Source organism: Niabella sp., from assembly GCF_030150205.1.
Classification (GTDB): domain Bacteria; phylum Bacteroidota; class Bacteroidia; order Chitinophagales; family Chitinophagaceae; genus Niabella.
This window is the reverse complement of the sequence record NZ_JASLGT010000002.1, coordinates 57,672-173,014: the sequence shown is the minus strand read 5'-3', so window position 1 is coordinate 173,014 and position 115,343 is coordinate 57,672. Positions and strand designations below refer to the sequence as shown.

Annotated in this window: 103 protein-coding genes, 1 tRNA gene and 1 pseudogene (2 of these 105 cut by a window edge); 46 read left to right on the top strand and 59 right to left on the bottom strand. The window is 46.7% G+C overall.

What is annotated here, in order from left to right; translation table 11 throughout:
* A protein-coding gene (gene hemW, locus Q1V85_RS01310; RefSeq protein WP_300596633.1) for a radical SAM family heme chaperone HemW crosses the window boundary here: on the bottom strand, positions 1-518 show its beginning. It extends 604 nt beyond the left edge of the window; the window shows 518 of its 1,122 coding nt (coding positions 1-518); the start codon lies at positions 516-518; the stop codon falls past the left edge of the window.
* A 94-nt stretch (positions 519-612) separates the two neighbouring features.
* Between hemW and Q1V85_RS01305 the strand changes: the two genes are divergently transcribed.
* The 5 genes from Q1V85_RS01305 (at position 613) to Q1V85_RS01285 (ending at position 10,871) form a co-directional block, all read left to right on the top strand.
* The gene (locus Q1V85_RS01305; RefSeq protein WP_300596631.1) at positions 613-2,418 is read left to right on the top strand and encodes a POTRA domain-containing protein; all 1,806 of its coding nucleotides are present in this window, start codon (positions 613-615) and stop codon (positions 2,416-2,418) included.
* Positions 2,419-2,757: 339 nt separating this feature from the next.
* A complete protein-coding gene (locus Q1V85_RS01300; protein ID WP_300596629.1) occupies positions 2,758-4,665 on the top strand; it encodes a S9 family peptidase in 1,908 nt (635 codons plus the stop codon).
* A gap of 421 nt (positions 4,666-5,086) precedes the next feature.
* Positions 5,087-8,242, top strand: coding sequence for a TonB-dependent receptor (locus tag Q1V85_RS01295; protein ID WP_300596627.1), 3,156 nt, complete (start codon positions 5,087-5,089; stop codon positions 8,240-8,242).
* Positions 8,243-8,253: 11 nt separating this feature from the next.
* Positions 8,254-10,137 (top strand): RagB/SusD family nutrient uptake outer membrane protein, encoded by a 1,884-nt coding sequence (locus Q1V85_RS01290; protein ID WP_300596625.1) that lies wholly within the window; start codon positions 8,254-8,256, stop codon positions 10,135-10,137.
* A 185-nt stretch (positions 10,138-10,322) separates the two neighbouring features.
* On the top strand, positions 10,323-10,871 hold the full coding sequence (locus tag Q1V85_RS01285; RefSeq protein WP_300596623.1) for a GNAT family N-acetyltransferase: 549 nt from the start codon (positions 10,323-10,325) through the stop codon (positions 10,869-10,871).
* 52 nt (positions 10,872-10,923) lie between these two features.
* Here the strand turns inward: Q1V85_RS01285 and Q1V85_RS01280 are convergent, their stop codons facing one another.
* Positions 10,924-11,619: a basic secretory protein-like protein gene (locus tag Q1V85_RS01280; RefSeq protein ID WP_300596621.1), complete on the bottom strand. Its 696-nt coding sequence runs from the start codon at positions 11,617-11,619 to the stop codon at positions 10,924-10,926.
* 292 nt (positions 11,620-11,911) lie between these two features.
* Here Q1V85_RS01280 and Q1V85_RS01275 point away from each other — a divergent pair, with 292 nt between their 5' ends.
* The 7 genes from Q1V85_RS01275 to Q1V85_RS01245 all read left to right on the top strand — a co-directional run bounded on the left by Q1V85_RS01275 (position 11,912) and on the right by Q1V85_RS01245 (position 17,951).
* Complete coding sequence (locus Q1V85_RS01275; protein ID WP_300596619.1) at positions 11,912-13,240, top strand: DUF4271 domain-containing protein; 1,329 nt, start codon at positions 11,912-11,914, stop codon at positions 13,238-13,240.
* A gap of 10 nt (positions 13,241-13,250) precedes the next feature.
* Positions 13,251-14,054 carry a uroporphyrinogen-III synthase gene (locus tag Q1V85_RS01270; RefSeq protein WP_300596617.1) on the top strand — a complete coding sequence of 268 codons (804 nt, stop codon included), beginning with the start codon at positions 13,251-13,253 and terminating at the stop codon, positions 14,052-14,054.
* A 100-nt stretch (positions 14,055-14,154) separates the two neighbouring features.
* Complete coding sequence (bamD, locus tag Q1V85_RS01265) at positions 14,155-14,973, top strand: outer membrane protein assembly factor BamD (protein ID WP_300596615.1); 819 nt, start codon at positions 14,155-14,157, stop codon at positions 14,971-14,973.
* On the top strand, positions 14,948-15,289 hold the full coding sequence (locus Q1V85_RS01260) for a DNA-directed RNA polymerase subunit omega (RefSeq protein ID WP_090393568.1): 342 nt from the start codon (positions 14,948-14,950) through the stop codon (positions 15,287-15,289). Before bamD ends, Q1V85_RS01260 begins: the two co-directional genes overlap by 26 nt.
* 194 nt (positions 15,290-15,483) lie before the next feature.
* Positions 15,484-16,692 (top strand): bifunctional phosphopantothenoylcysteine decarboxylase/phosphopantothenate--cysteine ligase CoaBC, encoded by a 1,209-nt coding sequence (gene coaBC, locus Q1V85_RS01255; protein WP_300596611.1) that lies wholly within the window; start codon positions 15,484-15,486, stop codon positions 16,690-16,692.
* A complete protein-coding gene (locus tag Q1V85_RS01250; protein WP_300596609.1) occupies positions 16,689-17,105 on the top strand; it encodes a DUF4296 domain-containing protein in 417 nt (138 codons plus the stop codon). Before coaBC ends, Q1V85_RS01250 begins: the two co-directional genes overlap by 4 nt.
* Before the next feature lie 24 nt (positions 17,106-17,129).
* Positions 17,130-17,951, top strand: a complete 822-nt coding sequence (locus Q1V85_RS01245; RefSeq protein ID WP_300596607.1) for an aminotransferase class IV — start codon at positions 17,130-17,132, stop codon at positions 17,949-17,951.
* A gap of 113 nt (positions 17,952-18,064) precedes the next feature.
* Here the strand turns inward: Q1V85_RS01245 and Q1V85_RS01240 are convergent, their stop codons facing one another.
* Together Q1V85_RS01240 and mqnB are read right to left on the bottom strand one after the other, a co-directional pair.
* Positions 18,065-18,874, bottom strand: coding sequence for a 1,4-dihydroxy-6-naphthoate synthase (locus tag Q1V85_RS01240; protein ID WP_300596605.1), 810 nt, complete (start codon positions 18,872-18,874; stop codon positions 18,065-18,067).
* A 55-nt stretch (positions 18,875-18,929) separates the two neighbouring features.
* Entirely contained in the window at positions 18,930-19,577 is a 648-nt protein-coding gene (gene mqnB, locus Q1V85_RS01235) for a futalosine hydrolase (RefSeq protein ID WP_300596603.1), read from the bottom strand.
* Positions 19,578-19,782: 205 nt separating this feature from the next.
* Here mqnB and Q1V85_RS01230 point away from each other — a divergent pair, with 205 nt between their 5' ends.
* The 7 genes from Q1V85_RS01230 (at position 19,783) to Q1V85_RS01200 (ending at position 25,637) form a co-directional block, all read left to right on the top strand.
* Positions 19,783-20,190: a 6-carboxytetrahydropterin synthase gene (locus tag Q1V85_RS01230; protein WP_300597127.1), complete on the top strand. Its 408-nt coding sequence runs from the start codon at positions 19,783-19,785 to the stop codon at positions 20,188-20,190.
* A gap of 24 nt (positions 20,191-20,214) precedes the next feature.
* On the top strand, positions 20,215-20,625 hold the full coding sequence (locus Q1V85_RS01225; protein ID WP_300596601.1) for a 6-carboxytetrahydropterin synthase: 411 nt from the start codon (positions 20,215-20,217) through the stop codon (positions 20,623-20,625).
* Positions 20,626-20,638: 13 nt separating this feature from the next.
* Positions 20,639-21,235: a GTP cyclohydrolase I FolE gene (gene folE / locus Q1V85_RS01220; protein WP_300596599.1), complete on the top strand. Its 597-nt coding sequence runs from the start codon at positions 20,639-20,641 to the stop codon at positions 21,233-21,235.
* 29 nt (positions 21,236-21,264) lie between these two features.
* Positions 21,265-22,155: an ACP S-malonyltransferase gene (gene fabD, locus Q1V85_RS01215; RefSeq protein ID WP_300596597.1), complete on the top strand. Its 891-nt coding sequence runs from the start codon at positions 21,265-21,267 to the stop codon at positions 22,153-22,155.
* Positions 22,156-22,264: 109 nt separating this feature from the next.
* On the top strand, positions 22,265-23,101 hold the full coding sequence (locus tag Q1V85_RS01210; protein WP_300596595.1) for a sulfite exporter TauE/SafE family protein: 837 nt from the start codon (positions 22,265-22,267) through the stop codon (positions 23,099-23,101).
* A 4-nt stretch (positions 23,102-23,105) separates the two neighbouring features.
* Positions 23,106-23,498, top strand: a complete 393-nt coding sequence (locus tag Q1V85_RS01205) for a DUF1634 domain-containing protein (protein ID WP_300596593.1) — start codon at positions 23,106-23,108, stop codon at positions 23,496-23,498.
* A 387-nt stretch (positions 23,499-23,885) separates the two neighbouring features.
* Entirely contained in the window at positions 23,886-25,637 is a 1,752-nt protein-coding gene (locus Q1V85_RS01200) for a glycosyltransferase family 39 protein (protein WP_300596591.1), read from the top strand.
* 267 nt (positions 25,638-25,904) lie between these two features.
* Here the strand turns inward: Q1V85_RS01200 and Q1V85_RS01195 are convergent, their stop codons facing one another.
* Both Q1V85_RS01195 and Q1V85_RS01190 read right to left on the bottom strand, forming a co-directional pair.
* Positions 25,905-27,857: an LTA synthase family protein gene (locus tag Q1V85_RS01195; protein ID WP_300596589.1), complete on the bottom strand. Its 1,953-nt coding sequence runs from the start codon at positions 27,855-27,857 to the stop codon at positions 25,905-25,907.
* A 16-nt stretch (positions 27,858-27,873) separates the two neighbouring features.
* Complete coding sequence (locus Q1V85_RS01190; RefSeq protein WP_300596587.1) at positions 27,874-28,770, bottom strand: lysylphosphatidylglycerol synthase transmembrane domain-containing protein; 897 nt, start codon at positions 28,768-28,770, stop codon at positions 27,874-27,876.
* Between the two features lie 165 nt (positions 28,771-28,935).
* Between Q1V85_RS01190 and Q1V85_RS01185 the strand changes: the two genes are divergently transcribed.
* From Q1V85_RS01185 to Q1V85_RS01175, 3 genes are all read left to right on the top strand, one after another.
* Positions 28,936-30,342, top strand: coding sequence for a S8 family peptidase (locus Q1V85_RS01185; protein ID WP_300596585.1), 1,407 nt, complete (start codon positions 28,936-28,938; stop codon positions 30,340-30,342).
* Between the two features lie 489 nt (positions 30,343-30,831).
* Positions 30,832-31,773 (top strand): nitronate monooxygenase, encoded by a 942-nt coding sequence (locus Q1V85_RS01180; RefSeq protein WP_300596583.1) that lies wholly within the window; start codon positions 30,832-30,834, stop codon positions 31,771-31,773.
* Between the two features lie 25 nt (positions 31,774-31,798).
* Positions 31,799-34,603 carry a Plug domain-containing protein gene (locus tag Q1V85_RS01175; RefSeq protein ID WP_300596581.1) on the top strand — a complete coding sequence of 935 codons (2,805 nt, stop codon included), beginning with the start codon at positions 31,799-31,801 and terminating at the stop codon, positions 34,601-34,603.
* 86 nt (positions 34,604-34,689) lie between these two features.
* Here the strand turns inward: Q1V85_RS01175 and Q1V85_RS01170 are convergent, their stop codons facing one another.
* Positions 34,690-35,181: a hypothetical protein gene (locus tag Q1V85_RS01170; RefSeq protein WP_300596579.1), complete on the bottom strand. Its 492-nt coding sequence runs from the start codon at positions 35,179-35,181 to the stop codon at positions 34,690-34,692.
* 165 nt (positions 35,182-35,346) lie between these two features.
* A complete protein-coding gene (gene uvrA, locus Q1V85_RS01165; protein WP_300596577.1) occupies positions 35,347-38,208 on the bottom strand; it encodes an excinuclease ABC subunit UvrA in 2,862 nt (953 codons plus the stop codon).
* Between the two features lie 370 nt (positions 38,209-38,578).
* On the opposite strand from uvrA, the gene Q1V85_RS01160 reads away from it, so the two are divergent.
* The 5 genes from Q1V85_RS01160 (at position 38,579) to Q1V85_RS01140 (ending at position 44,433) form a co-directional block, all read left to right on the top strand.
* Positions 38,579-39,148, top strand: coding sequence for an RNA polymerase sigma factor (locus tag Q1V85_RS01160; RefSeq protein WP_300596575.1), 570 nt, complete (start codon positions 38,579-38,581; stop codon positions 39,146-39,148).
* A gap of 367 nt (positions 39,149-39,515) precedes the next feature.
* On the top strand, positions 39,516-40,943 hold the full coding sequence (locus Q1V85_RS01155; protein ID WP_300596573.1) for a Gfo/Idh/MocA family oxidoreductase: 1,428 nt from the start codon (positions 39,516-39,518) through the stop codon (positions 40,941-40,943).
* The gene (locus Q1V85_RS01150; protein ID WP_300596571.1) at positions 40,940-42,334 is read left to right on the top strand and encodes a putative oxidoreductase C-terminal domain-containing protein; all 1,395 of its coding nucleotides are present in this window, start codon (positions 40,940-40,942) and stop codon (positions 42,332-42,334) included. The genes Q1V85_RS01155 and Q1V85_RS01150 overlap by 4 nt, the downstream gene beginning before the upstream one ends.
* A gap of 4 nt (positions 42,335-42,338) precedes the next feature.
* The gene (locus Q1V85_RS01145) at positions 42,339-43,583 is read left to right on the top strand and encodes a PmoA family protein (protein WP_300596569.1); all 1,245 of its coding nucleotides are present in this window, start codon (positions 42,339-42,341) and stop codon (positions 43,581-43,583) included.
* A 10-nt stretch (positions 43,584-43,593) separates the two neighbouring features.
* On the top strand, positions 43,594-44,433 hold the full coding sequence (locus Q1V85_RS01140) for a ThuA domain-containing protein (RefSeq protein WP_300596567.1): 840 nt from the start codon (positions 43,594-43,596) through the stop codon (positions 44,431-44,433).
* Positions 44,434-44,697: 264 nt separating this feature from the next.
* Here the strand turns inward: Q1V85_RS01140 and Q1V85_RS01135 are convergent, their stop codons facing one another.
* Positions 44,698-45,165: an RES family NAD+ phosphorylase gene (locus Q1V85_RS01135; protein ID WP_300596565.1), complete on the bottom strand. Its 468-nt coding sequence runs from the start codon at positions 45,163-45,165 to the stop codon at positions 44,698-44,700.
* A gap of 1 nt (position 45,166) precedes the next feature.
* On the bottom strand, positions 45,167-45,661 hold the full coding sequence (locus tag Q1V85_RS01130; RefSeq protein ID WP_300596563.1) for an antitoxin Xre/MbcA/ParS toxin-binding domain-containing protein: 495 nt from the start codon (positions 45,659-45,661) through the stop codon (positions 45,167-45,169).
* Between the two features lie 171 nt (positions 45,662-45,832).
* Here Q1V85_RS01130 and Q1V85_RS01125 point away from each other — a divergent pair, with 171 nt between their 5' ends.
* Positions 45,833-48,265, top strand: a complete 2,433-nt coding sequence (locus tag Q1V85_RS01125) for a TonB-dependent receptor (protein WP_300596561.1) — start codon at positions 45,833-45,835, stop codon at positions 48,263-48,265.
* Positions 48,266-48,912: 647 nt separating this feature from the next.
* On the opposite strand, the gene pncA is transcribed toward Q1V85_RS01125, so the two are convergent.
* Positions 48,913-49,503: a bifunctional nicotinamidase/pyrazinamidase gene (gene pncA / locus Q1V85_RS01120; protein WP_300596559.1), complete on the bottom strand. Its 591-nt coding sequence runs from the start codon at positions 49,501-49,503 to the stop codon at positions 48,913-48,915.
* A gap of 402 nt (positions 49,504-49,905) precedes the next feature.
* On the opposite strand from pncA, the gene eno reads away from it, so the two are divergent.
* From eno to Q1V85_RS01105, 3 genes are all read left to right on the top strand, one after another.
* Positions 49,906-51,198, top strand: a complete 1,293-nt coding sequence (eno, locus tag Q1V85_RS01115) for a phosphopyruvate hydratase (protein ID WP_300596557.1) — start codon at positions 49,906-49,908, stop codon at positions 51,196-51,198.
* A gap of 118 nt (positions 51,199-51,316) precedes the next feature.
* The gene (locus tag Q1V85_RS01110) at positions 51,317-51,700 is read left to right on the top strand and encodes a septum formation initiator family protein (RefSeq protein ID WP_300596555.1); all 384 of its coding nucleotides are present in this window, start codon (positions 51,317-51,319) and stop codon (positions 51,698-51,700) included.
* A gap of 303 nt (positions 51,701-52,003) precedes the next feature.
* A complete protein-coding gene (locus Q1V85_RS01105) occupies positions 52,004-53,725 on the top strand; it encodes a hypothetical protein (protein WP_300596553.1) in 1,722 nt (573 codons plus the stop codon).
* A 139-nt stretch (positions 53,726-53,864) separates the two neighbouring features.
* On the opposite strand, the gene Q1V85_RS01100 is transcribed toward Q1V85_RS01105, so the two are convergent.
* From Q1V85_RS01100 to Q1V85_RS01085, 4 genes are all read right to left on the bottom strand, one after another.
* Entirely contained in the window at positions 53,865-54,653 is a 789-nt protein-coding gene (locus tag Q1V85_RS01100; RefSeq protein ID WP_300596551.1) for a phosphatase PAP2 family protein, read from the bottom strand.
* A gap of 279 nt (positions 54,654-54,932) precedes the next feature.
* Positions 54,933-56,057, bottom strand: coding sequence for a hypothetical protein (locus tag Q1V85_RS01095; protein WP_300596549.1), 1,125 nt, complete (start codon positions 56,055-56,057; stop codon positions 54,933-54,935).
* Positions 56,058-56,138: 81 nt separating this feature from the next.
* Positions 56,139-58,379, bottom strand: coding sequence for a S41 family peptidase (locus tag Q1V85_RS01090; RefSeq protein WP_300596547.1), 2,241 nt, complete (start codon positions 58,377-58,379; stop codon positions 56,139-56,141).
* A gap of 99 nt (positions 58,380-58,478) precedes the next feature.
* A complete protein-coding gene (locus tag Q1V85_RS01085; RefSeq protein ID WP_300596545.1) occupies positions 58,479-60,836 on the bottom strand; it encodes a 3-hydroxyacyl-CoA dehydrogenase/enoyl-CoA hydratase family protein in 2,358 nt (785 codons plus the stop codon).
* A gap of 398 nt (positions 60,837-61,234) precedes the next feature.
* On the opposite strand from Q1V85_RS01085, the gene Q1V85_RS01080 reads away from it, so the two are divergent.
* Complete coding sequence (locus tag Q1V85_RS01080; protein ID WP_300596543.1) at positions 61,235-62,149, top strand: ABC transporter ATP-binding protein; 915 nt, start codon at positions 61,235-61,237, stop codon at positions 62,147-62,149.
* A gap of 57 nt (positions 62,150-62,206) precedes the next feature.
* Positions 62,207-63,025 (top strand): ABC transporter permease, encoded by an 819-nt coding sequence (locus tag Q1V85_RS01075; RefSeq protein ID WP_300596541.1) that lies wholly within the window; start codon positions 62,207-62,209, stop codon positions 63,023-63,025.
* On the opposite strand, the gene Q1V85_RS01070 is transcribed toward Q1V85_RS01075, so the two are convergent.
* From Q1V85_RS01070 to Q1V85_RS00935, 28 genes are all read right to left on the bottom strand, one after another.
* Positions 63,014-63,955: a TIGR01777 family oxidoreductase gene (locus Q1V85_RS01070; RefSeq protein WP_300596540.1), complete on the bottom strand. Its 942-nt coding sequence runs from the start codon at positions 63,953-63,955 to the stop codon at positions 63,014-63,016. The genes Q1V85_RS01075 and Q1V85_RS01070 overlap by 12 nt on opposite strands.
* Before the next feature lie 57 nt (positions 63,956-64,012).
* Positions 64,013-64,876: a hypothetical protein gene (locus Q1V85_RS01065; protein WP_300596538.1), complete on the bottom strand. Its 864-nt coding sequence runs from the start codon at positions 64,874-64,876 to the stop codon at positions 64,013-64,015.
* A 130-nt stretch (positions 64,877-65,006) separates the two neighbouring features.
* Positions 65,007-65,837 (bottom strand): energy transducer TonB, encoded by an 831-nt coding sequence (locus Q1V85_RS01060; RefSeq protein ID WP_300596536.1) that lies wholly within the window; start codon positions 65,835-65,837, stop codon positions 65,007-65,009.
* Positions 65,838-65,894: 57 nt separating this feature from the next.
* Positions 65,895-66,533 (bottom strand): biopolymer transporter ExbD, encoded by a 639-nt coding sequence (locus Q1V85_RS01055; protein WP_300596534.1) that lies wholly within the window; start codon positions 66,531-66,533, stop codon positions 65,895-65,897.
* Between the two features lie 38 nt (positions 66,534-66,571).
* Positions 66,572-67,225: a biopolymer transporter ExbD gene (locus tag Q1V85_RS01050; RefSeq protein ID WP_300596532.1), complete on the bottom strand. Its 654-nt coding sequence runs from the start codon at positions 67,223-67,225 to the stop codon at positions 66,572-66,574.
* 71 nt (positions 67,226-67,296) lie between these two features.
* A complete protein-coding gene (locus tag Q1V85_RS01045) occupies positions 67,297-68,151 on the bottom strand; it encodes a MotA/TolQ/ExbB proton channel family protein (protein WP_300596530.1) in 855 nt (284 codons plus the stop codon).
* A gap of 229 nt (positions 68,152-68,380) precedes the next feature.
* Complete coding sequence (locus Q1V85_RS01040) at positions 68,381-69,661, bottom strand: ABC transporter permease (protein ID WP_300596528.1); 1,281 nt, start codon at positions 69,659-69,661, stop codon at positions 68,381-68,383.
* A gap of 671 nt (positions 69,662-70,332) precedes the next feature.
* Positions 70,333-71,706 (bottom strand): NADH-quinone oxidoreductase subunit N, encoded by a 1,374-nt coding sequence (locus Q1V85_RS01035; RefSeq protein WP_300596526.1) that lies wholly within the window; start codon positions 71,704-71,706, stop codon positions 70,333-70,335.
* 10 nt (positions 71,707-71,716) lie between these two features.
* A complete protein-coding gene (locus Q1V85_RS01030) occupies positions 71,717-73,201 on the bottom strand; it encodes an NADH-quinone oxidoreductase subunit M (RefSeq protein WP_300596524.1) in 1,485 nt (494 codons plus the stop codon).
* Positions 73,202-73,250: 49 nt separating this feature from the next.
* Positions 73,251-75,158, bottom strand: a complete 1,908-nt coding sequence (gene nuoL, locus Q1V85_RS01025; protein ID WP_300596522.1) for an NADH-quinone oxidoreductase subunit L — start codon at positions 75,156-75,158, stop codon at positions 73,251-73,253.
* A 22-nt stretch (positions 75,159-75,180) separates the two neighbouring features.
* Complete coding sequence (nuoK, locus tag Q1V85_RS01020; protein WP_300596520.1) at positions 75,181-75,507, bottom strand: NADH-quinone oxidoreductase subunit NuoK; 327 nt, start codon at positions 75,505-75,507, stop codon at positions 75,181-75,183.
* A 61-nt stretch (positions 75,508-75,568) separates the two neighbouring features.
* Positions 75,569-76,069, bottom strand: a complete 501-nt coding sequence (locus tag Q1V85_RS01015; protein ID WP_235555711.1) for an NADH-quinone oxidoreductase subunit J — start codon at positions 76,067-76,069, stop codon at positions 75,569-75,571.
* 19 nt (positions 76,070-76,088) lie between these two features.
* Positions 76,089-76,646, bottom strand: a complete 558-nt coding sequence (gene nuoI / locus Q1V85_RS01010; RefSeq protein ID WP_300596517.1) for an NADH-quinone oxidoreductase subunit NuoI — start codon at positions 76,644-76,646, stop codon at positions 76,089-76,091.
* A 167-nt stretch (positions 76,647-76,813) separates the two neighbouring features.
* A complete protein-coding gene (gene nuoH, locus Q1V85_RS01005; protein WP_300596515.1) occupies positions 76,814-77,869 on the bottom strand; it encodes an NADH-quinone oxidoreductase subunit NuoH in 1,056 nt (351 codons plus the stop codon).
* A 27-nt stretch (positions 77,870-77,896) separates the two neighbouring features.
* Positions 77,897-78,286, bottom strand: a complete 390-nt coding sequence (locus Q1V85_RS01000) for a HEPN domain-containing protein (protein ID WP_300596513.1) — start codon at positions 78,284-78,286, stop codon at positions 77,897-77,899.
* A complete protein-coding gene (locus Q1V85_RS00995; protein WP_300596511.1) occupies positions 78,283-78,600 on the bottom strand; it encodes a nucleotidyltransferase domain-containing protein in 318 nt (105 codons plus the stop codon). The genes Q1V85_RS01000 and Q1V85_RS00995 overlap by 4 nt, the downstream gene beginning before the upstream one ends.
* Positions 78,600-79,742, bottom strand: a complete 1,143-nt coding sequence (locus tag Q1V85_RS00990) for a 2Fe-2S iron-sulfur cluster-binding protein (RefSeq protein WP_300596509.1) — start codon at positions 79,740-79,742, stop codon at positions 78,600-78,602. Before Q1V85_RS00990 ends, Q1V85_RS00995 begins: the two co-directional genes overlap by 1 nt.
* 48 nt (positions 79,743-79,790) lie before the next feature.
* Positions 79,791-80,168 carry a GxxExxY protein gene (locus tag Q1V85_RS00985; protein ID WP_300596507.1) on the bottom strand — a complete coding sequence of 126 codons (378 nt, stop codon included), beginning with the start codon at positions 80,166-80,168 and terminating at the stop codon, positions 79,791-79,793.
* Positions 80,169-80,216: 48 nt separating this feature from the next.
* Positions 80,217-81,578, bottom strand: a complete 1,362-nt coding sequence (nuoF, locus tag Q1V85_RS00980) for an NADH-quinone oxidoreductase subunit NuoF (protein ID WP_300596505.1) — start codon at positions 81,576-81,578, stop codon at positions 80,217-80,219.
* 36 nt (positions 81,579-81,614) lie between these two features.
* Positions 81,615-82,034 (bottom strand): VOC family protein, encoded by a 420-nt coding sequence (locus Q1V85_RS00975; protein WP_300596503.1) that lies wholly within the window; start codon positions 82,032-82,034, stop codon positions 81,615-81,617.
* 11 nt (positions 82,035-82,045) lie between these two features.
* Entirely contained in the window at positions 82,046-82,558 is a 513-nt protein-coding gene (locus tag Q1V85_RS00970; protein ID WP_300596501.1) for an NAD(P)H-dependent oxidoreductase subunit E, read from the bottom strand.
* A gap of 12 nt (positions 82,559-82,570) precedes the next feature.
* On the bottom strand, positions 82,571-83,791 hold the full coding sequence (locus Q1V85_RS00965) for an NADH-quinone oxidoreductase subunit D (protein ID WP_300596499.1): 1,221 nt from the start codon (positions 83,789-83,791) through the stop codon (positions 82,571-82,573).
* Positions 83,792-83,858: 67 nt separating this feature from the next.
* Positions 83,859-84,362 (bottom strand): NADH-quinone oxidoreductase subunit C, encoded by a 504-nt coding sequence (locus tag Q1V85_RS00960; protein WP_300596497.1) that lies wholly within the window; start codon positions 84,360-84,362, stop codon positions 83,859-83,861.
* A 112-nt stretch (positions 84,363-84,474) separates the two neighbouring features.
* The gene (locus tag Q1V85_RS00955; RefSeq protein ID WP_300596495.1) at positions 84,475-85,056 is read right to left on the bottom strand and encodes an NADH-quinone oxidoreductase subunit B; all 582 of its coding nucleotides are present in this window, start codon (positions 85,054-85,056) and stop codon (positions 84,475-84,477) included.
* Positions 85,057-85,132: 76 nt separating this feature from the next.
* Positions 85,133-85,525, bottom strand: coding sequence for an NADH-quinone oxidoreductase subunit A (locus Q1V85_RS00950; protein ID WP_300596493.1), 393 nt, complete (start codon positions 85,523-85,525; stop codon positions 85,133-85,135).
* Positions 85,526-85,642: 117 nt separating this feature from the next.
* Positions 85,643-87,397 (bottom strand): hypothetical protein, encoded by a 1,755-nt coding sequence (locus Q1V85_RS00945; RefSeq protein WP_300596491.1) that lies wholly within the window; start codon positions 87,395-87,397, stop codon positions 85,643-85,645.
* A gap of 60 nt (positions 87,398-87,457) precedes the next feature.
* The gene (locus Q1V85_RS00940; protein WP_300596489.1) at positions 87,458-88,378 is read right to left on the bottom strand and encodes a PstS family phosphate ABC transporter substrate-binding protein; all 921 of its coding nucleotides are present in this window, start codon (positions 88,376-88,378) and stop codon (positions 87,458-87,460) included.
* Between the two features lie 4 nt (positions 88,379-88,382).
* Positions 88,383-88,580 carry a hypothetical protein gene (locus Q1V85_RS00935; RefSeq protein WP_300596487.1) on the bottom strand — a complete coding sequence of 66 codons (198 nt, stop codon included), beginning with the start codon at positions 88,578-88,580 and terminating at the stop codon, positions 88,383-88,385.
* 198 nt (positions 88,581-88,778) lie between these two features.
* Here Q1V85_RS00935 and Q1V85_RS00930 point away from each other — a divergent pair, with 198 nt between their 5' ends.
* The 4 genes from Q1V85_RS00930 (at position 88,779) to Q1V85_RS00915 (ending at position 91,427) form a co-directional block, all read left to right on the top strand.
* Complete coding sequence (locus Q1V85_RS00930) at positions 88,779-89,414, top strand: polysaccharide deacetylase family protein (RefSeq protein WP_300596485.1); 636 nt, start codon at positions 88,779-88,781, stop codon at positions 89,412-89,414.
* A gap of 143 nt (positions 89,415-89,557) precedes the next feature.
* Positions 89,558-90,322, top strand: coding sequence for a TatD family hydrolase (locus Q1V85_RS00925; RefSeq protein WP_300596483.1), 765 nt, complete (start codon positions 89,558-89,560; stop codon positions 90,320-90,322).
* Positions 90,323-90,371: 49 nt separating this feature from the next.
* A tRNA-Ser gene (locus tag Q1V85_RS00920) sits at positions 90,372-90,458 on the top strand.
* A gap of 180 nt (positions 90,459-90,638) precedes the next feature.
* Positions 90,639-91,427, top strand: a complete 789-nt coding sequence (locus tag Q1V85_RS00915) for a sulfite exporter TauE/SafE family protein (RefSeq protein WP_300596481.1) — start codon at positions 90,639-90,641, stop codon at positions 91,425-91,427.
* 186 nt (positions 91,428-91,613) lie between these two features.
* Here Q1V85_RS00915 and tssD (Q1V85_RS00910) read toward each other — a convergent pair whose 3' ends face one another.
* The 6 genes from tssD (Q1V85_RS00910) to Q1V85_RS00885 form a co-directional block, all read right to left on the bottom strand.
* Entirely contained in the window at positions 91,614-92,009 is a 396-nt protein-coding gene (tssD, locus tag Q1V85_RS00910) for a type VI secretion system tube protein TssD (RefSeq protein WP_300596479.1), read from the bottom strand.
* A gap of 96 nt (positions 92,010-92,105) precedes the next feature.
* Entirely contained in the window at positions 92,106-92,495 is a 390-nt protein-coding gene (gene tssD / locus Q1V85_RS00905) for a type VI secretion system tube protein TssD (RefSeq protein WP_231004832.1), read from the bottom strand.
* Positions 92,496-92,645: 150 nt separating this feature from the next.
* The gene (locus Q1V85_RS00900; RefSeq protein WP_300596476.1) at positions 92,646-94,040 is read right to left on the bottom strand and encodes a DUF5458 family protein; all 1,395 of its coding nucleotides are present in this window, start codon (positions 94,038-94,040) and stop codon (positions 92,646-92,648) included.
* Between the two features lie 30 nt (positions 94,041-94,070).
* On the bottom strand, positions 94,071-94,523 hold the full coding sequence (locus tag Q1V85_RS00895) for a hypothetical protein (RefSeq protein ID WP_300596474.1): 453 nt from the start codon (positions 94,521-94,523) through the stop codon (positions 94,071-94,073).
* A gap of 251 nt (positions 94,524-94,774) precedes the next feature.
* Positions 94,775-97,252, bottom strand: a complete 2,478-nt coding sequence (locus Q1V85_RS00890; RefSeq protein ID WP_300596472.1) for an ATP-dependent Clp protease ATP-binding subunit — start codon at positions 97,250-97,252, stop codon at positions 94,775-94,777.
* 24 nt (positions 97,253-97,276) lie between these two features.
* Entirely contained in the window at positions 97,277-98,347 is a 1,071-nt protein-coding gene (locus Q1V85_RS00885) for a PKD domain-containing protein (RefSeq protein ID WP_300596470.1), read from the bottom strand.
* A gap of 66 nt (positions 98,348-98,413) precedes the next feature.
* Between Q1V85_RS00885 and Q1V85_RS00880 the strand changes: the two genes are divergently transcribed.
* Entirely contained in the window at positions 98,414-99,061 is a 648-nt protein-coding gene (locus tag Q1V85_RS00880) for a C40 family peptidase (RefSeq protein WP_300596468.1), read from the top strand.
* Between the two features lie 19 nt (positions 99,062-99,080).
* Here the strand turns inward: Q1V85_RS00880 and tssO are convergent, their stop codons facing one another.
* From tssO to Q1V85_RS00840, 8 genes are all read right to left on the bottom strand, one after another.
* Positions 99,081-99,593, bottom strand: a complete 513-nt coding sequence (gene tssO, locus Q1V85_RS00875) for a type VI secretion system TssO (protein WP_231004838.1) — start codon at positions 99,591-99,593, stop codon at positions 99,081-99,083.
* A 39-nt stretch (positions 99,594-99,632) separates the two neighbouring features.
* Entirely contained in the window at positions 99,633-100,808 is a 1,176-nt protein-coding gene (locus Q1V85_RS00870; protein ID WP_300596464.1) for a hypothetical protein, read from the bottom strand.
* A gap of 15 nt (positions 100,809-100,823) precedes the next feature.
* On the bottom strand, positions 100,824-101,693 hold the full coding sequence (locus Q1V85_RS00865; RefSeq protein ID WP_300596462.1) for a TssN family type VI secretion system protein: 870 nt from the start codon (positions 101,691-101,693) through the stop codon (positions 100,824-100,826).
* A 37-nt stretch (positions 101,694-101,730) separates the two neighbouring features.
* The gene (locus Q1V85_RS00860; protein WP_300596460.1) at positions 101,731-102,690 is read right to left on the bottom strand and encodes a hypothetical protein; all 960 of its coding nucleotides are present in this window, start codon (positions 102,688-102,690) and stop codon (positions 101,731-101,733) included.
* A gap of 1 nt (position 102,691) precedes the next feature.
* The gene (locus tag Q1V85_RS00855) at positions 102,692-104,569 is read right to left on the bottom strand and encodes a hypothetical protein (RefSeq protein WP_300596458.1); all 1,878 of its coding nucleotides are present in this window, start codon (positions 104,567-104,569) and stop codon (positions 102,692-102,694) included.
* Positions 104,570-104,577: 8 nt separating this feature from the next.
* Positions 104,578-105,012, bottom strand: a complete 435-nt coding sequence (locus Q1V85_RS00850) for a GPW/gp25 family protein (RefSeq protein ID WP_300596456.1) — start codon at positions 105,010-105,012, stop codon at positions 104,578-104,580.
* Positions 105,013-105,251: 239 nt separating this feature from the next.
* Positions 105,252-106,091, bottom strand: a complete 840-nt coding sequence (locus Q1V85_RS00845; RefSeq protein WP_300596454.1) for a DnaJ domain-containing protein — start codon at positions 106,089-106,091, stop codon at positions 105,252-105,254.
* A gap of 1 nt (position 106,092) precedes the next feature.
* Positions 106,093-106,509, bottom strand: a complete 417-nt coding sequence (locus tag Q1V85_RS00840; RefSeq protein ID WP_300596452.1) for a hypothetical protein — start codon at positions 106,507-106,509, stop codon at positions 106,093-106,095.
* Between the two features lie 147 nt (positions 106,510-106,656).
* Between Q1V85_RS00840 and Q1V85_RS00835 the strand changes: the two genes are divergently transcribed.
* Positions 106,657-107,406: a LexA family transcriptional regulator gene (locus Q1V85_RS00835; protein WP_300596450.1), complete on the top strand. Its 750-nt coding sequence runs from the start codon at positions 106,657-106,659 to the stop codon at positions 107,404-107,406.
* Between the two features lie 303 nt (positions 107,407-107,709).
* On the opposite strand, the pseudogene arfB reads toward Q1V85_RS00835, so the two are convergent.
* Positions 107,710-108,099: pseudogene (gene arfB, locus Q1V85_RS00830) on the bottom strand (alternative ribosome rescue aminoacyl-tRNA hydrolase ArfB); the annotation flags it as partial.
* A gap of 448 nt (positions 108,100-108,547) precedes the next feature.
* Between arfB and dtd the strand changes: the two are divergent.
* From dtd to Q1V85_RS00800, 6 genes are all read left to right on the top strand, one after another.
* Positions 108,548-109,000 (top strand): D-aminoacyl-tRNA deacylase, encoded by a 453-nt coding sequence (gene dtd, locus Q1V85_RS00825; RefSeq protein ID WP_300596447.1) that lies wholly within the window; start codon positions 108,548-108,550, stop codon positions 108,998-109,000.
* Between the two features lie 7 nt (positions 109,001-109,007).
* Entirely contained in the window at positions 109,008-109,343 is a 336-nt protein-coding gene (locus tag Q1V85_RS00820; RefSeq protein WP_300596445.1) for a nucleotide pyrophosphohydrolase, read from the top strand.
* Positions 109,344-109,346: 3 nt separating this feature from the next.
* On the top strand, positions 109,347-110,381 hold the full coding sequence (locus Q1V85_RS00815) for a YihY/virulence factor BrkB family protein (RefSeq protein ID WP_300596443.1): 1,035 nt from the start codon (positions 109,347-109,349) through the stop codon (positions 110,379-110,381).
* A 137-nt stretch (positions 110,382-110,518) separates the two neighbouring features.
* The gene (locus tag Q1V85_RS00810) at positions 110,519-111,661 is read left to right on the top strand and encodes an FAD-dependent oxidoreductase (protein ID WP_300596441.1); all 1,143 of its coding nucleotides are present in this window, start codon (positions 110,519-110,521) and stop codon (positions 111,659-111,661) included.
* Positions 111,662-111,786: 125 nt separating this feature from the next.
* Positions 111,787-112,557 carry a LytTR family DNA-binding domain-containing protein gene (locus Q1V85_RS00805; RefSeq protein ID WP_300596439.1) on the top strand — a complete coding sequence of 257 codons (771 nt, stop codon included), beginning with the start codon at positions 111,787-111,789 and terminating at the stop codon, positions 112,555-112,557.
* Positions 112,554-113,603: a histidine kinase gene (locus Q1V85_RS00800; RefSeq protein ID WP_300596437.1), complete on the top strand. Its 1,050-nt coding sequence runs from the start codon at positions 112,554-112,556 to the stop codon at positions 113,601-113,603. Before Q1V85_RS00805 ends, Q1V85_RS00800 begins: the two co-directional genes overlap by 4 nt.
* 50 nt (positions 113,604-113,653) lie before the next feature.
* Here Q1V85_RS00800 and Q1V85_RS00795 read toward each other — a convergent pair whose 3' ends face one another.
* Positions 113,654-114,163 (bottom strand): cupin domain-containing protein, encoded by a 510-nt coding sequence (locus tag Q1V85_RS00795; protein ID WP_300596435.1) that lies wholly within the window; start codon positions 114,161-114,163, stop codon positions 113,654-113,656.
* 233 nt (positions 114,164-114,396) lie between these two features.
* Between Q1V85_RS00795 and Q1V85_RS00790 the strand changes: the two genes are divergently transcribed.
* A protein-coding gene (locus Q1V85_RS00790) for a hypothetical protein (RefSeq protein ID WP_300596433.1) crosses the window boundary here: on the top strand, positions 114,397-115,343 show its 5' portion. The gene runs 1,210 nt beyond the window's last position; 947 of the gene's 2,157 nt are visible here — the first part of the coding sequence; it begins with the start codon at positions 114,397-114,399; its stop codon lies off the right edge, out of view.

Here is a 115,343-nt window from a genome sequence, read left to right as displayed (position 1 = left end):
TTCTGTTTCCACCGTTCGTTACTCAAGCCCGGAACACCATAGATCAGATCCATGGTGATATTGTTAAAGTACTGTACGGCAAGCGTTAGCCCGGCCCGGGCCTGGCTCGCATTATGGGCCCGGTTCATCCACAACAGGTCCGATTCAAAAAAAGACTGCACGCCAATGCTCAGGCGGTTAACACCGGCAAGCTTCCAGGCCTCCAGTTTTTCGGGAATCAGGTCATCCGGGTTTGCCTCCAGGGTTATTTCGGCATCGGCCGTAACCGGGTAATGCGTCCTTACCTGTTTTAACAGGAACACAATATCTGCTGCCGGCAGTAAACTGGGCGTTCCCCCGCCAAAATAAACCGTATGCACCGGCTCCTGCTCCAAAAAACCGGAGGCCGCAGCAAATGCCGTTTCCTTTGCAATGGCTTGTACCAGTTCCTCCCGGTAGTGCAGGGAAGTGGAAAAGTGAAAATTACAATAATGACAGGCCTGCTTGCAAAACGGAATATGGATATAAATACCAGACAATGACGGACGATTTATTTGTTTATTATTTTTAATTCGTGCACAGCGCCCGGAACGATACATCGTTCACCAAAATGGCGTTTATTTGTGTTTCCGAATGACAAAGGTACAACACCGGTTAACGCTGCTCCTGTTATTTTTATGGATGGGCTTTCATGCTGCCTCCCAGAACCGGTATGCGCTGGTGATTGCTCCCATAGACCGGTCTCCTGCTTTTATCAACGACACCCTGGGCATTAAAACCGATTTTATTAACCGGGACGATTGCCATCAGTACACCGGTCAGTTGCTTCCGCTGTTGCAGGCGAAGGGCTATATCACCGCGTCTGTCGACTCGCTGCGGCTGGATTCCACCTCCGCCTATATGCAGCTTTTTACGGGTATGCGCTACACCTGGGAAGCTCTCTCTACTACAGAAGAAAGCCGCAAATGGCTGGCACAGGTAGGCTTTGATCCGCATCTTTTTGAAGATCGTCCTTTAGATTATGAACTGCTGGGCAATATACAACAACGGATGCTGAACTACTTTGAAAACCATGGCCACCCTTTTGCCAAAGTATATGTAGATGCACTCCGGATACAGGGAGATAAGGTATCTGGGCAGTTACAGGTGCGCCAGGGGCCACTTTACCGGGTGGATAGTATCCGGATTACGGGAAACGCAAAACTCAGCAACGACTATCTTCAGCATTACCTGGATATCCGGAATGGGTCCGTATACAACAAGGAAAAACTGCAGCGCATCAGTACCGAACTTAAAAAACTCAATTACATAGAAGAAACCTTCCCGCCCCGGTTTTACTGGGGAAGCACCGGAGGCATTCTGGAAATATTCCTGCAACAAAAGAAAAGTAACCAGGTGAACTTTATCGTTGGCTTTTTACCCAATAGCGATGCTGCTACATCCAAAAAGCTACAGATCACCGGGGAGGGATTGCTCAACCTGAAAAACGCCCTGGGTGGCGGAGAAACCATCGGACTGGTATGGCAAAAACTGGAAGCAGCCTCTCAACGCCTGGATATTGCCTTTTTACAACCCTACCTGTTCCGGTCGCGCTTTGGGCTCGATTTTGCATTTAATATGCTAAAAAGGGATTCCAGCTATCTCAATTTCGAATACCGCGCCGGCACACAATACGCCATCAACACCCGGCAAAATTTCAAGCTCTTTTACAACCAGTTTTCTACCATCATCAGTGCAATCAATAAAAACCAGGTACTGCAAACCCGGCAGCTGCCCCGTGAGGCCGACGTAACCATTTCCAATATCGGGATCGAGTACCAGCTCAATACGACCAATTATATCTTTAATCCGGTTTCCGGTTTCGATATAAAATTCACAGGAACCGGGGGACTTAAAAAGATAAAAAAGAACAACCAGGTGCTGGAACTGGAAGATCCTGAGGATCCTGCATTTAACTTTAGTAGTTTGTATGATACGGTAAAACTCCGGTCAACACAGGTTCGTACGATATTGTCAGCCGCCCGCTATATACCTTTATCGGCCCGCGGCAACAGCACCGTCAAAACAGCGATACAAGGCGGATACCTGGCCGGTGAAAACATTTTCCGGAACGAATTATTCCAGATCGGCGGCTACCGGCTGTTACGCGGTTTTGATGAACAAAGCCAGTTTCTTTCGCAATATGCCATTGGCACACTGGAGTACCGCTACCTCGTGGGAGAAAACTCCTACCTGAATGCGTTTGCGGACGGCGGCTGGGGATATGACGGAAGCCGGGGTGTGCGGAAAAATTATAATTTCCTGGGAGTGGGCATCGGACTGGCGTTCGAAACCAAGGCGGGGGTATTCAACCTGGCCTGGGCGGTTGGGAAACGGAACGACACCAACTTCAACCTGCGGCAGTCAAAGATCCATTTCGGGTTCATCAGTTATTTTTAGGATACGCGATCAGCTTTTAGTATTCAGCTGTCAGCCATCAGTTATCAGTTTTCAGTCTTCAGTTATCAGTCTTCAGTTTTGGGTGTCCCTGTTCGGCCGTGATAAATCTATTGATGATTCGCATTAAATAAAGATTTGCTTACTCAGAACGGAATCATCTGAAAACTGATTGCTGACTGCTGATAGCCAGTACGTGAGCATTCAGCCATTAGCTTTTAGCCTTCAGCTGTGGTTGACTCGCGATCGGAGATACAGCATCAAGTTTCAAACGGATCTGACCTGAAACTTTAAACCTGGAACCTGGAACAAAGAAAGTACCTTTGCACAAAATTTTTTCACATGAGAAAATTATTCATCATTCTATCCGCATTTTTTATGCTGAAAGCCAATGCACAACAATATCTCAGCCCGGAAACACTGCTGAAGCTGGGCAGGGTTAGCGCTGTAGGAATCTCGAAAGACAAACAGTCGCTGATCTATAAAGTATCGACCCCAAATATTGCTGCCAACAAGCTGGATTCAAAAGAATACGCTATCCCGCTTGCAGGAGGACAGCCGGCGGAACTGACCAGCTCCGAAAGCCTGCTCGACAACAACCGTATTTCACCCGACGGAAAATACATCCTCAGCAGCGAAGCCGTGAAATTAAAAAAAGTAATGGGCAGTGATCTTTATCCGGAACTGGATAAAACATCGGCGCAGGTATATACTGCACTCAATTACCGTCATTGGGATACCTGGTTTGACGGCAGTTTCAGCCACGTGTTTTTTGCACCATATACAAATGGGCAAGCCGGTCAGAAAAAAGACATCATGCCTAACGAGCCCTATTTTTGCCCGCAACAACCCTTTGGCGGAGATGAAGATTTTATCTGGTCGCCGGACAGTAAGCAGATCATTTATGTAACCAAGAAAAAATATGGAACCGATTATGCGGTCAGCACCAATACCGACATTTACGCGTACGACATCGCCTCCGGCACTACAAAAAATCTTACTGAAGCCAATAAGGGTTATGATGTAGCCCCGGCCTTTAACAAACAAGGGAAGATGGCCTGGCTGCAGATGAAAACCGATGGATATGAGGCCGACAAAAATGACCTGGTGGTCATGACCAATGGCGTTACAGTAAACCTCACCGGCCATAACGACCAGATCAATGTATCTTCTTTTATCTGGAGCAACGACGGTAAAAGCCTGTTCTTTATAGCACCGGTAAACGGAACGGAACAACTATTTACCGTAAATGATATTGGTCTTACCCGCATGCTGCCCCGCATTCAGCAGATCACCAAAGGCGATTTTGATATTACTTCCATCGTGGCTCAAACCGGTGATGAGCTCATCGTGGCGCGGGAGGATATTTCGCGGGCTTCCGAGATCTACAAACTTCATATCAAAACCGGCGCACTCACACAGTTAACGCACGTAAATGATGAAGCCTATCAGCAGATTGCCCCGGTTAAAACCGAACGGCGCTGGATCACTACTTCCGACCAGCAGAAAATGATGGAATGGATCGTTTATCCGCCCAATTTTGATCCCACAAAAAAATACCCCACGCTTTTATATTGCCAGGGCGGGCCCCAGTCTGCCACTACACAGTTCTATTCCTACCGGTGGAATTTTCACCTCATGGCCTCCCAGGGTTATATTGTGGTAATACCCTCCAGGCGTGGAATGCCGGGCTTCGGCACCAGGTGGAATGCCGATGTAAGCAAGGATTGGGGCGGAAAAGTAATACAGGACTACCTGGATGCCATTGATGATATCTCAAAAGAGCCTTACGTAGACAAAGACCGCAGGGCCGCAGTGGGCGCAAGCTTTGGCGGCTATTCTGTTTTTGCGTTAGCAGGCCGACATCAAAAGCGGTTTAAAACATTTATTGCGCACGATGGTGTTTTTGACTTTACCGCTATGACCGGCACTACCGATGAGCTTTGGTTTGAACAATGGGAAAAGGGCGGCTATTACTGGGAAAAAGACAATAAGATAGCCCAGCGTTCCTATGCTGCATCTCCGCTGAATGCCGTAGCCCACTGGGACACCCCCATCCTGATTGTTCAGGGCGGCAAGGATTACCGGGTACCCATTGAGCAGGGCCAGGGCGCTTTTCAGGCAGCGCAGCTGAGAGGCATCAAAAGCAAATTCCTGTTTTTTCCCGATGAAAACCATTGGGTGCTCAAACCCCAGAATGCTATGGTTTGGCAACGCGAATTCTTTGGATGGCTAAAGGAAACGCTGTAACAGCAGCTGTCCGTAGTTGAAGATATATGGATGAAGCCGGGGATATGATCTCCGGCTTTTTCATTTTCGAACGGCGCCAACACACTACGACTGCTACCACAACAATTGCGCCATACCTTACCAGCCAGCAACATATTTGGAGTACAAAGGATTTACAACGTTTTCGTAAATCCTTTGTATCATTCTGCGCTTTTTATTCGTTATTTATTCATTAGATTTGTGATGCTTGAGCATGTGAAATGTAAATCGGAATAACGATTGTATTTTTTTAGAAGATCTTATTGAATCCCGTTCAGCATGTCTGCCAAACAGGTAGATGATGACCGGATCATTATGCCATCTCTTTTACAAAACGATTCCCAATATTAAACTAAACCAAATTTAAATCATGAACAGCTGTAGAAACTGGATAATTGTATTTTTGACAGTTATCGGAATGTGGAAAGCGGAATCGTCCCTGGGTCAGAGCAGCCGGTGGACCATTACCGGTGTTGTTACCAGCCAGGGAGGCGCTCCGCTACCAGGAGTTTCGGTCCTGATCAAGGGAACCAATACCGGGGTCATCACCGACCAAAAAGGAGCATTTATCATCTATGTTCCGGAAAAAGCAAATGCAAGGCTTGAATTTACCTCAACGGGCTACGAGCCACAGGAAAGGGATATTACCGGCAACGCGAAGATACAAGTGGTCATGACTGCAACAACGATGGGACTGGATGAAGTGGTTGTGATCGGTTATGGTACGGCCAAGCGGAAAGATGTAACCGGGGCCGTGGCATCTGTGCAGGCCACCAAGCTGGAAAAAGAAGCGCCCCGATCGGTACAGGACCTGCTGCGGGGTAATGCCGCCGGTCTTATTATTGGACAGGGTAATCCAAGAAGTGCAGCTAAGGGAGATGCAGATATATTGGTAAGAGGATCCGGTACACTTAAAGCCGGGAGCAGTCCTTTAAGTGTAGTAGATGGGGTCATTTTTGACGGTTCCTTTGCAGATCTTAACCCAAACGATATCCAATCGATCGACATCCTCAAAGATGCCAGCGCTACTGCCGTCTATGGGGCAAGGGCTGCTAATGGCGTGGTATTAATTACCACTAAAAAAGGAACCGTCGGTAAACCCCGGATTACGTTCAATGCCAATGTGGGTATGGTAGAAGCCGCGGCAATGCCCCGCGTAATGAACCCCGAGGAGTTCCTGCAATGGCGCTATGACTACGAAGTGGGCAGACGGACAGACGCTGATCTTCAAAAATACCCGGAGATGTTTATCGACCCGCGAAAGCTAACCAATGTAACGCCATTAGACTGGTATAACTACAGTCAGAAAACACCGGTAACTTCTGTAACCGATGAACAACTCATCCGTGCCTGGTTAACCCGGCTGGATCTGAAAAGTCCCGAAATTGACAATTACATAAATAATAAAATTACCAACTGGCAGAAGCTGGTTTTTCAGCGAGGTTTACAGCAGGACTATACAGCAGCTGTTTCCAACAGGAACGAAAATTCCAGTTATTATTTTTCCCTGAATCATGTAGACCGGCAGGGGATCGTGAAGGGCGATCGTTTTAAAGATTTCCGCACAAGACTGAACCTGGAATCGAAGGTGACCTCCTTCCTGAAAGTAGGTGCTAATACCAATTTTTCTGTCCGGAACGAAGGCTTTTTGCAGGCTGACTGGAACCAGATGACGGCCATTTCTCCTTATGGCTCCAATAATATTGGTGATACCAGTATCCTGCCGCTTTACTGGCGCCTGCCTACCAGCGATGCCACCCCGGTAAACCCCTTTTATGATAACCTGTACCGCGACCGTAAGGATCTGACTACTTCGCTCAATTCGAGCCTGTATGGTATTATTACACTTCCTTATGGTTTTGAGATCCAATCGAACTATACCCCCTCCCTGGTATGGCATGAGTACTACAATCATGAATCGTCCAAGAACATCAACTGGACTTCTACCGGCGGCAATAGCGAGCGCCAGTTCGAAAAAACCTTTAACTGGCAAATCGATAACGTGCTGCGGTGGAAAAAACGCTATGACATTCATAATTTTGAAGTAACCCTGCTGCAAAATGCGGAAAAGGGTCAGTTCTGGATGACCGATGCCACAGCATCCAGTTTCAGTCCCAGCGACATCCTGGGTTACCATCGTTTACAGGCAGGAACCGTTCCACATGCTTCCAGCAATGATACCTACAGAACCGGGGATGCATTGATGGGTCGCTTCTACTATTCTTTAAAAGACCGCTATATGCTGACCGCTTCCATAAGAAGAGATGGTTATTCTGCTTTTGGTACCAAAAACCCGAGGGCAACATTCCCTGCGCTGGCCTTTGCCTGGGATGTATCGGAAGAGAAATTTATGCAGTCAACATCTTCCTGGCTGGATTATTTCAAACTACGACTTTCCTGGGGTAAGAACGGGAACCGGGATATTGACCAATATGCCGCCTTATCCGATATGACCTCCGGTTTACATCCTTACATTAATCAGGCAGGTGTAGTATACCTGGGGTCGCAGCTCTATGTGAGCCGCATGGCCAATCCCGATCTGAAATGGGAAGCAAAGGCATCCTATAACCTGGGATTGGATTTTTCCCTGTTTAAAAACCGGCTGAGTGGTACCATTGATGCCTACACGGCTACTACCCAGGACCTGCTGGTGGACCGTTCGCTCCCATCGGTTGTAGCTTTTTCGAGCGTGGCCGCCAACCTTGGCCAGATGAATAACAAAGGCTTCGAGATCAACATCAACGGGAGCATCATTCAAAAGAAAGATTTCAACTGGAACTCCGGCTTAATGTTTATGCTTAACCGAAGGAAGATTGTGCATTTATACGGTATCATGGTCGATGTAAAAGATGCCAATGGCAATGTGATCGGGAAAAAAGAGGCAGATGATATCAGCAAGAGCTGGTTTATAGGTCATGATCCGGACCAGATCTGGAGCTATGAGCGGGTTGGAGTATGGCAGGTAGCAGAAGCCGCAGCGGCCGCAAAATACGGAAACCAGCCCGGCGATTTCAAATATAAGGATCAGAATGGCGACAGCCTGATGACCAATGACGACAAAACCTTCCAGGGATATAAAAGCCCGCGGTTCCGCTGGAGCTGGAGAAATGACTTCAACTATAAACAATGGTCCCTGTCTTTATTTATTTATTCCAACTGGGGTCAAACAGAACAGTTTAACAGGGCAGCCAACAGCAGCAGTTTCCCGGACCGGACCACCGATTATATGCAGCCGAGATGGACGGTTAATAACCCTATCAACGACTATGCCCGCATCGGCTCTAAAAACCTAGGTACTTATTATGTGGACCGGTCATTTATTCGTTTCGATAATATATCCATTTCCTATGCTGCCCCCCAATCCTGGGTAAAGGCCATGAAGGCACAAAGCCTGCGCATTTCTGCAGCCGTAAGAAATGTGGTGTTCTGGGCGCCGCACTGGACTTTCGGCGATCCTGAATCCGGCGGATATCGTACAAAAAACCCTGATGGGAACGAATATACACCCGGACAGCCTACACCCCGTACCTATAATTTAAGTCTTAACCTGACCCTTTAATCTTTAGTACCATGAAACGAACAATTATATATAAAAAGCTATTGCTCATTTCCCTGATGGCGCTTATACTGGTAGCCTGTAAAAAAGACTGGCTGCAACCTAAAACGCTATCGCTATACGAACCAAGCGTTACGCTTACGGAGCCCGGCAGTTTTTACTCAACCCTGGCAGCCGGTGAACGCAATATGCGGCATGAATATTTTGGAGATGCGGCTCCTATACTTACTGAAATTATGCAATCGGAAGTAGCTGTGGAAGGCACCACCGACAAAGCCGGCCCACAAATGGATATGGACGTATCGCTATTACCGGATGCCGATCTTAACAATATCAATACCACTAAAGTGGGCTGGTATTTTACAGAAGGCTATAATGCTGTTAAATATGCCAATACGGTGATCATTAATATCGACAGGGCTAAGTTTAAAGACGATGCCGAAAAGAATGCCGTGCTGGGCGCTGCTTACTTCCAAAGAGCCTACCGCTATTTTAAGCTGGTACACCAGTTTGGAGATGTGCCCTTTATTGATACCGTTTATGAGCGCCCCAAATACGATTTTTATTCAAACGATCGCTGGAGTATTTTGGCACGTCTTAAAAAAGACCTGGAATTTGCCTATCAGTGGGTTCCGGAGAAAGTGGATCGCGGACGTACTTCAAAATCAGCTTGCGGGGTGCTGCTGATGAAAGTGTGTATGGCCTTAACTGATTTTGACCGGGCCATTGCAGTAGGTAAGGAAATTGTAGCCCTGCACCCGCTGATGAAAGAGCGCTTTACCTCTAATAAAACCAAACCCAATACAAACTTAATGTTTGACCTGCATAGCGTGGATGCCAAGTTGGATGTAACCAACACCGAGGGTCTTATGTATGTGGTGGCCTATCCAAATATAGAACCGCAGGATCCAGCCCCTAACGATCGCATCCAGATTATGCGCAATGCCGTTCCCTACTGGAATGGTGGCGGCATTATAACCCCCAACGGCGCAACGGGCACCGTTTCTCCGTCGCCCGCAGGCACTCCAGACAGCCTGGACCTCAATAGAACGTACGGACGCGGCATCGGGCGTTTACGTCCTACCTGGTACTCTACCAATGAAATATGGCGGGCCGATAAGGAGGGCAATGACCTGCGCGGACCTTATAACCACGATAGCTGGAAGCGGATGGAGGATCTGATATATAACAACCCCGACCTGCTAAAAAACAAAAATCCCTGGTATGCCAAACACTTTGTAAAACCGGCAGCCATGAGCGTGGAAGATACCATCCGCCTTTGGTTTCCCTGGCCGCATTATAAAACATTTGTTCCGGACCCATTACAAAGTACCTGGGCCGGTGGCCAAACCCCCTGGTACATCTATCGATCTGCAGAAGTGTACCTGATGCTGGCAGAATGCTATTACTGGAAGGATGATTTGGGATCGGCCGCTGTTGCCATGAATGAAGTACGCACCCGGGCAGGAGCTACGCCGCTCACCGCCGCCGATATCAATATCGGAGAGATACTGGACGAAAGAGCCCGCGAACTTTATTATGAAGAAAACCGGCACGTGGAACTGGTACGCATCGCCTACACCTATGCTAAAACAAAAAAACCCTGCGAAATATTTGGCGGACGTGTATACAGCCTGGAGAATATCAGCGGCCCCGGAGGCGCCAACTCCAATGTAAAACAAATGGGTATCAATTTCTGGTACGACCGGGTAGCGAGCCGGAGCAATTTTTATAACAAAGGCGTAAAGCATAAATGGGCCGAATATAAAATAAGCGTGCATCATATTTTATGGCCCATTCCTTCAAATGCCATCACCGTAAATGTAAACGGTGTCATCAACCAGAATATCGGTTATCCCGGCGCAGAGCGAAACGTAAAACCATTGAGTCTTAATTAAAGAACTTTTTCAACAATCACATAAAGTAGATTACAAGCACATACACTCCTTGTGTATCAGAGCCGTTCATTCCTGAACGGCTTCTGTTTTTTTAACCCAGCATCACTATCCCAACTGTATATGAACCGGCTTCCAATACAAAACGGATGGACCTTTTCTTTATCTTCACCTGCAAAACATTTGTGATGATGAACGCTTCACCTTCAACCCCACCCTTTTCAATTCAGCCAGTTCTTGAAAATGCGTACGTAAAACTTATTCCATTAAAAGAGACCGATTTTGAGCGCCTGTTTGCCGTTGCTTCCGACCCGGCCATCTGGCAGATGCACCCGAATAAAGACCGGTACCAGCGAAAAGTATTTGAAACGTTCTTTGAAGGCGCATTACAAAGCGGCGGCGCCTTTCTTTGCGAGGCCCCTCCCAATGGCGGGCTGGCAGGAAGTACCCGGTTTTATAATTATGATCCACAGGAAAACAGCATTTTTATCGGGTATACCTTTTATGCCACAAAGTTCTGGGGCACGGGACTCAATACACAGGTAAAGCAGCTCATGCTGGAATACATTTTCCAATTTGTAAACACCGTTTATTTCCATATCGGTGCCGAAAACTACCGCTCACAAAAAGCCATCGAAAAGCTGGGAGCGGTTAAACTTAAAGAAGAATGGGTAGCCTATCACGGGGAACCCGACCGGCTCAACTTTGTTTATTGTATCAATAAAGCGAAAATATGATCCGCCTCCGATATCCGCGGCAATAAGCAACATACAGACTTGTTAAAACAGCTTACAGGGCAGGATTCTTTGAATATTCCAGCCATAAATCATCTACCGGTTTTCCGGTAATCGCCTTCCAGCTGTCTGCAGTATAGGTGTGATTCCGAAGGGCTGTATTCAATGCTTTTACAGTACCGCTTTTAACCCGGGCCTCAATCCACGCCAGAAACCGCGCGGTTACCCGGTATCCATCCGAATATTTCTGCCGGTCTGAATAATCCGGAAGTTTCCAGCCTGCGCCACCATTATCAATACCATATTTAAACCGTATATAATCTGCAATTCCTTCCGTAATCCACCAGGGGCCAACACTTCTTCCGTAGTTCTGCACAATATGCATTACTTCATGTGTTACCACATCAATATCTCCGGGATGCTTTGCAAACCAGGTGGGATCATAGGCTACTTTTCCTCCGCCGGTGGCGGCTACACCATGATAGGCAGTATCGATCTTAAAGTATACAACCTTTGCTGCCTCCTGGTTAAAGTCCTGTACCAGCCGTGGATATACGGTAAAAAAAGCATCCACCATTCTTTTTTTTACTGCCGCACTAAAATCATCCGCATTAGATGTAAAATGCAATACATACCCGTTTTTTTCAAAGCGGCTGTCTTCATAATTAAATACAGAATCGCGGTTGCCGGCAACCGAGGCATTAGCATGGCCCAAAATAAAAAGACCTGCAAGTACGAACCAATATTTCATAAACATTTTTTAATGGGTGTGCCGTTCCTGCTGAAACATCTGTATGCATCTGGCAGGAGTGCCTGTTTTTGCCAGAAAAATATTACAATTCCCGCAATCAGGCAAATCCGCGCCAACCTTTATTTTCGCTTCACTCCCGGTTCAACAGCACCGGTGATTGTTTTATTAAACCCCGAACTTCACCCGGGCCATCTTTTTCAGTAATATTGAAGGCAGCTTGTTATTTTTGCGTTTCAAAGATGCCTTTATTTTGATTCGTTTATCCATCATACTTTTTTTGAGTTTCTTTTGTATGAGCCATCTGTCCGCTCAAAAAAAAGACAGTGCAAAAGAACAACCGCAGCCTGCAAAGCCGGCATCACAACAGGGGGCCAGCCGCAAAACCACAGCCACGCGGCCGGCCGCCCAAAAACCGGCTGGTACAAAACAAAAGCAGCCGGTAACACAGCCGGCGGCTGCGGGTAAAAAACAAACTCCGGATACCCCGGCGCAAAAAGCTTCGGTCAATCCAATAAAAACGACGCGGCCTGCTGCTCCGGCGGCGAACCATAAACCTGCGATTCAAAAAGATACAACGCAGAAAAAAAATGTTTTAAAAAAGACTATACTTCCAGCCGCAAAAAAGGACACGACGGCTGTAAAAAAAACCGTGCATCACCCGCAAACCGGTATCCGGCGCGATTCTACAGGAAAAGCAGTATCCCCGGCGCATCTGAAAAAAGATAGCACTGCAAAAGCGGCAACAGCATTGCCCCCTGCTCCACCCGTTGCCATCGATTCTACCAGGATCAAAGCCATCATTGCAGACAGTTTAAAAAAAGAAGCACAGTTTACAGCGCAGGAGCAGTTGTTTAACCGCACGCAACAAATCCTTGCCGGGCACCCGTATTATGCTTTTTCCAAAGCTCCGGTCATCACTCCATACAGCAAACGGGTTGAACAACCGGGAGAAGAAATTTACTTTTATACGCTCGCGGGGATCATGTTGCTCTTTGCGGGGTTTAAAACCGCATTTTCTAAATACTTCGATGACCTTACCACCTTGTTTTTCCGGCGTACACTAAAACAGCGCCAGCTACAGCAACAGTTAAGTCAGAACACACTCCCATCATTCCTGTTTAACATTTTATTTGTATTCGTAGCCGGGTATTACCTCTCCCTGATGGCGGAGCAGCTCACGGCAAATGAATTGCCCTATCCCTTTTGGCAGTTATTTGCATTTTCCGTTGCTTTTGTATCTGTAGCATATCTGGCTAAATTTTTCCTCTTAAAGTTATTTGGCTGGCTTTTTAAATTACAACACCTCACCGATGCCTATATCTTCCTGATCTTCCTGGTAAGTAAGATCCTGGTATTGTTCCTGCTTCCCGTAATCGTTATTACGTCATTGGGAGGTACCGGCATTAAAACCATTATCTGGACGCTTAGCTGGCTGATCATTGGCGCGTTATTTCTGTATCGCTTCATTGTTGCCCTTCAGATGGTGCAAAAAAGCAACAAGATCAGTCTCTTTCATTTTTTTATTTACTTCGTTGCTTTTGAACTATTGCCGGCCTTTGTAATCTACAAGTTTATTTTACACTTTTTAACGGGGAATAGCGTACCTTTGCACCCAATTTAGGTGAATTTTAATGTCAAGTAACGTAGCAACAAAACCCGTGGCGAAGCCTGAAGCTGGAAAAGTGCAGCATATACTCATCAGCCAGCCAAGACCAAAGAGCGAAAAATCCCCCTATTTCGACCTTGAAAAAAAACATGGTGTTACGCTGGATTTTGAGACCCTGATCATGCTGGAGCCGATCTCCGGAAAAGATTTCAGACGTCAAAAGATCAGCATCCCCACTTATTCAGGCGTGATCTTTACCAGCCGCAATGCCATTGATCACTTTTTCAGGACCTGTGAGGAAATGAAGATCAATGTATCGCAGGACACCAAATATTTTTGCATTACGGAAGCGGTAGCACTCTACCTGCAAAAATTCATCCTCTACCGTAAAAGAAAGGTATTTTATGGCACAGACGGCAGTAATAAAAGCCTGCTGGATGTGATCAATAAACATAAAGAGAACCTCAACTTTTTATATGTATGCTCTGAAAATCAGCAGGATAACGAAATTATCAGCTGGTTAAAACAGCATGACTGTTCTTTTGACCTGGCATTTATGTACCGCACAAAAAGCAATGACATAAAAAAATCGCTGGGCAACAAAAAGTTTGATGTACTCTGCTTCTTTACACCCAGCGGCGTAAAAAGCTGGTTTGACAATTTCCCCGACTTTAAGCAGCAGGAGGTCGTAATCGGTACTTTTGGTGATAATACAAAGGAGGCAGCCATAAAAGCGGGTTTAAAACCCCAAATTGTGGCTCCTTTACCCAAAACACCCAGCATGATCACCGCCCTGGACCAGTTTTTGGCCGGTTCCGGTACCAAATAAGCCAACAAACTTCTCTTTATCAAAAGCTTAACGACTCATTTTTTGGGTAGCTAAGGTTTTTATTAATATTTGCATGGTTATAGTTAACTTTGCAAACTTTATGAGGTTTTTCGTCATCATTTCCGCCTTATTTTTAATGTCGTCCTGCGGGCCGGGCATGAACAAGATTTTGAAAAGTAAGGATGCTGCCTACAAATTGAAAATGGCAGACGCTTTTTATGCTAAAAAGAAGTACAATAAGGCACAGATGATCTATGAAGATATTCTGCCTTATTATAAAACAACGCCACAGTTCCAGGACATTTATTATAAGTACGCGTATTCCGCTTATTATCAGCGTGATTATGCTATGGCCGAAAATTATTTCAAAACCTTCATGGAAAGCTTTCCCAACAGTCCGAAATATGAGGAAATGGAGTACATGCGGGCCTATAATTTTTACAAACAATCGCCCAAAGCGGAACTGGATCAAAGCACTACCTTTAAGGCTATTGGAGCGATGCAGACCTTCATTAACACCCATCCCAACTCTGTACGGCTGCCTGAAGCCAACCGGATCCTGGATGAGCTGAGAAGCAAACTGGAAATAAAAGATTATAAAAGTGCAAAGCTTTATTATGATATGGGATATTACCGGGCTGCGGGCGTAAGTTTTGCGGCGCTTCTGGAAAATTTTCCGGAGTCCCAGTTAGCAGATGAGTATAAAATGATGTCCGTAAAATCATTTTACCTTTTTGCTGAAAACAGCATCATCGATAAAAAACCTGAACGTTTTAAGGAAGTGATGGATGAATGTAAAGAGTTCATCGATCGTTTTCCCGAAAGTAAATACAAAGCCGATATTGAAAAATATATGGCGATGTCACAATCTCAAATTCAAAAATTTAGTAATAATGAGCAAATTAAGAAGGCATCTTAGTGTTGGTACTCCCAGTAGCGTAGAAACCAAAAGCCTGCAGGAGATAAAAAATAAAACCGGCAATATATATGAATCTATTGCCATTGTTAGCAAAAGGGCCAACCAGATCAATATTTCCATAAAGGAAGAATTGCATAATAAACTGGATGAATTTGCCAGCCACACCGATACGCTGGAAGAGATCCATGAAAATAAAGAACAGATAGAGATCTCCAAGGCATACGAAAGAATGCCGAACCCGGCCCTGCTGGCTACCCAGGAGTTCCTTGATGATAAAATTTACTACCGCAAAGCTGAAGACGAATTGTTCAGCTAAGCGTGCATGTATTTCAATACCCGCCACAACTGTTCTTCAGTTGTGGCTTTTTTATGCCGTAACCCGCCATTGCATGATGGCATGGTCATTCCACCTCCCGCCCCTGCGCCTTCCTGTAGTGAACCTGAACCATGAAAGACAGTCTTATCATTTTATTGCATTTGTATTCCGAAACGATGGCTTATTTTTGATGCATGTTAGCAGGGAAGAAAATAGCCATCGGGATCAGCGGCAGCATTGCAGCCTACAAGATCGTTCACCTTGTGCGGCTGCTGGTAAAGCAACAGGCCATTGTAAAAGTGATCATGACACCCGCTGCCCGCGACTTTGTATCGCCCCTTACCCTGTCTACCCTTTCAAAAAACGAAGTCCTTATCGACATTGCATCCGGCAATACCTGGGCCAACCATGTAGCACTGGGACGGTGGGCCGACCTGTTGCTGATAGCACCGCTGAGTTGCAATACTCTGGCAAAAATGGCACAGGGCCATTGCGATAACCTGCTGCTTTCGGTATACCTCTCCGCCACCTGTCCCGTGATGGTATCGCCGGCAATGGATGACGATATGTGGCGCCATCCTGCCACTCAAAAAAATATCGAACAGCTGAAAACATTCGGGCATATCGTACTTATGCCCCGTTATGGCGAACTGGCCAGCGGGCTAACCGGCGAAGGCCGGATGGAAGAACCGGAAACGATCCTTACACAAATAGCCGCCTTTTTTGAACAGGCCCGGGGTAAGGACCTGGAAGGCAAAAAAGTACTGGTAACGGCAGGCCCTACACAGGAGGCACTGGATCCGGTACGTTTTATTGGTAATCACTCCTCAGGAAAAATGGGCTATGCCCTGGCAATGGAATGCCGGCGGCGTGGTGCAGATGTTGTGTTGGTACTGGGGCCGGCTCCGTCTATTTTACAGCAGGCCCTTTCAGGCATCACGGTTATAAAAGTGGTATCCGCAGAAGAAATGTACCAGGCATGCACCGATCATTTCCCTTCGGCCGATATCGCCCTGATGGCCGCCGCTGTTGCCGATTACCGGCCAGCCACCATCAGCGACACCAAAATAAAAAAACAGGAGAACGGGCTCGAATTAACCCTGGTAAAGACCCGGGACATCCTGGCCTCCCTGGGTGCCGTAAAAACCGGCCACCAGATCCTCCTGGGCTTTGCGCTGGAAACCAATAACGAGGAAGCACACGCCCTGGAAAAGCTGCATAAAAAGAATGCGGACTATATCGTGCTGAATTCATTAAACGATGGCGCTGCTTTTGGTGCCGATACCAATAAGGTAACCATTTATTCAAAAACAGGTGAAAAGGTCAGTTTTGCATCCAAAACAAAAACGGCTGTAGCACAGGACATCATTGATACTATTGTAAAAACGGGCACAACAATATGAAGAAAATATTACCATTACTACTGGTATGGAGTTTAACATTAGCGGCCTGCGGATTGGGGCGCCCTAAAGATGTTTTACCACAGGATAAAATGCAGGCCGTTTTATGGGATATTGCGCAGGGCGGTGAATTTGTAAACGGATATGTATACTATCGCTATCCCGATCTGAACCGCGCGGTAGTGAACCAGCAGGTATTAAAACAAATATTTGCCCTGCATAAGATCTCTAAAAAAGAGTTTGAGAAAAGCCTTGAATATTACCAGCGCAAGCCCGATGTATTTGTAGCAATGCTGGATTCTATCAACGCACAGCAAAAACGGATCAAACAAGCGGAGCCCCCAAATGCCGCAGACTCTACGCATCCGCAAGCCCCGGCAGCAGCACCGGCGCCCGCAAAGGGTTCCAGGCGTTAAAACAGGCCGCATACGCAATTTACAATGACACACTATCTATGTTCCAATGGCATTTTTGCAGATGCCGCAGCACCTGCCATTGATGCTGCAAATAAGAGCTACCGCTACGGGGATGGTTTTTTTGAAACGCTCCGGGTCCATCATTCACAGGTGCCACTCTGGGAGCTTCACCAGCACAGAATTCAACGAAGCATGGCACTGCTGGGCTATTCTTTTGCAGCAGGTGTAACGGCCACACAACTCTATGAACAATTGCTGGAGCTTTGTGAACGGAATCAATGCACCACCGGAGCCCGGGTGCGCCTGTCTTTCTCAAACGGGAACGGCGGACTTTTTGACCCTTCACAGGTTCATTACCTCATTGAAGCGCATCCGTTTACAGCACCGGTTTCCGGCGAGGGGCTAAAGCTTGGCATTTATGATGAACTGCAAAAGGAAGCCCATGGCTTTTCGTCACTGAAGCTGGCCAGCGGTTTTATTTACAGCCGGGCCGCACAGTTTTGCATCCGGCAGGGATGGGATGATTGCGTAATTCAAAATACAAAACACCAGGTGATAGAAACAGCCATCTCTAACCTGTTCTGGATCAAAAACGGAAACCTGTTTACACCACCAGTTACGGATGGCTGCGTGGAAGGCGTGTTTCGATCGTACCTGCTGGCTACAGAACCAGGCATCACGGAGCGATCCTGTACCCTGGAACAATTAAAAGAAGCCGATGAGCTATTTTTGACCAATGCACTCCGGGGCATCCGGAAGGTAGCGGAGTTCAACGGAAAAACCTATGCCAGCGATCAAACAGCCATTTTGCTTTCCCGCCATCAGCAACGGCTCTTTTCCCGGTAATGGTACCGATCATTAAAGTTGGTACATAGTCTGAATATTACGTTTAATACAGCCGGTAATGGCTGCCTTTCGCTGCAGCAATGGTATCTCCGCTAATCTGTGCTGAACGACCTTTACGCATTCGTATGCAAGCGGCTATGAATCGCCGCTAACGTATCCACCGCAGCCCGGCCCTCGCTGCCCAGATCTAAACTATAATTATTTACATACAGATCGATGTGTTTACGCATCACCTCTTCGCTCATCGCCTGCGCATGGGCTTTTACATAGGCAGACACTTCGGGATAGCGGTCAAACGCATATTGAAGGCTCTTACGGATCAGTGCATTCACCTGGTTAAAAAGCGCAGCGCCCAGCGATCTTTTTATCACAATGCCCCCCAGGGGGATGGGTACCTTCATGGTCTGCTCCCAGTATTCACCCAGGTCTGTCACCTTCGCCAGTCCCTTATCCTGGTAGGTAAACCGGTTCTCATGAATGATTACGCCCAGGTCTGCAGTGCCCTTTACTACCGCATCCTCTATTTCATGAAATACTCCAAATGATTTATGATGTGCATCCGGATAAGCAAAGCTAAACAGCAAATGCGCCGTCGTATTCACCCCGGGCAATACGACCGTGGCATCATTGATGGCAGCTTCCGGAAAAGATTGTTGCCCGCGGCTTACCAGCAGGGGACCCACTCCTTTTCCCAATGCACTGCCGGCATTTAACAAGGCATACCGATCTTTTGTCTTAAAATAGGCAGGAAAACTCAGCTTGGTTATATCCAGCCTGTCCTCAAGCGCCCAGCGGTTCAGCGTTTCCACATCTTCCAGCACGGCTTCAAATTCAATCCCCTCTGTATCGATCTTTCCATTTACCAGGGCATCAAAAATAAAGGTATCATTCGGACAGGGTGAAAATCCCAGTTTCAGTTTCATATATGCTTCTTATTAATTTTTTACAACAGGAAAACGCCTGAAAAAGTTCGGTTGTTCAGGAAGTAAATAACGTCAATAGCCGTTCCGTATGTTCGGCCAGGTTCGAAACCGAGGCTTTCAATGCCCATTTCGTTTTATCTCTTTCGCCTACATAATTAGACACGGCTCTTATCTGTAGAAAAGGTACGTTTTCCATGATAGCCACATAATGCAAGGCTGCGCCTTCCATCGATTCTACTTCGGCGCCCAGCTGCTCTTTAAAATGCCGGATGGTATCCGCTGCCGTGGTAATTTCATTAATCGTAACGCCTGTTGCGGCATCCAGCCCGGTAAGTTTCAGCAACCGGCTATGCGGGTTTTGAAGCCATCCTCCTGTAAACGGAGCCGCATCCGCATTCGCCAGCTGCAGGTCAAAAACCGATTTTCGCCGGCCGGCTTCTACCACGCCCAGGTCGCCTAAACACTCACGATCAACGGCTACCACCGTTCCCGGCGCGTAGTGGTTCACCAAACTGCCGCCAATACCCGCCTGCAACACCAGCTCGTACGGCTCCCGGGCCAGTTGCCGTGTTAGCCGATACGCTGTACTCAAGCTGCCAATACCCCCAATCAGCACATCAACGTCTTTCCGCTCTTTTAGAAAACGACTTAACGGATTTAATTCCAGCTCCGTAGCTGCCACCAATAAAATTTTCTTGTACATATGCTTTATTCCTGTTTCCCGGCGCCCGGTTTTAACGCCCCTACACCCTAATCTTCACAAAAATGTGCTGCCCGGCAAAGTTCGGGCATTTTTATAATTGAGGGAAATGTTACCTTTGCAGTCTGATTTTTTTGAAGCAGGTTTCTTTTTCGTATATAACCCGCTTCAAAGCCGGAAAAAATACCGGCTTACTTATTCATCAAATATGGTATATCTCACAAGAATTGAACACTTTAATGCCGCGCACAAGCTCTTTAATCCAGCATGGACCGAAGCGCAAAATGAGCAGGTTTTTGGTAAATGTGCCAATAAAAACTGGCATGGGCATAACTACGAACTATACATCACTGTAAAGGGAGAACCCGATCCGGACACCGGCTTTGTGTACGATGTAAAAAAATTGAGCGAGATCATTAAAGATCATATCATTGAAAAACTCGATCACCGGAATCTGAATGAGGACGTTGATTTTATGAAAGGAAAATTGTGCAGTACAGAAAACCTGGCTATTGCCATCTGGAAGGAACTTACACCGCATTTACCCCAGGGTGTATTGCTCCACTGCATAAAACTGTATGAAACCCCACGGATTTATGTGGAGTATTTTGGTTAAGTTTGTAGGTACCATTTGTCCAGCATGAAAGTATCTGTTTTCAGGAAGGAGCATTTTAACGCAGCACACCGGCTCTTTAACCCAGCCTGGGATGACGCAACCAATGAACGGGTTTTTGGCAAGTGTTCCCTGCCGCATTATCACGGTCATAACTATGAACTGGAAATAAAGATAACCGGAGAAGTAGATCCGCAAACCGGCTTTGTAATGGACCTGAAGGTGCTGAGTGAACTGGTTGCAAAAAATGTGATTGAAAAATTCGATCACCGGAACCTGAATCTGGATACCGATGAATTTAAGCATACAAACCCAACTGCAGAGAATATTGCAATTGTGATCTACAATATCCTGCGGCCACATATTCAAAGCGATCATGACCTGATGATTCGCCTGTATGAAACACCAAAAAACTTTGTGGAGTACCCGTCACTTTAAATTACCCGCAACTATGGCTTATAAAAAAGAAGATATATATAATGAACAGGTAACAGATGCGCTCACCCAGCATTACAAACAGGTAATTGCCCAGCTGGGAGAAGATCCGGAGCGGGAAGGTCTTATAAAAACACCGGAGCGCGTAGCCAAGGCCATGCAGGTGTTAACACAGGGCTATAATATGGATGCGCATGAGATCATTAACTCTGCAAAATTTCATGAAGATGTAAGCGAAATGATCATTGTAAAGGATATTGAGCTGTACAGTCTTTGCGAGCATCATATGCTTCCTTTTTTTGGAAGAGCGCATGTGGCATATATTCCCAATGGCTGGATCACCGGCCTCAGCAAGATCGCACGGGTGGTTGATGTTTATTCGCACCGCCTGCAGGTACAGGAACGCCTTACGGTACAGATCATGAATGCGATCAAAGAAACATTAAACCCGCTGGGTGTTGCGGTGGTCATTGAAGCAAAACACCTGTGTATGATGATGCGGGGCGTTCAAAAACAAAATTCAGAAACCACTACATCTGCATTCGACGGTGAGTTTCAAAAGAACTCTACCCGGAGCGAATTTTTAAAACTCATCAGCGCAAGATTAAGTTAAAGAAAACGAACCAAAATAAATAAGTGAATATGAAACAGGCAGTGGTATTTCCCGGACAAGGATCTCAGTTTACCGGGATGGGAAAAGAGCATTATGAAAACAACGCATTCGCAAAGAAATTGTTTGAGCAGGGCAATGAGCTCTTAGGATTCCGTATTTCCGATATCATGTTTACAGGAACTGCAGAGGAACTGAAGGAAACCAGGGTAACACAGCCTGCTGTTTTTTTACATTCCATCGTAGCCTATAAAGTAATGGAGAACAACCGGCCCGATATGGTAGCCGGCCATTCCCTGGGTGAATTTTCTGCATTGGTAGCCAATAATGTGCTGGCATTTGAAGATGCCCTGCAGCTGGTATCCGTACGCGCCAATGCCATGCAGCATGCCTGCGAACTGCAACCTTCTACCATGGCCGCTGTGTTGAATCTTCCGGATGAAACCGTAGAAGCAATCTGCAAGGCCATCCAGGAAGAAACCGGGGAGATCGTTGTGGCAGCTAATTACAATTGCCCCGGGCAGCTGGTAATTAGCGGCACCACCAAAGGAATTGAAATTGCGGTAGAGCGGATGAAAGCGGCCGGTGCCAAGCGTGCATTGGTTTTGCCGGTTGGTGGCGCATTTCACTCGCCCTTAATGGAGCCCGCACGAAAAGAACTGCAGGAAGCCATTGAGAAAACCGCTTTTCATCAGCCGGTTTGTCCCATCTACCAGAATGTAGTAGCCAAACCGGTTATGGATAAAGAAGAAATAAAAGAGAACCTCATCGCCCAGCTCACCGGTGCAGTGCGATGGACCCAAAGCATACAGGCCATGATCACCAACGGTGCCACGCGGTTTACGGAAGCTGGTCCCGGCAAGGTGTTACAGGGCCTGATCCAGAAAATTAATAAGGAAGTAGAAGTAAATGGGGTTAGTTAACCCCATTTTTTTTGTATATGTATCAAAGGTCATAAGGCTGGCCGCCCATCAATAGTCCCTAAGCGATTTCTTCCTACCTTCGGAACATTCGTTCACTGATCTTTTTCAAATGACCATACTTGCATTTACATTGATCATGTTAATCGGGGCCTTTATGGCTGGGTTGATTGGTTCATTATCCGGACTTGGAGGCGGCATCATCATTATTCCCCTGCTCACTATCGGACTGGGCGTTGATATTCATTATGCCGTTGGCGCGGCCCTGGTTTCAGTGATTGCCACTTCTTCCGGGTCGGCCGCCGCCTATGTGCGGGAGGGTATTACCAATATGCGGCTGGGGATCTTTCTTGAAATTGCCACTACCACCGGTGCCGTTTGCGGGGCACTCATTTCTACGATTGCCCCCGGTTCATTTATCGCTGTGCTGTTCGGGCTCACCCTGATCTTTTCCTCTATCAACTCCCTGCGGAAAAAAGAGGAACAGGTTTTAGCGCAAAGCAGTCCGCTTGCCCGGAAATTAAGGCTGGATGGCAGCTACCCCGATACCAATGGACAACCAATCCGGTATGGCACCAGGAATGTGCTGGGCGGCTTTGGTATGATGGGTATCGCCGGCATGATGTCTGGCCTGCTGGGCATCGGGTCCGGTGCTTTTAAAGTAATTGCCATGGACAATATCATGCGCATTCCATTTAAGGTGTCTACCACTACCAGCAATTTTATGATGGGCGTAACGGCCATTGCCAGTACGGTGATCTATTTACAAAAAGGATATGTACAGCCGGGTATTTGTATGCCTACCATGATCGGCGTGCTTTTTGGCTCGCTCGCCGGATCCAGGATCCTTATCCGCTCAAACCCCAAAAAGCTCCGCCTGTTTTTTGCGGTCGTTATCCTTTTGCTGGCAGTTAATATGATCTATCACGGTATTGCCGGAAAAATTTAAATCGATGACACAGAAAAACCGGTTTACAGATAAAACATTGCAAACCATTATAGGCAACCTGCTTCGTTATGGCGTATGGCTGGCCCTCAGCATAGGGGCAATCGGCGGTGTTATTTACCTGTTAAAGCATGGCCAGGAAACCATTCACTATGATCACTTTACTGAACGCGATAAAAGCATTGGCCAGCTGGTTGATGAAATGATCGCCGGCGTTAAGGAAGACAGTGGCACGGCGATTATATTTTTGGGAATCGTCCTGCTTTTTCTAACCCCGGCCCTGCGGCTGGTATTATCCTTCTTTTCATTCCTGATTGAAAAAGATTACCTGTATGTGATCATTACGCTGATTGTAATGGTGATTATCGGCGTCAGCATTTCGTTGGGATATAGTCATTAGGATTGCGGGGCCGAATTATTTACCGCGAAGGCGCGGAGACGCCAGGATGCGCCAGGATTCTTTTTCAGTATACTTGTGCAGGTGCTGTTTTAATGACCAGGAAGTCATTCGCTGCAAAGATGCTGGAACCTTAAGCGTTGAAAACGGATCGTCAAACGGTGTTCAGCTTTTAGTGCTCAGCATTCAACTATCAGTAGGGAATAGCATGCAGGCAATGGGCAATAGATACACCGGTATGAAAACGGGGACACTTCTCACTACCCACTTCTCACCATACACCTTCCCCCTTCAAACCTATGCATTTCAGCTGCACGCCCACAACATAATATTCTCATAAGAAACGCTTCGCGCAGATTTAGTACTTTCGTGTAAACAGACATCCTTATTATGCCTGCACATACAGATACCGTTTCCTCTTTTTCCTCCGGCAGCACAGGTTTTACCCGATATATGAACAGTGAAAACAGGCTCCTTGCGGGGTTTATGCTCTTATGGTTTTTGATCAACGGCCTGCAGGCGGTCTTCCTGGGTATCGACGGAGATGAGGCCTATTACTGGATGTTGTCGCAGCATCTGCAATGGGGATATTTTGATCATCCGCCAATGGTAACACTGTTCATCCGGCTGGGCGAATTCCTGGGACATAGCCCGTTCTTTACACGGCTTGGAACCATCCTGTTATCTACATTTTCAATACCGCTTATTTATAAGGGACTTCCGGATCAGCTTCAAAAGATCCGGTGGTTTATCCTGCTTTACGCAGCTACGCTTGTATTTAATGTATACGCCTTCATTACCACTCCGGATGCGGCGCTCTTCTTTTTTGCAGCACTGTTTTTTCTGAAGTACAAACATTTCCTGCTGCAACGCAATTTTAATAACAGCCTCTGGCTGGCCATTGCCATTACCGGGATGTTTTATAGTAAATATCATGGCATCCTGTTAGTAGGATTTGTGGTATTATCGAACCTGCGGTTATTGGCCAGTAAATATTTCTGGTTGATCGTGTTGCTGGTGGCCCTGCTTTTTTTGCCACATCTCTATTGGCAATATATCAATGACTGGCCAACGGTACGTTTTCATTTAATTGAACGTATTGCAAAAAAATACCAGGTCAACTACACCACCGATTACCTGCTGGGACAGATCCTTATCTGGGGGCCCCTGATATCCCTGTTATTCTATGCCACTATTTTCAAACTGAAGATCCGGGATGCATTGATGCGAGGCCATCTGTTTATGTTTGCGGGCACCCTCATTTTTTTCCTGTTCTCTTCATTCAAAAACACGGTAGAGCCACACTGGACGATGATCGCGGGCATATCTTATGTAGCGTTGTTCTTATCATTGATCGTAAACGGAACCGAAAAGTTCCGGAGCCTGTTTTTAAAAATAGCTTATGCCAATATCGGGCTTATATTACTGGCCCGGATCCTGTTCCTGATCCCCAACGGACCGGCAAACAGCATTCAACATTTCCGGTCGTTTTCTTACGCCCGGGTATGGGCAAACACTGTTTATCAAAAGGCCAACGGCACCCCGGTCGTTTTTTCCAACTCCTATGCATTGCCTTCGCTTTATAAATTTTACCATCCGGATGTACAAACAACGGGCTATAATGACAAGGGCTATCGCAAAACCAATTTTAATATTACCAATGACCAGTTTTTAAACGGCAGGGATGTGTATTACTATACACAAAGTCCGGACCTGAAGCCGGGTACCGGCATTGCAGTTGAGAGTGCCTATAATACAGGCAGACTGCTGCCGCTTCCGAAATACCATAGTCTGAACGGGCTGCGCATCTCTGTACCGGATCCCACCAAAGAAATGAAAGCGGGGAGCCTGCAACAAATACCACTAACCATTACCAATAAAAGCAGCCAGGCCCAGGAGCTGGAACCAAAGCTGCGCCTGGATTACGCATTTTTAATTGAGAAGTATAATTTTATTAATGCGGATACCAGCTTTGCCCTTCCGCAACAAACCCTGCAGCCCGGCGAAAGCATTCAACTGACCATTCCCGTTAAGGCGCCTCCGCAGGCCGGGAAATACCGGTTGCTGTTTTCATTTGTAAACGATTATATCACCGGAAACTTTGCCAGCAATTTTTATCAGATCAAGGTTAATGGGGAATAATTTGAGAATTTGAAAATATGAAAATGTGGAAATGTGGAAATGTGAAAATGTGGAAATGACGATCCGTTCCTGCTTCGTGCACTTCCTTTCGATCGATATTCTATAGACGTTAGAGGATAAGCTTTTAGCATTTAGCATTTAGCCTTCAGCTATCAGTTTCCCGGTCCCCCAGTCTGCATGTCCCCCCGGCAAGAGCACCAGTAAATAGCCAATAAATCATCGAGTATAAAACGGTTCCAACTTTAAACCTGAAACCTGAAACAAAAACTATCCCCCCGGCGCGATCAGCTGGTTACGGATCAGCCGGTTATTGTATTGCTGAATAAATGCCTTAACCCGTTGTTCCATTGCAGCGGCTTGCTTTATGGAATCCTGCAGCAAATTGGTTTTCATCAACCGGTCCTTTTTAAAATCATATAAGCCGGTAGCTTTTTTTCCATCAAAAAACAATAACTGGTTGCCTTCGATCCAGCGATGGTCACCAGCATATTGATAGGTAAAGCCAGGCGTTTTTCGTTGCAGTACGTTCTCTCCAAAAGCCAGGTAGGGTTTGTTATAATGCAGGTATCCCAATACCGTAGGCATAATATCCAGCTGCTGAATTACACCCGGATCAATGCCACGAAAGCTGCTATCTCCCGGTGCATATAAAAGAATGGGAATGGCGATATCACCCCAGGCATTCTGATATTCCGGATGATAGGATACGGTGGCATGGTCGGCGGTGATCACAAAAAGCGTATTCCCAAACCAGGGCTGTTGCCGGGCCTTTGCAAAAAAACGTTGCAAGGCCATATCGGTATACCCGATGCATTCCATAACCGGCAAGGGGCCTTTTTTAAATTTTCCTTCGTATTGCTGCGGCACTTTAAACGGATGATGCGAAGAAACCGAAAAGATACTTGAGAAAAAAGGTTGCGGAAAACCATTCAGCTTTTGCTCAAAGAACTGGAAAAAAGGCTCGTCCCAAATACCCCAGATGCCATCATAGTCCGCATCGTTGTTATATTCTGTTTTACCAAAATAATGTTCAATACCGATCATTTTGCTATAGGATAGAAAACCCATCGAACCATTAGGCGCGCCATGAAAAAAGGAAGTGTGGTAGCCCTCTCCTGCCAGTAGTTTAGGCAGGCTTTTCGTACTATCAGACACATAGGGCGTTAGCACAAACGGATCCAATCCGCTGGGGATACTGGAAAGAACAGAAGGTATGGCATCGATCGATTTTCTTCCATTGGCAAACGAATTCCAGTAGATCTTACTTACCGAAGCCAGCGAATCCAGGAAGGGTGTAAATCCTGTATAAGTACCATTATCAAGATCTTTGTTATAGAACCCTACCGACTCTTTGCCAAAACTTTCGAGGATAATAATGACCACATTCTTCTTCGCAAACGGGATAGAATCCGCAGCAGGGGTATGCAGCGGCGAATAGATCTGCTCCACCTCTTTGTCTGAAAAATAATGCACCTCGCGCAGCGGTTTTACGCCCATCATGCGTATAAAAACAAACGGCGTGTTTAACACCAGGTATACCTCGTGCGACCGTTTTACATAGGCGCCGGCATCGCCTACGGTAATGGGACGGGTGCTATGCCGGAATCCGCCCCGGATACCTCCAATGGCCAGCACCACACTCAATACAAAGATCAGCGATGCCTTTGTGAAATAAACGGCTTTCCGTACCGGAGCCTGCCGCTCCCTGATGGTTACCCGGCGGTAGAGGAACACCATTAAACCGATCAGCCCGATAAAGATAAGCACCACGTACCAGTAATCGATCAGGAAATTAAATGCCAGGCCGGATTTATTCTGTTCGTGTGAAAATTCGCTAAACACGCTGGTGGTCGTCCTTCTTAATGTAAACCGGTAATAGATAAAATCAATGCAATTCAATAAAAGCGCAATTCCGTTTGTAATATAGAACACCCATTGCTGTACCCGCTGAAACCGCTTATGAATGCGTAATGAATATGGCAGCGGTACAGTCATTAAAAAAATAAGCAGGCAATTGAAATACAACATGGCTGCCACATCAAACCGCAACCCGCCCGTAAGGATCATGATCCAGTCATGTAAACCGATGCCGGGGAACAGGGCGGTATTCAATATATAAAAGAGAAAACGGCAGATAAAAAACAAAAACAATACCAGCAGGATGCGGTATAAAAATGTTCCGTAATAGCTCAGCGCCCAGGTTCCTTTCCTCCTGTTCATATAATCCAAAATTAATTTAATGCTCCCTGGCAGGGTCCGCAGCCGGTGGCGTTATTTTTTTTCGCTCCCGTCCGAACAGGATAAAGATGGCAGACAGCGCCATCATCATCGTAATCAGATAAAAGCTTAAGCTTACGGATACGGCCAGGTCTTTATCCAACCCAAAGATACCAGCCCCCCATACAATAACCACTTCCCGGGCGCCCAGTCCGCCCACGCTAAAGGGGAATAACGAGGCCAGCGAGGATAAAAGAAAGATAGCGAAATAAGGCCAGTAACTGGTTTTGCAGCCCAGTGCCGCCAGTATGAATGCCACCGTAGCCAGCTGAAGCGATTGTGTGCAAATAGCCAGTAAGTGGGTTATAAAAAAGTGACGGCTGACACGGGTAAAATAACGGCGCAGCACCCAATAGTAAATCGCCGTTCCGCCTCCGAAGCCCAGCAGGATCCAGCCGCTGTATTGCCTTACTTCCGGCATTGCCAGGCTAAAACAGGAAACCAGGAACCCCAGCCCCCATAACCCGGCCAGCCGGTCGAAAAAAACTGCCGAAAAAACTTCTTTATGTGTGGTATCGTACCGCTGCTTTAACACGATGATCTTATACCCGTCTCCGCCCAAACCACTTGGAAGAAACAGGTTATAAAACATCCCCAGCAGGTACAACCGCAGGTTATATCGAACTGGAATCGGCAACCCGATGTTCCTGAAAAAATAAAGCAACCGGAAGGAGGTTACCACCTGGCAGGCGATAAAGGCGGCTACAGCAGGGATCAGCCACCAGCTATCGGCTTCCTTCCACAGACGCTGCACCGCAGTCAGATCCACCTTGGTATACACCAGCCACAGGGCCAGAACAGTAAAGGCTACTTTTAGTACCGGTTTTAAAACATTCCAGACCTTCTTTTTATCCATATTTCCAGTGCAAACTTCGGCTAAATTGTCAAATTCACTGGCGATTTTTTTCCGGCAATCGCTGAAAGCAGCGATGCCCCTTCCCGAAAAAAACAAAGAGAATGTCGTAAATTAGATACGGTATTTTTAATCAACCAATTTTCTAAACGCAAAACAATCCCCCCAATGAAACCGATATACGCATTTGTTGCCATTGTAGCAACGTTAAGCATTCTTTTTTGTGGTTGCCAGAAGCATTACGACCCTGATCCGCAATTATCAGTAACCGCACAAAACCAGGGCGACGCTCAAAAGCTGGCCCTAAGCATCAGCACCGGTTACGAGCCCAATGAGGTGCTGGTAAAATTTAAAGATGATATCCTGCCCGCCAGGAAAACGGAGATCCTGAATAAGATCAACGGGCATCTGAAGGAAAAAATATTAACAAAGCTCATGACAAAGCTGGGTCATAAAGAAGGGGTTTCCCTGCTGGAAGCAGGAGGTGGTACGATGGCTGCCATTGAAAAACTAAAAGGGCTTCCCGAAGTGGAATATGCAGAGCCCAACTATACGTACCAGCATTTTGCAGTGTCCAACGATCCCTATTTTTTAAATGGCTACCTGTGGGGCATGTATGCGTCCTCCACTACACCTGCTAACAGTTACGGCAGCCAGGCATCCGCGGCATGGGCTTCCGGGCATACGGGCTCAGCAACTGTATACATTGGTATCATTGACGAGGGATATATGTACATGCATGAAGACCTTCAGGCCAATGCGGGTGTAAACCCCGGGGAAATTCCCGGCAATGGTATCGACGATGACCACAACGGATATATTGACGACGTATATGGCTGGGATTTTGTAGGCAATAACAATTCGGTGTTTGATGGCACCAGCGATGATCATGGCACCCATGTAGCCGGTACCATTGGAGCCGTGGGCGGCAATGGCAAGGGTGTGGCCGGCGTTTGCTGGAACGTAAAACTCCTCAGTGGCAAGTTCCTGGGTACCAATGGCGGTACTACGGCCAATGCCATAAAAGCGATCGATTATTTTACCAATTTAAAACTGAGCCAGGGACTGAACATAGTGGCCACCAATAATTCATGGGGTGGTGGTGGTTTTTCGCAGGCCCTACAGGATGCTATTGAGCGTGCCAATAATGCGGGTATCCTGTTTATAGCCGCAGCCGGAAATGCCAGCAGTAACAATGATGCCAATCCCAGCTACCCGGCCAGTTACCCCAATACCAATATTATTGCCGTAGCAGCTATTACCAGCACCGGCGCATTGGCCAGCTTCTCCAATTATGGAAGTACAACAGTAGACTTAGGCGCTCCCGGAGCCTCTATTTACTCGACCGTGCCGGTAAGTCTCAAAAAAGGTAAGATCGGTTCGGGTTATGCGTCTTACAGTGGAACTTCTATGGCTACGCCGCACGTTACGGGAGCCGTTGCCTTATACGCATCTACACACCCCGGATCCACGGCGGCCGCTATTAAAAATGCAATACTCTCTACAACAACCCTAACGCCTTCCCTCGCGGGTAAATGTGTTACCGGCGGGCGGTTAAATGCCAGTTCCTTTTAAGCGGCACATACTGTTTTTATAAAAGCTACCGGCCGGTGCAGCGTTCCTTATTTTTGCTGCGCAGCCGGTTTTTTATGCGCCTTTATTTAGTATTTAGCTGCCAGCTGCAATAAAAGCAGTACAGGGCGCATAACATTTTGCAAGGCGCCAGGACATTTGACCCAATAATCCCGTTGCGTCCCTTGCGGATGCTTTGCGTACATTGCGGTTATACATAAAACCGCCAGGAACGCAAGGTTTTTTCGCAAGGCCCGCCAGGCGTTTGTGGCACAATCCACCTTCCTGTTCTCATCGTGCCCCTCGCAGACTCCTCGCGCACCCTGCGGTTGAAACGGACTTCCGAAAAGGGTAAGAATGTTATCCGTCCATTTTTATGAATCCGTTAAAAGCGAAAGAATATCTTCGTATCTTCATCAGCATGAAGCATTAAACATGATGAATGCAGCATTTCGCTTCCAATTTCAGGCTTTAACTCGTAAATGACCACCGTTGTTTCAAAACCGCATTACAGCACTATTCCGCATTACCTATCCCATTATCCAGGCGGGCATGGTATGGACCAGCGGCTGGCGCCTTGCAAGTGCGGTCAGCAATGCCGGTGGACTTGGGTTGATTGGTGCCGGTTCCATGTACCCCGATGTGTTAAAAACACATATCCAGAAATGCAAGACAGCCACACCGCATACCTTTGGCGTTAACCTGCCTTTATTGTATCCGGACCTGGAAGCGCATATACGGATCATTATCGAAGAAAAAGTTCCGGTTGTTTTCACCAGCGCCGGTAATCCTAAAACCTGGACAGGCATTTTAAAAGAAGCGGGCATAATCGTAGTGCACGTGGTAAGCAGCAGCAAGTTTGCATTAAAGGCACAGGAAGCGGGCTGCAACGCGGTGGTGGCCGAAGGCTTTGAAGCCGGCGGGCATAATGGCCGCGAAGAAACCACGTCGATGGTATTGATCCCGTTGGTAACGGAGGCGGTACAGATACCGGTAATTGCAGCCGGTGGCATTGCAACAGGTAAACAAATGCTGGCAGCTTTTGCGCTTGGCGCGGAAGGTGTACAGGTCGGTAGCCGGTTTGCCGCCAGCGAAGAAGCCTCCTGTCATGCCGATTTTAAAACAATGATCGTAAACGCGGGGGAAGGTGATACCGAGCTCTCCTTAAAACAATTGATGCCGGTGCGCCTGTTAAAAAATGATTTTTACCGGCAGGCAAAAGCACTGGAGCTGGCCGGGGCCGCTCCGGCAGCGCTGCTGGAACTGCTGGGACGGGGACGGGCCAAAAAAGGCATGTTCGAAGGAGACCTTGAAAATGGTGAACTCGAAATCGGACAGGTTGCTGCAGCCATCAGATCGGTTCAGCCGGCAGCAGACATTGTACAGGAACTATGGACCGGTTTTCAAACCAGCCGGGCACAACAATATCCCTGAGCAAATAATATCAGACTATCTTTTTATGCAGATGAACACATTGAACGAATTGGAAAACCAGCGGCGCTCCGGCCGGTATCCCTACAGGAAAGGCCTGGCCTTGCTCTGCCTGATCCTGGGTTTGTCTTTAGCCGGATTCAGCCAGCCTTTTGCGGCCCTTAACAAAAAAATAGCGGCGAACGACGCTGTCAACAATAATACACCACGGGAGAAGCTGTTTGTGCATTACGACCGTCCCTTTTACAAGGTAAAAGATACCATCTGGATAAAGGGCTATATCCTGGGGGCCAATGACTATTCCATTACAGACAGTACGGGTATTGCCTATATAGAAGTGATCGACGCTACCAATGAAGTCGTTAAAAGAACGGCAGCTCCCTGCTACTGGGGACGTTTTCAAAGCAACATCGCCCTCAATCCGGACGATTTTCCACAGGGCACCTATGTACTGCGGGCTTATACCAACTGGATGCGCAATTTTGGCGACTCGCTGTTTTATGAAAGTCACTTTACGATTATTAACCCGGTTGCCGGAGAATGGAATGCACGTATCCGGAAGGTATCGTATTCCGGCAACCGCATTTCCTTTTCCGCTGCGCTTACCACCAACAGCCTGATGCCCATCGCCCGGAAAAAGATATCGGTAAAACTGCGGGCTAAGAACCGGAACCTGCTCCGGTTGCAGGCGGAAACCGATGCCGAAGGCAACCTGACGATCGATACCCTGCTCAAAGAAGACCTGGAAAACCGCAACCTGGTCATAGAGCTGGCGGATAAAGAAGACCTGAAATTACAGATACCTGTTAAAACCACCGGATCTGCTTCAATGGATCTTCAGTTTTTACCGGAAGGCGGCAGCTTTATTGCAGACAAACCCCAGTTACTGGGATTTAAAGCCCTGAACGTATACGGAAAAGGGATCGATGTAAAGGGCGTCATCCGGAACGAACAGGGGAAAGAGGTAGCCACCTTTACTTCCATCCATAAAGGGATGGGTGTAGTAGCCTTTACCCCCCGGGCAGGAGGCCATTACACGGCCTTTCCCGAAAACGGCCAGCCGGTAAAACTTCCGGACCCGCAATCGTCGGGGACCTTGCTGCAGGTGATCAACGATCCTGTGGCGGATAGTTTCCGGGTCATCATCAGCAGCACCCCGGATCTTTATGGCAGGAAATATTTTTTTACAGCCACCGCCGGCGGCATTTGTTTTGCCAAAGGCCCCCTAACCCTTTCCGGAGCGCTTCATCGCGTTTCAATTGCTAAAAGCATGCCGCCATCCGGCATTACCCGGCTGGTACTTTACGATAGCCTGATGCGCCCGGTAAACGAACGGGCCGTTTTTATCTGGCACAAGGATCCGCTTCAGCTTGCACTTACTTCCAACAAGCAGGTGTACAGTACGAAAGACAGTGTATCGCTTTTGCTTACGGTAAACAACGGGAAACAACAACCTGCTTCGGGAAGTTTTTCGCTTGCGGTCATCGACACCAGCCAGATTCAGATCAACAAACTTTCGGAGAACATCATCAGTTATATGTTGCTGAGCTCCGATCTTAAGGGAGCCATTGAAGAACCGTATTACTATTTTCAAGATCCTCCGCCTCAGGCCGTAGAGGCATTAATGCTTACCCAGGGATGGGTGCATTACGATTGGACGGCACAAAATTTCAAATTTGAACGGGAACACGAATTTAAGATCACCGGTAAAGCCACCAATATCTTTAATAAGCCGTTCGCCAATACCAACGTAACCGCTTTTGGCACCATCGGGAAAGCCGGTATGTTTGCGCTGGATACCATAACCAACCAAAAAGGTATTTTCACCCTGGATCACTTTCCCTACTTTATCAGCGACAGTGTGAGCATGGTGATCAGAGGCGTTAATAAAAAAGGCAAGGCCTTTAACATAGGGCTGGAAGTAAACGAGCCTGTTTACCCTCCATACACCGGTACTGCATCCGCATTTGAACACCAGAATATCCTGCTTGATACGGCAACGGCCCAGTTTGTAAACAAGCAGGTCGCCATCCGGAAGCTGATTAAAAAAAACGGGGAATACCTGGATGAAGTGGTGGTAAAAACCAATGCCGGCATCACCGGCTCCAAGAACCTGAATCCAGGCGGCGGTGCAGACCAGGTGATCAATGAAAAGGTCCTGGAAAAAACACCCAAGGTTACCCTGCTGGATGTATTGTATAAACAGGTGAAAGGATTCCGCATGGGTTCTCCCCCCAGAAGTATGCGGCAAATGTATATGATCAATAGCAACATGGTCCGGTTCATTATTGACGGAACCGATTTGAATTTCTTTTACGAGCCCAGTGGTGGCGGGCTGAATGATTACCTGCTTTTTTTGGATTCCTACCTGAAATATTTTTCGGCAGAAGACATCCGGGGCATTGAAGTGATGAACCATCCCCGGCACAACGCATCTTACCGGTCCCGTTACCTGAGTACAGGAGAAATGATGAGCTCAGGCCCGGCTGGTACTGATTACTCCTTTATTGAAATTACAACCCGCACGGGATCGGGACCATTCTTAAAGAAAACACCCGGCATGTACCTGTACCGGCCGGTAGTACCCGTTATTGCCCGGCAATTTTACAGTCCGCGCTATACCTCGCCAGATGAAAAAACCATCATGCCCGACATGCGCACTACGGTTTACTGGAACCCGGAGATCATTACCAACCAGAAGGGCGAGGCCAGGGTTTCGTTTTATACATCAGAAAGCACGGGTAATTATATGATCCTGGTGCAGGGCATCAACCTGACCGGAGGCTTGGGCGTATTGTACCAGCCGTTACAGATCCGGGAACCGGAAAATTAAATATCCGCGGGAACGCATGGCTTTTTATGCAGCGGTGCGTTCTAAAGGAAGGATGGCTAAGGGTGATTACTGTAACAGACGGCAATCTATTGGGCACCGCAAGGCACTTTGTGTAGCTGTATTCCCTCATTAAAAAGGATACTATCCTTATTGCGAAACAACAGCTTTCCCTCTTTTTCTTCCATGGCACCATGGCCCTCTGTTGCGGTACTGTCCTTTAGCAGGAAGGCCACCTGGCGTACAGAACTTTTCCCTTCCGAAACAAAGGTATAATCAGCGATCAGGGTATCGCCGTTCAACCGCCCTTCGATGGTTCCCTGGTTTTTATCCTTCTCATAAAAATGATACGAAAGCGTACCCGTTACTACATTGGGAAAAACCTCCGCCTTAAGAAAGAAGGAGTCCCGGCCGCTTTGGCCGGCATAACAGCCACCCGCCGGTATCATTATATGGTTTTCCTGTTTACCGGCTGAGTCGGTGGTAATGATGGGGTTCCCTTCCTGCTGGGGGCTGTTACAGGCCAGACCAAGCATGAAAAGTAAGGCCCATTTGTTGGGTGTGGTATGTATTCTTTTCATATTGCACGGAAAGTTACGTCATTGTTTAGATAACCAGACAAAAGCATACAGGTTATAAATGCTGGCATTGGGAAAACATAGAAGACCGGAGTGCCAAACAGCGGTATTTATAATGCTCATTAGCTCGTACGCCTCATCGTTGTCATATCAGCTGTAATGCGCTTTTTACAAATACTTGCCCGTATAACTGTTTTTTACTTTCTTAATACCGGAAGGAATGCCTTCGTATACCAGCTCCCCGCCGCCATCACCGGCTTCAGGGCCCAGCTCAATCAACCAGTCGGCACTTTTGATCACGTCGATATTGTGTTCGATCACCAATATCGTATGTCCCTGTTCAATCAATGCATTGAAAGAAGCCAGCAGCTTTTTAATATCATGAAAATGCAAACCAGTGGTTGGTTCATCAAAAATGAAAAGCACCTTGTGATTGCTTTTACCCTTTCCCAGGAAAGAGGCCAGCTTTACCCGCTGCGCTTCTCCACCAGAAAGTGTATCTGAAGACTGTCCCAGTTTTATATACCCCAATCCCACATCGCTCAGCGGCTGTATCGCCTCCCTTATCTTCTTTTCATCTTTAAAAAATTCCAGCGATGCATCCACACTCAGCTCCAGCACATCATGAATACTTTTGTCCTTGTACTTTACTTCCAGTACTTCTTCTTTAAAGCGTTTACCGCCGCAGCTTTCGCAAACCAGGTGCACATCCGCCAGAAACTGCATTTCTACTACCTGTTCGCCTTCCCCTTTACAGGTATCACAGCGGCCACCATCTACATTAAATGAAAAATGCTTCGGCTGAAAACCGCGCATTTTACTGAGCGGTTGTTTGGCAAACAGATCGCGTATTTCATCATAGGCTTTTATATAGGTTACCGGGTTGCTGCGCGATGATTTACCAATGGGGTTCTGATCTACCATTTCTATCTGCTGCACGCTGTCTACATCACCGGTAATCGCTTTATGAAAACCTATTTTGTCACCAGACACCACCGGCTCGCCTTTCATTTTTTGCAAGGCCGGGTACAGGATCTGTTTTACCAGTGTGGTTTTTCCGCTGCCGCTGACACCGCTTACCACCGCCAGCACGTTTAAGGGGAAGGTTACGGTAATATCTTTCAGGTTGTGATGCCGGGCCCCTTCTACTTTTATAAAGCGCGTCCACTTACGGATGGTTGCCGGCGGCTCTATCGAAAAAGTGCCGCTCAGGTATTTACCGGTAAGACTGTCGGGATCTTTCAGCAATTCTTTATACGTACCTGCTGCTACCACTTCTCCGCCCAGATGTGCTGCAAGCGGTCCCATATCAATAATATGATCGGCATGCCGCATCACCATATCATCATGCTCTACTACCACCACCGTATTATTCAGATCGCGCAGTTCTTTCAGCACTTTGATCAGGTTATCCGTATCACGCGAATGCAGCCCGATTGAAGGCTCATCCAGTATATACAGCGAGTTGGTGAGGTTACTGCCCAGGCTCCGGGTAAGCTGGATCCGCTGGCTTTCACCGCCGCTCAGGGTATTGGCTACGCGGCTCATGGTTAAATATCCCAGGCCCACTTTCAAAAGGGTATCCAGGCGGTTGGATATTTCCAGCAATATCCGTTTTGCAATGGCGGCCTTATGCGCCGGCAACTTCAGTTTTTCAAACCATACCTTCAGATCCCGGGCCGGCATTGCCCCCAGCTCCCCGATATGCTGATCATTTATTTTTACATAGAGTGCTTCCTTACGCAACCGGTACCCGTTACAATCCGGACAGGTAGTGCGTCCGCGATAGCGGCTCAGCAACACCCGGTATTGCACTTTATACAGGTTCTGCTCTACCTCTTTAAAAAAGTCATTGATGCCATATACGGAACTGTTGCCCTTCCACAACAATTCATATTGTTCTTTCGTAAGATCGGCCACCGGCTTGTGAATGGGAAAATCATATTTTGCCGAAGCCCGTATAAACCGGTCTTTCCACTTGCCCAGCTTTTCACCTTTCCAGGGGGCTACGGCACCTTCAAATACGCTGAGCCGCTTATCAGGAATCACCAGGTCGGCATCAATACCCAGCACCAGGCTAAAACCTTCACAGGTAGGACAGGCACCCAGCGGGTTGTTGAACGAAAATAAATTGGGATTGGGCTCTTCAAATACGATCCCATCCAGTTCAAAGCGGTTATTAAAATCCTGCAGCTGCGCCTTGCCTCCCGGAGTGATGGTTTGTATAAAAACAGTGCCCTCGCCCTCGTAAAATGCTGTACCAATCGAATCGCCCAGGCGGTGGCGGTCATCCTCATCCAGCTCCCGTGCAATGATCCGGTCGATCAATATAAATACCTGCGGCGATGCTTTGGCTTTTGCCCCGGTCTTTGATATACCCAGCAAGCCTGCAACCGCCGCATCCTCCTGTTCCAGCAGGTCTTCAATATCCATTACTTCCAGGTCCGCGGCACGTGCGCCCCCGCCCACTGCTACACGGGTAAAACCCTTTTGCAGGAGTATATTCAGCTCTTCCCGTACATTCCGGTTCGAGTGTAATTTAAAGGCCACCAGTACAAACACCTTAGTCCCCGGTTCCAGTTTTTCAATAGCAGCAATTACATCCGATACATCGTCTTTCTTCACCTCCTTGCCCGAAACCGGCGAGATGGTGGTACCGGCCCTGGCAAAAAGCAACCGGAGATAATCATAGATCTCCGTCATGGTACCCACCGTACTCCGGGGTGTACGCGTAATTACCTTTTGTTCGATAGCAATTGCCGGGCAAAGGTTTTTAATGTAATCCACATCCGGTTTATTCATCCGGTTTAAGAACTGGCGGGCATAGGCACTCAGGCTTTCGGCATAACGCCGCTGCCCTTCGGCATATAAAGTGTCGATGGTAAGCGAAGATTTGCCCGATCCAGACACACCTGTTACCACAATAAACTGATTCCTTGGAAAACCCACCGTTACATTTTTCAGGTTATGTACCCGGGCGCCTTTCACAAAGATTTCATCCTTCTTTTCCACGGTTTTTGCCTTCGCCATTCCGATTATTTTTTTTAGAGGGCACAAATTTAGCTCTTAAATCCCTGAAAAAACAGGCTGATTTTAAAACCCCTCACTATTTTAACAGACCTGGCAGCACGATACAACTGACGGCAGTAAGCCTTGTATAATTTTAATAATCAATATATTACAAATAATGTTAAAAAATTTTAACATTATTTTGAAGATTTTGGGGGCAAAATATAGATGGAAAGCACCGGCTGTAAACGTTGAAACGCCTATTTTCGCAACACTCGTTTACCCGGGAAAGAGAAAAAGTGTAAAAGATGGGTAAATTCGGAGGTTATTGAACTAAGTTTTAATCTAAAAAAGGCGGAAATCAAAAATTTCCGCGTTAATTGAACAACGGATGATAACTTATTTAAAGAAGACTGATAACGAGCTCATAAATTTATTTTCAAAAGGACATACTTCTGCATTGGATTCCTTGTTGAATCGTTACCAGGAGAAATTGTTCAGTTCGGTACTGTTTTTAGTAAAAGATAAATATCACGCTGAGGATATTTGTCAGGATGTTTTCATAAAGATCATCGAAACATTAAAAAACGGAAAGTATAAAGAGGAAGGCAAGTTTTTGCCCTGGGCGATGCGTATTGCCCACAATCTTTGTGTAGATTACTTCAGAAAACTGAAGCGTATCCCGTTTGCGAAGAACAGTGTTGATCATGAGGTATTGGATACCATCAATTCCTCTGAGCAAAACGTTGAAGAAAAAATCATCACCGTACAAAATATCGGTAAGGCCCAGGATATGCTGGAGCAATTGCCGGAAGAGCAGCGCGAGGTGATCATCCTGCGCCATTTTGCAAACCTGAGTTTTAAGGAAATAGCAGACATGACCGGATGCAGTATCAATACGGCACTGGGCCGGATGCGCTATGGCCTGCTGAACCTCAGGAAAATGATGACGGGGAAATAAAGAGCATGTCATCTTGTAACTCCTGATGGAAAAAGAGATTCAGTAATTGCTGTTTGGTAGTTTCTTGAATTTATTTGCCGAATACCATCCGGTTGTTACAAGATGACGACTAATTGAGCCGCTTTGGAAACAAAGCGGTTTTTTTTATGCCCCGTTCCATCGCCTGTACCGGTTTCAAAACACTAGCCGGTTCTCTTATTTCAAACGTTGTAGTAAAAAATGAGGCTTCCATTTCCACAGCCTGTCGCTGAAAGTTGCTATTTTAGTTACCCGTAATGACGATAGATGCCTGTACGATTGCTTTACCGAACATTGTTGTTCCCGGGCATTACCATCAGCTTCAATACCTGTTTTAAATTTAAAGAACATGCCAAGCTCAAAAAGCAGAAGAAACTTTATCAGGAACTCCGCTACCGTTTCAGCAGGCGCCTTCCTGTTACCCCGGGTGCCGATGATTGTACCTGCGTCTTTTTTTACTAAGGACGCGCCCAGCAATAAGGTCAATATTGCACAGATCGGCTGCGGCCGTATCGCCACCACGCATGATCTGGTTGAAACCTTTAAACATGAATCGGCGCGGATCGTGGCAATGGCAGATGTAGACCGTTACCGGCTGGAAGCGGGTAAGCAGAAAGTGGAACAATGGTATGCCAAAAAAACCGGCAAGTCCAATTACATCGATATCAAAATGCATGACGATTATCATGAGCTGCTGATGAATAAAGATATTGATGCGGTCATTATCAGTACACCGGATCACTGGCATGCACAGCCGGCCATGGAAGCCGCCCTTGCCGGTAAACATATTTACCTGCAGAAGCCTACTTCCCTCACCATTGAGGAGGGACGCTCCATGAGTGATACCGTACGCCAGTCAGGTGTGGTATTTCAACTGGGAAGCCAGCAGCGTTCCGTAAACCCCTGGCCGCAGTTTAAAAAAGCCTGCGAGCTGGTGCGGAATGGCCGCATTGGCAAACTGCATACCGTGCATGTGGGATTACCGGCCGATCCCCCGGGTGGTAATACTACAGAGATGTCCATTCCGGAAGGGTTCAATTATGATATGTGGCTGGGATCTACCCCCTATATTTACTATACACAGGACCGGGTGCATAACCAGAAAGATGTGGAATCCCGGGGCGGATGGTTGCGGATGGAACAGTTTGGCGCTGGTATGATCACCGGCTGGGGCGTGCACCATATCGACATCGCACACTGGGGCATGAATACCGAATTAACCGGCCCCATTGAAGTGGAAGGCAGTGCACAATTTCCCAAAACCGGTTTGTGGAATGTACATGGAGACTATGAGATAAAAGCGAAATATGCCAATGGAGTTACCATGCTTATTAACAGCAAGAACCCAAATGGTGTTAAATTTGAAGGCAGTAACGGATGGATCTTTGTATCCCGGGGCAATGTGGGCGTAACAGCCTCCGATCCGGGTGCCGGTGCCGGGGCTCAAAACAAAGCCTTCAATGCCAGCGATCCCAAGATCCTTACTTCGGTGATTGGTCCTAACGAGGTGCATTTGTATGAAAGCAGGGAACAACACCTGAACTGGGTAGATTGCATCATTAATAAAAAACCTACCATCAGCCCTGCCGAAGTAGCCCACCGTTCCTGCAGCGCCTGTTTGATAGCGCATGCCGCTATGAAGCTGGGAACGAAATTATACTGGGATCCTAAAAAAGAAGTGTTCAAAGACAATATAGAAGCCAATAAGCTATTGTCGCGGCCTCAACGATATCCTTACGGAACTAATTATGTATTGAATAAACAAAAAAATAAATGAAGAAAATTGTATTACCCCTGGCATTGCTCGCATTGATGATATCCTGTAAAAACAAAGAATCCGGCAGTACGGCCACAACGGACTCTACCTCCCGGATCACCCTGATCACACTGGATCCCGGACATTTTCATGCCGCCCTGGTACAAAAAGAAATGTACCCGGATGTGGACAGCAATGTATATGTGTACGCCCCCGAAGGACAGGACGTGGACCTGCATTTAAAAAGGATCGAATCCTACAATACCCGCCCAGAAAATCCGACGCACTGGAAGGAGAAGGTTTATACCGGAGCAGATTTCTTCCAGAAAATGATCACGGAGAAAAAAGGCAACGTAGTGGTGATGAGCGGCAATAACCAGAAGAAGGCAGAATACATTCTGAATACTGTAGATGCCGGGTTGAATGTACTGGCCGATAAACCCATGGCCATTGATAAATCCGGTTTTGAACTGATCAAAAATGCCTTTGCAAAAGCCGCGGAAAAAAATGTGCTGCTCTACGATATCATGACCGAGCGCTTTGAGATCAATACCCAGCTGCAGCGGGAATTTTCACAAATTAAGACGGTATTTGGAGACCTGGAAAAAGGCACCCCCGAAAACCCCGCTGTTACCAAAGAGAGTGTACATTACCTTTACAAACTGGTTTCGGGGGCCGTATTACAGCGCCCTTCCTGGTTCCTCGATGTAACACAACAGGGAGAAGGCATTGTGGATGTAACCACACACCTGGTAGACCTGGTGCAGTGGGAATGCTTCCCCGAGCAGGTCATCGATTATCAGAAAGATATTGAAATGGTATCCGCCAAACGCTGGACAACGCCTGTTACCCTCAGCCAGTTTTCGGATCTTACCAAACAAACCACATTTCCGGATTACCTCAAAAAAGACGTTAAAAATGATTCGGTGCTGAGTATTTATTGCAATGGCGCCTTCAATTACAAGCTACGCGGCGTCAATGCAAAAGTTTCGGTAACCTGGGGCTACAAAGCACCGGAAGGCACGGGCGATACCCACTACTCTATTATGCGCGGTACACGCGCCAACCTGGTGATCCGTCAGGGTGCCGAACAAAAATACAAACCGGTGTTATATATTGAACCGGTTAAAAAATCAGATGCCGGTTTTGAAAAAGACCTTACTGCAGCTTTAGCGGGCATACAGGCCAAATACCCCGGCGTGGAAATTGCAAAAACAACCGCAGGATGGCAGGTAGTGGTACCCGAAAAATACAATACCGGGCACGAAGCACATTTTGGCCAGGTAATGCAGCATTACCTGCAGTTCCTGAAAGAAAAAAAGATGCCCGCGTGGGAAGTACCCAATATGATTGCCAAGTACTATACAACAACATCGGCATTAGAACTGGCTAAAAAATCAGCAACAAAATAGCAGTATGGCAAAAAAGCGCATTTACCTGTTACTACTTGCCGGCCTGCAGGGCTGGGGCGCATTGCATGCGCAACGCATCAGCAGCTGGCAGGTAAAAACATCCGGTAAAGAAACCTTTTCCATTCCGGTAAATGTAGACCTGGACGCATTGACTGCGGAGGCCGACAGCAGTCTGCAGCTGATCGAAACAACAGGCGGCAAAAGAACAGCGGTCCCCTTCCAGGTAGCACCCGGTGCCCGGCGCCGGTTGTACTGGATGCTGGAACCCGGCAAACAGCAGCTGCGCTCATTTGAGCTGATAAAAACAACAGCTGCCCGGCCTGGAGCTGGCAGCCTGCAGACCGACCTGGACAACGGCGCGGTGACCATCCGCTACGGAAATAAAAATTTCCTGCGCTATCATTCGGAAACCGTGTACCCGCCAAAAGGGATCGATACGGCTTACAAACGCAGCGGGTTCATTCATCCCCTGTGGACGCCCGGCGGGGAAGCGCTTACCAGGATCAATGCGCCGGACCACTACCATCATTGGGGCATGTGGAATCCCTGGACGCATGTGCTGTTTGAAAAGGACACCGTTGATTTCTGGAACCTGAAAGACCGGAAAGGAACCGTACGGTTTGCCGGGTTCGGAGCCCTTTTCAATGGCCCCGTTTACGCCGGGTATACGGCGCTGCATCAGCATATTGCTTTTAAAAAAGACGGAACAGAGAAGAATGCGCTCAACGAATTGCAGACCGTGCAGATTTACCGGCCGGATGACCGTAACAACAGCTATTACATCATGGATGTAACCGTACAGCTCAGTTGCGCAGGTGCCAGCCCCGTAAAATTGCTGGAGTACCGCTATGGCGGGTTGGGCATCCGGGCTACAGAAGCATGGAACAAAGACAACAGCGTTATTTTTACCTCAGAGGGAAAAGACCGGAAAGCCGCCGATGGCAGTACGGCGCGCTGGTGCGTGGCGCAAGGACAGCTCAACCAGCAGTATGGCGGGCTGGAGATGATGAGCTACCCGGCCAATTACAATTATCCCGAACCGCTGCGGGTATGGCCCGACAATATGAATAACCGAGGCGATGTATTCTTAAATTTTTCTCCCACCAAGAATAAAGACTGGCTGCTGGAACCCGGCAAACAATACCTGCTCCGGTACCGCTTCCTCGTATTCGACAACCGGCTTCCGAAGGAACAGGCGGAAGAAGCCTGGCAGGGGTTTGCACATCCGCCGGTAATTACATTCAAATAAACAAGTTCTGATGAAAAAAATAACTGGTATCCTGCTTTTTGCAGCAGCGCTGTTGAGCATAACCGCAGATGCGCAGGATACGTTCAACTGGCAAAAAGTACGCGTACTGGTATACACAAAAAATGGCAAAGGATATGTGCATGATAATATTCCCTTTGCGGTGAAAGCCATTCAGCAGTTGGGCGCCGTTCATGGATTTACAGTAGATACCAGCTCCATTCCGGATGTGATGACCGAATCCAACCTCAAACGGTATACCCTGCTGATCTTTCCCAGCACCAACAATGATGTGTTTGATACCGATGCGCAGCGGCTCGCCTTCCGGCGCTATATAGAAGCCGGCGGAGGCTTCGTAGGATTGCATTCTGTAACCGGCACCGAACGCAACTGGCGCTGGTTTAAAATGATGCTGGGCGGCACCTTTTCCTGGCATGCCAAATTTCAACCCTTTACCGTACGGGTTATTGATACTCGTCATCCTTCTATGAAAGGTGTGCCTGCGGTTTGGGAAAAAGGCGACGAGTGTTATTTTGCTAAAGAAATGTACCCCGGTCCGCGGGTGCTGATGGTGCACGACCTCCGCACCATTGATACCACCAGTGTTCAGCAAAAAGAAACGCTTCAAAAAAACAGGGGGAATTATGGCGATTTTTATCCCACTGCCTGGGAATACCTCTTTGATGGCGGTCATACCTGGGTAACCACCCTTGGTCACGACAAAAAAGATTACAGCGATCCCGTATATTTAAATCATATCCTTGGCGGGATCCGGTTTATCGCCGGAGCTGTAAAAACCATCGACTTTAAAAAAGCATACGCGCAGCACCGGGACGACGAGGTAAGGTTTTAATGAGAAGCGGTCAGATTACAGATTCGATTGCCCTTTAAAAAAACAGAGCAGTTGGTTATGGTTGCTTTGGTACCTCCCTTATTCGAAGCCAGCGGGGGCTGGCCATAACCGATCGGGAGTGTTTTGCTTCAGGCTCAAAAGTTGCTTCTATTCGACAAGGAAATGAAAGAATGACAATCTTCTACAGGCAAAAGCTCATCGGTACGAAACACATTAAACGCGGAACATTAAACACCCATGAAGTGAGGCGCTATTATTGGTTGTTTATAATTTAAATCGCTGATCAAATTCCATTTTTTTAGTCCGCACCACCTGAATGCGTTTCGCATCTTCATGCAGCGGGTTTATCAGGTAATTGAACTCATCAGGAACAATGCTACTGGGCACCTTTAATACAGCAACCTCATTATAGCCAACAAAATCATCTCCTATTATTTGCGTGGCAGGTATAGGAGGCTTCGCATTCCAGTCTTCAGGAAGTTCTTCAATCAACACTTCCTGAATGGAAAGATCATCGGGTATTTCAATCTCTACATAATAGCGGTCTGTTGGTAAATCTTCGCTCAGATCTAAATGAACCGAAACTTCCAGGGTGGCCAGAGCCCTGCTTTCTGCGGCATATACCATCCGCGTATTTAAGCTGTTCCATCTGTAACCGCTTACCATAGATGCGCCCGTGCCATGTAACGCTGTGTTCAGATATTTTTCCCTCTCTATACGGAAGACGATCATATCATGCTAAATTTCCAAATTCGATCCGGTTTAAAGCATATTTAATTTCATTGATCCCGGAAACGGTATCCAACATTGAGTCGGGAATATTGCCCCCTAAGGATTGATTCGGTTTTTTCAACCAGCGCTGGAATTTTTCTTCCTCCTGGTTAAAGACCTCAACACCGTAATCGACCAACTCATTGATCAGCAAAACCAATTCACTGTCTTTCCTTTCAAGCAAGGAATGCTCCTTTTTTTTCTTATTATAAGTGGTCTGCGGGATATCAATCGCCGTTAAGACGGCCTTAACGGGGCGATCGATCTTTCGGCTGATTTCTTCGATAACATCATAGGGAAGTCCCTGCCGGGCGATCCCGATCCGTTCCATATCGTTATTCCAGCTGTATTTCTTTCCCCCTACAGATAAAGTCCATTTGTGGAAACTTTTCGGGATCACCTTATCAATCGATTTTTTGGTGTTAAATTTCGTTATGCTCCTCCTTGCCGGATTCATGCTGCAACAATTTTGCTATAAATATACAACAATTTTGCTGTATTTCAACCTTTTTATCCCTCTCTTTTCCCGATTTCGCAAACGATTTTTCCCGATTTCGTAAATCAATTTCCGCATTTTGAAAATGAAAGATTGGGAAATGAACGTTTTTTGCCGCGAAAATTTAGATAAATGAGAAGATTTTTGTTGTTTTTGATGACGATAATAACGTTTTTAGGTGTAAATGCGCAAACCAATACCGGTAATATCGAGGGTGTGATCACGACTCCGGAAGGCAACCCGGTCCCCCATGTAAATATTACCATCAAAGGGAAGAAAAAACACGCCGTTACAAATGAGCGGGGCTATTTTGAATTTAAAGAAATCCCTTACGGGGAATATATCCTGGTTTACTCCTTTGAGGGCGAAACCAGCCAGGAAGTACCGGTTACCGTTCCTCCGGTAAGCAGTGAGGCATCCAAATACAATCTATCATTAAATGCGCGGGAGCTAAAAGAGGTAATTGTACGCATCGGTGGCAGCATCAACCAGGGTACCGCCCGGATCGGGAAATCCAATATTCCCATTATGGACCTGCCGCAGGCGGTTACCATCATCGGGCAGTCCACCATTGAAAACCAGCAGGCACAGCGGCTGAGCGATGTGATCAAAAATGTAAACGGCGTATACCTGGGCGGTGCGCGCGCTAGTACCCAGGAAACCTTTTATGCCCGCGGCTATAACCTGGGCAATACCAATACCTTTAAGAACGGGTTCCGTGTTAACAGTGGTGCCATGCCCGAAATGAGCGCCATTGAAAGTGTAGAGGTTCTGAAGGGTGGTGCTGCGCTTTTATATGGCAATGTTGCACCTGGTGGCATCATCAACATGGTTACCAAAAGACCCCGTTTCAATTTCGGCGGAGAGGTAAATATGCGCGTAGGCAGTTATGATCTGTACAAACCAGCTATCGATATTTATGGACCTATCAGTAAAGCCGTTGCTTACCGCCTGAATGGCACCTATGAAAAAGCCAACAGCTACAGGGATGATGTACATTCCGAGCGCTTCTATGTAAACCCCTCCCTCCTGTTTAAATTAAGTGATAAAACAAAATTGCTGGTACAGGGCGATTACCTGCAGCATGAGTTTACACCAGATTTTGGAATTGGCAGCATGAATACGGATGCCTCCAAGCCCACAGCTGTCGGCGGCAAGAGGGTTACCCCGGTATCCAGGAATACTTTTTTTGGAACGCCCTGGCAATATGCGAAAACAACACAGGCAACCGCATCCCTGGAGTTAAATCATCAGTTTAATGATCGTTGGGCGCTGAATGCATTGGGAGGTTACCAGAATTATGAAAGAGATTATTTTTCCACCGAACGGATACAGGCCGACATCAACGGGAAATTTTTACGCCCGCTGGGTAAAACCAATAATAAAGAAGACTATTTTACAGGACAACTGAATTTAAATGGTGATGTAAAAACCGGTTCCATCGGTCATAAAATACTCATCGGTGCAGATGCGGAGAAGGTGATCAGTACCGCCCTTGCATCAGACATTGCTACAATAGTTCCTAAAGGGATCTACGATTCCATTAACCTGCTGGACCCAACTATGTATGTGCGCAGAACAGATATCCCCCAGGCCAGCTGGATCACGAGTACCAAAAGCCCGGTAACCCGTTTCGGTGCTTATGTACAGGACCTGGTATCTCTCTCCGAAAAATTCAAATTGCTGGCAGGCGTACGTTGGTCGTTCCAGCAGGCAGATCGCTCTAAAACAACGACCCTTGCAACCAATGCCGTAAAAGAAGGTACCGTATTCCAGATCGACAAAGCATTTTCTCCAAGGATCGGCCTGGTTTACCAGCCTACCAATCATACTACGGCCTTTGCCAGCTATTCCAACTCGTTCTCTCCAAACTCCGGGCTGGATATAGACAGCAATACCTTAAAGCCGTCGATCATCGATCAGTTTGAAATTGGCGTTAAGAACGACTTCTTCGACGGGTTGCTGAGTGCAAATCTGACCGTTTATCGAATTATCAATAACAATCTTTCGCAGCTGATACAGTTTGACAGAAACGGAAATCCGCTTGCAACCACAACGTTAAGAGAGCTCACCGGGCAAACCACCAGCGACGGGATTGAACTCGATCTGAAAACCCAGCCCATAAAAGGATGGGATATCCTGGCCGGATACAGCTACAACAATATGCGTTATACAAAAACCTCCGGTAAATCAGGAAGCTATGTAGAAGGCGAACGGCTGGTAAACAGTCCGGCGCATACCGCCAATGCCACTACGTTTTATACCTTCCAGGATGGAGCAGCTAAAGGCCTTAAATTAGGTGCTGGTTTCTATTATGTGGGCGAGCGCAACGCAGGTTGGAACACGACTTATGCTGACAATAACGGAACCCTGAATGACCGTTTATTCCAGGTAAAAGGTTTTGCAACAGTGGATGTGTTTGCCGGCTACTCCTACCGGAAATGGTCCTTACTGGCAAAGCTTTCCAACATCACCAATACCTTTAACTATTATGTGCACGAGAACTACAGCATCAACCCCATTCCTCCGCGGAGTTTTGTGGTAACTGCTGCCTTTAAGTTCTGATATATCTTTTCAAAACAGACGGCCCTGCAATGTATGTTGCGGGGCTTTTTTAGTCGTCAGTGATCAGTTTTCAGCTATCAGCCGATTATGCCCGGAATTGAAGATTTGTCCTCTTGCACGGGTATCCAATGCTTAACCAGGAACTTTGAACCTTACACATCATTCCACCGTCCCCTGGTTCCCTATGTCCCCCAAAGCAACGGCAATAGCCGATAGATCATCGGGTATAAAACGAAATCTAATCTGGAACCTTAAACAGCTTTCAGTGATCAGTTTTCAGCTATCAGCCGATTATGTCCGGGATTGAAGATTTGTCCTCTTGCACGGGTATCCAAGGAACTTTGAACCTTACACATCATTCCACTGTTCCCCTGGTTCCTATGTCCCCAAAGCAACGGCAATAGCCGATAGATCATCAGGTATAAAACGAAATCTAACCTGGAACTTAAACAGCTTTCAGTGATCAGTTTTCAGCTATCAGCCGATTATGTCCGGGATTGAAGATTTGTCCTCTTGCACGGGTATCCAATGCTTAACCAGGAACGTTGAACGTACACATCATTCACTGTCCCTCCTGGTCCCTATGTCCCCAAAGCAACGGCAATATCCGATAGATCATCAGGTATAAAACAATATAACCTGGAACCTTAAACCAGGCCCCCTCCCCGTTCCTTAAACTGCTGCTTTAGCATCGCCAACTGCTTGGCATCGATCGGAAGTGTGGCTGACGCTACAATTGCCGATTTCAACCCCAGTTCCAACGCGTCCATAGCAGTAAAATACACACAAAAATCGGCTGCGAGCCCGCATACATGCACCTCTTCAACACCCCTGCCCTTCAGGTAATCGCCCAAGCCCGTCGATTTCAGATGGCCATTGTCAAAAAAACCACTGTAACTGTCAATTTCAGGATCCATCCCTTTCCGGAAGATGGCTTCAATCCGGCGCTGGTCCAGATCCCGGTGCAGTTCCGCGCCCTGCGTGCCCTGCACACAATGATCGGGCCACAGGGTTTGCAGGCCGCCCTTCCAGTCGATCATGTCAAGAGGACTTTTCCCTTCGTGCTGTGATGCAAAACTCTTATGATCCGCCGGGTGCCAGTCCTGGGTGGCCACTACCAGTTCATAATTAGGTTGCAACCGGTTGATCACCGGGATCAGGGTATCGCCTCCCGCCACAGGCAAGGCGCCGCCCGGCAAAAAATCATATTGCATGTCTACAATGATCAGGCATTTCATAATCTGCTATTTCAGGAAAGATAGGATATCGCGTTGAGATTTTAGCGGTTACGCTGCTGCTTACTACCACCTGCGCGCCGTTTTAAGGAGAAAGGAAATGTTTTGCCACAGGCCAGCATTTAGCATTCAGCCCCGCTGAAGCGTGAATCGTTTTGTATGTTTGAAAAACTCCATAGTCCCCCCAGTCTATATGTCCCCCCCAACCGAGGCAATAGTGAACAGCCAATATCATCAAATGAAATCCACCCTGGAACGTTGAACTTCAAACCTGAAACCGCCGCTAAACTCTCAACCGTTCGTTACCTTATCCTAATTTTTTCTCCATAGTGTTTCCCGTACGCAAACGATTCGTTAACTTGCGGCCACAAATCAAATTTTAAAAAATTTTTTAATTTTTTTCCAATGAGTTACATTTCAGAGGTATTTGCCAGACAAATTTTGGACAGCCGCGGTAATCCTACTATCGAGGTGGATGTACTAACAGACGAAGGTGCCCTTGGTCGTGCCGCTGTTCCAAGCGGAGCCAGCACCGGGATCCACGAAGCCGTAGAGCTGCGTGACGGTGACAAGAAAAAATACCTGGGAAAAGGAACATTAAAAGCTGTTAAAAACGTAAATAATACCATCGCACCCGCATTGCTGGGTTATGATGTAGCCGACCAAACCGGTATCGACCAGCTGATGATCGAATTGGATGGTACGCCCAATAAAGGAAAACTTGGTGCCAACGCATTGCTGGCGGTAAGTATGGCAGCTGCCAAAGCAGCGGCTGAAGAAGCGGGTCTGCCTTTATACCGTTATGTAGGCGGTACCAATGCCAAAACCCTGCCCATCCCCATGATGAACATCCTGAACGGTGGTGCACATGCCGATAACAAGATCGACTTCCAGGAGTTTATGGTAATGCCCATCGGCGCTTCTACTTTCAGCGAAGGACTGCGCTGGGGGGTTGAAATCTTCCACGCGCTTAAATCGGTACTGAAGAAAAAAGGCTTCAGCACCAACGTAGGTGATGAAGGTGGTTTTGCACCCAATATCCAAAGCAACGAAGAAGCCATCGAAACCGTACTGGCCGCTATCGATGCAGCAGGCTACAAAGCTGGTTCTCAGATCGCCATCGCCATGGATGCCGCCAACAGCGAGCTCTGGGATGCCAAAAAGAAAAAATACGTATTTCATAAAAGCAGCGGCAAGGCCCTTAGCAGCGATGAACTGGTACAATTCTGGGCAAGCTGGGTAAAACAATATCCGATCATAAGCATCGAAGATGGTATGGCTGAAGACGACTGGAAAGGATGGGCAGCTTTAACCGAAGCGGTGGGCAGCAAATGCCAGCTGGTGGGTGATGATTTGTTTGTAACCAACGTAACCCGCCTGCAGCAGGGCATCGACAAAAGCATTGCCAACGGCTTGCTGGTAAAAGTAAACCAGATTGGTACCCTTACAGAAACCATCAATGCGGTAACCCTGGCCCAGCACAATGGCTACAATACCATCATGAGCCACAGAAGCGGCGAAACAGAAGATACTACCATCGCAGACCTGGCCGTGGCGCTGAACTGCGGACAGATCAAAACCGGTTCTGCAAGCCGTACCGACCGGATCGCAAAATACAACCAGCTGATCCGTATCGAAGAACAATTGGGCGAAAGCGCGGTTTATCCAAAAGGAACCATTAAATTTGGTAAGAAATAATTATTAGGTCGGCTTTAGTCCCGATAGTCGGGATGGCATCGGTCTTGCGTCGCACCCTTCAACAGCGTGCATCAATCGGCCGATTTTCATTAGCAAATTTTCAAATCAGCACATCAGCATGGAAACATTTGTTGACTTTGTCCCCGAAAAAGAACCCGCGCGGGAAGCGGCTCCTCAAAAGCCGCGCAAAGCGCTCAGCAAAATTTCGCGGTTCCTTACCAATAAATTTTTCCTGGCGACCATCGGCTTTTTAGCCATTATGTTGTTTCTCGACAAGAATGACCTGTTCTCCATCGTAGAGCGTCGCAAGGAGCTTAATAACCTGGAACTGAGCAAGGAGCATTACAACAAGGAGCTGATTGAGCTGCACAAGATCAAAAACGACCTGGAAACCGATCCGGCCACGATCGAAAAACTGGCAAGAGAAAAATACCTGATGAAACGCGACAATGAAGATGTTTTTCTTACAGAGGATCAGGCCAAATTAAAACAGGCTGAATAATTTTTCAGACTTTATACAAACACCCGGAGCCAGCGCTTCGGGTGTTTTTTTATGAGCGGACGCTACTTGGGTAACAGCCGGGACCATGGCGATATATAGTTTTTTGAAGACCAGGATTGCAAATGTCCCCCCATCATACCTGCACCTGCCTGTCACCCAAGTCTCCACCGGCCCAACCATCCCCTCACTATTTTTGGCTACCTGCAATCCTCACCCATTTTGTAACTTTACTTACAGTGTGTTCACTGGCTTGCATGTGCACCAGCGCTTTGCCATCTTTTAACAGCTTCCAAAATTATCAGCATGAAAAATTTAGCTTTCTTATTTATTGTATTGCTATTGGCCGCAGGCTGCAAAGAGCCCCGTAAAAAAGCAGATACCGCCACCGTACCGGAAAAAGAACGGATCGGATGTACACCGGCTACAACAGATAAGGCCTGGTATACGGCGGGCACCAAAGCACCCCTGTTTAAGGGACTGGAGGGCATTCAGTTTAAGATCTCTACCTCCAGCAAAGAAGCCCAGGATTATTTCAACCAGGGTATGATGCTGGCTTACGGGTTCAATCATGCAGAAGCAGCCCGTTCCTTTTTTGAGGCCACAAGGCTCGACTCCAATTGCGCCATGGCCTTTTGGGGCTTTGCCTATGTATTGGGCCCCAATTATAATGCGGGCATGGAGGACGACAATTATCAGCGGGCCTGGCAGGCGGCGCAAAAAGCGCTTTCCCTGTCTGGCAACTGTACTCCAAAAGAAAAGGCCCTTATCCAGGCCCTGGGCCACCGGTATACGGAGCAGGCACCCAAAAGCCGTGGGCACCTCGACAGCGCTTTTGCCCGGGCCATGAAAACGGTATATGACGCCTACCCCACAGACCCGGATGTGAGCGCGTTGTATGCAGAATCATTGATGGACCTTCACCCCTGGGATCTGTACGACAAAAAAACAAAAGCGCCCAAACCCTGGACGCCCGAAATTGTAACGATACTCGAAAAGCTGATCCGGCAGTACCCCAAACATCCCGGCGCGCCGCATTTTTACATCCACGCTGTAGAAGCATCCAAAACACCTGAAAAGGGATTGGCCAGTGCACAGCTGCTGATGCAACTGGTACCCGGAGCCGGCCACTTACTGCATATGCCCTCGCATATTTATATCTGGACCGGGGATTATCACCTGGGGTCACTTGCCAATCTCAACGCCATTAAAGCAGACAGTATCTATGTAACGGCTTGTCATGCGCAGGGAGCCTACCCTCTTGCTTACTACCTGCACAACTACCATTACCTGGCCGCCACGGCCACCTTTGAAGGAAACTCAAAGCTCGCATGGATGGCAGCCAAACAGGTGCAGGAAAAAACAGCTAAAGATGTGATGACGCAGCCAGGCTGGGGCACGCTGCAGCACTATTATGCCATTCCGTATTTTGTAGCGGTAAAATTTACTCTATGGGACAGTATCCTTGCTATGAAACCAGAGCGAAACGACCTCATCTACCCCCGTGCCATACAACATTACGCAAAGGGAATGGCCCTGTTGGGAAAGAAGGATATGACCGGCGCACAGAAGGAACTGGCACAGCTAAATGCACTGGCAGCCGATACCGTATTGAAAGAAATGACCATTTGGAATATCAACAGCATGAGCGATATTGTACAGATTGCTGTGCAGGTGCTCACCGGAGAAATTGCCCGTGATAAAAAAGAATACGACAACGCTGTTGCTGCTTTCAATAAAGCCGTTGCCATCGAAGACAACCTGAATTATAACGAGCCCCCGGACTGGTTTTTCTCCGTACGGCATTCTTTAGGAGCGGTACTATTAGAGTCCGGCAAATATGGCCAGGCAGAAAAAGTATACGGTGAGGATCTGAACATCTGGAAAGAAAACGGATGGGCCCTGGCCGGGTTACAACAGGCCCTGCAACGCCAGGGGAAAAAACAGGAAGCGCAGCTTGTAGATCAACGATTTTCCAAAGCCTGGCAATACGCCGACTTTGATCTGGCTGCTTCATTTAATCCCTAGCCGGCCTTTGTTTAAGGTTCCTCACTAAATTTCGATTCATACCTGGCGCTGCTTCCCCGGGCGGTATCAACTGAGAACTGAAAACTGATGACTGAAAACTCAACAGGTTCATCAGCAATCCCTGTCCTGTCACAAACCGTTATCGCCATACCAGCTGCAAACCCGTACGTTTCTTTACCCGGTTATTTTTAAATACAGAACGGGTTACAAAATAACCCAGGCTGGCGCCGATCCATACATCGCTGGACCAATGCCGGTTATGATAAATGCGGGACACACCGGTAAGCCCGGCAATACTATAGGCCACCCAGGGCACCCACTTATGTTCCTTACCATAGGCTTCGGACACGGCGGTTGCCAGTGTCATTACCGTTAAAGTATGGCCAGAAGGAAAAGAGGTATGGTACCGGTCTCCGGAAAAAGGCGGATAAAAATCCAGGTTATTGTCGGTATAAGCCGGCCGGTTTCGCCGGATCACCGACTTGGTTAACAGGTATAAGGAAGTTGAAATGGCATAGGATTTAAAGGTCAGCAGCGCCGTATTTTTTAATCCCGGGTTTTTAATAACAGCTCCGGCCACATACATTCCGGCCATAATATAAGGAGAATAGCGGTTGCCAAAGGGCTCCACGATATTTGCCAGGCTGTTTGCAAAGGGATGATGATTCCGCTGGGCGATCCGTTTAATTTCCTTATCTGCCAACAGCAGTGCACCGGTTGTTCCCATCACGATCCCCAGGTTCCTGAAATCGCGGCCCTGCCAGTGTGCCGGCCGGGTAACCACATATTCCGCATCCGAAAAAATGCTTTTAAAAAACGTACCGTTCAGCCGGTATTGGATCAGGCTGTCTTCCGTCTCCGGCATAGCTGTATAGTCAGGTACATCCGCAATCCTGTTCTCCGGAATACGCCCCGGCACTATAACCATACCGCTATCTTTGCGGGATGCATCCAAAGCTGTTTGTGCTCCGCATATTTGAGATAGCGCTAAAAAAAGCCAGCAGTGGATAATGTATTTTACAGGATACAGGTGAATTTGTTTCTTACAAAAATAGGGGAATGTGTTTCAATGGAGTGCTTCATATGAGCTATGGCTTTATCTCTTCCGGTATCGCTGAAATTTTAGCACAATTCAGCAAAGGAGCAGTAGGCAATTCCCGGTAATACAGCCTCTTTTATAAGTATCGCGCAGATAGTGTATAGCACGTTATGCTTCACTTATTTTTTTCGCCGCTTCGGTGATAACCTGTTTTAACGCTTTATCTGTACCAATCAGCGCCGGCAGGGCTTCTTTGATTTTGCTGCAAGGGAGTGCCAGGAATTTCCTCCACCCTTCCAGTCCCTGTTGCTCATAAATCAGTTTTGCCAGAATGCCGCCGGTTGCATATAACCGGGAAACATCATCATCAGTCCGTTTATCCTTAAACAACAGATCGTCAACCGGTACATCCGCATATTTTAAAAGATACTGATAAAGCGAACGGATTGTTTCCTTAAAGGTTTTAGGATCACTTCCACCAAAATAAGTAGCAATCCCTTCGGATGCAATGGTACAGGCATTTTCGCCCGCAATGTCTGAAATATAAAGATGCGCGATCTCATGCGGATAATGCTCTGCATTGCGGGCAGAATAAAGCCCATCTCCAATACGCATTCCACCCGTCCTCGACAAAAACATTTCATACCGGAAATCATAGCCCATCAAATTGAACAGCTGTACGGGGTCCTTACAGGAATAATAAGTAAATTTTTTAGGAGGTACTTTAAAAATCGCAGCAATACTGTCGTTGTATATATTACAGGCCCTGGCCTGCTCCAAGTTAAATGCGTCCTTACTTTCCTTGTAAAAAAGAATATTCCCCACTTCCTTTTTATACCAGTCGCGGATAAAATAATTAGTATACCGTTCAAACGTAAATGCATCGGCCTGCTTGTCATAGTTGGCAATCAGATTGAGCATGCGCCCCATATTTCTTTTTAAAGAATCGATTGCCGGCAGAAAAGCAATTTTAACCAGGTATTGCTGTTGCGGAACCACATCAATTGCCCCCAGGTAAACAGGAGGAAAGTTATCTTTCCCTTCATTTGTAAAACCCAAATAAACGATATCCCATGGATAGCCAAAAGACTTCAGATCCGTTTTACTCCAATACTTAACAGCCTTTTCAGGGGTTCTGCCATTTGTGAAAAAAGAATCCAGTGTGCGAATCAATAAATCTTTTTTATAAAGCGGGTTGATATTGTCTTTATCTGTAAGATTAATGGCTAGCCGCTGGGCATTTGTAACATACACTGCTACCACAAAAAATAATAAGAAAGACAGATGCTTCATAAAACCAACCGTATTTATCCTACGTTGCTTTTCTCAAAGTTATCAAAGCCCGATCTAAATCAGAAATGATCAGCCAGCAGTCTATTTCCCGGCATTCAAAATGGATATTGCCTTTTCTAAAAGTTCATCCCGGCCCTGTCGTACCCCTTCCACCGTGGGTTTTACCACCTGGTCGATCTTTACCCCCACCCGCTGCGTGCCGGTATTATCCGGATAAAAAACACCGATACCGGAGAACCATGTATAAATATTGCCCGGCAAATAAATGGGCGATACATTTCCATCTGCACCGGCAGTTGTGCTGCCGATTACCGTTATATTGGGGGCAGACTGAAAAGCCATCGTGGTATATTCTGCCTGGCTCTGCGTGGTTTCATTTACTATTATAACAATCTTCCGGTTGTAATAATCGTTATTCCGGCTACCATTGGAAATTGGCGGTATCATGTAAAAAGCCCCCGGTGTTTGAATGTTGCCTTTGGAAAATTTTACAAAGTTGCCCGGAGCTGGCTTTATATAGCTGCCAAATGTAAACGGCATGAATTCCGAAGGATAGCAACGCATGTCGATAATCATTCCCCGTGTATCCGCAAACGCTTTCTTTATGGCATCAAGGTCACTGTTCTTATACGTACCGGGATAAATATACCCAATATGATCCCTTATGATTTCATAGGATTTCTTTCCTGTATCCTCCAAAATATTCTTAAACCCGAACCATTGCTCCATCGGGAACCGGGGTACCTTTATGTTGAGGATACTTGTCCCCCGCTGTACCAACAGCTCTGCATACTCCTTATTGCCCCGCAAAATAGCCCTGGCTATTTCCCTCAATTGTGTCGGATAATTGGATGCAGGCGTATATGGCAGCAATTCTTTTACAATAGTCCCTACATCTTTCCCATCTATTTTTTGTATTACGTCGCCTCTTTTAATCTGCTCCTGTATATTCAGGGTATCTGTGTAAAAACGAGTGACTACCAACTTGTCTTCAATAAATTTCACTTCAAAAGGAGCTCTTAGTTTGCCCCTCCATTGTTCTAACGCATCGTTCCTGCTCAGGAGAACGGCGTGGGAATCACTTACTTTCCCAAACAATTGAATGCAAGCCAGTACATATGCCGTTTCATTTCCTGCATGAATAAATACCGGGATCATTTCCTCAAGCACCTTGTTCCAGTTGTGATCTATCAGGGACCGATATGGGAAGAAATAGTTAACCAGGTTCCAATACCGGTATAAGGCTAGTAACCGGTAACCGTCGTCCGGGTATTTCATATCCGCGTAGACCCGTTCATTCTTGATTTCGGGGTTCCCCACTCCCGGCATCATTCCGATATAATAGTGCTCCGCTGCGCCGCCCCCTGCCAGCAGTCCTTTCAATTTTTTCTGTAGTGTTAAGGGTAGCACATTTTTTTCAAACAAACTGCCATAATCCGGACGCAGGATCATATCCGCCGGCATCGGCGCTGCTTTTTCGCGCACATCTGATTTGGGCAGGGCATCCACCCACTTTTCCAACAGCATATTGCATTCCTGTTTGTTCTTCGCAGCCAGAACAGAGGGCAGTAAGCGCATTAACTCGGCATCCCAATTATAATTACCGGCGGCAACAGCCGGATGGTGGTATTTTAAAAAGCCCCAAAGCTGCCCCAACACCAGCAGGTTCTTCTCACGCCCGGGAGTCAGCTGAATGTGAACGCCGGACCCTTTTTTAAACGCAGTATCCTGGTCAGCCGGGTATATTTTCCTGGACGCCGGTTTCAATTGCTGTATGTCCTGTCCGTCAATCAGCACCGAACATTTATCAAACCATATGGTTCCCGGTCCAGCCAGCAAAGCACCCAAATAGATGCTTGCCACATTTTTGGAGTAAGGCAATGTAATGGTATATTCGTTCCAATCGGTTGTGCCTTTTACGGAACGCTTTTCCATATTATCAAACGCAAGAGTCTTCCCCTGGTTATCGTCAAAACGCATCCACAACCCCGCCCAGTTTTTTACATCTTTTGATTTTAAGTAGGCAGAATATTTAATCATGCTTCCTTCATAACCTCCGGGAAGTATCATTTGCACGGTCCCAAACTGGGCAAGACTGTCCGATTGGTTCATGCGCAATGCATACTTTCCTGATTTCTTTTCAGTCGAATCTGCAACTACAGGATAAGACTTTGCCTGCTGTTCACCAAAACCGACCTTCCATGGAGCGAATGAACCGTCGGGTTTCAGGTCTTCCATATCCAGATTAAGCTGTTGTGAAAACAGGAGCTCCGGCAGTATGCAAGCGGCAACTAAAAGCAGTATCATTTTTCTAATAAGCATAGCAAGTGTTTCATTAAAGATAAAACACACCCCTGCATATTTTCTGGATAAATATCAATTTATCCAATGTTTAACAACTGCATGGCCGTTCCTGCGGGCTTAATTCCGTACCGGCTTCCCGGTCTTGATCACACTTTGCAGCCGTTCCAGTGTTTTACGTTCGCCGCAAAGCGATAAAAAGTTTTGCCGCTCCAGGTCCAGCAGGTATTGTTCAGACACGAGGGCAGGTTCGCTGAGGTCACCACCGCACATCACATAAGCCAGTTTCCGGGCTACCAGCGCATCATGCTCCGTGGCATAATTTCCTTTCTGCATACCATTGATGCCCGCCAGCAGGGCCCCCAGCACACTGCGCCCCTGCACTTTAATATCGGTTCTGGGAACAGGTGCTACATAGCCACTGTCGTACAACTCTATCACATTCCGTTTTGCCTCGGCGATGCGACGGTCCTGGTTGGGCACTACGATGTCATTCCCCCGGCGATAGATCCCCAGCTCAAAGGCTTCTGCAGCGGAAGTACCAACCCTGGCAGTAGCAATCGTCAAAAAACGATTCTGCAAAGGAATATTTTCCGGCTCGCCGTTCTGTACTTCATCGGCAGCGCGCAGGGCAAACTCTTTGGTGCCGCCACCACCGGGAATCAATCCTACCCCCAGTTCTACCAGGCCGGTATAGGTTTCTGCAGCTGCGCATACTTTATCCGCATGCAGGCTCAGCTCACAGCCCCCACCCAATGCCAGGCCATGCGGCGCCAACACCACCGGAACAGCGGAATACCGAACCCGCATAGACGTGTTTTGGAAAAGACGTACGGCCATATCCAGCTCATCATATTCCTGCTCCACTGCCAGCATAAAGATCATACCCACATTGGCTCCGGCCGAAAAATTAGCGCCTTCATTCGCAATGACCAGGCCTTTAAAACTTTTCTCCGCTTTTTCAATGGAAGTCTGGATGCCGCTGAGCACATCGCCGCCAATGGTTCCCATTTTGGTATTCCATTGCAGGGCCAGCACATTATCCCCGATATCATAGAGCCGGCAGCTGTTGTTCTTCCACACCACTTTATCGCCGTAATTGCTTAAAATAATAAAGGCATCGCTTCCCGATAATAACTTATAGGTTTGGGTTGCCGGATCATAGGCCTTCCGTTTCCCGTTCTCAACGATGTAAAAGGTTTGATGGCCCGCTGCCAGCATCGCTTCCACCCAGGCGGCTACGGCAATGCCTGCAGCTTTCATGGCCGCTACCATTTTGGCTACGCCCACAGCGTCCCAGCTTTCAAAAGGCCCGATCTCCCAGCCAAAGCCAGCCTTCATGGCATCATCAATGCGATAGAGCTCATCACTGATCTCCGGTATCCGGTGACTTACATAGGCAAACAACCGGTAATGAAATTGCCGGTAAAATTCACCGGCCTTATCCTGGCCGGTCATCAGCATCTTCAGTTTTGCGGGCAATGTTTCAATCAGCTTTGCGGCTTCCAGGCTCGCAAACTTTGGTTTTACCCGCGGACCGTATTCAAAGGTTTTCAGATTCAGTGTTAAGATCTCCGAAGCACCCTGCTCATTTTTTATCTTCTTAAAAAATCCCTGTCCGGTTTTATCGCCCAGCCATTTATTGGTAACCATTTGCTCCAGCCACGCAGGGATCACGAATAGCTGCTTCGCCTCATCCCCGGGGCAGTTTTCAAACACCCCATTGGCCACTTTCACCAGGGTATCAATGCCCACTACATCGGCCGTGCGGAACGTAGCTGATTTTGGACGGCCGATCATGGGGCCGGTCAATGCCTCGATCTCATCAATCTGCAACCCTAACTGATCCATCAGTGAAAAGATGGTCATAATGCTAAACACGCCCACACGGTTGGCAATAAATGCCGGCGTATCCTTGCATAGCACCGTCGTTTTCCCCAGGATGCGGTCACCAAACTCCATCAGGAAATCAATCACCTCTGGATCGGTATCCGGCGTGGGAATAATTTCCAGCAACCGCAGATAGCGCGGAGGATTGAAAAAATGCGTACCGCAAAAATGTTTCTTAAAATCGGCAGTCCGTCCCTGCGTCATCAGGTGGATGGGGATACCCGATGTATTGGAAGTAATAAGGCTGCCCGGCGTCCGGTATTGCTCTACCTTTTCGAACAATTGTTGTTTAATATCCAGCCGTTCAACTACAACCTCAATCACCCAGTCGCAGCCGGTTATCTTTTTCAGGTCATCATCAAAATTTCCGGTAGTGATCTTTTTTACCACATCCTTTGTGTATACCGGAGATGGGCTGCTTTTAACCGCTGCAGCCAGTGCATCCTTTACGATCTTATTTTTATCGGGACCTTCTGCAGCAATATCCAGTAATAATACCGGAATGCCGGATCCTGCAAAATGACAGGCAATGCGCGATCCCATTACACCGCTTCCCAGAACGGCCACACGTTTTATGATCCTTTTCATATTCAATAACTATTTAGCTGTTGCAACAAGCCTGTAATAGCAACCATGCTGCCTTTTAAAACAGCTCCGTCGCCATCCGGTACCCGGCAACCTTTTATCGAAATCGTATACAAACAACAATTAGTTAGATAAACAACTATCTACTGTGAAGGTAAGGATAAAAACAGCAAGATGCAAAAAACAAAGGGCCGGAAAAGCAGGGCTGTTCCTGTACTGAATCTGTGTGCCGTATTGATTTTCACCGTCGCATTACGCCTGATACCCGGCTCCCATGGCTTACAGCAAGGCCTCCGGAAGATGGCGGCCGGCGTTTACCTGTTCCGGCCGTTGCTTTGCCGATTTTATTTCTTGTGTGGGATCAATTAGTAATACATTTGAATCTGTTAAACCAATGAGGTATGCATGTATTAACGACCCATAACCTTTCAAAAAACTACGGCACGGTACAGGCCTTGAACCAGGTAAATATTGAAGTACCTCCGGGAGCGGTGTACGGTATCCTTGGCCCGAACGGCAGCGGAAAAACCACGTTGCTGGGCATTGTGATGCAGGTGCTGAACGCCAGTTCCGGCAGTTATTTATGGAATGGACAAAGCGGCAACGAAGATCAGCGGAAGCGGATCGGCACCTTGCTGGAAACGCCAAACTTTTATCCTTATCTCAGTGCAGAACGCAACCTGGAAATAGCCGCTTCCATCAAAGGCAGCAGCACAGCCGACATTCCCCGGGTGCTAAAAATCGTAAACCTGTTCGAACGCCGGCAATCTGCATTCAGCACCTATTCGCTGGGGATGAAGCAGCGCCTTGCCATCGCATCGGCCCTGCTTGGAGATCCGGAGGTACTGGTGCTGGACGAGCCAACCAACGGACTGGATCCGGCCGGAATTGCGGAGATCCGGCAACTGATCCGGCAATTGCATGCTTCCGGCAAAACCATTATTATAGCCAGTCATATACTGGATGAGGTAGAAAAAGTATGTACCCATGTAACCATTATTCAAAAGGGAATGATTAAGGCAAGCGGAACGGTTCATGAAGTATTGCATATGGGTGGGCCGGCGGCAGAAACCATCATTGAAATCACCGCAGAAGACCTGCCACAGCTACAGGAAATCATTGCCGGTTTACAACCGGTAAAAGAAGTGCTCGCAAAACAGGGAATGCTCCAGCTCACCGGCACAGCAGACCTGACTCCTCAACGGGTAAACCGGTATTGCTTTGAAAAAGGGATTACACTTAGCTACCTGGCTCTTAAAAAGAAAAGCCTGGAAACACGCTTCCTGGAAATCACCGGATCCAGCAGCGACCAGTAATTACACGCTTTATTTTTAAAACCCGGCATCCCCATCACTCACACTAACAACTCCCATATGTTACAACTTTTTAAAACAGAATGGCTGAAAATAAAAAGCTACCGCACTTTCTGGATCCTCTTTGGCTCCTTTTTTATCTTTCTTCCATCGATGTTCCTGTTGACGGCGCATCAATTCATGCGTCAGTTTGAGCAAATCGCCGGTAAAAGTATTGAAGCCGCCGTGTTGAAACGGATGTTCAGTTCCCCTTTTGTATTTCCCAATACCTGGCATGGCGCTGCATGGTTTGGCGGTATGTTCTTTGTCATTATCGGCATGCTTTTTATCCTGCTGATCACAAACGAAGTGCAATACAGAACGCACCGCCAAAATATTATTGATGGCTGGAGCCGCATGGATTATATCAAGGCTAAACTAACCCTGCTGGTCTTTTTTGTAATTAGCACTACCATTATGGTGTTTCTGTGCGGATTGATTTGCGGATTATTATTTACACCCGACCTTTCTTCTGCGGCTATATTTGAGAATGTGCATTATGTAGGCTATTATGCGATCATGGCAACCCTGTACCTGTTGGTGGCCTTCCTCGTTGCCATCCTTGTTAAACGAACCGGGCTGGCGATCGTGCTTTATTTTGGATATGTATTCGTTATCGATAACCTGTTATGGCTGGCGCTTACATTCCGCAAAGGACAGGCTGGTTATTTTCTTCCATTAGAGAGTACCGATTCCCTGGTTCCTAATCCCTTTAAGCCTGCTGTTATTGAACTCCGTACCGTCTCAGACCTAAGCCTGCTCATTACTGCCGCCATCTATGGGTTTATAATTATCTATGGAATCTTCCGGTACTATCAGCGCACCGATCTAAAAACCTGATCCGGTCATCAGCGCCCGGGCGGCTGAATCTATATCCGGATAATGGAATTTAAACCCGCACGCAAGCAGCTCCCCAGCACTTACCGTAACGCTTTTCAGTGCTTCATTTCCCCGTTGCCCCAGCATCCCTTTCAGAACAATAGCTGGTATATGAATGGTTATAAAAGCAGACCCAAACTTTGCTTTTGCCAACGCATGCACCAGTTGCGTATTAGAAACCGGATGGGGAGCCACCGCGTTGATCGGACCTTTGTATAATTCCTGTTCTATAGCCGCCTGGTACAGGTTTACAAGGTCGCCCAGGTGGATCCAGGTGATCATCTGCCGGCCATTACCCGGTACAGCAGCGAGCCGCCATTTAAAGGCCTGTTCTAAGGTTAACAGAATGCCGCCACCCCGCCCCAGTACAATGCCGGTTCTAAGGTGCACCACGCGGATTCCTGCATCCGTCAGCACCCGGGTGCACTCCTCCCATTCCCGGCAACAGTTGCCCAAAAAGTCCGGTGCAGCCGGCTGGTCTTCTGTAAATGGATGCGGGTTGGGCACCTCCGGATCTGCACCATACCAGCCGGTAGCCGAAGCGCTCACCAGTACCTTCAACCTGTTGGAGCCGCTTCGCAGGGTATCAACAAGTAATTGCCCGCTTTGCACACGGCTATCGATGATTTCTTTTTTTCGTTTGGCAGACCAGCGGCGGTCCATTACCCCCGCCCCGGCCAGGTGGATGATCGCATCCGCCTGCAGTACCGTTTCCCGGTCAATTTCCCCGTTGTCCACATTCCAGTAGCGGTAAGACAATCCGCCTTCAATGTGCCCCCCCAGCGCTTTTTTACGCGTAAATACCACCACCTGGTACCTGCTTTGTAACAGCTGGTTTACAATCGCCGTTCCAATCATCCCGGTGCCCCCGGTTACAATTACGGTTATCATTGGCGCTTAAAAAATAAAACCCGCCGATATTGCGGGTTTTGTTACATATTGACTTGATTATTTTTTCCTGGAGCCGCCCAGGGTTTTTTTGGGCAATGGCACATTCATCCCCTTTCCCGGCATCGGATCATTGGGACCATGGATGGGGTCACGCGGCTTTTCTTTAAATGCATCGGGAACCGGATCTGGTTGTGCTGCTGTGCCGGATGCAGCAGCCTCATTTTCCGGCAAAAGTTTATCGATCGCTTCCTTGTTAATATCGGCCACCTCACTTAACTCAGAGGGTTCCATAACCGGTGCAGAGATAATTGGCTCTTCCCGCGCGGGCAAAGTTGTTTTTACTCCCTTTGCTGTAGGTTTTGAAGCTTTTTTTGCAGCACTCTTTTTGACTGCAGGTTTTGCAATACTCTTTTTAGCAGGGGCTTTTTTAACGGCTGCTTTTGCGGCAGTTGACAACGCTGTTGCTTTCTTTTTGGGTGCCGCCTTTTTACCGGCAGATGGCGCGGCTTTGGCCGCTACCTTTTTTGCAGCCGTTTTTTTTGCCGGAGCTTTTGAGACTACTGTCTTTGCCGCAGGTTTACTGGTCGTTTTCGGCTTTGCAGCAGCAACAGCAGGCTTTTGACCTTCCGGAGCCGTGCGAACGGGTGCTGAACGGGCTGCTTTCTTTTTTTCCTTTTTAATGGCCTTCTTTAACTCCTTTGCTTTTTGCTTTAGTTTTCCGGCAACTTCTTTCTTTGCTTTTTTCTCTGCCTTTTTGGAAACATGGTCCTTTTTCTTTTTTGAATCCGGTTTTTTAGCAGCTGATTTTTTCAATGCTACTTTTTCCGAAGCAGTGCGGTCAGCTTTTCCCTTGGTCTTTTTTTTGGAATCTTTCCCGGAAGCGCCGCCTTTTTTTGATGTCGATTTTTTTTCCTTTGCCATCCTGTTTTGTTTTAGATAATGAACAAATAAAGAATCAGAGAAAAAATGATGAAAATAAACCTCAACAATTATACCATTAAAAAATCCCCATTTTTACAAATGAGGATTTCAAATTCAATATGATCAGGACCTATCCTTCTGTTACCTGGAAGGTGATCGGCTGTTTCCGGTAAGCTTTTACTTCCCGTCCGTTCTGGATAGCGGGTTTCCATTTACCGGATTTTTTAATTACGCGTACAGCTTCTGCACCCATTCCAAACCCGGGATCTTTAATAACCTTCACATCGCTCACGTTGCCTTGTACATCCACAACAAACTGAACAATTACCTGGTAGTTACCGGGTGAAGCGCCGTTTTCCACGGGTACTTCCCCTCTCAGGTTAGTGGTCAGATACCGTCCCCAGTCACCCGGATACTGTGCATCTTTTTCCACTTTGGTGAAGATCTCTGGTTCTTTTTCTACTGGTTTTGTTTCCACAATCCCTTTACCACCATCCACACCTGCCGGAGGAACAACGATGCCTATATCTTTAACACCTTCCTGGTTAAGGGTACCGATCTTGGTATCCTTTAACTCTTCCTGAACCGGAGGCGGCTCTTTTACTTCCTCATCTTTTACGATTTTGGGAGGAGTAAACGCTTTAGTTTCAATTTTTGGAGGTGGCTCCTGCTTTGGAGGCGGAGGAGGTGGCGGCGGTGGTGGCTCATCCTTCTTTTCCTCTTGCTTAATTTCCTGAATGGTTACTTCCTCCATCTTTACTTTTTCCTGAACCGGGGATTTCATCTGGCTTTTCAGCACCACCAGACCAGCAATAACCACAGCGGCTAGTACTGTTATACCCAGCGCTTTCCAGACCCGTTTATTGTAGGTGCGGCGGAGATCGTATGCTCCGTATTCTTTGTTCCGCCCTTCAAACACGATATCCAGAAGATCAGAGGATAAAATTTTATTGGCTTCCATTATCTAATTACGTTTTTAAATATGATGCATGTTTCTACAAATTCCATACGGAATTTTTTATTTAGCTGGTGGAGTTGCCGCCGGAGCAGCAGCTGCGCTACCTCCGCCAGACAAACGAACAGCGTCTAATTCTGTATCGAAAGGTTTTACTAATGCATAGCGTGAAACTTTATTGATGGTCATTTCATCCAGTATGTCTACCACGTTTTTATACGTAGCATCATCTGTGGGTTTAATAACCACGAAAAAGTCCTTCTGCTTACAATCGTCAATGGATTTCCCTTTTGCCCGGGCCTCGTTTTCACAAGCCGGATCGGTTACATAACGGGAAATTACGTCTCTTTTTTTACGGATGATTTCATCCCGGATCTCCTTATACGTTGCACTTTTGAAATTTGACCCGGTTGGATCGAGGTCACCCTCGTAGTAGAAGATCTTATTATCCTTGGCCAGAATCACCGACAAAGAGCCCGATTGTTTGATCTTGGTTTCTTCTTCCTTCTTGTCTGTATCCTTCGGCATGTTCAAATCCATTGTGGTAGGATTGCTCATTGTAGCCGTAAAAATAAAGAAGGTAATCAGCAGGAATCCCAGATCCACCATTGGCGTCATATCTACCCGGGTGTTCAGTTTCTTGGCTTTCTTGACCCCCGGGCCTTTTTTCCCTTCGTCGCCGCCAGTATCTAAACTTGCCATAATTTTTTCTTTTTACTGGTTATACTAAGTAATTGAATTTATTTTCCTTTTAACCGGTCCTGATACAATTCAGTTCCTGCGGGCGCCTCCTGCGGCATAGTCACCAGGTTGTACTTCTGCTCATCGTTACGCTTCATAGCATCGATAATTGCACCAAAGGTTGGATACTTTGAGGTATTATCTCCTTTTACGAGGTACTTCAGCTGTTCTCCGGCGAAAACATACTTGGCAGCCCCGATCCAGTTTACCAATTCGCTGGTGGCAGAATCTTTAACAGGAATTCCATCCTGGGCAACTTTTGCCCGCTGAGCGGGAGGAAGCGCCAGGTATCCTTTTATTTTAGTAAAAGGCATTCCGATCATTTCTCCATCCTGGTACTGACTCAGGTCCGCATCGGTAAGGGTTACCCCTGCCCTTTTAGCAGCTTCCTTAATGAGATCCTTGCCTTTTTGAATATCAGACTTGGACATCACCGAAAAATAAACCTTGTTATCCTTATCAATACTCATCATAACAGCATTGTTATCGGGCATTACCTGGGATGCAACAGAGTTCGGCGTTTCGATGGGAACTGGCTCTGATGGCTTGAATTTTGTAGCCATGATAAAGAAGGACAGGATCAGGAACGCCACATCCACGAAGGGTGTCATATCCGTATCCGTTGACTTCTTTTGTATTTTTGCTTTTGCCATTATTGACTCTATTTTGATATAAGACGAAAAATCTGTTTTATTCCATAAAATTCTTTGATCCTGTATAAAAATTATTTATACAGAGAAGCAAAGGACTGAGTAAGGGTAAAACCAGATTCGTCAATACCATGAGTAATGCTGTCAATACGGGTTGTAAGCATGTTATAGATGATCAACGCCAGGGCAGAAGTACCGATACCTAAGGCGGTGTTATACAGGGCCTCAGAGATACCGATCGCCAGTTCAGATGCGTTACCGCCGCCGCCTTCACCCAGGTTAGAGAAGGATTTGATCATCCCCATTACTGTACCTAATAACGCGATCAGGGTACCGGTAGATACGATTGTAGACAAGAACACCAGGTTTTTCTGTAACATAGGGAGTTCCAGTGCGGTAGCTTCTTCTACTTCTTTTTGAATGGCTGCAATTTTTTGTTCGGTTTCCAGACCAGTTTCGCTGATCATTTCTTTGTAACGACGCAGACCTGCTTTCATTACATTACCTACAGAACCTTTTTGTTTGTCGCACTCAGCGATTGCTGCGTCTACATTTTTATTCGCCAGGTTGTACTGTACTTTGCGGATAAAATTGCTGTTGTTTCCTTTTCCCAGCGCTTTAGCAATGGTAAGGAACCTTTCAATAGCAAACACAATTACCATCAACAGCATACCGATCAGCAGCGGTACGATGATACCACCTTCATAAATACGGTGGAACGCACCTTTGGGGCCTTTGTGATTAGGCCAAAATCCACCTGCACTGTCTGGCTGTGCAAACCCACTGTCAGCACCAATTACAAAACGCCATATGCAATACCCAGCAACAATACACAAAATGGGCGCAACCCACGAAATCAAATTACTGCTTTTTTTAGGTTGAACAGAAGTAGTAGCCGTTACGGGCTTCGCTTGATTTGTCTCAGCCATGATCTTAGTTTTTTTAGTTTTTTAAATATTGAACAAGTTTGTTTGAGTGTACAATTCTAACAAAAAAAATCAAACAACAAAGTTTTTAGCCATTATTTTTTTTTAACTGTTTGAAGTTAAAGGTTTTTTACAAAAACTCAAAAAAATCAAAAAAGTGTTGACAGAATTTTATTTAAGAACGGCAATATTTTTACATCATTCAAAAAAATGGCCTCAGTAGTATGTTTTTTCATTCATAGCGTAAGGCCTCTATCGGGTTTAACCGGCCGGCTTTTACTGCCGGATAAATACCGGCCGCAAGTCCCACAATTGTACAAATGACAATTCCGTATGCCACCCAGTCCCAGGGAACCACAAAACCCGTTTGTAATACCAGCGAAAACAGGTTACCTACAATGACTCCCAGCAAAATACCCAGCAGGGCTCCCAGCACACTGATGATGATGGCTTCCAGCAGGAACTGGGTCTTTACAGACTGCTTCTTTCCCCCAATCGCCTTGATTAAACCCACCTCTTTTGTGCGTTCTGAAACAGATACCAGCATGATGTTCATCAGCCCGATAGCGGCCCCCAGCAGCGTTATAATGCCAATAACAATGGCCGCCCACCGGATGTACCGCAGCACATTCATGGCCGTTTGTACGGCACTATCGCTCCGGTCCATGGCAAAATTGCTGGCCTCCGTAATGCCATTTTTTCTTATGGGGCGAAAAAGGCTTTCGGCCTCTCCCATGGCGGCATCCAGCTGCTTAAGATCGTTCACCTTTACCGCAATTACATAAGAGGTTCCGGAGTTGCCGAAGTTCCGGGCCCAGTTCGGATAACCCGTTATCACCATGTTGTCCCTGCTAAAACCAAAGGTGGAACCTTTGCCTTCCAGGATGCCCAGCACCCGGTAAGGAATATTATTAACACGCACCGTAGTATTGATGCCTTTGTCCATTCCTTCGCCAAAAAAGCTCTTGGCCACATCAAACCCCAATATACAAAAGTTTTGTGCGTCCCTCACCTCACCGGCTGTAAAATTCCGTCCGTATAAAACCTTATAGGCATTGAGGTTCAGGTAATTTTCATCACCTCCCATCAGCACTACATTCGGACTGGTTTTTTTATCATTAAACGACAGGATATTACTCCGGCCTCCAAATACTGAAATGCCGGATACAGCACCCGGAAAATGATAGTGACTGATGAAATATTCGGCCTGTTCGCGGGTTATAACTTTATTGAGATTGGATTGCTTTTCTTTCTTTCCTTTTTTTGAAACAGCAAGATCATCGCCCCTGCCACCTCCAAAATTCATATTGCGTTCTTTAAAGCGAATGGTAAACCCATTGGCCCCCATGGAGGAAAAGCTTTCGGAAAATTTCTGGTTCATGGCCTTGATGGCTGTAATGATTCCCACCAGCGCCATAATGCCAAATGCAATAATGGTTACCGTAAGACCGGTACGCAACCGGTTACTTTTAACGGTCCGGAATGCAAGCAGCAATGTGTCGATAAATTTCACCCTGCTAAGTTACAGGAATAAGGGAAGTTTCAGGTTAGATCCGTTTTATACCCGGTGATCATTGGCTATTGCCCTTGCTTTGGGGGACATAGGGCCCAGGGGGACGGACCATGGAAGGGTGTGTATGTTCAAAGTTCCTGGTTAGGGCCATTGGATACCTGATGCAAGAGGACTAATCTATAATCCCGGACATAATTAACTGAAGGCTGATAACTGATCACTGAAAGCTGTTTGAGGTTCCTGGTTAGATCGTTTTATACCCAATGATCTATCGGCTATTGCCTTTACTTTGGGGAACATAAAGACTGGGGGACCATGGGAGATGTGTACGTTTAAAGTGCCTGGTTAAATCCTTGATACCCGACGCAAGAGGGCAAATCTTCAATCCCGGACATAATTAACTGAAGGCTGAAAACTGATAACTGATTGCTGCTTGAGGTTCCAGGTTAGAACATTTATACCCAATGATCTATCGACTATTGCCCTTACTTGGGGGACATATAGACTGGGGGACCATGGAATTAGTTCAGGCTTAACTGCCCGCCGGACGCCATTCGGGGGGAGACGGACAGGTTCAACGTTTAATGTCAGCTTTCGATCGAAGGGAAGTTCAGGGAGCAGGAACGGATCTCCATTCTCACATTTTCACATTTTCATATTTTCAAATTGTTCTAGAAATACAGCCAGCTAAAAATCACATTGGGAAACAGCCCGGTAAAAACGATCAGTACACAAATACCTACCAGTACATATTTTTCAAAAACACTGATCCCTGAAAAATGATTGGGGCCCTGTTTAAAGTACATGGCCTGGATCACCCTGAAATAGTAATAGGCACTAACAGCGGCCATCAATACCCCGAAGATTACCAGCCACAGATAATCGCCGGACTGGATCACAGCCTTTAACATATAGAACTTGGCCAGGAATCCTGCAGACAGCGGTATACCGGCTAAGGAAAGCATAAAGATGGTTACACATAAAGCCACCAGCGGCTGATGTGTGGCAAGGCCGTTAAACCCGTCGAACGAATAATCCGTCATTTTAGCAATCACCCCAAATATGCCGATGGTTGCCAGGCTGTAGGCAATGGCGTACAGCAACAGTCCTTCATGAGCGGTTTCATTGAGTGCTACCAGGGCAAACAACATAAAGCCCGCCTGGGCGATACTGGAGTATGCCAGCATGCGTTTAACGCTTTGCTGAAACACTGCGGTGATATTACCCACAAACAGCGTCAGCGCCGCCAGGATGGCCAGCCAGAGCTTCCACTGGAGCGCTACCTGGTCAAAGGCACTATAGAACAGGTGCAAAAATCCTACAAAGATGCCTACCTTAACAATGGTAGCCATAAAAGAAGTAAACACATTCGGTGCTCCGTCGTATACATCCGGAGTCCAGAAATGAAACGGGGCCACCGATACCTTAAAGCACATCGAAAACAGTAACAGGAACATTCCGGCAGTAAGCAGGTTAGATTTCACAAGCCCGGCGATATTCATTTTCCCGATATCAAAAGTGCCGGTTGCCCCATACATAAACGCTATACCCAGCAACATGATACCTGTTGAAAAAGCCCCCATCAACAGGTATTTCAAAGCCGCTTCATTGCTTTTCAGATCTTTTTTTGTTGAACCGGTAAGAATGTACAAAGGAATGGAAATGATCTCAATGCCCAGGAACAGCATCAGCAGGTTGGTGAATGAAGTAACCAGGAAAATACCTGTAAGGATAAAAAAGATCAGTGCAAAATATTCGGCATAGTGATTGCCCACCTTTTGCATATCCACAGAGGAAATAAGAAAATAAACCAGGGTACAGGTTATGGCAATCGAATTAAAAAACAGGGCGTAGCTGCTAAAAGAAAGAAAACCGGTTGTATCCAGGTGAAAGAGCCGGACACCCTTCGACTCCAGAATATTTACAACCAGCAACAGCAGGATGCCCAAAATAGCCAGTATGCGCACCGGAGCCTTTGTTTTGAACAAAAAGCTGGCGAACATCATCACAACACCTAATAAGCCTGATAATAATACTGCGTTCATATCGTTTCTCTTAATGCTTCTGCTTCATCAACATCGGAAGCACGTCTGAATTTTTTAAAATGGATTGACTGGTCTGATCTACGGCGTTTAAAAAAGGTTGCGGATAGATGCCCACAATTAAAATGGCACCGACAATAATCGCAAGAATGGCCTTCTCCTGAAAGGAGATATCAGTTCCTTTTACCGTAAGCGCATTGGTTTCGCCAAAGAACACCTTGCGTCCCATCCGGAGTGTATAAACGGCCCCCAAAATAATCCCCACACCCGCTGTGGCCATGATCGCGATCCCATTTTGGGAAACCCTTGATGCCACAATGCCCCTGAACATCAGGAATTCCCCGATAAAAGCATTGGTCAGCGGCAACGCAATATTGGCAAATGCAATGATCACAAAGAAAAAGGTAAGTGCCGGGGCTTTTTGAGCAATGCCTCCCAATGCGGATATTTTCACTGTGCCAAACTTCCGTTCTATGATCGCGATCACCATCCACATTCCAAGGATATTGATCCCATGGGAAAACATCTGGATCATGGTACCTTGCATGGCGCTTTTATCTTCTGCGAAAACAGCGGCACACATCAGTCCGATATGCGCAATAGAGGAATAAGCTACCAGCCGCTTCATGTCGTCCTGCCGCATCGCAATCAGCGAAGCATAGATGATGCCCGTTACCGCCAGCAGGGAAATCGTATCCCCATTTAAATAAGACGCTATAGGAAACACCGGCAGCAGCCAGCGCAACAGTCCCAATACGCCCATTTTTACCATCAAAGCGCTCAATACCATCGTAGCCGCCGTGGGCGACTGCTGGTAAGTATCGGGTTGCCAGGTATGAAAGGGGAATATCGGCATTTTTACAGCGAAGGCTACAAAAAACAACCAGAACAACCAGGTCTGTTCTTTCATAGAAAGACCCGAATTATAAAAGGCCGTAATATCAAACGAATGGTCCGGCGTGCGGGAGTATACATAAAGAATACCCACCAGCATCAACAAAGAACCAATAAAAGTGTAGATGAAGAATTTAAACGTAACGGCAATGCGTTTTTCGCCACCCCATTGCGAACAAATAAAATAAACCGGGATCAGGGCCAGTTCCCAGAAAAAGTAAAACAGGAGGGCATCCATCGCCAGGAATACGCCCATCAGCCCCGCCTGAGTCAGCAGCATTAACCCGAAAAAGTTATTGACCTTTTTATAAGCAGTAGTCCAGGTAGAAAGAAAAATAACCGGATAGCACAGTGCCGTTAACATGCAAAGCATAATGCCCATGCCATCACCTTTCAGTGAAAAGCTGCTGTTCAACAGTCCCATCCAGTCGGCCCTGAACGTCCAGTTACCAGGCGCGGTATATACCGCCACACCAAGTATGGCTATGATAAAGGTAACAATGGCTGCCAGTAACGACCAGGTTCTTACCTGCTCTTCCTTCTTTATTAAAAAAGTAGCCAACCCACTCACTAAAGGCACCAGTATCAACAACAATGCGATCATATTTCAAATTTCAAGTTCCAAGTTTCAGATTTCAGGTTCAGGTTCCGGATTATTTTCTCAAAAAGAACTGTACAATAAAGATCAGCACCATTCCCAATACCATCATCAAAATATAAGAGCCGGTTTGTCCGCTCTGCATCCAACGCAACTGGCGGCTGCTATAGCGCACCAGCCGTCCTACTCCATTTACCACTCCATCTACAATACGCTTATCCACTACATCATTCAGGAAGGATCCCAGGCGATTCAGCGGTTTTACGATCACGGCATCGTACAGCTCATCTACATACCATTTGTTTTCCAGTACTTTCCCAAAGCCGGAAGCGGGTTCCAGGTCGGGCTTTTTCGAAAAACGGGTCCAGGCAATGATCACTGTTATAATAATAAGCACGGAAGATAATCCTGCCAGCCCCCACTCGGTGCTATGATCCACTTCATGCGCAGACAGCAGGGCATAAGAATCTTTAAAGACCGGATGCAGAAAATCCGATAAGGCATGTGCGCCATGTACCATAAATTCCGGCACACCCACAAATCCACCCACCACCGAAAGAATGGCCAGGATGATCAGCGGAATGGTAATGGCTGCAGGGCTTTCATGCAGGTGATGTTCCTGGTCATGCGTACCGCGGAACTTACCTTTAAAAGTAGTGGCATATAACCGGAACATATAGAACGCGGTTAGTAATGCGCCCAGCAAGCCAAGGGCATATAATACCGGCGATTTGGCAAAAGCTCCCGCCAGGATCTCATCTTTTGAAAAGAAGCCGGAGAACCCGGGGATACCCGCAATAGCCAGGCAGCCCAGTAAAAAAGTAAGGTTGGTTATTCTCATGTATTTCGACAACCCGCCCATTTTGCGCATGTCCTGTTCGCCACCCATGGCATGAATTACACTACCACTGCCCAGGAATAACAAGGCTTTGAAAAAGGCATGGGTCATTACATGGAATACCGCAGCTACATAGGCGCCGCTTCCCAGTGCCAGGAACATATAGCCCAGCTGGCTAACGGTGGAATAAGCCAGTACTTTTTTGATATCGTTCTGCTTCAGCGCAATAGTGGCGGCCAGCAGGGCGGTAGCAATACCAATGATGGCAATAATATTTAAGGTTGCAGGAGCCATTGAAAACAAGAGATTGGCTCTTGCAATCATATAGATCCCCGCGGTAACCATGGTAGCGGCGTGAATGAGGGCCGATACCGGGGTAGGACCCGCCATCGCATCGGGTAACCAGGTATATAACGGGATCTGGGCACTTTTACCGGTTGCTCCCACAAATAATAATAAAGTAATGGCCGTGATCTCTTTGCCGGATAATTTTGCCAGCGATGCACTTGTAAAGATCTCGCTGAAGGTGGTGGTGCCCAGTTTGCTGATCAGTATAAACAAGGCAATCAGAAAGGCCAGGTCGCCCACCCGGTTCATGATAAAGGCTTTGTTGGCTGCCTTGCTGTATTCCTTTTTCTTAAACCAGAAACCGATCAGCAGGTAAGAACAAAGTCCTACACCTTCCCAACCGATGAACATGATCACAAAATTGGCGCCCATGACCAGCAACAGCATCGAAAAAACGAAAAGATTCAGGTAGGCAAAATACCGACCGAAATGCTCCGGCTTTTCGTCATGCATATAAGAGGTGGAATATACATGGATCAGGAAACCGATACCGGTGATGATCAGTAACCAGATGGCAGACAGCTGATCGATCTGGAAGGCAAAGGGAATTTTCAGGTTTCCTACATTGATAAAAGGGAAATATTCTGCGGTATGCACATTGCCGCCCCGTACCTGGAAAAACACCCACACACTGAGTATAAATGAAGCCAGGATCACCCCACTGCCAATGAACCCTACCGCTCCTTTTGATAAACTTTTTCTTCCCAGCCCGTTTATGATACAGCCCAGTAATGGTAATAGCGGGATCCAATAAACGATATCTAACACATTATTCATAATAAAAAGAATGCCGGCGCAATTAATGTTTCAGCCTGTTTAAGAAATTAATATTGATCGAGTGCACATTCCGGTACATCATTACAATGATCGCCAGTCCCACACTTACCTCTGCTGCGGCCACCACCATAATAAAGAATACAAACAACTGTCCGTCGGAACCCGCCGTAGCTGCTGCGCCCTTTGCCAGGTGGTGCATTTTTGAAAATGCTACCAGCAACAGGTTCACCGCATTCAGCATTAACTCAATACACATAAAAACAATAATGGCGTTCCTGCGTGTTAACACCCCTACCACACCAATGGCAAACAAACAAAGGGCAAGGGTGATGTAATAATTTATTGGCATGTAAAAAGTTTCAAGTTTCAGGTTTAACGTTTCAGGTTCAGGTTTCCGGTTCTGTATGATGCTACTCTTTTTTACCGATGACTACAGAACCGATCATTGCGCTTAAGAACAGTACACTGCTGATCTCAAACGGGATCACAAAAGTAGTAAACAGTTCCCTTCCCAGGCTTTTCACCAGCCCGATATCGCCGGTACCCATTTCCACCAGGTTCTTCTTCACCTCTGTATTCTTTAAAGCCGCGATCAGTACCAGGAACAGGCAGCTGCCGGCAATGGCACCCACAATCTGCAGCCATTTATTTTTAAGGGTTTCCGTAGCCCGGCTCAGGTTCATTAACATGATCACAAAAAGGAACAGTACCATGATGGCGCCGGCGTAAACAATGATATTTACAATAGCCAGGAACTGCGCATTCATTAAAATATAATGACCGGATATGGCAAAAAAGGTCACAATCAATCCCAATACACTGTAAACAGGATTTTTGCTGGTAACAATCATCAGCGCGCTGCCTATGGCAATCACCGTTAGTATCCAGAATAGTAGTTGCGTAATATTCATTTCGTTTCTTAATTAACCCTTAAACACCTTCTTTTTCCCTGCTGATGGTTCCCAACGCCTTTTGATAACCTTCCGGATCTGTAACCGGATTGGGAATCAGCAGATCTTCTTTTTTATAAATAAATCCTTTACGCTGGTAGTTGGCCGGGGTAAATGTTTGCGACAGGTAAATGGCATCCTTTGGACAAGCCTCTTCGCAATACCCGCAGAAGATACAACGCAGCATATTGATCTCATATTTTGCCGCGTATTTTTCTTCACGATACAGGTTCTCTTCCCCTTCCTGGCGTTCCGCAGCCTCCATGGTAATGGCCTCTGCCGGACAGGCTACGGCACAAAGTCCGCAAGCTGTACATCTTTCACGGCCTTCCTCATCCCGGTTCAGGATCTGCAGCCCGCGAAACACTTTACTAAAGGGCCTGGTTTCTTCCGGATACTGTATAGTGGCCTTCTTTTTAAAGAAATGCTTCAACGTAATGGCCATTCCTTTAAAAATATTGATCAGGTATAAACGCTCCACCCAGTTCATCGGTCTGCGATCAACGGGTTTGCTTCTGTTTGTTAATTGTACACTCATGTTTCTTTATACAGCGCTTTACTTTTTATTTTTTGTTTACCAGCACCTGTGCAAGGCTCAACATCCTTGTGTCACTCACTTGTACACTGGTACTGCTATCATCATTTCCACATTCCCACATTTTCACATTCTCACATTTCCACATTTCACATCTTCATTTTCAAATGCTATTTCTTCAGCCACAATATCACCACTGCTGTGATGATCATATTAGCCAGCGCCAGCGGTATCAGGCGTTTCCAGCCCAGGTGCATCAGCTGATCGAAGCGGAAACGCGGAACGGTCCACCGGATCCACATAAATACAAATACAAAGAACAGGGCTTTTGCCATCAGCGTAAGAAAGGTAAGCAGTGCTACCCAGTTTTCCCCGATATGCTGTGCCAGCTTCGCTTCATTTACAAACGGGATATCGTAGCCTCCAAAATAAAGGGTGGCCATAATTACTCCGCTTATAAACATATTGATATATTCTGCAAACAGGTAAAAGCCCAGCTTCATGCTGGAATACTCCTGGTGATACCCGAAATTCAGCTCGTTCTCTGCCTCCGGCAGGTCAAAAGGCGTACGGTTGGTTTCTGCCAATGCACAGATAAAAAAGATGATGAAACCGATGGGCTGGTAAACGATATTCCATACGGAATTGTATTGCTCACCCACAATAACGCTCATCTGCAAAGACCCTGTAAGCATCAGCACCGCGATCAGCGAAAGCCCCATTGCCAGCTCATAAGAAACCATCTGGGAAGCGCCCCGTATGGCGGCCAGCAAAGAGAATTTATTATTGGATGCCCATCCACCCAGCATGATGCCATATACACCCAAACTTACCACTCCAAATACATACAGGATACCGATGTTTACATCTGCCACCTGTAACGGTACAGCCCGGTTGCCGATGGTCATGGAACTGCCCCAGGGAATAACGGCGCTGGTCAGCAAGGCTGTAACCATAGCCAGTAAGGGTCCCAGGATGAATAAGAACTTTGAAGAAGCCAGCGGAATGATCTCCTCTTTAAAAAAGAGTTTGCCTCCATCGGCCAGCGGCTGCAATAATCCCAGGGGACCCGCCCGGTTAGGACCGATACGATCCTGGATAAAGGCCGCCACTTTCCGCTCTCCATATGTAGCATACATGGCCACTACCATTGATAAGGTAACAATGGCAGCAATCAGCACCAGTTTCTCAATAATAAAAATCCAATCAATAGCTAATAAATACATATACTTAATAATCTTTAGTCGCTTCTTTTATAGATGGGCTTCCACATATTTACTTATTTCTTTCACAGCATCTTTACCACGAGAGATCAGCGGTTCCACATCTGATCTCGAATAATTAGAGAAATCACCGTAATCTGCGTTATTCCTTTCATCAAACAAAATATCAAACAGTTTTCCGATATCGTCTTTAAAAACTTTTGTTTTAATAAACATCAAATGAAATTTATTCTTCACCCCTGAATGTGTTTTGGCAAAAGTATCTTTTATAAGTAAACATGCACCTGCCGCATAGAATACTGCATAATATACCCTGCTAACAACGGAATCATAAAATCCATTTACAAAAAGAACTTCTGCCTCATTAATACGCTGGTTTGATTTTGCCAGTTTTATATTTATCAGGTCTTTATTCATCATATCCGCACACCGTCTTTATCCACTTCAAAACGTAACGGGTAATTTTTAAACTTACTATTCCAGTCATTGCGGTTCAAAATAATGGTACTGATACAAATTGTATGCTCAAGCCCCACATAAAAGAGTTGATCTGTTATCTTATTTTTAAACGCCATGTTTACCTGGTGGTCAGACAACACTAATACATCCCAGTCACTATCCTCTTTAAAATCTCCCCGGGCCCGTGAGCCAAAAAGGATCATTTCAGCGCTGGCATCTACCGACAGCACCGCATGCTTGATCTCTTTCAATATTTTAGTATCCGGGTTATCCACTAATTCTTTTTATTTTCTAATTGCTTTTTGTTAAAAACCGCACCCGTTGCTGGTCCGGGAATCTTGCTCAGGTCTATAGAAGGATCGTTTACATCGCTGATGCTGTGAATGTCCATTAACAGCTTCGGCGCACGGCCTCCCATAACCTCGCTGATGGTTTCTTTTGGCCGGTCCAGCACTTCATAGTGGTTGGTGCCAATAACGGAATGCCGCGCCACTTTCATGGGACCTTCAATTACCCAATCCTTAATATCTTTCTTTTCAAAACGGCATTCGTTGCAGATCCAGCCGGTTTTACCGTCTTCTGCCGGTAATATTTCGCCCCACTGGTCTTTACGCGCCGTTACCCGCAATACCTCATTTCCGCGTTCCCAAAGGGTAACCTTACCGCAGCAGGTAGGACAATCTCTATGTGCATCCACTGGTTTGGTAAACCATACCCGGTTTTTAAACCGGAAGGTTTTATCGGTTAATGCTCCTACCGGGCAAACATCGATCACGTTCCCGATAAATTCATTATCCAGCGATTTTTCAATATAGGTAGCAATCTCTGCATGATCGCCCCGGTCCAGCACTCCGTGCTGCCGCTTGTTGGTGAGCTGGTCTGCCGTAAATACACAACGGTAGCAAAGAATGCAACGCGTCATATGCAGCTGGATGTATTTACCCAGGTTATGTTTCTTAAAATTGCGCCGTTTAAATTCATAACGGGTGCCCGCCTTCCCATGTTCATAGCTCAGGTCCTGTAAATGACATTCGCCGGCCTGGTCGCAAACAGGGCAATCCAGCGGATGATTGATGAGCAGGAACTCCACCACGCTGTTGCGCGCATTGATCACGCGTTCGCTGGTAATGCTTTTTACCTCCATTCCATCCATCACAGTAGTACGGCAACTGGCCACCAGTTTGGGCATTGGCCGCGGATCTTTTTCGGAACCCTTGCTTACCTCTACCAGGCAGGTGCGGCATTTACCACCACTGCCTTTCAGCGGTGTGTAAAAGCACATGGCCGGGGGTGTTACATCCCCTCCGATACTTCTTGCAGCCTGCAAAATAGTGGTGCCGGGCGGCACTTCCAGGGTAACATTGTCGATGGTTACCTTAAAGTTTGCAGGTGGTTCTTGTTTTATTTCGTCTGCCATATTCGTTTTCTCGCAAAGGCGCCAGGACTTCGCCAAGACGCCAAAATTTTATAAATTATTCACAATACGATGCATCCCATTTTTGATCAGCGGTACATTAAAGTTGATCAACAGCCCTAATCTCAAATCTGCTAACTTTAAATATGTTAACACCTGCTTATAATGTACATCTGCCAATGCCTCGATCGACTTAAATTCCAGAATTACCTTACCTCCTATTATCACATCAGGAATAAAACCAATTCCCATATCTATCCCTTCATGTATCAATCGCACACCCTGCTGCCTTTTAAACGCTAGTCCCGTTTTTTGCCACTCGTAACAAAAGATCTCCTCGTAAACGCTTTCAAATAATCCCGGCCCGTATAGGCTGTGAATTTTGAAACAGCAATTAACCGCAACTCTCGCTAATTCATTTTCAGTCATACCTTTTACTCTTTGCGTTGACTTTGCGGCTTTGCGTGAAACAATGATCTACACCGCAGCTGGCTCTGGTACCGGCAACGGGTCTGCATAATGCGCTAACCCAAAGTTCCGTGTTTGCGCTTCTGCGGCATTGGTAATATGCCACTCAAACTCATCCCGGAAATGACGGATCGCCGCTGCAACCGGCCATGCGGCCGCATCACCCAGGGGGCAGATCGTATTGCCTTCGATCTTGCTTTGGATATCCCACAGCAAATCAATATCACTCATCTTTCCCTGCCCCTGATCCATGCGCAATAATAACTTTTCCATCCAGCCGGTTCCTTCACGGCAGGGAGAACATTGTCCGCAGCTTTCATGGCGATAGAAACGAGCCAGGGTGTAGGTATGTTTTACCACGCACTGATCTTCATCCAGTACAATAAAACCACCGCTCCCCATCATGGTACCCGTTGCAAATCCGCCATCTGAAAGGCTTTCATAGTTCATGATCCGCGGTTCGCCCTTTGCTGTTTTCAGCAACAGGTTGGCGGGCAGTATCGGAACAGATGATCCTCCCGGAATACAGGCCTTCAGCTGTTTTCCGTTCCTAATCCCTCCGCACCATTCATCACTATAAATAAATTCCTCAACGGAGATGGTCATGTCGATTTCATATACCCCCGGCTTATTGATATTGCCACAGGCAGAGATCAGCTTGGTTCCTGTAGAACGGCCCACTCCGATCTTTGCATACTCCTCTCCGCCCATATTCATAATGGGAACTACAGCAGCCAGGGTTTCTACGTTATTCACCACGGTTGGGCGATCCCAGGCGCCTTTAACCGCAGGGAACGGCGGCTTGATCCGTGGGTTGCCCCGCTTTCCTTCCAGGGATTCGATCAGCGCGGTTTCTTCTCCGCAGATATATGCACCTGCGCCCCGCTGCACATAGATCTCACAGTCGAAACCGGAGTTTAAAATATTTTTACCAAGAAAGCCATTTGCTTTGGCTTCGGCAATGGCCTGCTCCAGGATATCGGGGATCCAGGAATATTCGCCCCGGATATAGATATAGGTCACATTCGATCCCAGCGCGTAACTGGAAACGATGAGTCCTTCAATTAATAAATGCGGAAGGAACTCCATCAGGTATCGGTCTTTAAAGGTTCCCGGCTCGCTTTCATCTGCGTTGCACACCAGGTGGCGGGGAACGCCTTCGGGCTTGGCGATAAAGCTCCATTTCATTCCTGTTGGGAACCCTGCACCGCCACGGCCTCTTAAACCGCTTTTTTTTACTTCTTCCACAATTTCATCGGGCGACATTTTCAGCGCCTTTTCCACACTGCGGTATCCACCGTTTTTGCGGTAGGCATCATAATAACGAATGCCTTCGATATGCGCGTTCTCTAAAAGTAATTTTATTCCCATTGCTCCGTTTTCCTGTTCAATAATTTGTTTGCCGCTTTAATCCTTTGGCTTGTCGTAGTTAAACATCCAGCTGATACCAAACCGGTCGGTAACCATTCCGAACTTAGCGCCCCAAAAAGTATCCTGCAACGGCATGGTAATGGTTCCACCGGCAGCCATCGCATTAAATGTTTTTTCAATGGCATCCTCATCCGTAAAATTCAATGCCAGGCTTAGATTAGAGCCGGAGGTCACCGAAACATCGGGCGGGCAATCGCTCACCATAAAGTTCAGCTCACCTGCATTGAATAGTGCATGCATGATCTTATCCTTATGCGATGCTGCTACGGGATAATCGGCCTGCGTATCTCCAAAGGTTTGTTTATGTACCACCTGTCCGCCCAGTGCTTCTGTATAAAAATCCAGGGCTTCAGCTGCATCGCCGTTAAAATTCAGATATGGAGTAATTGCCTGCATATGCTATTGTTTTATTGATTTACCAGCGCCTGGGTTCTGCACTCAGCGATGATGGCATCTACTTTTTCTTTGGTCAGGTGCTCTTTGTAAAATTTACCCATCTGCATCATCGGCGCATAGCCACAGGCACCCAGGCACTCTGCCGTTTTTAGCGTAAACAGGCCGTCGGCCGTGGTTTCGCCGGGTTTAATGCTCAGCTTTTCCCCAATATAGGCAATGATATCATCACTTCCCTGGATCATGCAGGGACCGGTCTGACATACTTCAAAAACGTATTTCCCTACTGGTTTCAGATTATACATGGTATAAAAAGTAGCTACCTCGTATACCTCAATCGGCTCAATGTTTAACAGTGTTGCCACATAGTCCATCGTTTCCGAACTCAGCCATCCAAATACCTCCTGTGCCAGGTGCAGCACCGGCAGCAGGGCACTCTTTTGCTTGCCTTGCGGATACCGGGCGATGATCTGGTTCACTTTATCCAATTGTTCCTGAGAAAACTGTATCATGATCTTTTGCTCCATTATTAATTTCGTTTATGCATCCATTTCCCCTGCAATCAGGTTCATGGACGACATTACCACGATGGCATCGCTCAGCATCGCTCCTTTTACCATTTCAGCATAGGCCTGGTAATAAATAAAACAGGGCCTTCTGAAATGCAGCCGGTAGGGGGTTCTTCCGCCATCGCTGATGAAATAAAAGCCCAGTTCGCCATTGGCTCCTTCCACCGCATTGTATACTTCGCCTGCCGGCATATTGATCTCACCCATGATGATCTTAAAGTGCCAGATCAATGCTTCCATTTTTGTATATACATCCTTTTTGGGAGGCAGGTAGTATTCCGGAACGTCTGCATGATAGATGGTTGCTTCCTCCCCCTTCAGGTCGTTCAGCTTTTGCATTGCCTGCTGAATAATGCGCAGGCTTTGCCACATTTCTCCGTTCCGCACCAGGAAGCGATCATAAGAGTCGCCGGTTGATCCAACAGGTACTTCAAAATCAAACTCCTCATACCGGCTGTAGGGCGCTACCACCCGTACGTCATAATCGACACCCGCAGCGCGAAGATTGGGCCCGGTAAACCCGTAGTTCAGCGCCCGTTCGGCACTGATAGGGCCCGCACCGATGGCGCGTTCCATAAAGATCCGGTTACGGGTAAACAGATCTTCAAATTCTTTTAATACCGCAGGATATTCTTTCAAAAACCGCTCGATCTTTTCAAAGGCGGTATTGGTAAAATCACGCTCAAAACCGCCGATACGGCCGATATTGGTGGTTAAACGGGAACCGCAGATCTCTTCATAGATCTCATAAACCAGCTCCCGGTATTGCATTACATATAAGAACCCGGTATAGGCACCGCTGTCTACCCCCATAATGGAGTTACAGATCAGGTGGTCGGTGATCCGCGCCAGCTCCATAATGATCACCCGCAGATAATCAACCCTTTTGGGTAGCTGTACCTTTAATAATTTTTCGCAGGTGAGGTGCCAGCCCATATTATTAATGGGAGCTGAGCAATAATTTAAGCGATCAGTAAGCGGAGTAATCTGGTATAAAGACCGGCGCTCGGCAATTTTTTCGAATGCCCGGTGAATATAGCCAACTGTAGAATCAGCGGCAACGATCTTTTCACCATCCAGCTCGATAATGTTCTGAAAAACCCCATGGGTGGCCGGGTGCGTGGGCCCCAGATTTAATGTGGTTGTCTGCTTCTCAATACTACCGCTTGGTAATAATACATTGTCGCTCATAATCTATATTCGATATAACCGTTCAAAATTGTGGTGTTTATACGCACAACTTCGAGCTTTAAACTTTTTATCTTCCGAACATCTCGTCGTCCTTATCGATACGGCTTTGGTCTTCCAGCGGATACTCTTTCCGCATGGGAAAATAGTCCATTTCTTCTACATTGAGTATGCGTTTGAGGTTGGGATGCCCGATGAAATTGACCCCGTAAAAATCGTAGGTTTCCCGCTCCATCCAGTTTGCGCCCGCAAAAATGCCGGTAGCAGTGTATACATCCGGTTGTGCAACACTGGTAAATACTTTATACCGGATCCGCACATTTTCCCTCATGTTATGCAAATGATACACTACTGCTATTTCCTGTCCTTTATTATCGGGATAATGAACGCCGCAGAGATCGGTCAAAAATCCGAACTGAAGCGTTTCGTCTTCAACCAGGAAATTCAGGACTTTCAGGTTGATTTCTTTGTCGGACCGGAAGCTCAATAAACCATACTGCTCTTCAAACCCGGTGACTTGGTCACCAAATTTTTCTACCAGCTTTTCCTTTATATATTCGTTGGTCAATGCCATCTTAATTTGAAAATTTGAAAATGTGCTAATTTGAAAATTTGAGAATGTTTTGAGGAGTTATTTATTAATTACCCTTCGCCGTATTTTCAAATCTTCAAATTTTCAAATTGAATTATTGTATCCCGTAGCTTTCCAATAACGCCTTATACTGTTCTCCATTTCTTCTGCGGAGACTTTCCTTACCCACCAGGTCCTGTATGCGCATCAGCCCATCCAGGATCGCTTCTGGTCTGGGAGGGCATCCCGGAACATAAACATCTACCGGCACTACCTGGTCAATACCCTGCAGCACACTATAGGTGTCGAAGATACCGCCGCTGCTGGCACAGGCTCCTACCGCAATTACCCAACGGGGTTCTGCCATCTGGAGATACACCTGTTTTACCACCGGGCCCATTTTTTTGGCAATGGTGCCCATCACCATCAGCAGATCACATTGACGGGGCGAAAAACCCACGCGTTCACTGCCAAAACGGGCAATATCATATGTAGCGCCCATGGTGGCCATAAATTCAATACCGCAACAGGAAGTGGCAAACGGCAGTGGCCATAAAGAATTCTTACGGGCCAGCCCGATGACATTATCCAGTGTTGTTGCAAAAAAACCCTGTCCCTGGTGGCCTTCCGGCATGTCGACCATGCTGATATCCGCCTCCAGTGGTTTTTTCTTAATATTATATGATACCGGTCTCATAAAATCAATTTGAAAATTTAAAATTTGAAGATTTGAAAATGGCCATTGGCACATTCACTCCTTTTCAAATTACCTGTTAATCCTCCCACTTCAGTGCTCCGCGCCGGATGATATAGATAAATCCGCAGAGGAAAAATGCTACAAACATCAGCACGGCGTAAAACCCGCTCCAGCCCAATTCTTTAAAATTCACCGCGTAGGGGTAAAAAAAGATCACTTCCACATCAAACAACACAAAAAGAATAGCGGTAAGGAAATATTTGATCGCAATGGGCTGCCTTGCCTCTCCGTGCGACTCAATACCACTTGCAAAGTTTTGCAGTTTATCGGAAGTCCGCCTTTTTGGCCCCAGCAAGTGGGTAACGCCCATCAGGGTAACGATCATTCCCGCTGCAAATAACAGTTGTAAGCCAATGGGCAGGTAGGAGCCTGAAGTATCTAAATTCGTCTGTATAGCTAAATTTATCATCTCAATTATGCAATAAGCAAAAATAAGGTAACCATTTAACAAATCCTTTTTTTGAATGCTAAAAAGCAAACAGCCCCGAAAAATTCCGGAGCTGTTTTTATTTGAAAAAACGTATCGTTATTTCTGACCGCCGGTGCTGTCCTTTTTCGGAGCGGTACTGGTGGTATCTTTTGTTCCGGCAGGTGTTCCGCCGCTTTTTGAACCGGTAGCCGGTTTCGTGTTCATTTTATTTACCTGGTCAATGTACGCCTGTACCTGTTGCTTCATATTATCGTTTGGCGCATTTTCCAGTGCCACATTCAAATACTTCAACCCGGTTTCTTTGTCGCCCTTTTCATTTACATAGTAAGGGAACAGCACTGCGGCTGCAGTAAAGGCGTTGATCTTAGCATCCCTTGCTGTGTCCTTTTGAGAGAAAGCTACCAGTTTTTCGGCATCCGGGATCAGGATATTCTTTGCATTCGTAGAATCAAAGTACCGGCTGCTATTAAACGTCCACAGGTAACCATAGTTCACATCCGGGAACTTGGTACGCATGACATCGAATACTTTCCAGGATTTTTCATATTCCTTACCCTGAAAGTAAGCGCGGTAACCTGCATCAAAAAAGTCGTTGATGGTAGGATTGGGTTTGATCTCCAGGATCTTGCTCAGCAGGTCGCCCTGTAAGCCATATTGTTTCCTTTCGGCAAAGAATTTAGCACCTTCCTGCAACATCTTAACCCGTCCTGAAATAGTGGTATCGGCTTTCAGACCATCTTCATATGCTTTCATCACTTCATTTTCCTTACCCGGTGTAGCGGCATAAACAGTCGCTTTCAGGTTGAAATCAAGCGGATCCAGATCATCCTTGTCTGCTTTTTCAAAGTATTTTTCCATATAGGGCAGGGCCGATTTGGCATCGCCTTTATCCACATAGCTCCAGGCTAACAATTTAAAAAGATTCGGTTTTGCCAGGTCGCCCATTTTTTGCAGAATGCTTTTTCCGGAAGCGATGGCATCATCGTACTTTTTCTCCAAATAGAACGTTTGTGCCTTATAGTAATCGTTCCAGGGGCTGGGATCAGAGTTGGCAATGATCTTATCAGCAACTGCGTTTGCGCCGGCATAATCTCCGGTACCTATTTTATATTCGTACAACGCATCGTACGCGGGTACATAAGCAGGGTTTGCCGCAATCGCTTTGTCGATATTTTGCAGGTACAGATCATAATTCCGCTGCGATTTAAAGATCAGCCCATTTCTCAGGTATGCTTTTGCAAAGCTGGGTTCTGCGCTTACCGCATCACTGTAGGCGGTAAAAGCAGCTGTACCGTCACCTGGTTTTGCTTTACGGTAAGCATCCCCCAGGTTTGTAAGAATATCGGCACGTAACCAGTTGTTCTTAGACTTTTCAGTTTCAGCTTTTGCTTCTTCCAGTTTTTGTACGGCGTAGTTGATATCACCGACCTTGTCGATATTATTGTATTCCTTGGCAATGGTTCCGCCAACGGCATTCAGGATCTCAGGGTCATTGCCCTTGCGGCCTTTGCTGGCAGTTAAAGCGGCTTCAAAACTTTGTTTAGCCTCGTTCGCTTTTCCATCCATCAACTGTAACTGGCCTTTTGCTACCAGCAGCCAGGCATCGTTGGGCTTTGCAGCCAACGCCTTGTCCAGTGCCTGTTGTGCACCGGCTTTATCCTGATTCTCAATATCTGCGCGCACCAGCCAGTAAGTTGCTTCTGGCTTATCGCCCTGTTTTTCAAAAATTGATTTTGCCCCCAGCACTTTTCCCGAGTACAGCGCTTTTACACCATCCTGTATGGATTGCGCATTTACCGCTACCCCCAGAATTACTGTAAGTGCTAAAAGCCCGATTTTCTTGTTGATCATTTTTCTAATTTTATTTTACCAGTAAATAATAGAGTTGTAAATATACCCTTTTTATAAATTTTATTCTTTTGTTTGTGCCGGACGAACGATAAAGGCCCGCCGCCCCGGCATTAAATAGGCTCTTTTAAAAATCAGCTGCCCGATTTCATCTGCCATAAACTCTGCAAACCCTGTGCCTAACCCCCGGTGCCCTTCTTTTACAATGTACACCAGGTCCCTTGTCATCGGGTATCGTTTGGTGTAAATGTTTGCCTGTACCGGTAAGACGTATTTCCCGGGCTTATCGGTGCTCTCCAACTGCACAATTTTAACCTTTTTTAAAAAACTTAATTGTTGTGCATCATCCTGGTTCCCGATCCAGCTTACCCCGATAAAACCAATAGCATTGGGATTATTGGCCACAAACTGAATCACGGAATCACTGGTGCTGGCCCCCATCGCTTTTGATGTGATCTTCTGCCCCTTTAATACGCTATCCATCAGGAATCGTACAGTACTTGTAGCAGACAGTCCGTCAAAAACCGGAATCAGCGGTTTTGTATAATTGCCCGTCAGCACCGACCGGATCTCCCCCATTGTTAATAAGGTATCTTTGGAGGACGGATTTACAATGACTGCAACCGCATCCCGGGCCACCGGCAATTGTTTTACCACCACATGCAACGAATCTACAACCGACCGGATCTGCTCATCCGACAATTTTATGGTAGCAATTACCATCCGGATACTATCATTGAACAGATCGGCCATGCATTCTGCTTCCGGCTTATATTGCGCATGAATCTTTGTACTGTCATTATTAGATTCATATACCTGGATCAACGCATCCACGATCGGCCGGAATGATTCATCGGCACTGATGGTGATTACACCTTTTTTGGGAGTATCGGTATACACGCGGGCCCGGCCATCACCAGATGCGCAGGAATACACCAAGATCCATAACACACTGCCCAATATTGCAAGGCGCCATCTTTTCATTGCTCTATTTAAAATAATTTTTCTTGTATCCCCGGTAAATACGCCACCCACCATAAACTACAAACAACGCTCCCAACAGAATATCTATTGTGTCCGGCGGAAACCGTTTGTTCAACGCCAGATCAAACTGGTGCCGAACGATCAAAAACACCCCCACAAAGATGATCACCACTCCCATTGCATAGTCCAATACCGATCGCATACCGGCAACCTTTTTATTCCGTTGCCTTTCATAATCTTCATTTGATTTTACAGTCATATCGTTGATGAGGAGCGGCAATTTATTGATTTTTCTAATTAGATACAAAATTTTAAAATTCCATAATATACGAAGGCCTGCCTGGGTGAAGTATCTGTTAAAACGGCCATTGTTCAAATTAAATGCTATTTTTATGATTGTATGTATTTTGTAAAAGCGCCCTGGTTGTTGAAAAAGATCTACACCCGCTACCTGTGGGACCTGCCGGCATCTAAAAAAAAGATTTTCTTAACATTTGATGACGGGCCCCATCCGGTAGCTACTCCTTTCGTGTTGGAACAGCTACGATCCTGGAATGCAAAGGCCACTTTTTTTTGTGTGGGGAAGAATGTGGTAACGGAGGCAGCGCTTTATCAAACCCTTCAAAATGAAGGACATCGAATTGGAAATCATACATTTACTCATCTTAATGGATGGAAAGCAGACACCCCAATCTATCTGGACAATGTGCTGCAGGCCGCTAAACATATTGATTCGGAACTTTTCAGACCACCCTATGGTCGCATTAAAAAACAACAGGGCCGGCTTTTGCAGGAAGGTGCTTTGGGCCGAAAATTCAGGGTCATTATGTGGGATGTTTTAAGTGGGGATTTTGACCGCAGCCTGGCACCGGAAAAATGCCTGAACCATGTACTCAAATATACCCGTGACGGGTCCATTGTTGTTTTTCACGACAGTGAAAAGGCTTTTAAAAACCTCTCCTTTGCCCTTCCCCGGATGCTCGAATATTTCTCCGGACAGGGATTTACATTTGACAGCTTACCGGAAAGCCCCTGATAAAAAACAGGGCCCGGGTGAATACCCAAGCCCGATTTTTAATCCGTACCCTATGAAAACTTAGGGGTGAAGGTAGATTGTTTTCAACACTTTGTCAAAAAAATATTGATTAATATTGCCATTTTAACAACCCTGACCGAATCATGTTGATTGATACGCACGCCCATATTTATAGTAAAGAATTTGATGCCGGCCGGCCGGAAATGATCCAGCGTGCATTTGATGCTTCCGTTACCACGATCCTGATGCCTGCTATCGACAGTGAAACCCACCCGTCAATGCTGGAAGTGGAGGCGGCATATCCCGGAAAATGTCTGAGTATGATCGGACTTCACCCGGTTTCCGTAAAAGAAAACTTTAAAGAGGAGCTGCAAAAAATTGAAGCATTGCTGAAAGAGCGGTCTTTTATCGCCATCGGCGAAACGGGGCTGGATTTTTACTGGGACCTGAGCTTTAAACAGCAGCAGGAAGCGGCACTGGAACAACAAATTGAGTGGGCACTGGAGTACAACCTTCCCCTGGTGATCCACAGCAGGGAATCGACGGATGCCTGCCTGGAAATCATTAAAAAATATACGCCAAGCGGATTGCGGGGAGTGTTTCATTGCTTCGGCGGCAGCCTGAACCAGGCCAGAGCGATCATTGAAGCAGGTTTTTACCTGGGAATCGGCGGGGTGCTAACCTTTAAAAAAGCAGGGCTGGACCAGGTTTTGAAGGACATACCGTTGGAGCATCTTGTGTTGGAAACCGATGCCCCCTACCTTGCGCCTGTACCTTATCGCGGAAAACGGAATGAACCTGCCTACCTGCCCCTGATTGCGCAAAAACTGGCTGAGGTATATGAAACGCCCCCTGAAGAAATCGCGCGGATCACGACCGCGAACGCAAAAAAATTATTCGCTTTATAGCAACAGATCCCGTATTTTTGCAGCCCTTCCGATAATTTCGGGATCAAACAGAGAGGTGTCCGAGTGGTTGAAGGAGCACGCCTGGAAAGTGTGTATACGGGAAACCGTATCGAGGGTTCGAATCCCTTCCTCTCTGCAAATTTGTGTAAATGCCTCCTTCGGGAGGCTTTTTTTATGGAGGTCATCCAAACTTTATACCTGGTAAACAGACCACTGATTCTGCTTTGTCAGGACACCTGTGCCTTCCTACTGTTCCGGTAGGCTGCTTTTCCAAACCGGATATTCTTCCGATATTGGGAAAATTTTTCAGAACCCGTTGATAGTATTCGGTTATATATGTTCGTTGCTGATCGGTGTGTCATTAGGACTTATCGGTAGCGGCGGCTCTATTTTGGCAATTCCCATACTGGTGTATTTTTTCGCCCTCACACCGGAACATGCCACTACGCATTCTTTATTTATTGTGGGTATTACCTCAGCTATCGCCGTTCGGAAACACTACCGGTTTGGAAATCTGAAGATCCGGGAGGCGCTTTATTTTGCGATTCCCTCCATCATCAGCCTGCTGCTTTCCCGTAAATATCTTTTACCTGCAGTTCCTGAGGTAATATTTGACCACGGCATTACCATTACCAAACATATGGCCATGATGGTACTGTTTGCCTTGCTCATGTTGGGTGCTTCGTTTTCGATGATCCGGAAACCCACGCCTTTAGCAGCTTCCGGCAATATTTCTGTCAGCCGCCTGGTGTTGCTGGGCCTGGTGATTGGTATCGTGACCGGTTTCCTGGGTGCCGGAGGTGGCTTCCTGATTGTACCCGTGCTGGTTTTTTATGCCGGTATAAGCATGCGCCATGCGATTGCTACTTCGCTGCTCATTATTGCCATTAACTCCCTTAGCGGGTTTGTCGGCGACCTGGTAAATCGTGTAGTGTTCGACAAACAGATCCTGGTTACTGTATCTGCTACCGCAATAGCGGGTATGTTTGCGGGGCTTTATTTATCAAACCGGATCGGTACCCACAGGTTGAAGCCGATCTTCGGCTATTTTATTTTCCTGATGGGACTTTTTATCCTCACCAAAGAATTGTTTTTTAGCAGGTGAAAGAAGGATACTTTTCCCAGACGGCTATAGCCGATGATTCATATCACCCCTTCAGGGTTTTGATTCCTTCTTTGAGGCTGCGTTATAATAATTTCATCCCTTCGGGATTTTTTGCCTGGGAAATATAAAAAAGCACCTCTTGAAGATCACTTCAACCGGTGGTTAAAAGAGCGCCGGCCCGGCCGGTTATGCTTCGTCCGGCCAGTTATTTTTGTACGTGGAATCGTTCAGCTTGATTTCTTTAGCACTCAGCTGCATCGAGATCTGCATCGGGTATTCGCCATTATGATTGTACTCTTCCCGGTAGTCGACACAATGTGCGTCGCTGAATTTTAATGTTTTTAATTTGCTCATACTATCCCGCCTGTAAAATACAATTTCCCCGCTTTTTGTTTGTGTGGAGCTGATCATCCAGTCGAACAGATTGGTGTTGCCGTTGCTTTCAATGGTAATGTCGATCACCCCTCCCATCGGGATAGAAGTAGGCCGGTTGGTACGGTCCGTTTCCTGCGAGAACCGGAAACGGCAATTGAGCACCGTTAGCTCCTCGCCATCGGCTGTAAATTTTGCTAGAAATGACATAGATAACAGTTTAAATAACCCGGTCCGTTAGCCGGACCGGGTTATGATTCGAATACTGATAAAAGCTGAATCAGCTTAAGAAGTTCGGGCCCGGTATTAAACCGCCCATTGGTTTACATGAGAAGCATTCCCCATTGAAATTTCTTTTGCGGAAATGGTAAATGTTTCCGTGATGGGATTATCACTGGTAGAATTGAAGTTTTCCCGATACTGCACAAGGTAGCCTTCTTTGAAGTTGAGCTCTTTCATGGTGGCATCTGAATCCCTTTTGGTGAATACGATCTTACCATCTTTTCTTTCGAAATTGTTACACATCCATTCGAAAAAGTTGGTTTCACCGGTTGACTCAACGGTGAGCGTAATTTTTCCACCACGGGTGATTGACGACGGACGGCCTGTTGCATCCGTTTCCTGATTGAGCGCATAGTTCATGTCGAGGACATTGACCTTCTTGCCGGCTACCTCTAATTGTGCTTTAAATGACATAACTGTACATTTTAGGTTAAAAAATAAAAAGTATAAAAACTATAAATAAAAAAAACGTGTTCAAGGCATACAACAGTGCGCCCTTCCGCCGCATTGCTGGTTGTATGCCGGTACTCTGCTCCCTATGTTAGCTCCTCAAAATCTTTACGTTTACTTGCCCTCCTGTTCGTATTTCGACATCCATTCTACACCATCGGGGTCTTCACCTTTCTGGCCTTCCAGCTTAATCAGGAACGTTTTAGCCGGGAAGTAGGGTTTTAAGTGTATGTCTAAATGGATCCGGTCTTTCTGCACCGGGTCCTGTTCAAATCTTCTGATCGTAAAATTTTCAATGAGCTTGCTGGGACCGGTGATCCCATCCAGGAATTTAACAATCTGGGAATTGAGTTCCTTGCGCGTATTTGCATTGAAATTCTCAAATGCACGCCGGTTCAGGAAGTCCATCATCACCTTTGCCACATAGTCAAAAACCCGCACTACCGAATAGGTTTGCAATCCTATATTGTCACCATTGAAAAGCGTTTTGGCAGAAAAAGCCATTACCTTTCCATACTCTTTGGCCATGGGAACCAGCCCCAGTTTTTCCAATGAAGCGATCTCGCTCTTCTTCAGATCAAATTTCACTCCATCTACCTCGTTCATGCTTCCGTATTTCTTACCGGCCGTTACCTGCGACATTAATGTGTAATAGATCTTCCCTGCCAGAGAGCTGGATGGAGGTACAAACAGGTGATCTTCCTCTCCTACCGCATCTACCTTACCCCGGCCTACCAGCCAGTTGCAAGCCATGATCACATTGGAGCGATAAGGATCGCCACCAGTAAGGTTGGCTGCTTCAAACAGCTCCATCACATCATCCGGCGTATCCAGGTTTTCAAAATCCGTCACCAGCATCACTTTGTTATCATGAGCGATCTTTGCCCATTTTTCCACCACCTTGTTAGAGCCCAGGTAACCGGGTAATACCAGCAGGCCATAGTTATTCCGCAGGTCGAGCCGGTCATAATTATTCACCAGTTCCGCCTGCACATAATCGATAAATCGGGTATTGTCCAGGTCTTTCAGCTGATCCAGTTCCGCATTCATTACGGAAATATTTTTTACTTTCTGGCTTTCGGTGTTTTTGTAAAACAAGGCCACGGAGCGGTACGAGCGTTCCAGGTCCTGGGTACGGTCGAGCGCCTTACGCAGGTTCGATTTTAAGGTATGCTCCGCAGAATGCGCCTTTTGCTCACAATCATTTACCATCTCACTGAGGTCATCGGTTTTGCCCAGCACATCCACCCACCATTCCAGCGTTTTTTTCAGTTCTGCACGATCTGCCTTTTTTGAAGATTCTTCGAGGAAGATCTTTTTCCTTGCCTTGCGCTCCGGATTCAGGTTCTGCACATTGTCAATGGCAGATTCGAGCAGGTCGAACCCACCCAGCCGTGCCAGCGGCTGTAAGTATGAATCCAATGATCCAAGTTCCCGGGTCTCCGGCTGTTTATATTCTTTCTGTGTACCTTGTTCTTCCGGAGTTAAATTATTTTGAGCAGTTGCCATATATTAATCAAAAAATAAGTCAATAAATTATTATTTAGAGCCGTCCAGTTCCTGTATCAAAACCTGCAGTGCGGCCAGCAGGTTTTGCTTGGTTTCCCTGTCGGCCAGCGCCTGTTTCAACAATTTATTTGTTTTTAACTGCTTTACAATTTTCTGATATTGCTGGCGTTTCATATCCAGCTCGCTTAAATAAGCACTCTGGCCGGTAATACCACCAGCACCAAAATCGCTCAACCCTTTAAAATGCAGGTCTTCCTTTTTGGTAGCACCCTCTTCGGTTTCAAAGTCCATCGAAACCGTTGGCGCAAAATGGTTAAAGACCGCCTCTATATTGGTAAGCCCCTGTACAATTTCAGGTTTAACGGGCGGAAGATCGGTCAGCTTTTCGGCTAATAAAACACGGTTCTGGGGAATATCTGCAAAAGCTTCAAACGCATCTGTTTTTACTTCCGTACCACCAATACCATAAGGTTCTAAAGGCATAGCTATTAATTTTACAGGTCTAAAAATTTGATTCTTTTTCTGTCAAGCACCTTTCAAAATATCTAAAGTCGGTTATGAGACCCCGTTCGACGTATTTCTATTTTTCAAGGTCAGCTTCTTTCAAAAATAAAAATAAATTTCAAAACAAATCTAAAAAATAAATACAATCCCATAATAAATAATTATTAAATATACCCGGAAATAGCGATGTCTGAAGACCTTCGCTATTGGTTCAAAAAAACCATAGCCATCTATACCGGTATATTTTCCCAAATCAACGCGTCCGCTTCCAGCTTTAACCGGGCCTTTCCCCCTGCCTGCAGCTCACCCGAAATGATCTTTTTCGATAATGGTCTGCGTATTTGTGAGCGGATCACTCCATGGAGCGGCCGGGCCCCGTATTCAGGCGTAAAGCCCATAACCGCCAGCTTCTTTTTGGCTTCAGGAGTAATTTCGATCCCCACCTGTTGCTTTTCCAATGCAGCATACAGAGATTTCAGATGGATATCCAGGATCCGTTCTACCATTTGCTCCCGCATCGGTGCAAAGGGTACGATCTCCGTAAGACGGCCCAGGAATTCGGGGCGGAAATGATTGCTCATGATGTTGAGCAGACTTACGGGATCCGGTGGTGCCTGGGTATTGTTAAACGAGTCTACCACATGCTTACTGCCAATATTAGAGGTAAAGATCACCAGCGAATTGGAGAAATCGCCTTCTTTGCCCAGCTTGTCGTGGATCTTTCCCTCATCCATCAGCTGCAGGAAGATATCAAATACGGACTGGTGTGCCTTTTCGATCTCATCAAATAATACCACCGAATAGGGTTGCTGCCGGATCTTGTTGACCAGCAATCCGCCCTCTTCATATCCTACATACCCCGGAGGGGCGCCGTATAAAAGTGCCGCGGAATGCTCCTCCTTAAATTCCGACATATCAAACCGGATGATATTGGTTTCATCCTGGAACAGGAAATCGGCCAGCGATTTTGCCAGTTCCGTTTTGCCGGTACCTGTAGGCCCTAAAAAGAAAAAGCACCCGATGGGTTGCCCGGGTTTGCCCAAACCGGAGCGGGATTCTAAAATAGATTCGCTGATGATCTTCACCGCATGGTCCTGTCCTACTACCCGTTGCTGCAGGATCTCTTCAATATTCAGCAGGCGTTCTTTTTCCTGTGCCTGTATTTTACCCAGCGGGATACCGGTTTTATCTGCTACAATGGAAATGACATCATTTTTATCCAGCGCTGTACGGTCCTGTTCCACCAATGGTTTCAGCGTTTCATAAACGGCGTCCAGGTAGCTGATCACCGCATCTGCAGTTTTCATCTGCATCGGGTCTTCCGATGTGGGCACTGCGCTCCAGATCACCGGGCTCATTCCGCTTTTTAGCTGCTGGTAATGCCATTGATATTCGGTTAGTGCTGTTGGGTTTTCTGTGTTATTTTTCAGCGCTTCATATGCTGCCTTCCGGCTCTCCAGCAGTTTTGCGCCGGTATCTTTCACCAGGCGCAGGGCCGCCATAGAACGGTCTGCAAGATCAATGGCCGCATCCGGCAGGCGCCGGTCCTTAATATACCGTTTGGCCAGGCGAATGGATTCATGCAGGGTTTCATCCGGCGCCGCGATCTTATGATGGGTTTCATAAAGCGGCATTACAATTTTCATCATCCGGAAAGCCGCTACCAGACCGGGCTCTTCTACGGTAAGCGTTTCAAACCGCCGCGCAAAGGCTTCGTCCCGTTCAAAGTGCTTCCGGTATTCATCAATAGTAGTGGCACCAATAATGGTAATAGCGCCTTTGGCCAGCTCCGGCTTCAACAGGTTGGCCGCACCGGCAAAAGGTCCGTTCTTATCGAGCAACACATGGATCTCATCAATAAACAGGATCCCCTTTTCAAATTGTTTGATCTCATTCAGCACCGATTTCAGCCGTTCCTCCGTTTCTCCTTTATAGGAAGCACCTGCGGCCATTGCCCCGTTATTTAGTTCAAACACACGGGCATTCTTCAAAAAAGCAGGCACCTGTCCCTGCTGAATAGCGATGGCAAACCCGTCTACCAGCGCAGTTTTACCAACTCCCGGTTCGCCAATCAACAGTACATTGGGCTTGGTCCGCCGGCTCAGGATCTCAGCCATCATGCGGATTTCCTGTTCCCTTCCGATAATAGGATCGAGCTTGCCCTCTGCAGCCATCCGGGTTTTATCGATCGCATATTTTTGCAGGGCCTGTTTACCGGCACCGGTGCTGTCGGCGACGGTACCCTGTGTTGCATTTTTTACTTCATTGAGCAGCTGGGCCCCTTCAGCAGAAACAGCGGCCAGGTCAACCAGCTGCTGCCGCTGCGCCGGAAAGGTTTTCAGCTGGTCAAAAGAAAAAGCAATACCCGGTGTGCCGATAGAGGCCAGTACATGGATCGGCTCTATTTCATCGTGCCCTGTTTGTAAACGGATATGATCCGCATCATCCAGCACGGTGGCAATATCATCAGCAGCCGGAATTTCATCTTTGAGCGTGGTTGACTTTGGAAGCGCTTCAATGCGTACATCGGCCCAGTCTGCCAGGTAATATACATCCATATCGGCCTGCACCAGTATGGGATCCAGCTCCACATCTTTATGCAGTAAGGCTTTTAGCAAATGTGCAGACGCATAGCTGCTGTGCATGTTTTCTCTGGCAATTGCTTTGGCAATCTGTATTGCTTTTTCGAGCGTTTTTGAGAATTGCATTTTGGTCTGTTAATTTTTTGATGATTAAAGATCTCTCCAGGACATCCCCAGCATTCCCGTTTTCACTTTCCCGATTATATCAATTTTATTTATGCAATTGTTCTGCTTGTTTTTATACAGGGTTGTGGTTAATGACAGTTTATCGCCTTTTTTTACGGCAGCCACCTTTTCGAAAAACTGCTGAAAGGTAGTTGCTTTTCCGTTCAGAATAACGGTTGTATTCATATTCCCTTCACAAAAGTATTTACTAAAAGTGGAAATCGGTCGTTTTCCTCCCGCGGAATTCCGGAGCATCTGGTTAAAATCGGCCGCTGCTATATCAGGATACGTCACCACAGGCTCGGGTGTTTGAGGCTGTTGCTGCTGTGGTTGGGGCGCCGGGTTCAGCTGTTCCGGCAACGGAGCGGTGTGCGGATCATCGTTTACCCGGGGACGGATCACCGGGCCGGACGCACCTGCCACCGGTTTGGGTATTTCAGCCGCCTTAGGGTTTACAAAAATCTTCCGGACCAGCGGTGTTTTCATATTTCCGTTAATGATCACAGAAATTGTTTTCCATCCGGGCGTTTTGTAGGTATAATATTGATTACGAAGGGTGCCATCCACATTAGCCGTTTCACCAAACCGCCATTCCCAGCTGGTAGCCCTTGCAGATGTATCGGTAAACAGCACCGGCACATCAACCGTTGCGGTGGCCGGCATCACCACTTTTGCAACCAGCGAGGAATCAATGATTTCCGGAGCCTCAAAAACCGTAATGGTTTTGTACTGGGAGCATTTGCCATCAGCAACCAGCATAATGGTGTAATTCCCCGGGGCATCAAAGGAGTGCATTGCCGATGCTACTTCTGTAATACTCTGCTGATTATCGCCAAAATCCCAGTGCAGCTGCTTAAAATTGCGTGCATCCGTTTCGAACCGGACGATGGTACCCACCCGCAGGCTGGAACCCACCGTTTTGATCAAAAAATCGGAGCAGGGTTTATAATTTTTAAACCGCACCACAAATGCCAGGGAGGCCAGGATGCACACCGCCAGGAGGGTGATGATCACATTATCATCCAAACGAAAAACCATGAATTGTTTCTTCTGCATAAAGATGGTTTTGCGATTTCCAATAGTTTTTATAAATGATTTTTAGTTAAAACTTAATTTTGCTACATGTTACCAGGAAAAATATTCGGCGCCTTGTTAATCACCCTGAGCCTTTCTGCCTGTACCCTTTTTAAAAAACCGGCCGCCCCGGACTATAGCACTTCCCTGTATATCAGCAGCACCGCTCATAAAGACAGCACCAGCACCGCTATTCCGGCCGGCAATTCCCATAAACCGGCCCTTTCCCGGTCCGACTCGCTGCTGAAAACCAAGTATGCCGGTTATTTACAGGTACCAGCAGACAGTATCCACAACCTGAAGCTTTACCGCTTTATTGATGAGTGGCTCAACACGCCTTATCAATGGGGGGGCACTACCAAAAGAGGCATCGATTGCTCTGCGCTGATGCAGCGTTTGCTGGCCGAAGTGTACGACATTTATATACCCCGTACCTCTTACCAGCAATATTTTACGGATAATGTAGAACGCTTTGCGCGCTGGGAATCGCTGGCCGAAGGGGATCTGATCTTTTTTAAGACCATTCCCGGCAACCCGATCACCCATGTGGGGTTGTACCTGGGCAATGGCCGGTTTGTGAACTCCGCCTCCCGGGGGGTTACCATCGAAAGCCTCCGGAAACCCTATTGGGCCGCACGCTATGTAGCCTCCGGCCGGCTGATCGTAAACAAATCGAGGCGGGTAGCAAAAAATTAAGTCAAAGAGCAAACCACGCTTAACGGGGCGTGGTCAATAAATTATTCATCTGGGTTCTGCATTCTGTAAGATCCCTGCTCAGCTGCGCATTATCTGCTTTCAGCTTTTCCACTTCTGTGGGCATATCACCAATATCCGTGATCTTATTGGTGGCTTCCAGGTAACGCTGAAACACATCGATCACATTGGTATTTAACCGGGAGTACATGCTGCTGTCCTTGTATTGCAGGTTGTTCAGTGTCCGGATCTTTTCCATGATCAGGGAGTTCAGGTAAGCCTTTTGCGATCCGGGTTTACGAAGCGAATCGATCAGCACCTTGGTTTCATCCATGGTTTGTACAAAACGGTCCTGGGCAGCCTCCTGCAATTTAAAATTGTTGAGCTGCTGCCGCATAACCCGGTTATCTTTTGTGGGTACCAGGGTATCAAAATAAAAGGCCAGTAACACCAGGCCCACCGCCAGTATAAATAACAATAAAAATTTCCAGAATGCCTGCTGGCGCTCTTTTGCGTTAATGACGATCTGCGACATTTTTCTTCTGTTTTAAAATTCCGGTTATTGATAATAGGATCAGTCTGCCAGGAAAAATCCGCGTTTTCTTGCCTGTACTTCTTCCTCTGGAACAATCAGCTTTTCTTTTACAAAAATGCCTGTTTCTTTTTTCTTGCCGATATAATCCAGCGCGGCAAGATTGGTAAACAGTTGCAGGATCAGGGCACAGAACTTTACATTTTTATCAATGCCTTCGCGAATGTTCAAATGATCGTACCGGTAATTGGTGATGCCGGTGATCTCATCCTCCAGCGCACCCTGGTTTACATTGCACCATTCTGTAAAATAATTGATCATCTCTTCCTTTGCCGATCCGGTATAGATATCGATGGCATTTTTAATGGTGCGGGCCAGCCCTGAAACAGCAGACACCAGGTGTACGGGGGGCCCATACAATGCATCATGACGATATTCTCCAAATACCTGTGCAATATAAAACAGCACCTGTTCGCTCAATTTGCGTACCGGGTCGATCAGCTCATTTTGCTGGTTTTTTTGCAGGATCTTCTGCAGGATCTGTAAGGCATTTAATTCCATCCGCCCAAAGAACTGTTCGGTTTCTGCATGATGCTGGATCAGGCTTTCGTGGCTGTTTACAGCTGTACAGGGCGGAAGATAATCTTCTTCCAGGGAAACAGATTGATCCCGGATAAGGATCTTTCCTACCGGCAGCTGGAATGCCCCCAATGTATTCAGTGATGTATCTGCTACGGGCAGCAGCGATACGGTATAGGCAGGCTCCGTAAAAGGTAACCGGATGGGTTGTTCTTCAGGATTAGCGGCCCCCGAAGGTACCGGGTTGTACGGGTCCAGCGAAAGGACCACATAAAAGGCATCAGACTTTCCCTGCAGCTCTTTGAAGGGAACGCTCAGCCCCGGAATTTTGGCACTGAGCTGGCTGGTATTATCTGCCGAATCCGTATTCAGGCGGATCATATACCCACCCCTGGTAACGGCAGTGCAGAACAGGATGCGCAGGTTTACATGCTGCATATTATCCACACTTACCCAGATCCGGGGCGGCTCGGTTGCAACGCTGATGGGCAACAGGCCGTAGTTATGATCATTCAGGAATACGGTATTGCTCATCGCCTGCTGGAACACGGCGGCATTGTGCTGGGCAATGAAATGATTTTTATTGATCTTCATTCCGTTTACCCAGTTAACTGGTTTATATTCTTGCATGCGGTTCATATGTTCATAATTTTATTAAGAAACCCTGGAGCAAATAATAATATCGTTCTCTTTTACTTTGTTGATAAAGATGGTCCGCTCCGGATCGATATATTTTGTAAACAGGGTATACCATCTTGGTTTTTTAAAAAAGATCCAGCCGGAAGGCACGCCTTTTTCATTGAGATAGGAGATGCTGGCATTGGGATGCCGTTCATTGTAATCGTTGATAAAATAGTAAAAAAGTTCGCCAAACTCCATATCAACAGGCGCCTTTGCCCGGAAGTTGGTAAAATGTTTATCTACGCCTTTTTTGTGAAATTCGAAGCTGATCACCAGCAGGTTCCGGAGCTTTTTTTCATCCACCTCAGCTATTTCCATATGCGCAGGATAATGCCACTGTTTTAAAATCTTAAAAGGAATGGCGATGGCCTGTTTATAGGTATAGTAAACGATCAATGGAATAAAAAAGATCACCGCGGCTGTGGCCATGGTGAGGTCCATAGCATCTTTCCGGAACAGCCGGTACGTCATCATAAAGCAAAGCCCGCCAATAAACAGGATGGCCAGTGTAAGAAAGATCTCTGCCCAATAGGTTTTTTCATTTACCCATTTCAGCCGGGTGTTGAGTGTATACACATGCAGGATCCCCAGCCACAGGAAAAAAAACTGGAAAAAAAGGAACTGCTGTGTATTACTTTCCAGGAACCGGAACCAGGACAACAAGCCTATAAGCGCAAACCCTGCGGCATACAATAAAATATAGTACACCGTGGGTTTTGTAAACGGCTTGAAGCTGCCCCTGATTTTTGAAACAATCAGCCCCATGATCACCGACATGCTGATAAAGCTGATCCCCAGGTAGGGCAGCGCCGATTTTAATGATGGTGAAAACCAGTTTTCCATTTTCTTTCTCTCTGTTGTTCCTTAATTAAAAAACCGTTTACATAATGGAAGAATATCCCAGGATCACTTCACTTTCCTCATCAAAGGACATCCCTTCCGTTTTTGGAGCCACAAGAATTTCGATTTCGATATCTGCCTCAACCGGTGCAAAATAATCATTAAAGGTTTTTATCAGCAGGTCCTTTTCTTTGTTGTTAATAAAATCACTGACCCTGCCATTTTCCAGGGGACCGATCTTATACAACAGCACCGGGTAATCTTCCATAAACTCTGCCCCGCAAACCATATAGTCGCCCAGGGGTTGCTCACCCAGCCCGCCTCCACTGCCCAACCCGGCATTTTCCGGCACCCGGATCACCTTCGGTTCCTTGCGTATGATCTGCACCGGTTCGTGCAACAGGGCTTTTAAACAGGACTCCATAATGGGAAGATTGCCGCTGATCTGGTGTGCATATGGCAGCAACAGCAAAAATGAAGCCGCTTCATGTATTTTAAAAGAAGGCGGCAATCCCCAGAAATCAAGGAAGTATTTTGTCAGGATCTGGCTTTTTAAAATATCCAGCAAACTGATCTCTTCCTTTTCCAGCATGCGCTGCTGATAAAAAAATTCATGCTCAAAAGGCTGAAAAAACCTGCGGATCTCCTGTTCCTTTGTAAGGTTCTTTTTATACCGGTCGATCATTTCAGCTACTCCGGACTGCTGGCGGAATTCGCTGGTTTCCGGCTGGTGAAACAGGGCCTCCGGAAGCATATCGTAAAAACCGGCGCGGGACAAACCGATCTCCAGGAAGGTCCGGTACCAATCGTCCTCGATCACATTGGTTCGATAAATATCTTTCACAAACTCCCGGTAAAAATAACCGTTGTTCTGGGTTACATATCCCTGCTCCGGGAAGCCATTCTCCAATGCGTGGTTCAACAGCACTTCCGCTTTTATATCTGCGTCACGCTGCTGTAACCATGCTGACAGATTTCGTATGGGATCTTCGTGCTTCATGTTAAATGCCGGATGCTTCTTTTATAAATACCCGGTAAGGGATGAATGCCATTGAGCGTTCGGTTAGCTGCAATACCAGTTCTTTTTCCCATTGCGCTACCTCACTTTTTTCCTGGGCCTCTATGAAGGCCTTTCGCTGTATCGTAATGGTTACATCGATCGTTTTCATAAAGCCCTTCGTCGTTTCGGCAGAGATCATAAATCCTTTATCCACGGTTACTGCATCCACCACCGATCCCAGGAAATGCCGGCAGTACAGGGCGATGTCATTCCGGCTCATGATACGGTCTTTAGACAGCAGGGCATATTTATAGGCCACCACAGCATCTGACTGGCTCAACCGGTTCTTTCCATTTTGTGTATTGGTGAGCAAAAAGACCGAAGCATGATTTACCGATCCGGTTTTATACGGTTGCAAACGGGTTCCGGGCCGCAAACCGTTGGCCGCGTACCCGTTGGTGCTCCAGTACTGGATATATAAAAATTTAGAGCTTGTTTGCCGGGGATTACGCACCATCAGGTAAGGTGTATAGGCCGACTGGTTGGAGCTGGTATTTCCCAGCAGCTGTTCAATTTTTGCTATGGATTGTTGCAGGCTTTTTACCTCCTGCGAGATGAGGTCTTTTCCTAATTTGGAAAAGGCTGCACTTTCATCCCGCAGCAGCTGTACAAGGTTCTCTACCACCACGGTGGCATCGCGTTCATCAAAACGGCCGGCGCCACCATTGCGCAGTAAAATATTGAGTTGCGTGTGCGCTTCTTCTGAGTTTTGGCGGGTATGCAAAAAACGCCCGGTTTCATCGGTAATCTCCGCCAGGTCATAAAACTGATCGGTATCCGTAAGCAAAGGAATCACATTGATCATTTCCTGGATCCGGTACGTGATCTCATGCAGCTTACGGTTAACCACGGGAAAGCAGTTTGCAAATACGCTTACATCTTCCAGCATGGTACTGGTAATATTTTCGGGAAACCTGATCCGGATCCAGCAAAGCGGCTGATGAATGGCCTGAAGCGTATCGTTTCCAAACACCGCTTTCAATTCCGCCGGCAATTCCTTTTGTGCTGCTGTATATTGTTGTATAGCCGGCTCTTTGATGCTGACAAATGCCTCTTCATACAATTCGTTCACCAGCCGGATATACCGTGAAGTTGCGCTTGCTTCCTGCTGAATCAGTTGTGCCGCATACCAATCCGGATTCCTGTTCGCTTCCACGTTATACCCCTTTTGTGTATGTACCGGGTTTTCGCCGATGGTCCAATGGGCACTTTTCAACTGGTTATAGAATACGGCCTTATTGATTTCACTGCGGTACTGGAAGTAAAACTGGGTGTGATTCAGATCCGGTTCTTTATGATCTACTGCGATCCAAAGTGTGGATGGCTCCAACCACTGCTGTTCTTCCGCCAGACCAATCAGTTCCTTGGTAACGCCGCCGGGATAACGGTACATTTTATTGCCTGTAGCCGCATACAGTACCCGCGCTTTGTTAATGATATACGCATCGGTAGGTGTAAAAAAGATATCGGTACTTTTGGGCGCCTCGCTGCTGCTGTGCCGTATATGCTGGGTCGTATAAAACTGCTCCTTTACAGATAAGGTAGCCCTATCTTCCAGGCTGTTTGCATTCAACACAGCGGAAGCCAGCCCGGGACCGGTTAATACGTCCGGAGCCAGCAGTTGCACGATGCGGTCCATCACCCGGTTGCGGGAATGATAAATCTCATTTGAAAGCCGCTCCAGCTCTGCCGCATTTACCGATAACAACAACCCTACCAGCGGATCAAAACTGGATGCTTCTTCAGTTTCGGGGTACCCCCAGATCTTTGCTGCATTTTGCAGCATCCTGTTTCGGATATGTTCCCTGCTTTCGTTCATTGTTTAGTTTAGTTGTATGCCAGCGGACTGATAAAAAAGCCATCCCGGTATATAATCGGTTCGTTGGTGGCCGAAATAACAGCCATAATGGTAAATTCCAGTTTCCTTTTCATCCCGGGATCGGTGATACCGGAGGCGGTTTCTTCCTGTTGCACCCGCATTTCGATCTTCACTTTTTCAATCCTCTTTTCAAACCGGGCAATGGTTTTGCCCAGGGATAGCAGTATTTTTTCTTTTTGTTTATTCCGGTAAGACACATTATCAAAATCCTCATCCCAAAGTTCATTTCCAAACTGCGCATCGCTTTGCAGTTCGCCGAACGCGGTAGTCAGCATCAGGTGTAAATGATGCGCAATAGATTCCTTTAGCGAGCATTTTTTTACATCTTTTTTGCTCACTATTTTTTCCAGTTCCAGTGGAAGTTTGTAATACGGATACAGCATGCCCAACATCAAGATAGTTCGTAGATAACGTTGTGATTTAGATCATGCGATTTGCCAGGCTCAAAAGATATTTTCTTGATAGGTAAACACGCGGTAGAGCTTTCTCTCCTGGGCAAATATGATTTTTTTTTCCAGATTTTCCCAGTTTTGCCCCGGGTTTTTAGAAAAATCACCCGATTTTTGGCAATCATTCCACAATAATCCATAATATATCGAAAAATTTTTCAATCCCTTTATAACTATTCACTATACGGCTGCAGATCCTCCTCTTTTATCCACCCCTTGAGCTTATAATCAGGATTTGCAATACTTTGAAAAACAGCGTAATAAAAATTTTTATAGCGTTTGGACACCTGAATTTTATTCCCCCTGGTCAAATACTCGTCGGTGCGCACCTGGTTCTGGGGATCCTTATAGAAATAAGCCCTGGCTCCTGCCACGATAAATTTTCCGGAAATACTGGTTACCGTTCCCTCCGGCACAGCGGTCACTTTTTCCGTTGCAGGTATTTGTATAAGCCACACTACCGACGCTGCAATAACAAGCACACAAAGGATGATCAACGGCAGGCGGTAGCGTTGTTTTGCACCCGATGCATCTGCTTTCAACTGCCGGTATGCCTTTTCTGCTTTGAGATATTCCTGTTTGGCTGTTATGTAACCCGGCAGTTCGGACCGGATCAGCTCCAGTTCCGCGGCATGCGGGGCTTCCTCCATAACCGGTTCCTCCGCTACGGGCGCAGCGTCCGGAGTATGAGTTTCCGGTACGGTATCATCCTGTTCGGCTGCCGGTGAGGGTGGTGTATCCGGCTGCCGGGAAGCCGCTTCCTGGAAATTCTTTTTTGCAGCATGCCGGTGCTCATCATAAACCTGGTCATATTCCATACGCAGCTGCGGATCGCTTAACACTTCAAATGCTTCGATGACCTTTTTTGACCAGTCTTCAAAATAAACATCCCCTACATTTTTGTCAGGATGAAATTTAAGGATCAGTTTCCGGTATGCCGTTTTTATCTGCTCATCTGTAGCAGAACGCGGCACTCCCAACGTTTCATAATAGTTCTTTAATGTTCCTGCCATATCAGTTATCTTTCCAACCCAGCACTTTTCTATTTAGGATCTGTACTTCTGTAAAACGGCTCGGTTCCCTGCTGTTTTTCTCCTGGGGATACATCCAGGTTTCGTCGTGGTTTTCCTTTCCATCCCCGGCCCTTATTTCGGCAGGGTGTCCCCAGGCCATTAACAAAAATTCCGCAGGCATTCCAACGGTCACTTCGCCTTCGCGGATCTCCCGGGTATACTTCGGGTCAAATTTATTTTCAATGATATCAAACAGACGGGTTTCCCGTTTTTCATATAGATCCCTGGTTACTACCAGTGCATTGCCGGCCTTTTCCAGCTGTTGTTTTTGCTGTGCAGCCTTATCACTCCGGTTTAGCAGCAGGAAAACAAGTATTCCTGTAGTAATGGCAATGATGATGATCGGCAAAAGAAACATAGGGTATTTTGATGATGATAACAGATTAACACGTGTACAATCAAAGATAGTGGCAACGCCGGAAAAAAATTAGTTTCGGACGGGACCTTGCTAAAAAAAATTTTATACTGTCAAAATATTTAGTATTTTGCACTAAAATTATTAGTCATGTCAGTTGCCAACAAAAATCTGAAATACCTGAGGAAGCTCAGGGGATTAACACAGGATGAGTTTGCCAGCAAATTAAACATCAAGCGTTCCCTGCTAGGTGCGTATGAAGAAGGCCGGGCGGAACCAAGGCTGGAAGTACTGGAAACCGTTTGTGACCTGTTTAAACTAACACTGGACGAAATTTTACGAAAGGATCTGAGTGAAAGCACTGATAATTACCTGGCCAAAAGACGCGCTCTTAAGCTCTCCGATACCGCTGCAAAGATTCCTTTTGTTCCTGTAAAAGCAGCTGCAGGTTACCTGAATGGTTATGCAGATCATGAATTTATTGACGAACTGAACACTTTTACGCTTCCCATGGTTACCGGCGGCAACTACCGGGCCTTTGAAATTTCGGGGGACTCCATGCTGCCAACCCCCAGTGGATCGATTATCGTAGGTGAAAAGGTGGAGGCAATGGATCATGTAAAAAACAATACCGCCTGTATCGTAGTATCGAAAAACGACGGTATTGTTTATAAGCGCATCCAGAAAAACGGTAAAACCAAGAACAAATTGATGCTGTTAAGCGACAATCCTACCTTTCAGCCGTATTCCATAAGCTCAGAAGACGTGCTGGAGATGTGGGAAGCCCAGTTTATCATTTCCAAAACAAATACCATACATAGCTGGAATGTAGGTCAGCTGGTAAATATTGTAGCCGATCTTCAGCAGGAGGTTGCCGGTATGAAAAAGAAGATTAATTGAGGCCACTGAGACGCTGAAACACTGAATGCTTTTATACTTTCCGCGGGAGCTGGCAGTTCTGGATGCTGATACACTTTATCTAGCCTCAAGCAGGACGTCCGTAGCCCTATTTTCTGTGCATCTGTATTTCTGTGGCTACCTGAATTAAAGCCACTGAGGCACTGCAACAACGAACATTTTTATATATTCTGAGGTCGAATATCCCTGGATGCTAATAAAAACCTGCGCAACGGAGGACAGGAAACCCCGTAACCTAAATCTCTGTGATCCTGTGTTTCTGTGGCAGCCCAAATGCACAAAACCCTACCAGTCATCGCGCCGTACATCCCGGCGGCTGGATTTGATCGCTCCTTTCCGTTTCTTGCTGTCGATCCGCCGGGCTATCGCCGCTTTTGAGACTTTTGTGGCGATCCGCGCCTTCTTTTTATGTAGTGCAACGGTGATCAATGCGTTGATCTTTTGAATCGCTTCTGTTTTATTTTCTAACTGAGTACGGTGTTGCTGTGATTTCACCTGCAAATAGCCCTCCGATTGTATCCTGTTAGCAAGCTTCGCCATAATCATGTCTTTTTGCGCCTCGGAAAGCAGCGCAGAACTGCTGACATGAAACGACGCAATAACCGCTGTTTCCACCTTATTTACATTTTGCCCGCCTTTTCCGCCACTCCTTGTTGTTTGAAATAACAGCTCTTTTGAAACGTCCATTGCTTTAGTCTTATAAAGTATAAAACTACTGCAATAATTTTGAACCGGCCCGGTTGCGCTTCATTCTAATTTTCGCAAATGCCCCAGGAAACAACGCACGCTGTAAATACTATCTATTCTGACAACTATCCGCCAGCCTAAAGTTGTGTACAAGAAATTTGTGTACAAAATTCCTGTACACAAAAAAGCTGTACACAGATTTGTGTACAAAAATTGAAGTTCAAAAAAATTGTAAACAAGATTCACTTCTGCAGGCACTCATCCCTGGTTATATATCCATCGCAGTACCGCATGGCCATTTTTGATAATTAATACATTTAAACGAGTAATTATTTGCTCAAATGGTTCCGAACCGATTCAATAAAATTTATATCCCCCGCCCCAAATTGTCCGGGAATCCTCTTTGTATCCCTATTTTTGAGGAAGCATATATAATATGAGAATCGTTATTCAACGTGTATCCGAAGCCCGTGTGGTAATTGATGGCACTATTTTTTCAGCAATTGAGAAAGGGCTGTTAATCTTGCTGGGCATTGAGGATGCTGATACGGAAGAAGATATTCGCTGGCTCAGCCAGAAAATAAGCCAGCTGCGGATCTTTGATGATGAAGCAGGAGTGATGAACCGCTCTGTAAAAGATATAAACGGTGCGGTGCTGCTGGTAAGCCAGTTTACGCTGCATGCCTCCACAAAAAAGGGCAACCGGCCTTCTTATATCAGGGCCAGCAAGCCGGATATAGCCATTCCGCTCTATGAAAAAATGATCCGGCAGTTGGAAACTGACCTTGGAACCGCCATTCAAACCGGCATTTTTGGAGCCGATATGCAGGTGCATCTTGTAAATGACGGACCGGTTACCATTATTATTGACTCAAAAAATAAAGAATAGTATCGATATGACAATAGATGAAGCACAACGCACCGTGGATCACTGGATCAAAACCGTAGGAGTCCGCTATTTCAGCGAGCTCACCAATATGGCTATTCTTACAGAAGAGATGGGCGAACTTTCGCGCCATATGGCCCGCATCTACGGCGACCAATCCTACCGGAAAGCGGAAGATGAAAAAAATGCCCGGGAACTGATGGCCGATGAAATGGCCGATGTATTATGGGTACTGATCTGCCTGGCGAATCAAACCGGTACCGATCTGACAAAAGCACTGGAAAAAAATTTTGAAAAAAAGAATATCAGGGATGCCGACAGACATTTGAACAACAAAAAATTGTAGCGAATGGCCTTAAAACGGAACTGGACGATCATTAAACAAACCCTTGAAGAAACCTTTACCAACCGCATTTTTAAACTAAGTGCGGCGCTGGCCTATTATACCATTTTTTCGCTTCCGGGATTGATGATCGTGATCATCTGGATCGGCGACAGCTTTTTTGCAGATGCGCTGTTGAACCACAGTGCCCATGCCGATGTAAAGAACAGTCTGCATGTACAGATTGAGGGCTTTATCGGAAAATCCTATGCCGACCAGATCTGGCAGACCATCGATAATGCGGCACGTTTTCCCAACAAGGCCTTTGCAAAAGGGATCGGTATCCTTACCCTGGTTTTTGGTGCCACCGGAGTTTTTGCAGAGATACAGGATTCCATCAATATGATCTGGCGGCTGAAGGCCCGTCCTAAGAAAGGAAAAGGATGGCTGAAATTGCTGTTGGACCGCTTAATGTCCTTTTCGGTAGTGGTTACCCTGGGCTTTCTATTATTGGTATCACTGATGATCAACGGGCTGATGGAATTGCTTACGAATCAGCTAACGCGTATCATCCCTGATTCGCAGCGCGTGATCGCTTATATCTCCAACCTGGCCATTACCTTTTTAATTACATCGGTTCTATTCGGTATGATTTTTAAAGTATTGCCGGACGCAAAAATAAAATGGCGGGCTGTAAGAGCCGGCGCCTTTGTTACCACCCTCCTCTTTATGGGTGGTAAGTTCCTCATCAGTTATTACCTGGGGCATAATAAAATGACGTCTGCCTATGGCGCAGCCGGCTCAGTTATTATCATTTTACTCTGGGTGTATTATTCTGCCATTATCCTTTATGTAGGTGCGGTATTTACCCGGGTATATGCCATTCATAATGGCATGAATATCTATCCCAGTCAGTACGCCGTTTGGGTAGAACATGTAGAGGTGGAAAACAAAGATTCCATCCAAAACCTGCAACAGGATCCGGTGGTGGCCAAATCAGCGGAAGAACACCGGCTGGAAAATATTTACCTTGAAGAACAGGAGCACCGGAAAGAAGATTGACCTGCTTCTGATAGCTCTCATTTCAACCAGGATCACCATCCAGCCGGTACAATAGCGGTTTCATCCACTTTCTCCCCGGTGCTGGCTGAGCGGAATATTATTTTTGTGGAACAACCAACCCACTAAAAACAGCGGTTATGAAGAAAGGGATCATCATTGGTGCCGGAATTGGCGGGCTAACCACAGCCATAGCACTGCAACGCCGGGGCTTTGAGGTAACGGTTTATGAAAAAGCAGCCGGGCTCCGGGAAGCTGGGGCAGGCCTAACCCTTGCACCCAACGGGCTGCGGGTACTACAGGAATTAGGACTTGCCGAAGAAGTATACCGTTCTGGGCAGGTTCTCGAAAGCGCACTTGTAACAGATATCCATATGCGGCCGTTTTCCGCCATCGACGGCAGGTGGCTGAGTACAACGTACGGGCACCCGCTTATGGCCATGCACCGGGCGCGGCTTCAGCAGATCCTGGCTTCACATCTAGGAAAAGATAACATTCTGCTGAATAAATCCATCCGGTCTTACGGGCAAAATAACAACAGCGTTATTGCTTATTTTGAGGATGGCACCCATTACGAGGGCGATTTTATGATCGCCGCAGATGGGCTCCGGTCAAAGATCAGGGCCCGGCTCCATCCCGGCCTGCAACTGCGATATGCCGGTCAAACCTCCTGGCGGTTTATAACCCGTTACGCATTGCCCAATACCGGCACAGCTTACGAAATATGGGGGAATCAAAAGGGCCTGCGCGTGGGTTATGTACAGGTACACCCGGATGAGGTTTATTGTTTTATCACCAACTGCCAGCCCCCCGGAATAAAAAGCAACCGGCAAACGCTCCGGCAGGATCTGCTGAAGCTATGCGCGGCATTTCCGCCACTGGTACATGAGCTGATCCAATCCTGTGATGAAGATGCGATCCTGCAAACCGACCTCTTCGATTTTCAACCTATAAAAAACTGGGCCGACGGACGCGTGGCGCTTTTGGGCGATGCTGCACATGCTACCACACCCAACCTGGGGCAGGGCGCCAGCCAGGCACTGGAAGATGCTCATGCAATAGCCCATGCGCTTTCTACCAATGCGACCATACCCCAGGCATTGGACGCCTATCAAAAAAAACGCATACAAAAGGCTGCTTATATTACCAGGAGATCCCGGCAAATGGGACAGGTCACGAATACCTCCGGAGTGATTAAAAAACTGATCATGCAGGTATTGAGCGCAATACCGGCATCATGGAGCAACAAACAGCTGAATAAAATTTATCGCGCCGGCTCATAATCATGGGAAGATCCATTTCAATTGAAACAACTAAATAGCGGGTTCAGCCTACTATTACCCGGTTTGGATCCCCAACAGAAAACCTGTTTCAATTATTTGTTTTACCTTGTTGCAAAGAACCAGGCATGACCATACTAATTGTTGAGGATGAAGAACTGGCTGTAAAAAAATTAAGATCGGTAATTGCCGAGGTCATCCCTTCGGCACAGATAGCCGGTGAAGCGGATAGTATTGCAGCCGCAGTAGAGTGGCTTGGCCATCATCCGCCGCCCGACCTGATCTTAATGGATATTGAATTGTCCGATGGACAAAGTTTCGACATTTTTGAACGGACCGAGATCCGGAGCCCGGTTATCTTCACCACATCTTATGATGAATATGCGGTTCAGGCATTTAAAGTCAGCAGTATTGCCTACCTGTTAAAGCCTGTTGAAAAAGAAGACCTGCAGGAGGCATTGAAAAAGTACGATGAACTAAAGGAGTTTTATACCACCCAAACAAACGGATTTTCGATTGCCCGTTTTGTGGAAATGCTGCAATCGCGGATGCAGCCGCGGGATTATCGCCAGCGTTTCCTGGTAAAATATGGAACCAGGCTCAGATCTGTGGAAACGAAAGACATCGCCTATTATTTTACTGAAGAGCGGGTCAACTACTTCCGCACCTATGACAATAAAAAGTTTATTGTAGACTATACCCTGGACGAACTTGAAAAAATGATCGATCCCCATGTTTTTTTTCGTATTAACCGGTCTCACCTGGTATCCGTTCAATCGGTAAACAGGATCGACGACTATTTTGGCCAGCGCCTGGCACTGCAGCTAAATCCGGATGGCGGCACATCTATCGTGAGCCGGGAAAAAGTAGCTTCCTTTAAACAATGGTTGGGTAAATGATCCCGCAGGAAGAATTAAAAAAATTCAGGTGGCTGCTTTTTTTACTGGTGCCACTTTTTGCCATCAGTATGAATTTGCTGTTGTTTGGAACAGCTGTTCTTAAAAACGGACGGATCCTGGTGTTGTCCACTTTATTGCTGCTGGGCATTACGGTACTTTTGTCCTCCCTGCATATCGGGTTTGCCAACTGGATGCGCCGGCTGATTGCCCGCGAGGACCGCCTGGTTACCCGGCTGCTGCTGGCCAGTTTTTGCAGCATTCCGATAACGGCGTTATTTGTGAGCGGTATTTTCTTTGGCTATGATGCGCTTTCCCTTTTTCATTACCGGCTTTCCCTCACCCAATATAAATGGGCGCTTTTAACCGGAGTCATCTGTGATGTGATCGGCATTGCCATGAATGAAGGTATTTACGGTTACAGCAAATGGAAAGAAACCCGGCTGGAGGCAGAACAGCTGAGCAAAGAAAAACTGCAAACCCAGCTTAATAGCCTGTTACAGCAAATCAATCCGCATTTTCTGTTCAACAGCCTTAACTCCCTGTCTGCACTGATTCCGGAAGACACCCGGCGGGCACAACAATTTGTAAGCAGTATGAGCAAAGTATACCGCTACCTGTTACGTGCAAATGAAACCGAATTAACAACGCTTGATGAAGAGTTGCGGTTTATTGACTCTTACTTTGATTTGCTGCAAACACGCTTTGGAAAGGGGGTACGGCTGGTAAAAAATATTAAAGATACCGACCTGCAGGCATTGCTGCCTCCGCTGACCCTGCAACTATTGATAGAAAATGCAGTTAAACACAATATCGTTTCCCGGTCGGCCCCTTTGCTGATAGAGATCAATACCACCGGCACCGGGCTGATGGTGCGTAATAACCTGCAAAAAAAAGCGCTCAAAGTAGAAAGCGGCAAGGTGGGCCTGTCGAACATATCTGAAAAATACCGCCTGCTCAATAAAAGCAAAATAGAGATCACGGACGGTGATGGCTTTTTTTCCGTAAAAATCCCTTTTATTTATCAGCCGCCGGCGGCTGATAAATAAAGTGATACCCATGTCAATATTTCCCGCCCTTCCCGTTTATTTGGCTTCGTTTATTTAAACATTAATTTACTTAGAGCAGCCAGCGCCTTAACCATAAACTGGGGTGGGGCCACCGATTGCGTTACATCTGGATATGCGGCCATTACGCGGCTTAGATACAATACCGATCTGAAGTCCGATCCTTTGATCTTTCCCTGGCGTACGAACGCATCCATTGCCCCGATCATTTCTTTAAACCGTACCCTGGGCGTAATGCAGAAGTCGAACAAGACCATTTCCCCCGAGGTATTCTTATACGTATGTGGTGTTTGTTTGGGAATGGAGATACTTTCGCCGGCCTTTAAGGTGACCCATTCTTTTCCCCGGTATACCTGTAAGGTTCCCTGTAAAACGAGGAACTGCTCTTCCTGAACCGGATGATAATGCACCGGGGCGCCGTCTTTATGCGGCATGAGCAATACAGTTCCGGCTTCTGCGCCGTTTATGTCCCGCCACTCTATCTGGGTTCCCAGGGCAGCCAGGTGATCGATGTCCGGCTGAAATTGAATTGAAGTTTTCATTCTTATTATTTTTTGTGAATAAGAACGAAGCTACCTCACAGTAAAAGCCTGGAAAAGCCCGTCAATGCTCAATTGCATAATCCATTGTCCGATCTGGCTTAAGGAGCTCTCTGCCGGTATTGGCCACCTCACTATGAAAGCCAAACACCCTATAAAACACCCGGGGCATACAAATATTCACGCTCAACGATTCACTGCTTTTTTGTATTTTTATAAGTATTAACAACATGCCATTGCCAGGAAAAACTGTTTTCTTTTTTCTCCTGTTTTTATGGGGAGCAACGCCAAATGCCCAAAGCGTTTTTCCGGTTCAAAATCCGGCATTGTACGTCATTACCGACAAAACCATCTACACACCCGGAGAAGCTATCTGGTTTAGTGGTTATTTTATACCACAGGAAAAACTTCCGGATAGTCTCAAACCAGATGTGATGGCCGTAGCACTTATCCGGGAGGATACCGCTGGCTACACCGTCAACCAAAACTATTTCATGCAGGGACGGTTTTGCCCCGGCAGTCTTACCCTGCCCATGGAACTGCAGCCTGGAAACTATGAACTGGTGGCGGCCATTAATCTATTGGATTCTTCCGGCCGGCCCCGGTTCAGCTTTCGCAAGCGTCTCTCCATAAAGACGGTTGAACAGCCGCCCTTCCTGCTTACTTTTCGTATTGAGGACCATTCAGAAGACACGGACACCCTGTATATCACCATGCAGGCACTGAAATCCGAAGGCGTTTTGATTGATTCTAAAAATGCCTCCATTAGCTATCACCGGCCCGGAGAAAAACCTAAAACGCAAAAACTGGATATTACAGGAAGGGCCCGGCTGATGATCCCGATAGATCGGGCATACACTACATTGCCCGTCCTTTACACCGTTACCACCGTCAATGAACAATCGCGGTTCTTTTCAGCCTGGCTACCTCTAAAAAGGTCTTTTACAAAAAAGGAATTGCAGCCTGAAAGCGGAGATATTCTCCCGGATAAATCGGTGAACCTCACCCTGCTTAATACCATATGCGAAGACACCCTACAAGCAACTATTACTGTCAACCGGCCACAAAACCTGTTACTGGCTTACCAAAACCTGTATAGCACCACGGCAGAAAAATCAGACCCGATGCTTATTCAGAAACAAAAAAAAATTGCGCTGCCGTTGAAGGACCTTGCGAAAGGCAT

Excerpts from the sequence above, each read along its gene's own strand:
- Q1V85_RS01305 (WP_300596631.1), top strand. The coding sequence starts at position 613 with ATGACAAAGGTACAACACCGGTTAACGCTGCTCCTGTTATTTTTATGG.
- Q1V85_RS01300 (WP_300596629.1), top strand. The coding sequence starts at position 2,758 with ATGAGAAAATTATTCATCATTCTATCCGCATTTTTTATGCTGAAAGCC.
- Q1V85_RS01290 (WP_300596625.1), top strand. The coding sequence starts at position 8,254 with ATGAAACGAACAATTATATATAAAAAGCTATTGCTCATTTCCCTGATG.
- Q1V85_RS01285 (WP_300596623.1), top strand. The coding sequence starts at position 10,323 with ATGATGAACGCTTCACCTTCAACCCCACCCTTTTCAATTCAGCCAGTT.
- Q1V85_RS01280 (WP_300596621.1), bottom strand. The coding sequence starts at position 11,619 with ATGAAATATTGGTTCGTACTTGCAGGTCTTTTTATTTTGGGCCATGCT.
- Q1V85_RS01275 (WP_300596619.1), top strand. The coding sequence starts at position 11,912 with ATGAGCCATCTGTCCGCTCAAAAAAAAGACAGTGCAAAAGAACAACCG.
- Q1V85_RS01270 (WP_300596617.1), top strand. The coding sequence starts at position 13,251 with ATGTCAAGTAACGTAGCAACAAAACCCGTGGCGAAGCCTGAAGCTGGA.
- bamD (WP_300596615.1), top strand. The coding sequence starts at position 14,155 with ATGAGGTTTTTCGTCATCATTTCCGCCTTATTTTTAATGTCGTCCTGC.
- Q1V85_RS01260 (WP_090393568.1), top strand. The coding sequence starts at position 14,948 with ATGAGCAAATTAAGAAGGCATCTTAGTGTTGGTACTCCCAGTAGCGTA.
- coaBC (WP_300596611.1), top strand. The coding sequence starts at position 15,484 with ATGTTAGCAGGGAAGAAAATAGCCATCGGGATCAGCGGCAGCATTGCA.
- Q1V85_RS01250 (WP_300596609.1), top strand. The coding sequence starts at position 16,689 with ATGAAGAAAATATTACCATTACTACTGGTATGGAGTTTAACATTAGCG.
- Q1V85_RS01245 (WP_300596607.1), top strand. The coding sequence starts at position 17,130 with ATGACACACTATCTATGTTCCAATGGCATTTTTGCAGATGCCGCAGCA.
- Q1V85_RS01240 (WP_300596605.1), bottom strand. The coding sequence starts at position 18,874 with ATGAAACTGAAACTGGGATTTTCACCCTGTCCGAATGATACCTTTATT.
- mqnB (WP_300596603.1), bottom strand. The coding sequence starts at position 19,577 with ATGTACAAGAAAATTTTATTGGTGGCAGCTACGGAGCTGGAATTAAAT.
- Q1V85_RS01230 (WP_300597127.1), top strand. The coding sequence starts at position 19,783 with ATGGTATATCTCACAAGAATTGAACACTTTAATGCCGCGCACAAGCTC.
- Q1V85_RS01225 (WP_300596601.1), top strand. The coding sequence starts at position 20,215 with ATGAAAGTATCTGTTTTCAGGAAGGAGCATTTTAACGCAGCACACCGG.
- folE (WP_300596599.1), top strand. The coding sequence starts at position 20,639 with ATGGCTTATAAAAAAGAAGATATATATAATGAACAGGTAACAGATGCG.
- fabD (WP_300596597.1), top strand. The coding sequence starts at position 21,265 with ATGAAACAGGCAGTGGTATTTCCCGGACAAGGATCTCAGTTTACCGGG.
- Q1V85_RS01210 (WP_300596595.1), top strand. The coding sequence starts at position 22,265 with ATGACCATACTTGCATTTACATTGATCATGTTAATCGGGGCCTTTATG.
- Q1V85_RS01205 (WP_300596593.1), top strand. The coding sequence starts at position 23,106 with ATGACACAGAAAAACCGGTTTACAGATAAAACATTGCAAACCATTATA.
- Q1V85_RS01200 (WP_300596591.1), top strand. The coding sequence starts at position 23,886 with ATGCCTGCACATACAGATACCGTTTCCTCTTTTTCCTCCGGCAGCACA.
- Q1V85_RS01195 (WP_300596589.1), bottom strand. The coding sequence starts at position 27,857 with ATGAACAGGAGGAAAGGAACCTGGGCGCTGAGCTATTACGGAACATTT.
- Q1V85_RS01190 (WP_300596587.1), bottom strand. The coding sequence starts at position 28,770 with ATGGATAAAAAGAAGGTCTGGAATGTTTTAAAACCGGTACTAAAAGTA.
- Q1V85_RS01185 (WP_300596585.1), top strand. The coding sequence starts at position 28,936 with ATGAAACCGATATACGCATTTGTTGCCATTGTAGCAACGTTAAGCATT.
- Q1V85_RS01175 (WP_300596581.1), top strand. The coding sequence starts at position 31,799 with ATGCAGATGAACACATTGAACGAATTGGAAAACCAGCGGCGCTCCGGC.
- Q1V85_RS01170 (WP_300596579.1), bottom strand. The coding sequence starts at position 35,181 with ATGAAAAGAATACATACCACACCCAACAAATGGGCCTTACTTTTCATG.
- uvrA (WP_300596577.1), bottom strand. The coding sequence starts at position 38,208 with ATGGCGAAGGCAAAAACCGTGGAAAAGAAGGATGAAATCTTTGTGAAA.
- Q1V85_RS01160 (WP_300596575.1), top strand. The coding sequence starts at position 38,579 with ATGATAACTTATTTAAAGAAGACTGATAACGAGCTCATAAATTTATTT.
- Q1V85_RS01155 (WP_300596573.1), top strand. The coding sequence starts at position 39,516 with ATGCCAAGCTCAAAAAGCAGAAGAAACTTTATCAGGAACTCCGCTACC.
- Q1V85_RS01150 (WP_300596571.1), top strand. The coding sequence starts at position 40,940 with ATGAAGAAAATTGTATTACCCCTGGCATTGCTCGCATTGATGATATCC.
- Q1V85_RS01145 (WP_300596569.1), top strand. The coding sequence starts at position 42,339 with ATGGCAAAAAAGCGCATTTACCTGTTACTACTTGCCGGCCTGCAGGGC.
- Q1V85_RS01140 (WP_300596567.1), top strand. The coding sequence starts at position 43,594 with ATGAAAAAAATAACTGGTATCCTGCTTTTTGCAGCAGCGCTGTTGAGC.
- Q1V85_RS01135 (WP_300596565.1), bottom strand. The coding sequence starts at position 45,165 with ATGATCGTCTTCCGTATAGAGAGGGAAAAATATCTGAACACAGCGTTA.
- Q1V85_RS01130 (WP_300596563.1), bottom strand. The coding sequence starts at position 45,661 with ATGAATCCGGCAAGGAGGAGCATAACGAAATTTAACACCAAAAAATCG.
- Q1V85_RS01125 (WP_300596561.1), top strand. The coding sequence starts at position 45,833 with ATGAGAAGATTTTTGTTGTTTTTGATGACGATAATAACGTTTTTAGGT.
- pncA (WP_300596559.1), bottom strand. The coding sequence starts at position 49,503 with ATGAAATGCCTGATCATTGTAGACATGCAATATGATTTTTTGCCGGGC.
- eno (WP_300596557.1), top strand. The coding sequence starts at position 49,906 with ATGAGTTACATTTCAGAGGTATTTGCCAGACAAATTTTGGACAGCCGC.
- Q1V85_RS01110 (WP_300596555.1), top strand. The coding sequence starts at position 51,317 with ATGGAAACATTTGTTGACTTTGTCCCCGAAAAAGAACCCGCGCGGGAA.
- Q1V85_RS01105 (WP_300596553.1), top strand. The coding sequence starts at position 52,004 with ATGAAAAATTTAGCTTTCTTATTTATTGTATTGCTATTGGCCGCAGGC.
- Q1V85_RS01100 (WP_300596551.1), bottom strand. The coding sequence starts at position 54,653 with ATGGTTATAGTGCCGGGGCGTATTCCGGAGAACAGGATTGCGGATGTA.
- Q1V85_RS01095 (WP_300596549.1), bottom strand. The coding sequence starts at position 56,057 with ATGAAGCATCTGTCTTTCTTATTATTTTTTGTGGTAGCAGTGTATGTT.
- Q1V85_RS01090 (WP_300596547.1), bottom strand. The coding sequence starts at position 58,379 with ATGCTTATTAGAAAAATGATACTGCTTTTAGTTGCCGCTTGCATACTG.
- Q1V85_RS01085 (WP_300596545.1), bottom strand. The coding sequence starts at position 60,836 with ATGAAAAGGATCATAAAACGTGTGGCCGTTCTGGGAAGCGGTGTAATG.
- Q1V85_RS01080 (WP_300596543.1), top strand. The coding sequence starts at position 61,235 with ATGCATGTATTAACGACCCATAACCTTTCAAAAAACTACGGCACGGTA.
- Q1V85_RS01075 (WP_300596541.1), top strand. The coding sequence starts at position 62,207 with ATGTTACAACTTTTTAAAACAGAATGGCTGAAAATAAAAAGCTACCGC.
- Q1V85_RS01070 (WP_300596540.1), bottom strand. The coding sequence starts at position 63,955 with ATGATAACCGTAATTGTAACCGGGGGCACCGGGATGATTGGAACGGCG.
- Q1V85_RS01065 (WP_300596538.1), bottom strand. The coding sequence starts at position 64,876 with ATGGCAAAGGAAAAAAAATCGACATCAAAAAAAGGCGGCGCTTCCGGG.
- Q1V85_RS01060 (WP_300596536.1), bottom strand. The coding sequence starts at position 65,837 with ATGGAAGCCAATAAAATTTTATCCTCTGATCTTCTGGATATCGTGTTT.
- Q1V85_RS01055 (WP_300596534.1), bottom strand. The coding sequence starts at position 66,533 with ATGGCAAGTTTAGATACTGGCGGCGACGAAGGGAAAAAAGGCCCGGGG.
- Q1V85_RS01050 (WP_300596532.1), bottom strand. The coding sequence starts at position 67,225 with ATGGCAAAAGCAAAAATACAAAAGAAGTCAACGGATACGGATATGACA.
- Q1V85_RS01045 (WP_300596530.1), bottom strand. The coding sequence starts at position 68,151 with ATGGCTGAGACAAATCAAGCGAAGCCCGTAACGGCTACTACTTCTGTT.
- Q1V85_RS01035 (WP_300596526.1), bottom strand. The coding sequence starts at position 71,706 with ATGAACGCAGTATTATTATCAGGCTTATTAGGTGTTGTGATGATGTTC.
- Q1V85_RS01030 (WP_300596524.1), bottom strand. The coding sequence starts at position 73,201 with ATGATCGCATTGTTGTTGATACTGGTGCCTTTAGTGAGTGGGTTGGCT.
- nuoL (WP_300596522.1), bottom strand. The coding sequence starts at position 75,158 with ATGAATAATGTGTTAGATATCGTTTATTGGATCCCGCTATTACCATTA.
- nuoK (WP_300596520.1), bottom strand. The coding sequence starts at position 75,507 with ATGCCAATAAATTATTACATCACCCTTGCCCTTTGTTTGTTTGCCATT.
- Q1V85_RS01015 (WP_235555711.1), bottom strand. The coding sequence starts at position 76,069 with ATGAATATTACGCAACTACTATTCTGGATACTAACGGTGATTGCCATA.
- nuoI (WP_300596517.1), bottom strand. The coding sequence starts at position 76,646 with ATGAGTGTACAATTAACAAACAGAAGCAAACCCGTTGATCGCAGACCG.
- nuoH (WP_300596515.1), bottom strand. The coding sequence starts at position 77,869 with ATGTATTTATTAGCTATTGATTGGATTTTTATTATTGAGAAACTGGTG.
- Q1V85_RS01000 (WP_300596513.1), bottom strand. The coding sequence starts at position 78,286 with ATGATGAATAAAGACCTGATAAATATAAAACTGGCAAAATCAAACCAG.
- Q1V85_RS00990 (WP_300596509.1), bottom strand. The coding sequence starts at position 79,742 with ATGGCAGACGAAATAAAACAAGAACCACCTGCAAACTTTAAGGTAACC.
- Q1V85_RS00985 (WP_300596507.1), bottom strand. The coding sequence starts at position 80,168 with ATGACTGAAAATGAATTAGCGAGAGTTGCGGTTAATTGCTGTTTCAAA.
- nuoF (WP_300596505.1), bottom strand. The coding sequence starts at position 81,578 with ATGGGAATAAAATTACTTTTAGAGAACGCGCATATCGAAGGCATTCGT.
- Q1V85_RS00975 (WP_300596503.1), bottom strand. The coding sequence starts at position 82,034 with ATGCAGGCAATTACTCCATATCTGAATTTTAACGGCGATGCAGCTGAA.
- Q1V85_RS00970 (WP_300596501.1), bottom strand. The coding sequence starts at position 82,558 with ATGGAGCAAAAGATCATGATACAGTTTTCTCAGGAACAATTGGATAAA.
- Q1V85_RS00965 (WP_300596499.1), bottom strand. The coding sequence starts at position 83,791 with ATGAGCGACAATGTATTATTACCAAGCGGTAGTATTGAGAAGCAGACA.
- Q1V85_RS00960 (WP_300596497.1), bottom strand. The coding sequence starts at position 84,362 with ATGGCATTGACCAACGAATATATAAAGGAAAAGCTGGTAGAAAAATTT.
- Q1V85_RS00955 (WP_300596495.1), bottom strand. The coding sequence starts at position 85,056 with ATGAGACCGGTATCATATAATATTAAGAAAAAACCACTGGAGGCGGAT.
- Q1V85_RS00950 (WP_300596493.1), bottom strand. The coding sequence starts at position 85,525 with ATGATAAATTTAGCTATACAGACGAATTTAGATACTTCAGGCTCCTAC.
- Q1V85_RS00945 (WP_300596491.1), bottom strand. The coding sequence starts at position 87,397 with ATGATCAACAAGAAAATCGGGCTTTTAGCACTTACAGTAATTCTGGGG.
- Q1V85_RS00940 (WP_300596489.1), bottom strand. The coding sequence starts at position 88,378 with ATGAAAAGATGGCGCCTTGCAATATTGGGCAGTGTGTTATGGATCTTG.
- Q1V85_RS00935 (WP_300596487.1), bottom strand. The coding sequence starts at position 88,580 with ATGCGATCGGTATTGGACTATGCAATGGGAGTGGTGATCATCTTTGTG.
- Q1V85_RS00930 (WP_300596485.1), top strand. The coding sequence starts at position 88,779 with ATGTATTTTGTAAAAGCGCCCTGGTTGTTGAAAAAGATCTACACCCGC.
- Q1V85_RS00925 (WP_300596483.1), top strand. The coding sequence starts at position 89,558 with ATGTTGATTGATACGCACGCCCATATTTATAGTAAAGAATTTGATGCC.
- tssD (WP_300596479.1), bottom strand. The coding sequence starts at position 92,009 with ATGTCATTTCTAGCAAAATTTACAGCCGATGGCGAGGAGCTAACGGTG.
- tssD (WP_231004832.1), bottom strand. The coding sequence starts at position 92,495 with ATGTCATTTAAAGCACAATTAGAGGTAGCCGGCAAGAAGGTCAATGTC.
- Q1V85_RS00900 (WP_300596476.1), bottom strand. The coding sequence starts at position 94,040 with ATGGCAACTGCTCAAAATAATTTAACTCCGGAAGAACAAGGTACACAG.
- Q1V85_RS00895 (WP_300596474.1), bottom strand. The coding sequence starts at position 94,523 with ATGCCTTTAGAACCTTATGGTATTGGTGGTACGGAAGTAAAAACAGAT.
- Q1V85_RS00890 (WP_300596472.1), bottom strand. The coding sequence starts at position 97,252 with ATGCAATTCTCAAAAACGCTCGAAAAAGCAATACAGATTGCCAAAGCA.
- Q1V85_RS00885 (WP_300596470.1), bottom strand. The coding sequence starts at position 98,347 with ATGCAGAAGAAACAATTCATGGTTTTTCGTTTGGATGATAATGTGATC.
- Q1V85_RS00880 (WP_300596468.1), top strand. The coding sequence starts at position 98,414 with ATGTTACCAGGAAAAATATTCGGCGCCTTGTTAATCACCCTGAGCCTT.
- tssO (WP_231004838.1), bottom strand. The coding sequence starts at position 99,593 with ATGTCGCAGATCGTCATTAACGCAAAAGAGCGCCAGCAGGCATTCTGG.
- Q1V85_RS00870 (WP_300596464.1), bottom strand. The coding sequence starts at position 100,808 with ATGAACCGCATGCAAGAATATAAACCAGTTAACTGGGTAAACGGAATG.
- Q1V85_RS00865 (WP_300596462.1), bottom strand. The coding sequence starts at position 101,693 with ATGGAAAACTGGTTTTCACCATCATTAAAATCGGCGCTGCCCTACCTG.
- Q1V85_RS00860 (WP_300596460.1), bottom strand. The coding sequence starts at position 102,690 with ATGAAGCACGAAGATCCCATACGAAATCTGTCAGCATGGTTACAGCAG.
- Q1V85_RS00855 (WP_300596458.1), bottom strand. The coding sequence starts at position 104,569 with ATGAACGAAAGCAGGGAACATATCCGAAACAGGATGCTGCAAAATGCA.
- Q1V85_RS00850 (WP_300596456.1), bottom strand. The coding sequence starts at position 105,012 with ATGCTGTATCCGTATTACAAACTTCCACTGGAACTGGAAAAAATAGTG.
- Q1V85_RS00845 (WP_300596454.1), bottom strand. The coding sequence starts at position 106,091 with ATGGCAGGAACATTAAAGAACTATTATGAAACGTTGGGAGTGCCGCGT.
- Q1V85_RS00840 (WP_300596452.1), bottom strand. The coding sequence starts at position 106,509 with ATGTTTCTTTTGCCGATCATCATCATTGCCATTACTACAGGAATACTT.
- Q1V85_RS00835 (WP_300596450.1), top strand. The coding sequence starts at position 106,657 with ATGTCAGTTGCCAACAAAAATCTGAAATACCTGAGGAAGCTCAGGGGA.
- dtd (WP_300596447.1), top strand. The coding sequence starts at position 108,548 with ATGAGAATCGTTATTCAACGTGTATCCGAAGCCCGTGTGGTAATTGAT.
- Q1V85_RS00820 (WP_300596445.1), top strand. The coding sequence starts at position 109,008 with ATGACAATAGATGAAGCACAACGCACCGTGGATCACTGGATCAAAACC.
- Q1V85_RS00815 (WP_300596443.1), top strand. The coding sequence starts at position 109,347 with ATGGCCTTAAAACGGAACTGGACGATCATTAAACAAACCCTTGAAGAA.
- Q1V85_RS00810 (WP_300596441.1), top strand. The coding sequence starts at position 110,519 with ATGAAGAAAGGGATCATCATTGGTGCCGGAATTGGCGGGCTAACCACA.
- Q1V85_RS00805 (WP_300596439.1), top strand. The coding sequence starts at position 111,787 with ATGACCATACTAATTGTTGAGGATGAAGAACTGGCTGTAAAAAAATTA.
- Q1V85_RS00800 (WP_300596437.1), top strand. The coding sequence starts at position 112,554 with ATGATCCCGCAGGAAGAATTAAAAAAATTCAGGTGGCTGCTTTTTTTA.
- Q1V85_RS00795 (WP_300596435.1), bottom strand. The coding sequence starts at position 114,163 with ATGAAAACTTCAATTCAATTTCAGCCGGACATCGATCACCTGGCTGCC.